The organism is Pseudoxanthomonas jiangsuensis, assembly GCF_010093185.1.
In the GTDB taxonomy this organism is placed as follows: domain Bacteria; phylum Pseudomonadota; class Gammaproteobacteria; order Xanthomonadales; family Xanthomonadaceae; genus Pseudoxanthomonas; species Pseudoxanthomonas jiangsuensis.
Map to the genome: position 1 here is coordinate 1 of NZ_PDWL01000002.1, position 112893 is coordinate 112893.

Consider the following 112893-nt stretch of genomic DNA (forward strand, 5'->3'; position numbering starts at 1 on the left):
CCCGCGAGGCCTCCGCCATGCCCGCCCCCGCCATCGACGAAAGCCAGGTCTCCACCTGGATCACCAAGGAAGCCGGCAACCGCCGGATCCCGTTCGACCGCGCGCGCCTGGAGCGCAGCATCGACGCCATCCACGCCGAGTTCCCGCAGCTGGACGTGGCCGACTACAAGCGCAGCGTGTTCGGCTTCGTCGAGCGCAAGGAGGCGGTCAACGCCGACGACCTGGTCGACCACCTGATCCGCGAGGCCGAGGCCCGGGTCGACCTGACCGCGCCGGAGTGGGAGTACTTCGCCGCGCGCCTGTACCTGCGCCGCCTGTACAAGCGCGCCAGCCGCAACCGCTTCTACGACGCCGAGCAGAAGTACGGCTCCTACGTCGGCCTGCAGGAGTCGCTGGCCGACCGCAACGTCTATTCCAACGACATCCTGCGCGCCTACTCCAAGGAGGAGCTGCAGGAGGCCGGGCGCATGATCGAGCCCGAGCGCGACAAGCTGTTCGCCTACAACGGCCTGTACCTGCTGGCCACCCGCTACCTGGCCACCGACACCTCGCGCGGGGTGTTCGAGCTGCCGCAGGAGCGCTGGCTGACCATTGCCCTGTACCTGATGCAGAACGAGGCCGGCCCGGGCAAGGGCAGCCGCGAGCGGCGCATGCAGCTGGTCGGCGAGGCCTACTGGGCGTTGTCCAACCTGTACATGACCGTGGCCACGCCCACCCTGCAGAACGCCGGCAAGATCGGCGGCCAGCTGTCGAGCTGCTTCATCGACACGGTCGACGACTCCCTGCAGGGCATCTACGACTCCAACACCGACATCGCCCGCGTCTCCAAGGGCGGCGGCGGCGTCGGCGCCTACCTGGGCTACGTGCGCTCGTCGGGCTCGGCGATCCGCGGCGTGCCCAACTCCTCCGGCGGCGTGGTGCCGTGGATCAAGCAGCTCAACAACACCGCCGTGTCGGTGGACCAGCTGGGCCAGCGCAAGGGCGCGGTCGCGGTCTACCTGGACATCTGGCACCGCGACATCGAGGCCTTCCTCGATCTGCGCCTGAACAACGGCGACCAGCGCCTGCGCGCGCACGACGTGTTCACTTCGGTCTGCATCCCCGACATCTTCATGGAGGCGGTGGAGCGCCGCGGCGACTGGTACCTGTTCGACCCGCACGAGGTGAAGCGGGTCAAGGGCTGGTATCTGCAGGACTTCTACGACGAGAAGAAGGGCGATCCCGACGGCACCTTCCGCAGGAAGTACGAGGAGGTCGTCAACGACGAGCGCATCGGCCGCAAGACGGTCAAGGCGATCGAGATCTTCAAGCGGATCATGGTCAGCCAGCTGGAGACCGGCAACCCGTTCATGTTCTACCGCGACGAGGTCAACCGGAAGAATCCGAACAAGCATGCCGGGATGGTGTACTCGTCCAACCTGTGCACCGAGATCCTGCAGAACATGAGCCCCACGAGGCTCATGCAGGAGATCATCTCCGGCAACCAGATCGTCACCACCAAGCAGGCCGGCGACTTTGTCGTGTGCAACCTGTCTTCGGTCAACCTCGGCCGCGCGGTGCTGCCGCAGGAAGGCCAGGGCGACCTGATCACCGACGTGCTCGAGCGCCTGATCCCGATCCAGGTGCGGATGCTCGACAACGTGATCGACCTCAACGACCTGCCGGTGCCGCAGGCCACGATCACCAACCAGAAGTACCGTGCCATCGGCCTGGGCACCTTCGGCTGGCACCACCTGCTGGCGCAGAAGGGCATCCACTGGAACAGCAAGGACGCCGAGGACTACAGCGACGCCCTGTACGAGCGGATCAACTACCTGACCGTGCAGGCGAGCATGGAGCTGGCCAAGGAGAAGGGCACCTACCCGTCCTTCCCGGGCAGCGACTGGCACACCGGCGCCTACTTCCGCGACCGCGACTACAACAGCCCGCAGTGGCTGGACCTGGCCGCCCAGGTCGCGGTCAACGGCGTGCGCAACGGCTGGCTGCTGGCGGTGGCGCCGAACATGTCCCCCGCGCAGATCGCCGGTTCGACCGCCTCGATCGACCCGATCTACTCGGCGTTCTACTACGAGGAGAAGAAGGACTTCCGCCGCCCGGTCGCCGCGCCGGGGCTGTCGCTGGAGACCTGGCCGTACTACGAGAAGGGCGCCTACAAGGTCGACCAGTTCGCCTCGGTGCGGCAGAACGCGCGCCGCCAGCGCCACGTCGACCAGGCCATCAGCTTCAACCTGTACGTGCCGTCGACCATCCGCGCGTCCACGTTGCTGGAACTGCACATGACCGCCTGGCGCGAGGGCATCAAGACCACCTACTACGTGCGCTCCAACGACATCGACATCGCCGAGTGCGAATGGTGTTCGAGCTGACAGCGCATTCGCGCTGACAGCTCCCCAAGGTTCGCTCTGCGAACCTTGGGCCCCGGCTCACGAGCACCCACACCCCCGCGCCTTCGGCGCACCCCCTGACTCAGGGGGCTTTCCTCCAGACAGGTGCGTCGCCGCGGGCTCCTTGCGCAGGGGCGCGACGGCCCGAAACACGAGAAAGTACATGTCCGCTACCGCCCCGCTCACCGCCACGCCGCTCGAACGCATCCGCATCCTCGAGCCGCGCAATCCCAACCGTTCCACCGGGATCATCAACGGCAAGACCTCCGGCATCCTCAACTGGAACGACATTCCGTACCCGTCGTTCTACCGCGCCTACAAGGAACTCTCGACCAACTTCTGGATCCCGGACGAGGTCGACATGAAGGGCGACGCCAAGCAGTACGGCGAGCTCTCGGCGCGCGAGAAGAACGCCTACGACTCGATCATCGGCCTGCTCGCCACCCTGGACTCGCCGCAGACCCGCTTCATCTACAACGTCGCCGAGTACATCACCGACCCGGCCGCGCACGCCAACGCGGCGATCATCGGCCAGCAGGAAGTGATCCACAACGAGAGCTACAGCTACGTGCTGGCCTCGATCACCGACCTGGCCAACCAGAACCGGGTGTTCGAGATCGCCCGCACCCACCCGACGATCCAGAAGCGCAATGCGCCGATCATGCAGTCCTACGACGACTTCATGCGCGAGAAGACCGCCGAGACCCTTTTGCGCTCGCTGATCCAGTCCTCGATCCTGGAGGGCATCAACTTCTATTCCGGCTTCGCCTACTTCTACAACCTGGTACGCCAGAACCGGATGACCGGCACCGGCAAGATCATCAGCTTCATCAACCGCGACGAACTGGCCCACACCAAGTTCATCAGCGAGGTGATCCGCGCCATCGTCGGCGAGAACCCGGAGCTGCAGACCGACGAGCTGACCGACTACGTGCACGGCGCCTTCGCCCACGCGATCGAGCTGGAGACCCAGTGGACCGGCGAGGTGCTGGACGGGATCGACGGCATCGACGTGGACGAGATGATCCGCTACGTGAAGTACCGCGCCAACAAGATGGCCGGCATGCTCGGGATCGAGAAGCTGTACGCCGAGACCACCGACAACGTGATGCCGTGGATCAAGGCCTACGCCGACAACTTCACCGAGACCAAGACCGACTTCTTCGAGATGCGCAACGCCAGCTACAAGAAGACCAACTCGGACAACGGCTTCGACGACCTCTAGCGTTCCCATGCGCATCCTGATCGCCTTCACCTCGCTCAGCGGCAACACCCGCGACGTCGCCCGCCAAGTGCGCGCGCGCTGCGAGGCCGCGGGGCACCAGGTGAGCTGGATCGAGGCCGGGGTGCAGACCCTGGCCGACGCCGGCGACCCGCGCCACGACCTCTACCTGCTCGGCGCCTGGACCGACAACGCCGGGCGCACGCCCGGCGAGATGAAGGCGCTGATCGCCGAGCTGGTCGAGGCGGTGGGCAAGCCGCCGCGGCTGGCGGTGTTCGGCACCGGCGAGACCCAGTGGGGCGAGGAGTACTACTGCGGCGCGGTGCGCCGGATCGCCGCGTTCTTCGGCAGCGGCTATCCGCGGCTGGAGATCGAGCAGATGCCGCACGGCGAGCGCGACGCGTTGAAGATCCAGCGCTGGACCGACCACATCCTGACCTGTACCCAGCGCATGCCCGGCCCGGGCATGCCCAGCGAGACCTCTCCCCATGCAGACCCTGCACGCTTCGTCGCCTGACGACTACGCCTCCGCCGTCGCCGCCCACCCGCGCCTGCTGGTGGACTTCTACAAGGACAACTGCCCGGGCTGCACCATGCTCGACATGTCGCTGAGGAAGTTCGCCGCCGAGCCGGACGCGCAGGGCCTGGTCCTGCTCAAGGTCAAGCTCGAACAGGTGGGCGAGGAGTTCTTCCGTGGCCTGGGCCTGCGCCAGACCCCGACCCTGGCGGTATTCCGCGAGGGCGCCGAGGTCGCGCGCCTGCCCGGCTTCCAGTCGCCGGTGCAGGTCGCCGCCGCGGTCGGCGCCCACTTGTAGGAGCCGGTGGGGGAGGCATCGCCCGCCGGCCTGCACGCCATCCTCCGCCGGATCGGCGATGATGCCTGCGGGAGGCCGCGACGACCTGGAGAACACCGCGATGTCCGAAGTCCTGCAAGGCGAAGCGCGCCCGATCGAGGCGCGCCTGCTGCACATGGTATTCCCCGACCACACCAACCACCTGGGCACGCTGTTCGGCGGCCAGGCCCTGGCGTGGATGGACATGGCCTCGTTCATCGCGGCCTCGCGCTACGCGCGCAGCACCGTGGTCACCGCGCGCTCGGAGCAGGTCGACTTCAACCAGCCGATCCACAAGGGCGACCTGGTCGAGGTGGTCGCGCGCCTGGTCAAGGTCGGGCGCAGCTCGATGAGCGTGGACGTGGAGGTCATCACCGAGGACCTGCTCAGCGGCGAGCGCAAGCTGTGCACCCGCGGCCACTTCGTGATGATTGCCCTGGACCCGCTGGGCCGGCCGACGCCGGTGCCGCCGTTGCCGGCGCCCGCGTCGCCATAGGAATGGTCTTCGGCTCTACGGGAGCGGCCCGTCCGGGTGCCGCCGCTTCCATTCGGCCAGCGCCTGCCGGTACCCGTCCAGCGCTTCGGCGTACAGGTCGTACACGCAGATCGGGCAGCCGCTCTCGCAGCACTCGTTCGGCAGGGGCTTCTCCGGCGGGACCGGAGGCGGGTCGTCGTCGGGCGCGGGCGGGGCGGGGGGTTCGGGGTGCATCGCCGGCAGAGCCTAGCAGCCCTCCCCTGTACGGGCCGGTCCTACAGCAGCGCGATCCCCGCCGCGTCCAGGGTCTGGCGGGTGGCGGCGTCGCCGGCGGGCGTCACCGGCCGGGTCAGCTGCCACAGGAAGCGCACCCGGAAGCCGGCCGCTGCCGCGTCCTGCGCGGTCCACAGCACGCAGTAGTCGCGCGCCAGGCCGCAGACGTGGACCTCGTCGATGCCGCGTTCGCGCAGCCAGCCGGCCAGGCCGGTGGGTGGCCGGCTACCGCCAGGGCCGTGGTTCCCGCGCAGGCCGCTGTAGGAATCGACCTGCGGGTCGGTGCCCTTGCGCAGGACCAGGTCGAGCGGCGTCCAGTCCACCCGCGGATCCAGCGCCGCGCCCGGCGTGCCCTGCACGCAATGGTCGGGCCACAGCACCTGCGGGTGGCCGTGCAGTTCGATGGTCTCGAACGGCCGGCGCCCCGGATGCGAGCTGGCGAACGAGGCGTGCCCGGGCGGATGCCAGTCCTGGGTCGCGACCACGGTGCGGTAGCGGCGCGATCGCAGCAGGGCATCGACGCCCGGCACGATCGCGTCGCCCTCGTGGCAGGCCAGCGCGCCGCCGGGCATGAAGTCCGGCTGCAGGTCGACCACGACCAGGGCGGTGGTATCGGGATACGGGCTCATGCGACGGCTGGCGGCGCGGCCGTCGCTCAGGCGATCGAGGCGCGGTAGATCGATTCGATCGATGCGTCCAGCGCCTGGTCGAACTGCGCGTCGTCCTGCTGCGCGCTCAGGCCCTCGGTCAGGGCGCGGCTGAAGCTGGCGATCACGCCGGGGTTCCGGGCCAGCTTCGCGTTGGCCTCCTCGCGGCTGTAGCCGCCCGACAGCGCCACCACCTTGAGCACCGCCGGGTGCTCGACCAGTTCCTTGAAGTAGCCGTCCACGCTGGGCAGGGTCAGCTTGAGGATCACCGGGGTCGCCGGATCGAGCGCGTCCAGCCGCGCCAGCAGGCCCTGCTTCAGCGCGACCTCGATCGCCTGCTTGTCGGCGGCCTTGATGTCCACCTCCGGCTCGACGATCGGCACCAGGCCGGCGGCCAGCACCTGGCGCGCCAGCTCGAACTGCTGGTCGAGCACGTCGGCAATGCCCTTGGCGTTGTTGGCCTTGATCACCGAGCGCTCCTTGGTGCCGAACACGCCCTTGGCCTTGGCCCGCGCCAGCAACGCGTCCAGGCCGGGGATCGGCTTGAGCCGCTGCACGCCGTCGGCCTCGTCCTCCAGGCCCTTGTCGATCTTCAGGAACGGCACGACCTGGCGGGTCTCCCACAGGTAGGTGGCCGCGTCCTGGCCGTCGAAGCGGTCGTCCAGGGTGCGCTCGAACAGGATCGCGCCGAGCACCCGCCCGCCCTTGCCGAAGGCCGGGCTGGTGACGATCCGCTCGCGCATGCGGTGGACCAGGGCGAACATCTCCGCCTCGCCGGAATAGTCCGATTCGCCGATGCCGTAGAGCTTGAGCGCCTTGGGCGTGCTGCCGCCGCTCTGGTCGAGGGCGGCGATGAAACCCTGGCCGGACGCGATCCGGTCCTTCTGCTGCTGGTTGATCGACACGGCGGCTCCTGTGCGATGGCGGCGATGGGGAAAGGCCATGTTAGGCCGGCGTTCGCGCGCCTGCACGACGACAACGCTGTCGTCGGCCAAGCGGCGCGCGTCCGTGCGCGCCTGTCGCATCCGCCCCTGTGGTCGCCGCGGCCCGGGTGGCGGCATGGCCTTGCCGGCTCAGGCCGCCTGGGCGCGCCCGCCGCGCAGGATCCGCGCGGCCTCGACCATCCGCTCCAGCGCGGCGCGGGTCTCGGCCCAGCCGCGGGTCTTCAGGCCGCAGTCCGGGTTGACCCAGATCTGCTCGGGCGCCAGCACCGCGCGCGCCTTCTCCAGCAGCCCGACCATCTCGGCGGTGGTCGGCACCCGCGGCGAATGGATGTCGTACACGCCCGGGCCGATCTCGTTGGGGTAGCGGAACCTGACGAACGCATCCAGCAGCTCCATCCGCGAGCGCGAGGTCTCGATCGAGATCACGTCGGCGTCCATCGCCGCCACCGCCTCGATGATGTCGTTGAACTCCGAGTAGCACATGTGGGTGTGGATCTGGGTCTCGTCGGCCACGCCCGAGGCGCTCAGGCGGAAGCTGTGCACCGCCCAGTCCAGGTACGCCGACCACTGCGCGCGGCGCAGCGGCAGGCCTTCGCGCAGGGCCGGCTCGTCGATCTGGATGACCTTGATCCCGGCCGCCTCCAGGTCGGTCACCTCGTCGCGCAGGGCCAGGGCGATCTGCCGGCAGGTGTCGGCGCGCGGCTGGTCGTCGCGCACGAACGACCACTGCAGCACCGTCACCGGGCCGGTGAGCATGCCCTTCATCGGCCGCGGCGTGAGCGACTGGGCGAACTTCGACCAGCGCACGGTCATCGGCGCCGGCCGGACCACGTCGCCGAAGATCACCGGCGGCTTCACGCAGCGGCTGCCGTAGCTCTGCACCCAGCCCAGCTTGGTGAAGGCGAAGCCGTCCAGCTGCTCGCCGAAGTACTCGACCATGTCGTTGCGCTCGAACTCGCCGTGGACCAGCACGTCAATCCCGATCTGCTCCTGGTAGCGCACGCACTTCTCGGTCTCGGCTTCGAGGAAGGCGTCGTAGCCGGCCTCGTCGAGCCTGCCGGACTTGAACCGGGCCCGCGCCTCGCGCACCTCGTGGGTCTGCGGGAACGAACCGATGGTGGTGGTGGGATAGAGCGGCAGGCCGAGCGCGGCGGCCTGGGCCTGGCGGCGCTGCGGGTAGGGCGAGCGGCGACGGGCGGCATCGGCGTCCAGCGCGGCCAGGCGCGCGGCCACGGCCGGGCGGTGGACGCGCGGGGAGGCCTTGCGCGACTCGATCCGGGCGCGCGCGTCCTCCAGCGCGGCCTCGGCGCCGTCGCGGCCGTCCAGGGCATCGGCCAGGACCTTGATCTCGCCCAGCTTCTGCCTGGCGAACGACAGCCAGGACTTGAGGTCGGCCTCCAGCGCCTTTTCCCCGTCCAGGTCCACCGGCACGTGCAGCAGCGAGCACGACGGCGCCAGCCACAGGTTCTCCGCGCCGACCCGGTTGCGGGCGTAGCGGGCCAGCAGCAGGGCGTTGTCCAGGCGGGTGCGCCAGATGTTGCGGCCGTCGACCAGGCCGGCGGAGAGCACGCGTCCGGCGGGGAGTTTGTCGAGCACCGCCTCCAGCTGCTCGGGTGCGCGCACCAGGTCCAGGTGCAGGCCGTCCACCGGCAGCGAGGCGGCCAGCTCCAGGTTGTCGCCCAGGGCGCCGAAGTAAGCGGCCAGCAAAAGCTTCGGCCGCGGGCCGGCGGCCAGCGCGGCGTAGGCGCGGCGGTAGGCGTCCTGCACCGCCGGCGACAGGTCCAGCACCAGCGCCGGCTCGTCGATCTGCACCCACTGCGCGCCGGCGGCCTGGAGCTTCTGCAGCAGCTGCGCGTACACCGGCAGCAGGCGCTCGAGCAGGGCGAAGCGGTCGCTGCCGTCCACGCTCTTGGCCAGCCACAGGAAGGTCACCGGGCCGATCAGCACCGGCCGGGTCTCGATGCCCAGGGCCTTGGCCTCCAGGTACTCGGCCAGCGGCTTGTCGCCGCGCAGGGCGAACGGCTGGCCGGCTTCGAGTTCGGGCACCAGGTAGTGGTAGTTGGTGTCGAACCACTTGGTCATCTCCAGCGCGCGCAGGTCGATGCCGTCGCGCTGGTGGCCGCGGGCCAGGGCGAAGTAGCCGGCCAGCGGGTCGGCGTCGGCCAGGGCGCGGTGGCTGGACGGAATGGCGTCGAACAGGAAGGCGGTGTCCAGCACCTGGTCGTACAGCGAGAAGTCGTTGGACGGCGGCAGGTCGATGCCGGCGTCGCGCTGCAGGGTCCAGTGGCGGGCGCGCAGCTGCCGGCCGACCGCGTGCAGCTGGTCGGCGGACAGTTCGCCGCGCCAGTGCGATTCCAGGGCGTGCTTGAGTTCGCGGCGGGCCCCGATGCGGGGGAAGCCGAGGTTGGTGGTGAGCGTCATCGTGCGATTCCTCATGCGTGGTCGATGAGGAACGAAGGGCGGGCGCCGCCCGTGGCCGTGGCCATGCGCGGAACCGTGGCGACCTTCGCCCCCGCGGGCGAACCGGAACCAACGCGGGGACGGGCACGGGGACGCGCGCACGGCGTGGCGCCATGCGCGGGGCTCCGGCCGCCTCCCCGCGGAGGCTCCAGGTCAGGCGGAAGGCGGGCATGCCTTCCGGCCGGGGCAGGTCTTCGGGCTCGTGGACGGGCGGCGCGCACGCGCGCCGTGGCCTACTGTCCGCCGCTTCCCGGCCCGCGAGGGCCAGTGCGATGGCGGAGGTCGTTTCCAGTTACCGCTGCGGGGCAGCGCCGGAATTGCGCCTGCGGGCAGGCGCGCACCGGACTTCCCTTTTAATTCATCTCTGCATCGTGATGAAGAGATGAAACCGTCGGCGGGCGCCACGTTAGCGGGGCCGGGCGGCGGCGTCAATGGTCTTGCGGCCGACCTTGCCCGCGAGCGGCGGCGGCCCCATGAGGAGGGGATGAGTTCCGATCCTGCCCCGGCATTCGCAAGCGGTCCCGTCGCCGCGCCTGCATCGCCCGATCCGCCTGGCCTGGATGCGCTGCGCGGATTCCTGGACCGCCATCGCCGCCTGTTCGTGCTCACCGGCGCCGGGATCAGCACCGGCTCGGGTATTCCCGACTACCGCGACGCCGACGGCGGCTGGAAGCGGGTGCCGCCGATCACCTTCCAGGCCTTCACCGGCCAGGACGCGACCCGCCGCCGCTACTGGGCGCGCAGCCTGGCCGGCTGGCCGCGCTTCGCGCAGGCCCGGCCCAATGCCGCCCATCGCGCCCTGGCCGCGCTGGAGGCGCAGGGCCGGATCGAGGTGCTGGTGACCCAGAACGTGGACGGCCTGCACCAGCGCGCCGGCCAGGCGGCGGTGATCGACCTGCACGGGCGCCTGGACCGGGTGGTGTGCCTGGGCTGCGGCGCGGACCTGTCGCGGGCGGAGTTCCAGCACGAGCTGCTGGCGCGCAACCTGGGGTGGGAGCGTCACGTGGCGGAGATCGCGCCCGACGGCGACGCCGACCTGGAGGGCGTGGACTTCGCCGCGTTCGCGGTGCCGGACTGCGCGCTTTGCGGCGGCCTGCTCAAGCCGGACGTGGTGTTCTACGGCGAGAGCGTGCCGCGGGCACGGGTCGAAGCGGCGGTCGCGCACCTGCGGCGCAGCGACGCGGTGCTGGTGGTGGGGTCCTCGCTGATGGTCTGGTCCGGCTTCCGCTTCGCCCGGATGGCGGCCGAGGCGGGCATCCCGGTGGCGATGCTCAACTGCGGCCGTACCCGCGCCGACGACCTGCTGGCGCTGAAGGTCGAGGCCGATTGCGCGCAGGTACTGCCGTGGCTGGCAGATGCAGTGGCACCGCCCGTGATGCTGTGATCCAGCTGCGGCCTTGATGCGGCCGCCGGCTGGCGCTGCAATGCACGGCCCTCCCTGCCCCTCCCCGCCATGAGCCTGCTGTTCTCGCCGTTGAAGCTCGGCCCGCTGGAACTGTCCAACCGCATCGCCATCGCCCCCATGTGCCAGTACTCGGCGCACGACGGCTGCGTCGGCGACTGGCACCACATCCACCTCGGCACCCTGGCCCTGTCCGGCGCCGGCCTGCTGGTCCTGGAGGCGACCGCGATCGAGCCGCGCGGGCGGATCAGCCATGCCGACCTGGGCCTGTGGAACGACGACCAGGAAGCCGCGCTGGCCGGGTTGCTCGCCTCGCTGCGGCGCTGGTCGCCGATGCCGCTGGGCATCCAGCTGGCCCACGCCGGGCGCAAGGCCTCCACCGCGCGGCCGTGGGAAGGCGGCGGTGCGATCGCCGCCGACGATCCGCAGGGCTGGACCACGGTCGCCCCGTCGGCGCTGGCCTACGACGACAGCCACGGCGTGCCGCAGGCGCTGGACGCGGCCGCGATCGACGCCCTGGTCGAGGACTTCGTCCGCGCCGCCCAGCGGGCCGCGCGGATCGGCCTGGAGCTGGTCGAGATCCACGCCGCCCACGGCTACCTGCTGCACCAGTTCCTCTCGCCGCTGAGCAACGCCCGCGACGACGCCTGGGGCGGCAGCCTGGAGAACCGCATGCGCCTGGTGCTGCGGGTGTTCGAGGCGGTGCGCGCGGCGGTGCCGGCGACGGTCGCGGTCGGGGTGCGGATCTCGGCCACCGACTGGGTCGAGGGCGGCTGGGACCTGGCCCAGAGCATCGAACTGGCGCGCGCGCTGGACGCGCGCGGCTGCCACTTCATCCACGTCTCCAGCGGCGGCCTGGACCCGCGCCAGGCGATCGAGGCGGTGCCGGGCTACCAGGTGCCGTTCGCCGAGGCGATCAAGGCCGAGGTGGCGATGCCGGTGATCGCGGTCGGCCTGATCACCGCGCCGCGCCAGGCCGAGGCGATCCTGGCCGAAGGCCGCGCCGATGCGGTGGCGCTGGCCCGCGGCATCCTCTACGACCCGCGCTGGCCCTGGCACGCGGCGGCCGAACTGGGCGCGAGCGTGGCGCCGGCGCCGCAGTACCTGCGCTGCGAGCCGCGCGAGGCGCGCGGGGTGTTCGGGCGGTAGCCACCCGGGCGGTAACAGCTGCAACCGGCCGCCCGTATCCGCCCGCGCTGCCCTACCATGGCGCCCCTATGCGCCACGACCACATCCTCGCCCTTTCCTGCCCGGACCGTACCGGGATCGTCTACCGCGTCTCCGGGCTGCTGTTCGGCCAGGGCTGCAACATCGTCGACGCCCAGCAGTACGGCGACGAGGAGAGCGGCCGCTTCTTCCTGCGCGTGCACTTCGAGCTGCCGGCGGCCGACGCGCTGCCGGCCCTGCTCGAGCGCTTCGGCCACCTCGCCGGCGAGTTCGAGATGGACTGGCAGATCCACGACGCCCGCCGCCGCGCGCGGCTGCTGGTGCTGGTCAGCAAGCAGGGCCACTGCCTCAACGACCTGCTGTTCCGCGCCCACAGCGGCCAGCTGAAGGTGGACATCGCCGCGGTCGCGTCCAACCATCCGGACTACGCCGCTTTGTCGGCCTCCTACGGCGTGCCCTTCCACCACCTGCCGGTGGATGCCTCCAACCGCGCCCAGCAGGAGCGGGCGATCGTCGACCTGGTCGAGCGCGAGAACGTGGACCTGGTGGTGCTGGCGCGCTACATGCAGATCCTCTCGCCGGACCTGTGCCGGGCCCTGGCCGGGCGCGCGATCAACATCCACCACAGCTTCCTGCCCAGCTTCAAGGGCGCCCAGCCCTACCACCAGGCGCACGCGCGCGGGGTCAAGATCATCGGCGCCACCGCCCACTACGTGACCGAGGACCTGGACGAGGGCCCGATCATCGAGCAGGACGTGGCCCGGGTGGACCACGCGATGACCCCGCGCGACTTGGTGCGGGTGGGCAGCGACATCGAGTCGCAGGTACTGGCGCGGGCGGTGCGCCGCCACGTCGAGCACCGGATCCTGCGCAACGGCCACAAGACCGTCGTGTTCCGCTGACGCGGATCAGATTCCCAGCCACACCCGCAGTGGATGCGTCGGGTCGGCCAGCAGCCGCACGGCCAGCAGGATCGACACCGTGACCAGCAACGGCTTGATCACCCGGGTGCCGTGCCGCATCGCGAAGCGCGAGCCCAGCTGCGCGCCGAGGAACTGGCCGGCGCCCATCGCCAGCCCCACCTTCCACAGCACCGCGCCGGTGCACACGAACACCGCGAACGCGCCCACGTTCGAGCCGAAGTTGAGGAACTTGGTGTGGGCGGTGGCCTTGAGGATGCCGAACCCGGCCAGGGTGACGAAGCCGAGCATCAGGAACGAGCCGGTGCCCGGGCCGAAGATCCCGTCGTAGAGGCCGATCGCCGGGACGAAGGTCAGCCCGAACACGAACGGCGATACCCGACGGTGACGCTCGACCGCGCCGATGTCCGGCTTGAGCGCGAAGTACAGGGCGATGCCGACCAGCAGGAACGGCAGCCCCAGCTTCAGCCAGTCAGCCGGGACCCGGCTGGCCAGCAGCGCGCCGAGCACCGCGCCGGCCGCGGCGGCCAGCGCCATCGGCAGCTGCGCGCGCAGGTCCACGTGTCCGTGCCGGGCGTACGACCAGCTGGCCGAGGCCGAACCGAACAGCGACTGCAGCTTGTTGGTGCCCAGCGCCTGCAGCGGCGGGATCCCGGCCAGCAGCATCGCCGGCAGGGTGATCATGCCGCCGCCGCCGGCGATCGCATCGATGAAGCCGGCCAGCAGGGCGGCCAGGAACAGCAGCAGCAACAGCTGCAGGGCGAGCTCGGGCATCGGGAAGCGAACGGGGCAAGGGGGCGGGGATGGTGGACCGTCGCCCGCGGCCCGTCCATCGTGCGGTGTCGCCGCCGTGACTCGGCATGCCCCGCCATTGCCGCTAGCATCGGCCCATTCCCGTACCGGAGCCGTCGCGATGCCCGCCCGCACCCGTCTTGCCCTGTCCCTGCTGGCCGTGTTGCCGCTGACGGCCCTCGCGCAGCCGTCCGCCGCGCCGGCGCAGCGGCCCGAAGTGGCCGCCGCCGCCCAGCGCCTGCAGCAGCAGGTGATCGACTGGCGGCGCGATTTCCACCAGCACCCGGAGCTGTCCAACCGCGAGGAGCGCACCGCGCGGGTGGTGGCCGAGGAACTGCGCAAGATCGGCCTGCAGCCGCGCACCGGGATTGCCCACCATGGCGTGGTCGCGATCCTCAAGGGCGGCAAGCCGGGGCCGAAGATCGCCCTGCGTGCGGACATGGATGCGCTGCCGGTGACCGAGCGCAGCGGCCTGCCGTTCGCCTCCAAGGCCACCGGCGAGTATCGCGGCGAGACCGTCGGGGTGATGCACGCCTGCGGCCACGACGCCCACACCGGGATCCTGCTCGGCGTGGCCAAGGCGCTGGTGGCGATGAAGGAGCAGTTGCCGGGCGAGGTGATGTTCATCTTCCAGCCCGCCGAGGAGGGCGCGCCGGTCGGCGAGGAGGGCGGCGCAGCGCTGATGCTGGCGCAGGGCCTGTTCAAGGACTACCGGCCGGAGGCCGTGTTCGGCCTGCACGTGTTCTCCTCGGTCCAGGCCGGGCGGATCGCGGTGCGCGGCGGGCCGCTGATGGCCGCCTCCGACCGCTTCAGCATCCGGGTGGTCGGCCGCCAGACCCATGGTTCGCGGCCGTGGGGCGGGGTCGACCCGATCGTCGCCGCGGCCAACCTGGTCGGCACCGCGCAGACGATCGTCAGTCGCCGCACCGACCTGGCCAGGCTGCCGGCGGTGGTGACCTTCGGCGCGGTCAAGGGCGGCATCCGCTACAACATCATCCCCGACGACGTGGAGCTGATCGGCACCATCCGCACCTTCGACGAGGGCATGCGCGAGAAGATCTTCGCCGACCTGCGCAACGTCTCCGAGCACGTGGCCGCCGCGCACGGCGCGCGGGTGGAGGCCAAGGTGCCCGACAGCGACGGCAACCCGGCCACGGTCAACGACCCGGCGCTGACCGCGAGGATGCTGCCGAGCCTGCAGGCGGTGGTCGGCGCGGACAACGTGTACGAGCCGCCGCTGCAGATGGGTTCGGAGGATTTCTCGCTGTTCGGGCAGGAGGTGCCGGCGATGTTCTTCTTCGTCGGCTCGACCGCCAGGGGGATCGACCCGGCGACCGCGCCGGGCAACCACTCGCCGGAGTTCCTGCTCGACGAGTCCTCGCTGGACGTGGGCCTGCGCGCCCTGCTGCAGGTGTCGCTGGATTACCTGCACGGCGGGGCGGGCTGAGGTTGGGGGGGATCGGCAACGGCAAAAGCTATTGGTTGCGCTGGCTTCGGTCGGGGCCGCCGTACCTTGGGTCTGCGGTGCACCGCTCGGGCGGGCGTCCTGCCCGCAACTCGCGGCCGTGGCACGTCCCTGTGCCACTTGCCCCGCAGACCCAAGGCACGACGGCCTCTGCGAACTTGAAGTTCATCGTTTCGGGTGCTTCCACTCTTCAGGTGTCGGCCTGACTCCGTCATCCCGGCGAACACCGGGACCCAGTGCCTTGCTTACCTTGTAGGAGCCGGTCTTGCCGGCGACCGTAGAGGCGAAAGAATCATTGGCACCCGGCTTCAAGCAGACGCATCCGCCATGGCGGTCGCCGGCAAGACCGGCTCCTACAGGAGAAGCAACCCCCGCTTCTCCAAACCGAAGGCACGTATCCCAACGCGCAAGCGTCCGCCGTCGCATGGGGGATGGACCAAGTGGCCATGGATGTGCCACGGCCCCGAGTAAAGACAGGAGGTCGTCCCGAGGGGTGGTCCATCCCCCATGTGACGGCGGACTCCCTCCGAAGCCAGCGCAACCCTATAGCCTTTGCGGTTGCTGGCTTCTACAGGTCGAAGCCCAGCACCAGCGGGTCGTGGTCCGAGCTGCGCCACGGACCGGGGACGTTGCGTCCGTCATAGCCGGCGTCGTCCGGCTCGTCGGCGTTGACGTGCCATTCCACCGCGCCACGCAGCAGGGGCACGGCCGAGGGGCTGAGCAGGGCGTGGTCGAGGCGGCCGCTGAGGCCGTCGTAGACGTAGCTGTAGGGCCGCGCCGCATCGTCGCCTGCGGCCACGGCGAAGGCATCGGCCCAGCCGGCCTCCTCGCGCAGCCAGCGCACCGGATCCTCCATCGCATACGCGTTGAAGTCGCCCAGCAGCACCACCGGGTCGCGGTTGCGGCCGGTCGGGCCCGGATCGAGCCAGGCGTGCAGGGCGGCGGCCGAGCGCAGGCGGGTCGCGTTCCAGCAGCCCTGGCCGTCCTTGCGGTCGGCGTCGTCGCCGGCCGCCTCGCTGCAGCCCTTGGACTTGAAGTGGTTGGCGACCACGACCAGGCGGCCCTTGCCGCCCTTGCGGGCGAAGGCCTGGGCCAGCGGCACCCGGCTCAGCTCGCCGAACGGCCCGGCCTCGAGCACGCGCGGCTTGCCGCGGGTCGCCACCCGGTCTTCGCGGTAGATCAGGCCGACCCGGATGGTGTCGTCGCCCGGGCCGCGGCCGGCGTCGACGAAACGCCACCTGGCGCCATCGGCGTTGAGCGCGGCCACCAGCTGGGCCAGGCTGGACTGCGGGCCGTAGCCGTCGTTCTCCAGCTCCATCAGCGCGGCGATGTCCGGGTCCAGCGCCCGGATCGTGGCCACCAGCTTGGCCAGCTGCGCCTGCAGCTGCTGCGGCGTGCGCGCCCCGCGCGGGGTCGGGAAGCCGCCGCCCTGGCCGTCGCCGTTGAACAGGTTCTCCAGGTTGAACGCGGCCACCTTCAGCGTGCCCGGCACGCCGGGCGGCGGCGGTTGCGGCGCCGGCTGCAGCGCCAGCGGCGCCTGCAGTTGCAGGCGCCAGGCGCCGTTGCGGTGGTCGACGATGCCTTCGGCGCCGGCGACCACGCTGCCCACGCGCGGGGCGATGCCGTCGGCCAGGTAGGCGACGGCGTCCGGATCGCGCTGCTGGCTGCCGTCGTCCAGGGCCAGGCGCCGGCGCGCGTTCTCCGCGTCCAGCTGCGCATGCTCGGCGCTGCCGGGCCGGGCCAGTTCGCTGGGCTGCCACTGGCGGCCGCCGAAGCTGGCGGTGAGCTCGCCGAAGCGGGCCAGGGCGTGGCTGCCGGTGATGGTCAGCGGCGCGTCGATGCGTACGCGCATGCCTTCCAGCGGTTCCCAGTCCGCGGGCAGGGCGGCGATGGCCTGGGCCGCGGGCAGGGTCGCGGTGCGGCAGGGGCCGAGGGTGGCGGCTTCGATCGTGGTCAGGCTGTCGCGGCCCGATGGCAGTTCGACCACCCGGCCGGTGACGCGGCAGCGGGTGCCCATGGCCAGGTTTCCCGGTACGGACAGGCCGGCGGCATCGATGCGCACGAACACCGCGTCGGAGGTGCGCGGATCGCCATCGCCGCCGTCCTGCAGGAACAGTCCGCCCAGGCCGGCGCGGAAGTCGGCGCTGACCACGCCCTCGACCGTCACCTCGCGGCCCTGCCAGGGACTGGTGGCCGCCTCGCCCTGGACCGCGCCGATCGCCAGCGGCGTGGGCGGACGGGCTTCGACGGCCGCCGGCAACAGCGCGCCGAGCAGAAGGGCGGCGGCTAGCGGGAAACGGCGCATGGCGTGCACTCCAGTGGGGTGGCCGCAGCGCGGATGCAGGGGCCGGTTCTGCGAAGGATCGCCGCAAATGCAGACGCCGCCCGGAGGCGGCGTCGTGCGGACAGCGGTGCGGCTTACTTCAGGTTCGAGACCATCCAGTCGACCGTGACCTGGACCTGCTCGTCGGTCAGCGCCGGGTTGCCGCCCTTGGGCGGCATGATCCCGCCGTCCGGGCCGGTGAAACCCTCGATCGCGTGCTTGTACAGGGTCTCCTTGCCCTGGGCGATGCGCGCATCCCAGTGCGCGTGGTCCAGGGTCGGGGCCTTGCCCACGCCATTGGTGTGGCAGGCGCCGCAGAGGTTGTTGTAGATCGTGGCGCCGTCGGTGGTGCCGCCGTAGGCGACCTGCGAGGCGGCGGCAGCCTTGGCGGCCTCGGCCGCGGCGGCCTGGGCGGCGGCGCCGGTATCGCCGGCATAGACCGCGCCGGCCGGGGCGATCCGGGCCTCGGTGCGGGCGGCGGCCGTGGGCGAGACTTCCGGCGGGATGCGGCCGTGCAGGTGGTGCGCCAGCAGGATCAGGCCCAGGGTGATCAGCGCCAGCAGGCCGATCACCATCGAGAACCGCTTCAGGAATTCAAGGTCGTAGTTGCGCACTTCGCGTCCTATTGGCGAGTGGCGCGGCGGCCACAGCTGCCGTCGATTATAGAGAGGGACGCGCCGGCTTCGGAAGCCGGGAAGGCGCGGCGGGCAAGGCGCCGCGCTCCGGAGGCGCGGTCCGCGGGGCCGGCGGAGAGGCTCCCCGCACCGGTCCGGGCAGGCGTCCGGCGGCGGCCGTCATCGCAATCGGCTGCTGCGTCGCAACAGGAAGCAGGGGGGGACGGGGCCGCCGCGGGCCGCCCCGGCGACCCATCAGCACCGCGGCATCGCCGGTTTTTGCCGGCCAGGCGTGGATTTGGCGGCAAAGGCCGCGTATCCGGTGGATTCCGGTATATCCCCCATTCCAATTGACAGCGCTGCCAATTGCCCTGAGCCTCTGCCCCCCATCGGGTCCGGACCTGCGTTCCGGGCCTGCCGGCCGGCCCAGGCCGCCGGATGGCAGATCAACGAAAGCGGAGGGGAACACCTTGAGCAGCATGCTTCGCGGCGCCCGCGCGCCCGGCGTCCGTATCGCCACCACCCTGGCCGGCGCCCTGGCCGTGGCCCTGTTGTCCGGCTGCGGCAAGAAGGAGGAGACGCCGGCCGCCGGCGACGCCACCGCCCAGGCCCCGGCCGCCGCCGACGGCAGCATCCATCCGGAACAGTGGCCGCAGCCGCAGTGGCCGTTCCCGGCCGATCCGGCGCTGGAGAAGAAGGTCGACGACCTGCTGGCGACCATGACCGTCGAGGAGAAGGTCGGCCAGCTGGTCCAGGGCGACATCGCCTCGATCACCCCCGAGGACGTGCGCAAGTACCGGCTCGGCTCGATCCTGGCCGGCGGCAGCTCCGACCCGGGCGGCAAGTACAACGCCACCCCGGCCGAGTGGCTCGCCCTGGCCGACGCCTTCTACGAGGCGTCGATGGACACCTCCGGCGGCGGCAAGGCGATCCCGATCATCTGGGGCATCGACGCGATGCACGGCCAGAGCAACATCGTCGGCGCCACCCTGTTCCCGCACAACGTCGGCCTGGGCGCGACCCGCAACCCGGAGCTGCTGCGTCGGATCGGCGAGATCACCGCCCAGGAGACCCGCACCACCGGCATGGAGTGGACCTTCGCCCCGACCGTGGCGGTGCCGCAGGACGACCGCTGGGGCCGCGCCTACGAGGGTTACTCGGAAGACCCGAAGGTGGTGGCCGAGTTCGCCACGGCGATGGTCGAGGGCCTGCAGGGCAAGCCGGGCACCCCGGAGTTCCTGGACGGCCGCCACGTGATGGTCTCGGTCAAGCACTTCCTCGGCGACGGCGGCACCACCAACGGCAAGGACCAGGGCGACACCCAGGTCAGCGAGGCGGTGCTGCGCGACACCCACGCCGCCGGCTACGCCACCGCCATTGCCGCGGGCGCGCAGTCGGTGATGGCCTCGTTCAACAGCTTCCACGGCGAGAAGCTGCACGGCCACAAGCCCCTGCTGACCGACGTGCTCAAGGCCCGGATGAACTTCGGCGGCTTCGTGGTCGGCGACTGGAACGGCCATGGCCAGATCAAGGGCTGCACCAACGAGAACTGCCCGGCCACGATCAACGCCGGCCTGGACATGGCGATGGCGCCGGACAGCTGGAAGGGCTTCTATGAGACCGCCCTGGCCGCCGCCAAGGACGGCACCCTCAGCGCCGAACGCCTGGACGACGCGGTGCGCCGGATCCTGCGGGTGAAGTTCCGCATGGGCCTGTTCGAGGCCGGCAAGCCCTCGCAGCGCGCGCTGGGCGGCAAGTTCGAGCTGCTCGGCTCGGCCGAGCACCGCGCCGTGGCCCGCCAGGCCGTGCGCGAGTCGCTGGTCCTGCTGAAGAACGACGGCGGCGTGCTGCCGCTGGCCGCCAACAAGCGCCTGCTGGTCGCCGGCAGCCATGCCGACGACGTGGCCCTGATCGCCGGTGGCTGGACCCTGAGCTGGCAGGGCACCGGCACCACCCGCGCCGACTTCCCCAACGCGCAGACCGTCTGGGAGGGCCTGCAGGAAGCGACCAAGGCCGCCGGCGGCCAGGCCGAGCTGGCGGTCGACGGCAAGTACAAGACCAGGCCCGACGCGGCGATCGTGGTGTTCGGCGAGAAGCCCTACGCCGAGTTCCAGGGCGACATCCCCAACCTGCTGTACAAGCCCGGCGACGACAGCGACCTGGAGTTGCTGAAGAAGCTCAAGGCCGACGGCATCCCGGTGGTGGCGGTGTTCGTCAGCGGCCGTCCTTTGTGGGTGAACCGCGAGATCAACGCCGCCGACGCCTTCGTCGCGGCTTGGCTGCCGGGCGGCGAGGGCGGCGGCATCGCCGACGTGCTGCTGCGCAAGGCGGACGGCAGCGTCAACCATGACTTCAAGGGCAAGCTGGCCTTTTCCTGGCCGCGCACCGCGGTCCAGTACGCCAACAACGTCGGCCAGGAAGGCTACGACCCGCAGTTCGCCTACGGCTACGGCCTGACCTATGCCGACAAGGGCGAGGTCGCGCCCTTGCCGGAGGAATCGGGGATCGAGGGCCTGCAGGCGCCGGCCGGGGTGTACTTCGCCGATGCCATGCTCGCCCCCGGCCTGAGCCTGCACCTGGAGGACGCCAAGGCGCACACCACGCTGGTGACCACGGTGCCGGTGGCGGTGGCCGACAGGAGCCTGGAGGTGACCGCGGTCGACCACCAGCGCCAGGAGGATGCGCGCCGCTTCACCTGGTCGGGCAAGCAGCCGGCCAGCGTGCGGCTGAGTGCCGAGCCAGCCCAGGAGCTGACCCGCGAGACCAACGGCGACCTGCTGCTGCTGGTGACCCTGCGTCCGGACGCGGTGCCGGCCAGCGGTGCGCTCACCGTCAGCGCCGGCGCCGGCGAGCCGATCGACCTGCGCGCCGCCCTGGCCGGCCTGCCGGCCGGGCAGTGGACCGCGCTGGGCATCCCGCTGAAGTGCTTCGCCGCCTCCGGCGCCGACGTGTCCAAGCTGGACCTGCTGCTGAAGCTGCAGAGCGACGCGCCGGCCACCGTGTCGATCGCCCGGGTGGCGGTGGGCGCGGTGAGCGAGGCCGGCAAGATCCTGGAGTGCCCGACCGGGCAGTAAGCCGCCCGGCACGCGACAAGAAAAAGGCGGCGGCGCCTGCACGCGTCGCCCGCCGGACCGGATCACCGGTGCGCGCGCAGGAGGCGCGGCACCACGGTTGTATCGACGTTTTCGAGGGGCAACGGCAGCAGCGACCGTGCCGGACCGGGGAGGAGGAGGCACCGGTCGCTGAAGGGGGAGGGAGTGACAGCGGGCGTTGAGGGGCGCCCGCCGCGCATGCAGCAGCACGCCGCCGCGCCTCCCGCGCGGAACGGCAGGCACGCATGCGCCGCTCCCTCCCCCGCGCCGTCATTCCCGGGCTCACCGAACCCTCCCACCGCATACCGCGGCCGCGCGGCCGCCGCGCCATCCGCACATCGTCCTAGGAGTCGACCCGAGTGAAACTTGCCACGTTGGACATCGTGATCGTGCTCGCCTACCTGGCGGGCATCTTCATCCTGGCGCAATGGGTGTCGCGCGAGAAGGCCGGCCACCAGAAGTCGGCCAGCGACTACTTCCTGGCCAGCAAGTCGCTGCCCTGGTGGGCGATCGGCGCCTCGCTGATCGCGGCCAACATCTCGGCCGAGCAGATCATCGGCATGTCCGGCTCGGGCTACGCCATCGGCCTGGCGATCGCCTCCTACGAGTGGATGGCGGCAGCCACCCTCTTGCTGGTCGGCAAGTTCTTCCTGCCGATCTTCCTGCGCAACCGCATCTACACCATGCCGCAGTTCCTGGAGGAACGTTACGGCAACCGCATCCGCACCCTGATGGCGGTGTTCTGGCTGGGCCTGTATGTGTTCGTGAACATCACCTCGATCATGTGGCTGGGCGCGATCGCGGTGAACCAGGTCACCGGCATGGACCAGATGACCGCGGTAGTGCTGATTGGCGTGTTCGCCCTGGTCTACCAGCTGTACGGCGGGCTCAAGGCGGTGGCGCTGACCGACATCGTCCAGGTCACCCTGCTGGTGCTGGGCGGCCTGTTCGTGGCCGGCCTGACCCTGAACCAGATCGGCGACGGCCAAGGCATCGTGGCCGGCTTCAACCGCCTGTGGGCCGAGCACCCGGGCCACTTCGAGATGATCCTCAGCAAGGACAACCCGTTCTACAAGGACCTGCCGGGCATCAGCGTGCTGATCGGCGGCATGTGGATCATGAATGTCAGCTACTGGGGCTTCAACCAGTACATCATCCAGCGCGCGCTGGCGGCCAAGGACCTGAAGGAAGCGCAGAAGGGCGTGCTGTTCGCCGCGTTCCTGAAGCTGCTGATGCCGCTGATCGTGGTGGTGCCGGGCATCGCCGCGGTGATGCTGGCCCCGGACCTGCACCGTCCGGACGAGGCCTACCCGACCATGATGCGGTTGTTGCCCAGCGGCATCCTCGGCCTGGTATTCGCCGCGCTGGTGGCGGCGATCGTGGCCTCGCTGGCGTCCAAGATCAATTCGGTGGCGACCATCTTCACCCTGGACTTCTACGCCAAGGCGCGGCCGCAGACCGAACAGGCCAAGCTGGTGCGGGTGGGCCGGATCGCCGCCGCGCTGTCGGTGCTGATCGGCATCCTCACCGCCAAGCCCCTGCTGGGCAGCTTCGACCAGGCGTTCCAGTACATCCAGGAATACACCGGCTTCTTCACCCCGGGCATCGTGGTGATCTTCGTCCTGGGCCTGTTCTGGAAGCGCGCCAACGAGGCCGGCGCGCTGGCCGCGGCGATCGGTTCGTTCGTGCTGTCGATCGTGCTGAAGATGGCCTGGCCGTCGCTGCCGTTCATCGACCGCGTCGGCCTGGTGTTCCTGCTGGCGCTGGCGCTGGCGGTGGTGGTGTCGCTGGCGACCCGGCCGCAGAAGGCCGGCAGCGACCTGATCCGCACCGACGACGTCAACTACGGCACCTCGGCCGGCTTCAACTTCGGCGCGCTGGGCGTGGTCGCGATCCTGGCGGCCCTGTACACGCTGTTCTGGTGATCCGGGCATAACGGAAGCGGTCCGGCCGGCGCCTGCCGTGCCGGACCGCGGGAGGGTCGGGCGCAATGCGGGTGAGGATCGAGGACGTCGCCGCCGCGGCCGGCGTATCGATGAAGACGGTATCGCGCGTGCTCAACCAAGAGCCCGGCGTGCGCGAATCCACGCGCGCCAAGGTCATGGAAACGGTGGCCGCGCTCAACTACCGGCCCGACCCGTCCGCGCGCAGCCTGGCCGGCAACCGCTCCTACCTGGTCGCTCTGCTGTACGACAACCCGTCGCCGAACTACCTGATGGAGGTGGTCAACGGCGTGGTCGAGGCCTGCGAGAACCACCACTACGGCATGGTCATGCAGCCGGTGGGCTTCCAGGCCGGCGACCTGGCCGAGACCGTGGAGACCCTGGTCGAGACTTCGCGCCTGGACGGCCTGATCCTGACCCCGCCGCTGACCGACAGCGGTGCCCTGCTCGACCGCCTCGACGAACTCGGGGTGCCGTTCACCTGCATCTCGCCGCGGCAGCCGCAGGGCCGGATCGGGGTGACCCTGGACGAGCACGAGGCGGTGTGCGAGCTGATGGCGCACCTGGTCGATCTCGGTCACCAGCGCATCGGCCACATCCGCGGCCATCCCGACCACGGTGCCAGCGAGTGGCGCCTGGCCGGCTACCGCAGCGCCCTGCGCCGCGCCGGCCTGCGCTACGACCCGGCGCTGGTGGTCGACGGCGAGTTCTCGTTCGATTCCGGGCTGGCGGCCGGGCGGCGGCTGCTGGACCTGGCCAGGCGGCCGACCGCGATCTTCGCCGCCAACGACGACATGGCCGCCGGGGTCGTGCGCGCGGCGGCCGAACGCGGCCTGCGGGTGCCGCAGGACGTGTCGGTGTGCGGTTTCGACAACACTCCGATCTCGCAGCAGATCTTCCCGCGCCTGACCACCGTGCAGCGCTCCACCCGGGACATGGGCCAGGTCGCCACCGTGCAGCTGCTGTGCGCGATCCGCGATCCCCGCGCCGGGCGGATGGTGAAGATGCCCTACGCGCTGCAGCTGCGGCAGTCGACCGGGCCGGCGCCGCAGGACGGCGCGTAGCCGTCCTCAGGCCGCGTCGGCGCGCAGCACCACCCGCAAGGGATCGTCCCACTGCCGCAGCAGTTCGGCCTCGCGCGCCCTGGCCGCGTGCAGGTGCGCGTCCTTGACGTGGCCGTAGCCGCGGATGTGTTCGGGGATGCTGGCGATCTCCGCGGCCAGGGCGACGTTGCCGCCGTCCAGCTTCGGCAGCAGCCGTTCGACCGTGGCGAAATAGTCGACGACCAGCTGCCGCTCCATCCGCCGCTCGGCGGTGTAGCCGAACGGATCGAAGGCGGTGCCGCGCAGGAACTTCAGCTTCGCCAGCCAGCGGAACGCGGTGAACACCCACGGTCCGTACTCGCGCTTGAGCTGCCGTCCCTGTTCGTCCTTCTTCGCCAGCAGCGGCGGCGCCAGGTGGAAGCGCAGGGTGTAGTCGCCCTCGAACTGTTGCTGCAGCCGGCGCCGGAACTCGCCGCCGGTGTACAGGCGCGCGACCTCGTACTCGTCCTTGTAGGCCATCAGCTTGAAGGCGTAGCGTGCCACCGCCTCGGTCAGCGCGGTGGAGCCGGGTGCGCGCAGGTTCTCGGCCGCGCGCACCCGCGCCACAAGCGCCGCGTAGCGGCGGGCGTAGGCGGCGTCCTGGTAGCCGGTCAGGAACGCCTCGCGGCGCGCGACCAGTTCGTCCAGGCTGCGCGACAGGCGCAGGTCGTCCAGCGGCAGGGCGGCGATGCCGCCGGTGGCCACGTCGAGCGGGGACGCCGAGGGCGTGCCGCCGCCGGCATCGCCATGCTCGGGCAGGCCGCGCCACTCGCGCTCGGCCCGCACCGGCTGCGGCGCGCTGGTGCTGCCCCATTCGATCCCTTCCCAGTCGCCGGGCGGCAGCTGGCGCAGGCCGTCGGGCACGCGCTCGTCGGCGGTGACCGGGTTGGACACCAGGCCGGCGGCGGCCGCGACCGCCTGCGGATCGACCGCGGCCAGGCGCCCCCAGGCGAAGGCCTGCCGGTTCATCTCCACCGCCGCGCCGTTGAGCTCGATCGCCCGCATCAGCGCGCCGAACGAGACCGGCACCAGGCCCAGCTGCCAGGCGTAGCCGAGCATGAACAGGTTGGCGGCGATGGCGTCGCCCAGCAGGGCGGTGGCCAGCTGGGTGGCATCGAGCAGGCGCGGCTCGCGCCCGCCCAGGGCCAGCTTCACCCCGGCGACGATGTCGGCCGCGGGGAAGTGCAGGTCCGGGCGCATGGTGAAGCTGCCGGGCATCGCCTCGTAGGTGTTGAGCACCACTTCCGAGCGCTCGCCGCGGACCTTGGACAGGGCCCAGTAGTCGTTGACCACGACCATGTCGCAGCCCAGCACCAGGTCGGCTTCGCCGGCGGCGATGCGTACCGCGTGGATGTCCTCGGGCGTGCGCGCCAGGCGCACGTGGGTGGTGACCGCGCCGCCCTTCTGCGCCAGGCCGGTCTGGTCGAGCACGGTGGCGCCCTTGCCCTCCAGGTGCCCGGCCATCCCCAGCAGGGCGCCGATAGTGACCACGCCGGTGCCGCCGACGCCGGTGATCAGGATGTTCCAGGGCGTGTCCAGCGCGGAGCGGAACGCCGGCTCGGGCAGGTTCTCCAGCACCGCGGCGGCCTCGGCCTTGCGGCCCTTGCGCGGCCTGCCGCCGTGCACGGTGACGAAGCTCGGGCAGAAGCCCTGCACGCAGGAATAGTCCTTGTTGCAGTTGGACTGGTCGATCTCGCGCTTGCGTCCGAACTCGGTCTCCTTCGGCAGCACCGAGACGCAGAAGCTCTTCTGGCCGCAGTCGCCGCAGCCTTCGCACACCAGGGTGTTGACCAGCACCCGTTTCTGCGGGTCCTCGAGCTTGCCGCGCTTGCGCCGGCGCCGTTTCTCGGTGGCGCAGGTCTGGTCGTAGATCAGGATCGAGACGCCCTTGACCTCGCGCAGGCGCTTCTGCACCGCGTCCAACTCGGCGCGGTCGTGGAACTCGACCCCGGCCGGGAACAGCTCGCGCCTGTTCCACCGGCCGATGTCGTCGCTGACCAGGACGATGGTGTCGATCCCCTCGGCGCGCATCTGCCAGGCGATATCCGGCACGGTCAGGGTGCCGTCCACCGGCTGGCCGCCGGTCATGGCGACCGCGTCGTTGTAGAGGATCTTGTAGGTGATGTTGACCTTGGCCGCGACCGCCTGGCGGATCGCCAGCGAGCCGCTGTGGAAGTAGGTGCCGTCGCCCAGGTTCTGGAACACGTGCGCGGTGTCGGTGAACGGCGCCTGCCCGGCCCAGGTCACGCCTTCGCCGCCCATGTGGGTGAAGGTGTCGGTGGCCCGGTCCATCCAGGTCACCATGTAGTGGCAGCCGATCCCGGCCAGCGCGCGCGAGCCTTCGGGCACCACGGTGGAGGTGTTGTGCGGGCAGCCGGAGCAGTAGTGCGGCACGCGCGGGAAGTTGGCGCGCGGCAGGGCCATCTCCGCTTCCTTCTCCTCCATCCAGCGCAGGCGCTGCTCGATCGAGTCGGTGAGCGTGCTGGAGGGAAGCGGGAACCGCTGGATCCGCCGGGCGATCACCGCGGCGATGGTCGCCGGGGTCAGCTCGCCGGTGGAGGGCAGGATCCATTCGCCGGCCTCGTCGTACTTGCCGACGATGCTCGGCCGCCGGCCCCAGCCGGCCGGCCAGTTGTAGAACTGCTCCTTCATCTGCCGCTCGATGAAGGCGCGCTTCTCCTCGACCACCACGATGTCTTCCAGGCCGCGGGCGAACGCCGCGATCCCCTGCGGCTCCAGCGGCCAAGTCATGCCGACCTTGTACACGCGGATGCCGAGGTCGCGGCAGGCGTAGTCGTCCAGGCCGAGGTATTCCAGCGCCTGCAGCACGTCCAGGTAGCTCTTACCGGTGGTGACGATGCCCAGCCGCGGCCGCGGCGAATCCATCACCACCTTGTCGATGCCGTTGGCGCGGGCGAAGGCCTGGGCCGCGCCGACTGCATAGCGGTGCAGGCGCATCTCCTGCTCCAGCGGCGGGTCCGGCCAGCGGATGTTGAGCCCGCCCGGCGGCAGCTCGAAATCCTCGGGCAGCACGATCCGGCGCGCGAACGGATCGACTTCTACCGAGGCCGAGGACTCCACCGTCTCGGCGATGGTCTTGAAGCCGATCCAGCGCCCGGTGTAGCGGCTCATCGCCCAGCCGACCAGGCCCAGGTCAAGGATGTCCTGGACCCCGGCCGGGTTGAGCACCGGCATCATCGCGCTGACGAACTCGTCCTCGCTGCCGTGCGGCAGGGTCGAGCTGCGGCAGGCGTGGTCGTCGGCGGCCAGCGCCAGCACGCCGCCGTGGCGCGCGGTGCCCGCTGCATTCCCGTGCTTGAACACGTCGCCGCAGCGGTCCACGCCCGGGCCCTTGCCGTACCACATGGCGTACACGCCATCGACCCGGGCGCCGGGGAACAGGTTGGTCTGCTGGGTGCCCCAGACCATGGTCGCGCCGAGGTCTTCGTTGAGGCCGGGCTGGAAGCGCACCTTCGCCGCCTCCAGGTGTCGGCGCGCGCGCCACAGCTCCAGGTCGAAGCCGCCCAGCGGGCTGCCGCGGTAGCCGCTGACGAAGCCTGCGGTATTCCGGCCTTCGGCCGCGTCGCGCAGCTGCTGCATCAGCGGCAGCCGCACCAGCGCCTGCACGCCGCTCAGGTAGATGCGGCCGTCGCGCCGGGTGTAGCGGTGTTCCAGGGTGTAGTCGCGGTCGAACGAATCCAGGCCGGGCGTGTTGGCGGAGGCGGGCGAGGTCAGTTCGGCGGTACTGGTCATGGCTGGCCTGAGCGCTGGCGGAGCCGGGCGCGAAGCCCGGCGCGGAATGATATCAGCGGCCAATATGTGATGGCCCGCACTCGCCGGGTGTGCGCTGTGGCGTTAGGATGGCCCGGGGAGGCTGGTGGCATCGCTTCGGGGACAGGCAGTGAAGAAGTCATGTATCGCGTTCGCGCTGTGGCTGGCGTGGACCTGCGCCAATGCGCAGTCGCTGGCGCCGCAGGAGTTCTATTTCGACGAGGACGCCAGCACCACCCGGCCGATCGCCGTCGTCACCGGGCTGGAGGGCGACGCGCTGGTGAACCAGCTGGCCGCCACGGTCCAGCGCCGGCCGGAAGACATCGAGTCGCGCGCCCAGCTCGCGCACGTGGCGATGCAGAACCAGCGCATCGAGCTGGGCAACGAGCTCTACGCCGCGGCCCTGCGCAACGCGCGCAGCAACAAGCGCCTTTCGCGCACGGTGGCCTGGAACTACGGCTGGGACCTGTACCGCGCCGGCCAGCCGCAGCAGGCGCTGGAGCAGTGGCAGCCCTTGCTGGGCGGATGGCCGAGCGCGCCGTCCTGGCAGCCGCCGACCCTGGCCCTGGTGCTGTGGAAGCTGGGCCGCCGCGCCGACGCGGTGGCCTGGTACGCGGCGGCCGCGCGCACCGAACCGGCGCGTTGGGGCGACCCGGCGAACTTCCCGGCGTTGCTGCCGGACTGGCGGGAGGACGAGCGCGCCACCCTGGCCGAGGTATTCGCCGCCTGGCAGGCCGCGCCGCCGTCCTGGCCGTGACCGCCGTCGCGGCGCGGCCGGTCGTGACGCCGGAAGACCGCAATGGCCCATGACGCCTTCGCCCTGATCCTGGCCATGCTCGGCCTGGGCATGGCCCTGGGCCGCACCACGCTGTTGCCGGCCAACGCTTCGGAGACGCTGAACCTGGTGGTGCTGTACGTGTGCCTGCCGGCGGCGGTGCTGCTGTACGTGCCGCGGCTGCACCTGCAGTGGTCCCTGCTGGGGGTGGCGTTGACGCCGTGGATCCTGATGGGCGCGACCTGGCTGCTGGTGGGCGTGGCGTCGCGCTTGTGGAAGTTCGGCCGCGACGAGTACGCGGTGCTGCTGCTGTGCGTGGGCCTGTGCAATTCCAGCTTCGTCGGCTACCCGATGGTGCGCGCCCTGCTGGGCGAGGACGCGGTCCGGTACGCCGTGGTCTACGACCAGTTCGGCACCTTCATCCTGCTCTCCACCGTGGGCCTGTACGTGGTCGCCCGCTACAGCGGCGACGCCGTGCCGGGGCCGCGCGCGATCGCCTTGCGGATCGCGCGCTTCCCGCCGGTGTGGGCGTTGCTGTTCGGCCTGACCCTGATGCCGGAACAGCCGCCGGAATGGATCGCCTCGGGCCTGCGCCGGCTGGCCGAGGCGATGCTGCCGCTGGTGATGCTGGCGGTGGGCCTGTCGATCCGGCTGAAGCTGCCGCGCGACGAGATCCGCCCGCTGGCCACCGGCCTGGCGCTGAAGCTGCTGGTGATGCCGGCGCTGGCCTGGCCGGTCTCGCGACTGTTCGGGATGCCGGACCTTATGCTGCGCGCCAACGTGCTCGAATCGGCGATGCCGACCATGATCTCGGCCGCCGCCCTGGCGATGGCCCACGGCCTCGCGCCGCGGCTGTCCGCCGCGCTGGTCGGCTATGGCATCGTCCTGTGCCTCGCTACTTTGCCGGCGTGGGCGTGGCTGCTGGGGCGTTGAAAGGCAACCGCAACCCGCACTGCAACTGCAACTGCAAACGCAAGGGCATTGGGTCGCGCCGGCTTCGGCTGGGACCGCCGTGCCTTGGGTCTGCGGTGCACCGCTCGGGCGGGCGTCCTGCCCGCAACGCGCGGCCGTGGCACATCCCTGTGCCACTTGCCCCGCAGACCCAAGGCACGGCGGCCTCTGCGGGCGTGAGGTTCACCGCTTCTGGTGCTTCTGCTCTTCCGGCTCCTACAGGGTGAAGCAAAGTCGCTGGGTCCACGCCTGCGCGGGGACGACGGAAGAAGAAGTCCTGATCTCAACGCGCACGCGTCCGCCGTCGCATGGGGGATGGACCAAGTGGCACAGGGATGTGCCACGGCCCTGAGTAAAGACAGGATGTCGTCCCGAGGGGTGGTCCATCCCCCATGTGGCGGCGGACTCCTTCCGAAGTCAGCGCAGCTTGTTGCCGTTGCTGTTGCCGTTCTGTCTGGCGCGATGCGTCCTCAGTCCGCCGGCACCGTCCGCTCCAGCGCCCATTCGCGCAGGGCGGCCACCTGCTCGGCCATCAGCACCGACAAGGGGCGGGTGCCGCGGATCTCGGCCATCAGCAGCTCGGTGTCCAGCGGGCGCTGTTCGGCGTGGGCGGCGTACAGGCCGGAGACGATGGCCTGTTCGATCTCGGCGCCGGAGAAGCCATTGGCCGCCGCCGCCAGCGCCGGCAGGGCGAAGCCTTCCGGGTCCAGGCCGCGGCCGGCCAGGTGCAGGCGCAGCAGTTCCACCCGGGTATCGGGCGCGGGCAGGTCGACGAAGAAGATCTCGTCGAAGCGGCCCTTGCGCAGCAGCTCGGCCGGCAGGTGCTGGACCTGGTTGGCGGTGGCCACCAGGAACACCGGCGCCTTGCGCTCGGCCATCCAGGTCAGCAGGTAGCCGAGCACGCGGCGGGAGACGCCGCCGTCGCCGTCGCCGCCGTCGGCGGCCACGCCCTTCTCGATCTCGTCGATCCACAGCACGCACGGCGCCAGCTGCTCGGCCGAGGCCAGCGCGGCGCGCAGGTTCTGCTCGGTCTCGCCGTGGTACTTGGCGTACAGGGTGCCGAAGTCCAGGCGCAGCAGGGGCACCCCGAAGCCGCCGGCGATCGCCTTGGCCAGCAGCGACTTGCCGCAGCCCTGCACGCCCAGCAGCAGGACCCCGCGCGGCGGGTCCAGGCCCGGCGGCGCCTGGCCGACGAAGGCGGCCAGGCGCTGGCCGATCCAGCGCTTCAGCCGCGCGGCCCCGGCCACGTCCCCGAAGCCGGCGGTGTCGTACTCGTAGTGCAGGTGGCCGCTGCGGTTGAGCAGCTCGAACTTCAGCCGGGCCAGCTGTGGGAGGTCCGAGGCGGTGAGCGCGCCATCGGCGTGGATCAGCTGGCGGGCGATGCGGCGGGCGTCGTGCAGGTCCAGGCCCTGCAGGTTGCGCACGATCTGGCGCACCGCCTCCTCGTCGGCCTCGACCCGGCGGCCGCCGTTCTCGCGGGCGTAGGCCACCGCCTCCTCGCGCACCAGCTTCAGCAGGGCGGCGGCGTCGGGCAGCCGGGGCGAGAAGCGCACCGCCAGCGCGTCCAGTTCGGCCGGCAGCTCGACCTTGGCCCCGACCAGCACGATCACGTGCGGTTGGCAGTGCCGGCGCTGGAGGATGTCGCGCGACAGGCGCTGGTGGCTGGCGTAGCCCAGGTAGGGGTGGAAATCGAGCAGCAGGTAGATCCCGCGCTGGTCGGCCTCCTGGATCGCGCGCAGCACCGAGGAGGCGTCCGGCGGGCCCTCGGCCGGATCCTCGCGGTCCAGGTCCAGCCGGCGCAGGCCCTCGGTGATCGTCCAGCGGTGCAGGGCGCGCCAGACCTGCATCAGCGACTGCCGGAACAGTTCCACCACCCGCTCCTCGTCGCGGGTCTCGATCACGATCAGGGGCGTGTTGGCCCGGATCAGGGCGGTGAGGTCCTGCAGCTGGCTCATGGCGCTTCCGTGGCGTGGGCGCGGGCACGATAGCAGCGCCGCGGCGGCCTTCCTATCGCCTCCACGGGGCCCGGTGTACCCTGCGGGCAGCCAATGGCGGAGACGAGGGGCGCATGAAGACGATCCTGGTGGCCGGTTCCAAGGGCGGGGTGGGCAAGACCACCATCGCCACCCATCTGGCGGCGCATTCGGCGCTGGCCGGACGGCGCACGGTGCTGGCCGATGCCGACCCGCAGGGCTCGGCCACCCGCTGGGCCCAGCGCCGGGCCGAGCTGGACAGCGCGGTCCTGCCGATCGACGCCAGCCGCCGCCGCGCCTGGCGCGCCTGGCTGCCGGACGACGCCGACCAGGTGGTGATCGACGCGCCCGCCGGCGCCCTGGCCGACGACCTGGACAGCTTCCTCGACCATACCGACGCGGTGGTGGTGCCGGTCCAGCCCTCGGCGTTGGACATCGAGGCCACCGTCGGCTTCCTCAACACCTTGGCCAAGGTGCCGCGGGTGCATTCGCGCAAGCTGCCGGTGGGGCTGGTGCTCAATCGCACCAAGCCGTGGACCAACGCCAGCCAGCAGGCGCTGGAGATGCTCAAGTCCTGGCCCTATCCGGTGGTGGCGCAGCTGCGCGACACCCAGGCCTACGTGGTCCTGGTCGGGCTGGGACGCAGCCTGTTCGACTACCACTCGGCCCAGGTGCGCGAGCACCAGGCCGACTGGGAACCCCTGCTGAAATGGCTGGCCAAGGCCTGAGCGGAGACCCTCGATGCGCCAAGTGATTCTGCTCCGCCACGCCCATGCCGAACCGGCCTCGCCCGGCCAGGCCGACATCGACCGCCCGCTCTCGCCGCAGGGCCTGGCCGAGGCCGAGGCCGCCGGCCGCTGGCTGGCCGAGCACCGGCTGCAACCCGACTGCGTGCTGTGCTCGCCGGCCCGGCGCGCGCGCGAGACCCTGGAGGCGGTGCTGGAGGTGACCGGCTACGCCGAGCAAAGACTGGAACAGGCGATCTACGAGGCCACCCCCGGGGCCCTGATCGGCCTCCTCCAGGACCACCAGGAGGTCGAGCGGCTGTTGCTGGTCGGCCACAACCCGGGCCTGGAACGGCTGGTGGCCCTGCTCAACAGCGGCCGTTCGGACGAGTACCGCGGGATGCCGACCGCCGCGGTGGCGGTGCTGGCCTTGCCGGCGCAGGCGGCGATCGAGCCGGGCATCGCCGGGCTGACGGCGTTCTGGTGGCCCTGAGTCCATGCATTGGCGGTGGTGGTGCGGTTGCCTCCTGCTCGGCCAGGCGCTGTCGGCCCTGGCGCAGGCGCCGCAGCCCCGTCCGGGCGCGCCCCTGCTGATCGACACCCAGCGCAGCCAGCTGGGATTCGAGGTCCGCACCCGCATCGGCCAGCGCCTGCAGGGCGTGTTCCCGGTCTATGAAGGCATCTGCGAGGTGCTGCCCGACGGCCGCCACCAGGTGCGGCTGCGGCTGTCCACCGCCGCAGCCGAGATTCCGGACAAGCCGCGCTACACCGCCTGGATGCGCGGCGACAGCTTCTTCGACGCGCTCCGCCACCCGTGGATGGAATTCGTGTCCGAGCCCTACCAGGCCGAGACCCTGGCCGACGGCGGCGAACTGGTCGGCCGCCTGACCCTGCGCGGCAACAGTCGCGCCGAGTCCCTGCGGATCGGCCCGGCCGAGTGCGCCCGGCCGGGCCTGGACTGCCCGATCGCGGTGAACGGCGACATCGCCCGCAGCCGCTACGGCATGGACGACTGGCAGATCGCGGTGGGCGACCGGGTACTGCTGCGTATGCAGGTCTGGTTGAAGGACAATCCCGCCCCGTGAACCCCTTGCTCCGCCTTCTCGTACTGGCGCTCGTGCTGCCGGCCGCCGCCTGCAGCACCCTGTCCGCACAGCAGCGCGACCGCGCCATCGCGATCGCGGCGGCCGCGCGCGCGCCGGCGGTCGACTGCGGCCAGCCGGACCGCTGCGCCGAACCCTCGCCCCTGCGCGCGCTGGCCGGCGAGGCCTTCGCCGCCTCCGCGGCCGCGCCGGACGGGGCCCCGCATCACTACGCCCTGCTGCTGGACGAAGGCGGCGACGCCCTGCTGGCGCGGGTCAACCTGATCCGCAGCGCGACCCGCCGGATCGACCTGCAGACCTACATCTTCGACACCGACGACAGCGCCCGGCTGGTGCTGGACGAACTGCTGGCCGCGGCCCGGCGCGGGGTCCGGGTGCGGCTGCTGATCGACCAGCTCTCGGCGATCGCCGACCTGCAGATCCTGGCGGCGCTGTCCGGCGCGCACCAGAACCTGGAACTGCGCATCTACAACCCGACCTTCAACCTGGCCAAGCCCAACTACCTGCACTACGCCGCCAGCGTGGTCTGCTGCTTCCGCCGCTTCAACCAGCGCATGCACAACAAGCTGCTGGTGGTGGACGAGGCCGTCGGCATCGCCGGCGGGCGCAACTACCAGGACGACTATTACGACTGGGACGCGCAGTTCAAGTTCCGCGACCGCGACGTGCTGGTCGCCGGGCCGGAGGTGCGGACGATGGAGCGCAACTTCGCCGCGTACTGGGACGACCGCCGCAGCGTGCCGGTGGAGCGCCTGAACGACGTCGCGCGGCGGCTGCTGGCCGACGGCGTGCCGGCGATGCCGCCGGCCAGGCCCGCGCATCCGCGCCGGGTGGAGGCCCTGTCGCAGGCGGCCTCGGACCCGGAGACGGTGCGCACCCAGCTGGTGGCGCGGGCGATGCCGGTGGCCGCGGTCGAATACCTGGCCGACCTGCCGGACAAGCACCACGGCGACAGCGCGCTCGAGGACGGCGTGGGCGCGGCCGGCCTGGCCGGGCTGCTCGCGGGGGCACAGGAGGAAGTGCTGCTGCAGACCCCGTACCTGGTGCTGTCCGACCACGCCCTGGAGATCTTCCGCGGCCTGCGCGGGCGCGAGGCGCCGCCGCAGGTGCGGGTCTCGACCAACAGCCTGGCGGCGACCGACAACCCGATCGTCTACGCGCTGACCTACAAGTACAAGCGCCGGCACGTGCGCGAACTGGGCTTCGACCTGTTCGAGTACAAGCCATTCCCGGCCGACCCGCCGGTGGACCCGGCGCTGGGCGGGTGGTGGCCGGGCCAGGCGCCGGCGGATGCGCCCGACCCGGAGGTCGCGCGCAGCGAACTGCCCGGCGGCAGTCTCGGGGGCAGCCGCGGCAGCGCTGGCGAGGCCCAGGTCGCCGCCAAGCTGCGCACCGAGACCCGGCCGTCGCTGCTGCGCACCAGCGCGCCGGCCAACCGGCCGTTGCCGGTGACCGGCGCCGGCCCGCGCATGGGCCTGCACGCCAAGTCGATGGTGATCGACCGCCGGATCGCGGTGGTGGGCACCCACAACTTCGACCCGCGCAGCGAGACCTACAACACCGAGGCGGCGGTGGTGATCGACGATCCGGCGTTCGCCCGCGCGCTGGCGGCGAGCATCGAGGGCGACATCGCCCCGGGCAATTCCTGGGTGGTGGCGCCGCGGGCCAAGCCGCCGGTGCTGTCGGGGCTGAACTACAGCGTCGGCAAGGTGCTGGAGAGATCGCCGATCCTGGACCTGTGGCCGTGGCGTTATGCGACCAACTACGAGTTCCAGCCCGGCCCGGAGTGCCCGCGGCCGCTGCCGCGCCGCGATCCGGAGTTCCACCGTTGCTACGCGCCGGTCGGCGACTTCCCGGAAGTCAGCCTCGGTCCGAAGTCGATCCTGACCCGGATGCTGACCGCCTTCGGCGCCGGCCTGGTGCCGATCCTGTAGCGCGCGGCTCCGGCCTTCGTCGACACGCGGCGTGCACGCCGCATCGGCGGCAATGGGCCTTTCACGCGCGAGGAGTCGATGCCATGTCCCACGCCTTCAAGGTCGGCGACCACGTCAGCTGGAATTCCGAGGCCGGTCGCGTCAGCGGCCGGATCGTCAAGGTCCACGTCCGCGACACCGAGTACAAGGGCCACGTGCGCCACTGCAGCCAGGACGATCCGCAGTACGAGATCCAGAGCGACCGCAGCGACCACGTCGCCATGCACAAGGGCGCGGCACTGCGCAGGATCGGCTGAGGTGGCCAGCGCCGATCCCGCGGCGGGCGTGGCCACGGTGTGGACGGTGGGCCATTCCACCCGCGGCTGGGAGGAGTTCCTGGACCTGCTCGGCGTCTACCGCATCGGTGCGGTCGCCGACGTGCGCCGGTTTCCCGGCTCGCGCCGCTATCCCTGGTTCGCCAGCGAGGCGCTGGCGCGCAGCCTGCCGGCCGCGGGCATCGAGTACCGCTGGCTGCCGCAGCTGGGCGGCCGCCGCAAACCGCTGCCCGGCTCGGCCAACGGCGGCTGGCGCAACGCCTCGTTCCAGGGCTACGCCGACCACCTCGGCAGCGCCGAATTCGCCGAGGGCCTGGAGCTGCTGCTGGAACTGGCCGCGCGCGAGCGCACCGCGCTGATGTGCGCCGAGGCGGTGTGGTGGCGCTGCCACCGCGCCCTGATCTCCGACGTGCTCAAGCTGCGCGGAATCGAGGTGGTGCACATCCTCGACGCCACCCACGCCCAGGCGCATCCCTGGACCGCGCCGGCGCGGATCGAGGACGGCCGCCTGGGCTATCCGCCGGTGCAGCCCGGGCTGTTTGCCGACTGATACGCGGGATAATCGAGGTCCATCCCGCATCCAACCCGACCCATGGCCTTCCGCGCCCCCGTTTCCCTCGACGACCTCAACCGCCTCAGCCGCGACACCCTGATCGAGCACCTGGGCATCGTCTTCACCGCCGCCGGCGAGGACTGGCTGCAGGCGACCATGCCGGTCGATGCACGGACCAAGCAGCCGTACGGCCTGCTCCACGGCGGGGCCTCGGTGGTGCTGGCCGAGACCCTGGGCAGCAGCGCCGGCAACCTGTGCCTGGACACCCGCGAGCAGGTCGCCGTGGGCCTGGAGATCAACGCCAACCACCTGCGCGCGGTGCGCGAGGGCACGGTCACCGGCACCGCCCGCGCTTTGCACGTCGGCCGCACCACCCAGGTCTGGGAGATCCGGATCGAGGACGGCCGCGGCCGGCCGGTGTGCATCTCGCGCCTGACCCTGGCGGTGGTGCCGAGGGGTTCCTAACTCCCCGCTCCCCGCCTTTCCCGGTATCGTGCGCGTCCATGGATCATGCCCCCACCCGTGCCGCCCGGCGCCCCGCCCGCCGGGGCGGCGGTTTCGCGCGCGCCTGCCGCTACCTCTACCGCATTCCCCTGCTTTCGCTGCACGTGCTGTTGCTGCTGCCGCCGACCCTGCTGTGCCTTTCGCCGCCGCTGGGGCGGCTGCGGTGGGGACCGGAAACCCTGGGCGAGCGCGCGGTGCGGGCGTGGTCGGCCGGGCTGATGTGGATCTTCGGCTTCCGCCTGCGCCGCTTCGGCACGCCGCTGCGCGGGCCGGTGCTGTTCGTGGCCAACCATGTCAGCTGGGTCGACATCGAGGCCCTGCACAGCCAGCGGATGATGGGCTTCGTCGCCAAGCGAGAGATCGCCGGCTGGCCGCTGGTGGGCTGGCTGGCGGCGCAGGGCCAGACCATCTTCCACCAGCGCGGCAGCGCCGATTCGCTCAACGGCGTGATCGAGGTGATGCGCGAACGGCTGCGCGGCGGGCGCTCGGTCGGGGTGTTCCCGGAAGGGCGCACCCGCGGCGGCGAGGCGGTGGGGCCGTTCCATGCTCGGATCTTCCAGGCCGCGGTCGAGACCCAGGTGCCGGTGCAGCCGGTGGCCCTGCGCTATGGCCGCCACGGCGAGGCGCAGACGGTGGTCGCGTTCGGCCCGCGCGAGAGCTTCGCCGCCAACTTCGTGCGCCTGCTCGGCGAACCGGCGCGGCTGGCCGAGATCCACTTCCTGGAAGCCATCCCGGCCGGCGACCTCGACGGGCGCCGGCGGATCGCCGAGCTGTCGCGCGAGCGGATCGTGGCGGCGATGGAACAGCGATAGGACGCTGCAGCGCACCGGCCGCACTTGCGCCGCGGATGCTGCGGTGCAAAATGCGGGAGAAGGTCTCCGCCGCCGCCATGCTGACCGCCGCCGACTACCAGCCGCCCCGCCTGCTGCGCAATCCGCACCTGCAATCGGTGCTCGGATCCAGCGGCCTGCGCCAGCGCCGCGGCCTGCGCGCCCTGCACGCGGCCGGGGCCCAGACCCGCGAATACATCCTCGACGGCGGCCAAGGCGCGCGCCTGCAGGGCTGGCACAGCCGGGTGCCCGGGTCGCCGCCGCGGGCGATGGCCCTGCTGCTGCACGGCTGGGAAGGCAGCGCCGAATCGGGCTACATGCGCCTGACCGCGGCGCGGCTGCTGGCGCGGGGCTTCGAGGTGTTCCGGCTCAACTTCCGCGACCACGGCGACACCCACCACCTCAACGAGGACCTGTTCCACTCCAACCGCCTGGACGAGCTGGTGCACGCGGCCGCGGACATGGTCGCGCGCCTGCGCGTGCGCGACCTGGTGGTGGCCGGCTATTCGCTGGGCGGCAACCACGCCCTGCGCCTGGGCCTGCGCGCGCAGCTGGCCGGGCTGCCCCTGCGGCGGATCGCCGCGGTCTGCCCGCTGGTGGACCCGTCCACCACCATGGTCCACATGGAGCGGCACGCGCCGCAGTTCTACGACTGGTACTTTCGGCGCAAGTGGCGCAGTTCGCTGCTGCGCAAGCGCGAGCTGTTCCCCGAGCGCCACACCTACGACGACGCCACCCTGGCCCTGGACATGCGCGGGCTGATCGGCTGGCTGGCCCGGCGCCACGCCGGCTTCGCCGACGTCGAGGACTATTTCGACAGCTACTCCATCGCCGGCGGGCGCCTGGCCGCCTTGCAGGTGCCGGCGCACATCCTGATGGCGCTGGACGATCCGGTGATCCCGTTCGACGACTTCCGCCAGTGGCGGCTGCCGGACAGCGCCCGGCTGGAAGTGGCGCGCTGGGGCGGGCACTGTGCCTTCGTCGAGAACCTGGCCGGCGACGGTTTCGCCGAGCGCTGGGTGGCCGAGCACCTGGCGGCGGCGCTGCCGGGCGGCTGACGCCCGCACCGCGGGCGTGGCCCGGTCGGCGCGCGGCGGCCGGCGCAGCTGCGCTACCCTGAGCGCAGGTAACGGAACAGGACCGCGACATGCGCATCCGCAGCGACAGTTTCCCGCCCCGCGGGCCGATCCCGGCGCAGTTCGCCATGGGCCAGGCCGACGGCTTCGCCGCCAACCGCAACCCGCACCTGGCCTGGGACGAGGTGCCCGAAGGCACCCGTTCCTTCGCCCTGCTGTGCGTCGATCCGGACGCGCCGACCGTGGCCGGGACCGTCGGCCGCGACGATCTGCAGATCCCGGTCGAGCAGCCGCGCGCCGAGTTCGTGCACTGGGCCATGGCCGACATCGGCGCGGACGTGCGGGAGATCGCCGCGGGCAGCTGCAGCGACGGGATCACCGCCCGCGGCAAGCATTCACCGCCCGGCCCGGCCGGCGCGCGCCAGGGCCTGAACGACTACACCGGCTGGTTCGCCGGCGACGCCGAGCTGGGCGGCGACTACCTCGGCTACGACGGCCCGTATCCGCCGTTCAACGACCTGCGCCTGCACCGCTACTTCTTCCGCCTGTTCGCGCTGGACGTGGCCACGCTGCCCTTGCCGGCGCGCTTCACCGCGGCCGATGTGCGCCGGGCGATGCAGGGCCACGTCCTGGCCGAGGCGGCGGTGTACGGGACCTACACGCTCAACCCTGCGGTGGGCTGAGCGCGGGCGCCGCCGGGCGTCGCGCGCTTAGGGCTCCACCTTCTCCGACTCGACCACCATGTCGAGCACGTAGGCGTACTTCGAAGCGTCTGCAGGCACGTCCTGGCGGGTGTAGCGGTCGATCCGCAGCACGTTGCGCACCCCGGGCTGGTGCGCATAGCCCTCGATTTCTTCGTAGAAGTTCTCCCACGCGCCGGGTTCGCCGGTCTTCAGGCCGGCCTCGTCGTAGCGGACCTCGCGCACCTGCAGGCACTGCTTGCCGGGGATCAGCGGGTGGCTGCAGGGTTTGGTCTGCGCGGCCACTTCCAGGAACACGCGCTCGGGCGCGCCGCCGTAGCGGGCCGCGGCGGTGGGTTCGCCGGCGAACACCAGGCGCTCGCCGCCGGCGGTGGCCAGGATCAGCCGCGGCGGAGTGCCGGCTTCGGTCGCCAGGGTCAGCGGGCCTTCCAGGCGCTTGCCGACCTCGGCGTCCAGCGCCGCCAGCTTCGGATCGGCGCAGGCCATCTGGGTCGAGGCCAGGCGGCCGACGGCCAGGGTCTGGCCTTCCAGGGTGTAGCCGCCCCCCATGTGGTTGCAGGTGTTGGACACGCCCAGGCGGCCGTCGGCGAAGTCCAGCTGCACCGGCGCGTCGGCGCGGGCGAACAGGGCCTCGATCCGGGCACCGGAGGCGTCGCTGGCCTCGACCAGGCGCCAGTGGTGGCCGGCGAGCAAGGCGGCCGCATCGCCGACCTCGGCCGTCGGAGCGGCAGGGACGGGGTCCGGGATCTGGGCGGCGGGCAGCTCGCCCGGCGGCGGCTCCTGGTCGGCCGGCTTGTCGCAGGCGGCCAGCAGGGCCGGCAGGCACAGGGCGAGCAGGGTCAGGCGATGGTTCATGGCGATTGATCCTTGGAAGCGGGCCGGGCGTGCATGCCGCCCGATGCGACGACAGAACGGCTGGATGCGCCCGCCGGGGTTGCGCCGGCGTGAAGGCTGCGCCGAGGGGTTCAGGTCCCGCCCGGCATCAGCGCCAGCAGCAGCACGCCCAGCGCGATCCGGTAGACGGCGAAGCCGGTGTAGCGGTGGGCCTTGATGTAGCCCAGCAGCCAGCGCACCACCACGAAGCCGGTGGCGCTGGCCGCGGCGAAGGCCACCGCCACGCCGGCCCAGTCCTGGTCGCCGACCGCGCCATCCTTCACCAGCTCCAGGAAGGCGTAGCCGCTGGCGGCGAACATGGTCGGGATCCCGACCAGGAACACGAACTCGGTGGCCGCCGAGCGCCGGCTGGTGCCGGCCAGCATGGCCATGAAGATCGCCGCGGCCGAGCGCGAGGTGCCCGGGAACACGCCCGCCACCACCTGGGCCAGGCCGACCAGCACCGCGACCTTCCAGCTGATCGTGGCCACGTCGCCGCGGCGCTCGGCCAGGCGTTCGGCCAGCAGCATCCAGATCCCGCCCAGGACCAGGGCCCAGGCCACCGGGGTCACCGTCTCCGGCAGCTCCCAGCCGGCCAGCCGCACCGGCAGGCCGACCAGCGCGGTGACCAGGAAGGCCACGGCCAGCTTGGCCAGGTAGTCGCGGTTGCCCGGATCGCCCAGGTTCGTGGCCAGTTCCCACAGCCGGCGGCGGAACACCAGGGTGATGGCCAGGATCGCGCCGGCCTGGATGACGATGTTGAAGAAGTCGCTGCGCTGGCCCAGCCAGTGCTGGGCGATCAGCAGGTGGCCGGTGCTGGAAACCGGCAGGAACTCGGTCAGGCCTTCGAGGATGCCCAGCAGGAGGGCGGAAAGCAGGTCGGACACGGCGGGATCGGGAGTCGCGGTGGGGCGGCCAGCATACGTGAGCCCGGTTTTTGGGCTGGCCGTCGCCAGATAGACCTATTTTGGTGCATTGCTCGCACCAGAATGATGCACCTGATTGGTGCCAATGGTTTCATCCGAGTGCGACATTCATGCAAATCAACAGCTTGTGATCGCGGTGGAGTTGGCACGCGCCCTGCTATGGACTGCCTACCCATCAACCCCGAGGTTGCAAGCGATGTCCCTGGAAAACGTTGAGAAGCTGGTCAAGGAGCACAAGGTCGAGTTCGTCGACCTGCGGTTCGTCGACATGCGCGGCATCGAACAGCACGTGACCTTCCCGGTCTCGATCATCGAGCCGGCGCTGTTCGAGGAAGGCAAGATGTTCGACGGCTCCTCGATCGCCGGCTGGAAGGGCATCAACGAGTCGGACATGGTCCTGCTGCCGGACGCCGACACCGCCTACCTCGATCCGTTCTACGCCGACCCGACCCTGGTGCTGACCTGCGACGTGCTCGACCCGGCCACCATGCAGGGCTACGGCCGCTGCCCGCGCGGCATCGCCAAGCGCGCCGAGGCCTTCCTCAAGTCCTCCGGCGTGGCCGACCTGGCGTTCTTCGGTCCGGAGCCGGAGTTCTTCATCTTCGATTCGGTCCAGTTCGGCAACGACATGGGCCACACCTTCTTCAAGATCAACTCCGAGGAAGGCGCCTGGAACACCGGCAAGAGCTACGACGGCAACAACAGCGGCTACCGCCCGACCGTCAAGGGCGGCTACTTCCCGGTGCCGCCGACCGACTCGCTGCACGACATCCGCGCCGAGATGTGCAAGACCCTGACCGAGGTCGGGATCGAGGTCGAGGTCCACCACCACGAGGTCGCCAACGCCGGCCAGTGCGAGATCGGCGCCAAGTTCAACACCCTGGTGAAGAAGGCCGACGAGCTGCTGCGGATGAAGCACGTCATCAAGAACGTCGCCCACCGCAACGGCAAGACCGCCACCTTCATGCCCAAGCCGATCGTCGGCGACAACGGCAGCGGCATGCACGTGCACCAGTCGCTGGCGAAGGAGGGCAAGAACCTGTTCTCCGGCGACGGCTACGGCGGCCTGTCGCAGCTGGCGCTGTGGTACATCGGCGGCATCTTCAAGCACGCCAAGGCGATCAACGCCTTCGCCAACGCCGGCACCAACAGCTACAAGCGCCTGGTCCCGGGCTTCGAGGCGCCGGTGATGCTGGCCTACTCGGCCCGCAACCGTTCGGCCTCGTGCCGCATCCCGTGGGTGTCCAACCCGAAGGCGCGCCGCATCGAGATGCGCTTCCCCGACCCGATCCAGTCCGGCTACCTGACCTTCACCGCGCTGATGATGGCCGGCCTGGACGGCATCAAGAACCAGATCGACCCGGGCGCGCCGAGCGACAAGGACCTGTACGACCTGCCGCCGGAAGAGGAGAAGCTGATCCCGCAGGTCTGCTCCTCGCTGGACCAGGCCCTGGAAGCGCTGGACAAGGACCGCGAGTTCCTCAAGGCCGGCGGGGTCATGAGCGACGACTTCATCGACGGCTACATCGCGCTGAAGATGCAGGAAGTGACCAAGTTCCGCGCCGCCACCCACCCGCTGGAATACCAGCTGTACTACACCGCCTGACCGGTACCCGGCGCGTGCGGTTGGGGAACCGCACGCGCCACCGCCACGGCGCCAGGAAGGCCGCCGCGGCACTGCGACACCGCAACACGCTACAGGGGAAGTAGGGATTCACGGGCCTGCACGACCTCCCCCAAGAAGTCGGGTGCAGCCTGGGAATCGGTGCGCCGCCGCCGGCACGGGGCGGCCATGTCGAAGGAGGCGCCGGGTCCAGCGGACCCGGTCGTCCTCTGCAAGTTCCGAACGCCGGCCTCGCGGCCGGACCCTCCACCATCGGGATGCGAACATGAAACTGATCACCGCCATCATCCGGCCGTTCAAGCTTGACGAGGTGCGCGAAGCCCTCGCCCAGGCGGGCGTGTCCGGCATCACCGTGACCGAAGTGAAAGGCTTCGGCCGCCAGAAGGGCCACACCGAGCTGTACCGCGGCGCCGAGTACGTCGTCGATTTCCTGCCCAAGATCAAGATCGAGACCGTGGTCACCGACGAGCGCCTGGACGCGGTGCTGGAAGCGATCCAGCAGTCGGCCGGCACCGGCAAGATCGGCGACGGCAAGATCTTCGTCACCGCGGTCGAACAGGTCATCCGCATCCGCACCGGCGAAATCGGCGCGGACGCGCTCTAACCCACACTCGGAGCACAGCCCATGAACATCCGTCTGCTGTCCGGGTGGAAGACCCGGTTCCATTCCCTTTGCCTGCTGATGCTGGTGGCTGCGCTGGCGGCCACCGCGTTCGTCGGCACCGCCGTCGCCCAGGAGGCCATCGCGCCGGCGACCACCGAAGCGGCGCCGGCCGATGCGCCCGCCGATGCCGCGGCCGTCGCGGCTGCTGCCGAACCCGCGGCCGCCGCCGAGGACGCCGCGGCCGAGCCCGTGGTGGAGAAGGGCGACGTCGCCTGGATGCTGACCTCCACCCTGCTGGTGCTGATGATGGTCGTGCCCGGCCTGGCGCTGTTCTACGGCGGCATGGTCCGCGCCAAGAACGTGCTGTCGGTGCTGGTCCAGGTCGCGGTGGTGTTCTCCCTGTTGAGCGTGCTGTGGATCGTCTACGGCTACAGCCTGGCGTTCTCGGGCGAGAGCGCCTGGGTCGGCAACCTGGACAAGCTGTTCCTCAAGGGCGTCACCATCGACACCCTGGCCGCCACCTTCACCGACGGCGTGAGCCTGCCGGAGTACGTGTTCGTCGGCTTCCAGGCCACCTTCGCCGGCATCACCGGCGCGCTGATCGTCGGCGCCTTCGCCGAGCGCATGAAGTTCGCCGCGGTGCTGCTGTTCACGGTGATCTGGTTCACCCTGGGCTACCTGCCGATCGCGCACATGGTCTGGGCGGCCGGTGGCTTCCTGTTCGAGAAGGGCGCGCTGGACTTCGCCGGCGGCACCGTGGTCCACATCAATGCCGGTATCGCCGGCCTGATCGGCTCCTGGTTCGTGGGCAAGCGCTTGGGCTACGGCCAGACCGCGATCAAGCCGCACAACGTCACCCTGACCTTCGTCGGCGCCTCGCTGCTGTGGGTGGGCTGGTTCGGCTTCAACGCCGGTTCCAACCTGGAAGCCACCGCCGGCGCGGCCCTGGCCTTCCTCAACACCCTGGTCGCCACCGCCGCCGCGGTGCTGGGCTGGGCGCTGACCGAGAAGCTGGTCAAGGGCAAGGCTTCGGCCCTGGGCGTGGCCTCGGGCATGGTCGCCGGCCTGGTCGGCATCACCCCGGCCGCCGGCCTGGTGGGTCCGTTCGGCGCGGTCGCCATTGGTTTTGCCGCCGGCGTGATCTGCGTGTGGGGCGTGACCGGGCTGAAGAAGCTGCTGGGCGCGGACGACAGCCTGGACGTGTTCGGCGTGCACGGCGTCGGCGGCATCGTCGGCGCGATCCTGACCGGCGTGTTCACCGCGCCGTCGCTGGGCGGCACCGGCGGCGAGGATTTCAACATCGCCTCGCAGGTCGGCATCCAGGCGCTGGGCGTGGGCCTGACCATCGTCTGGATCGGCGTCGTCTCGGTGATCGGCTACTCCGTGGCCAAGCTGGTGTTCGGCCTGCGGGTGAGCGAGGAAGCCGAGCGCGAGGGCCTGGACATCACCTCGCACGGCGAGTCGGCCTACGAGGCCTGATCGACGCGGCATGTGGCAACCGTTCCGCGGCGACGCCGCGGAACGGGATCTTCCCGATGCGGCCGGTCCACGCGGCCGGCCGCATCCCCGGCGGCCTGCGGGCCGCCAGCGGGGCCCCGCGCCCCGTCGCTGCCAGCGCTGCCCGGGGGGCGCAGCGCATCCGACACCGCCGAGGTGATCCCGTGATCCCCCCCGTTCCGCCCGCCCACTCGTTGCGTTTGCGCCGCGCGCACCGGCATTGCTTGCCATCGGCCACGCATCACGCTGCAATGGGCCATGGCCTTTTTCCGCAGGACCGCCGCGCTGTCGTTGCTGCTGCTGTGCGCCTGCACCCATGCGCCGCCGCGCAACGCGATGGCGCAGTGGCAGCCCTCGCCCAACCACGACCCGCGCCGGCCGACGATCATCGTCCTGCACGCGACCGAGCAGGATTCGGCGGCGCACAGCCTGCACACCCTGCGCACGCGCAACCAGGGCGGCCCGGTGAGCGCGCACTACCTGGTCGCGGACGACGGCACGCTGTACCAGCTGGTGGCCGACGCGCAGCGCGCCTGGCACGCCGGCGGTGGCAGCTGGGGCACGATCGACGACCTCAACTCCGCATCCATCGGCATCGAGCTGGACAACGATGGCGATGAACCCTTCCCGCCCGCGCAGCTCGACGCCCTGCTGCGCCTGCTCGACGACCTGTGCGCCCGGCTGCGCATCCCGCGCCACGCGGTCATCGCCCACGCCGACCTGGCGCCGGCGCGCAAGACCGACCCGGGGCCCCGCTTCCCGTGGCGGCAGCTGGCGCAGGCCGGCTATGGCCTGTGGCCCGACCCGGCCGACGGCGAGCCGCCGCCCGGGTTCGACCCGTGGCTGGCGATGCAGGCCATCGGCTGGCCGCTGCACGACCGCGCCGCGGCCGTGCGCGCGTACCGCCTGCATTACCGCGGCGACGCCGCCACCGAGCTGGACGCGCAGGACCTGCGCATCCTGCATTCGCTGGCCGAGCAGGCGCGCCGGCAGCGCTGAGCGGTCCGGATCGCGCGCGATCCGTCGTCCCGGCGGCGCCCGCCGGGACCCAGCGACTTTTGCATCGTTGCCGGGGGACATGGCCGCGGCGTCGCGGCACGATGCCTGCCGCCGCTCATGTCCCCCGGCTCCGGCCGGTGGCCGAAGCCTCCTCCTTTACTTCCCGGCGGCAGGCATCGCACCGCGACGCTTCGGGTGCGCTGGCCTCCGCAAGGCGCCCGGTCCCGCGGGGCGCCGGGGCGACAGCGTTGCGCGCCTCTCGCAGCCGGCCGGTGCATGCACTAAATTGGTGCAATGGACATGAGCAGCGCCGCCCCCGGTTCCGACCAGCTCGCCACCCCGCTGGCCTGGGCCGATGCCCAGGCCCGGATCGTGGGGATCAACCCGGCGTTCCCGCGCTGGCTGGGGGTCGGGCCCCGGCGCCTGATCGGCCAGCCGCTGGCGGCGCTGGAACAGGACGGCGAGGCCCTGGCCCGGTTCCTCGAACAGGACGAGCGCGAGGTCCTGCGCCTGCACCGGATCGCCCTGGGCGTGCCCGGCGAGGCGCCGCGCTACGCCGACGGCTGGGTCACCCGCACCGCCGACGGCTGGCTGCTGGAGGCGCACCCGGCCGACGCCTTCCCCGCGCCGGACGCGGCCCAGGCCCTGCCTGGGGCCTTGTCGGCCGCGCTCAAGGGCCTGGCCCACGAACTGCGCAATCCGCTGGCCGGGCTCAAGGGCGCCGCCCAGCTGCTGGCCCGGCGCGCGGCCGCGCGCCCGGACGATGCCGGCGAGCGCGAACTGCTGGAGCTGATCGGCGCCGAGATCGACCGCCTCAGCCAGCTGGTCGACAACCTGATGTCGTCGGCGCCGCAGCGCCCGCACGCGCCGCTGAACATCCACGCCGTGCTCGAGCGGGTGCTGCGCCTGACCGAGGCCGAGGGCGGCTGGTCGGTGCGGGTCCAGCGCGACTACGACCCCTCCATCCCCGAGCTGTCCGGCGACGCCGACCGCCTGGCCCAGGCGGTCTGGAACCTGGTCCGCAACGCGCTGCAGGCCGGGGCCTCGACGATCATCCTGCGCACCCGGGTCGAAAGCGGCCTGCACATCCGCGAACACCTGCACCCGCGCGCGCTGCGGGTGGAGATCGTCGACGACGGCCGCGGCGTGCCGGACGAACTGGCCGAACACCTGTTCCTGCCGCTGGTCAGCGGCCGCGCCGAGGGCACCGGTCTGGGCCTGGCCCTGGCCCACCAGGTCGCGCGCGAGCACCGCGGCTCGCTGACCTTCCGCTCCCGCCCGGGGCATACCGTCTTCACCCTGCTCTTGCCGCAGACCGAATCCGAAGGAGGCGCATCGACATGAGCGCACGCATCCCCGCCGACAACCGCCGGGTCTGGGTGGTCGACGACGACCGCTCGGTCCGCTTCGTCCTGGCCACCGCCCTGCGCGATGCCGGCTACGAGGTCGACGGCTTCGAGAACGCCGCCAGCGCCCTGGCCGCCCTGCGCGTGCGCGGCGCCCCGGACCTGCTGTTCACCGACGTGCGCATGCCCGGCGAGGACGGGCTGAAGCTGCTGGACCGGCTCAAGTCGGTGCACCCGCAGCTGCCGGTGATCGTGATGTCGGCCTATACCGACGTGGCCAGCACCGCCAGCGCCTTCCGCGGCGGCGCCCACGAATTCCTGTCCAAGCCCTTCGACCTGGACGACGCGGTGGCGCTGGCCGCGCGCGCGTTGCCGGCCGGCAGCGCCGCCAAGCCGCCGCGGCCGGCCCCGCCGGAACCGGAGCCGGGTCCGTCCGCCGAGCTCATCGGCGACACCCCGGCCATGCGCGCGCTGTTCCGCGCGATCGGGCGTCTGGCGCAGGCGCCCTTGTCGGTGCTGATCACCGGCGAAACCGGTACCGGCAAGGAACTGGTGGCCAGCGCCCTGCACCGCGAATCGCCGCGCTCGGCCGGACCGTTCGTGGCGCTCAACACCGCTGCGATCCCGGCCGAGCTGCTGGAGAGCGAACTGTTTGGGCACGAGGCCGGCGCCTTCACCGGCGCGCAGAAGCGCCACGTCGGCCGTTTCGAGCAGGCCGACGGCGGCACCCTGTTCCTGGACGAGATCGGCGACATGCCGGCCTCCCTGCAGACCCGGCTTCTGCGGGTGCTGGCCGAGGGCGAGTTCTTCCGGGTCGGCGGCCGCGAGCTGATCCGGGTGGACGTGCGGGTGGTCGCCGCCACCCACCAGGATCTGGAAACCCTGGTCCAGCAGGGCCGCTTCCGTGCCGACCTGCTGCACCGGCTCAACGTGGTCCGGCTGCAGATCCCGGCTTTGCGCGAGCGCCGACCGGACATCCCCTTGCTGGCCGACACCTTCCTGCACCGCGCCGCGCGCAAGCTTGGCGCCGGGTCCAAGCGCTTCGAGCCGGCGGCGCTGGCCGCGCTGCAGGGCATGGACTGGCCGGGCAACGTGCGCGAGCTGCAGAACGTGTGCTGGCGCCTGGCCGCGCTGGCCCCCGGCGAGACGATCACCGCCGACGACCTGGAGCTGGTGCAGGCGGCCGCTTCCGGCGCTGCGCCCGGCGCCGCCGCATCCGCGGCCGCCGGCCCGGCCGAATGGGACCGCCAGCTCGGGCAGTGGGCCCTGGCCTGCCTGCAGGCCGGCGCCCGCGACCTGCACGCCGAAGCGCGCGAGCGCTTCGACCAGGCCCTGCTCACCGCCGCCCTGCAGCACACCGGCGGCCGCCGGGTGGAGGCGGCCAGCCTGCTCGGCGTGGGCCGCAACACCGTGACCCGCAAGCTCGGCCCGGGCCGCAAGCGGCGCTGAGGCGGGATCGCCAGCGGCACCCGCACCGTTCGCGCGCGATCGCGCTGGCACCGCGCGGGTTCATCCGCCGTGAACCGGCCGGGTGCGTATCCTGTGGGCCCTTTCCCCGACCGGAGATCCGGACCATGCGCATCGCCCTGGCCTCGATCGGCCTGCTCGCCCTGGCCGCCTGCAGCAGCACCCCGCCCGAACCGCCGCCGCCGCCCGCCCCGGTGAGCACCGCCCAGCAGGCCGCCGTGGTCCTGTCCTCGGCGTCCGGCAGCCGGGTCAGCGGCAAGCTGGCGATCGCACCGATGGGCGATGGCGTGCACATCAGCGGCGAGGTCGGCGGCCTGGCGGCGAACGGCCAGTTCGGCTTCCACGTGCATGAGAAGGGCGACTGCAGCGCGGTCGACGCCACCAGCGCCGGCAGCCACTTCAATCCTGCCGCCAGCGCCCATGGCCGCGCCGGCGCCGGCGCCCACCATGCCGGCGACATGGACAACATCGCCTCCAACGCCGAGGGCGTGGCCACGGTCAACGTCCACCTGCGCGGCGTGACCCTGGGCGGCGGCGCGCTCAACGACATCGCCAACCGCGCGGTGATCGTCCACGCCGCCCCGGACGACTACCACACCCAGCCCACCGGCAACGCCGGCGCGCGCCTGGCCTGCGGCGTGATCAAGGTGACCCGGTAAGAGAGGGTTTCGCGGCCTGCGCCCGTGCGGCGCAGGCCGTCGCCGCGTTTCCAGCGAAAGGAAGGCGCGGCCTCAGGACGCCTGCGCGAGCAGGATGCGCGGATCGCCGCTGCCGTCCGCGTGCACGTACAGCACCGGGATGCCGTGCGCCTCCAGCACCGCGGCCAGCTGCCTCTGCCGCGCCAGGAAATGCTCGTACACCCTTTGCAGGCGCTCGCACTCGCCTTCGGCCGCCTGGCCGCCCTGGTAGTGCGCGCACCAGCCGGACGGATCGAACAGGGCCATGCGCACCTCGCCGTTCTCCAGCCGCAGCAGGGGCTCGGGGCCGGCATCCAGCCACTCCACGTCCCGCGGCGCCAGCAGCGCGGCCTCGACCAGGCTCCACAAAGGGGCCAGGCCCTGGTTCTCGTACTGCATGGCCATCATCGCCGCCAGATCGTGGGCGCTGAGATAGCGGGCGTGCTCGATCCGGGCGTGGAAGCCGTCCTGCGCCGCCAGCGCGGTGTCGGGGCGGGCCATGCCGAACTGCAGCAGCTTGTCCTCCAGCGCCTCGGCCACCGAGGCCACCGCCCCGGCCGGACCGGCCAGCAGGAACGGCAACACCCGCAGGCCGCCGCCCGCCAGCGCCGCCTCGGCCTGGAACGGCAAGGGCACCTCGCCCTGGGCATCGGCGCCGAACGCCAGCACCCGCGGACCCTCGCCGCGGCCGGGCGCGCGCGCATGCAGCTCGGCCAGGCGCTGGTGCAGGGGCCAGCCCGGGCGCAGGGCCTCGGCCGGATCGAAATGGGCCGCGGCCAGGACCAGGTCCAGCCCGGCCACGCCCTCGACCAGCGCGGCGAGGTCGCGGCCGATGCGCGCGGCCAGCTCGCCGGCTTCCTCCGGAGACAGCGCCGGACGGCCGGGCGCGGCGCCGCCGGCCAGCTCCAGGGCGAACACGCCGCGGAACACGGGCTCAGCCATGCGAGCGTCCTCCCTGCGAGGAAGGGGCGGGGGCGTTCATGCCGAAGTCGGTCTTGCTCATTGGCCGCCTGACGGGTCGGGGCTACACTGCGGGCATTATGCATTCGGTCGCGTATGCAGACCGTAATCCACGAATGGAATCCGCCCGAGGTCTCCCCATGCCAGCCCCCCGTCCCGTCGCCATCCTCGGCGGCGTCCGCATCCCGTTCTGCCGCCAGAACACCGCCTACTCGGACGTCGGCAACCTCGGCATGTCGGTGCGGACCCTGGGCGCCCTGGTCGAGCGCTTCGGCCTGCACGGCCAGCAGCTGGGCGAAGTGGCCATGGGCGCGGTGATCAAGCACGCCTCGGACTGGAACCTCGGCCGCGAGGCCGCCCTGTCCTCCGGTCTGTCGCCGCTGACCCCGGGCATCACCATGCAGCGCGCCTGCGGCACCAGCCTGGACACCATCATCACCGTGGCCAACAAGATCGCGGTGGGCCAGATCGAGGCCGGCATCGGCGGCGGTTCGGACACCACCTCCGATGTGCCGATCGTGTACGGGAAGAAGCTGCGCGCGCGCCTGCTCGCCGCCAACCGGGCCAAGAGCACCCGCGACAAGATCGCCGCGTTCAAGGGCTTCAAGCTGTCCGAGCTCAAGCCCGATTTCCCCGGCGTGGCCGAGCCGCGCACCGGCAAGAGCATGGGCGAGCACTGCGAGGACATGGCCAAGCAGTGGAGCATCTCGCGCGACTCGCAGGACGAATGGGCGGTGTCCTCCCACCGCAAGCTGGCCGCGGCCTACGAGCGCGGCTTCTTCGCCGACCTGGTCGCGCCATTCCGCGGGGTGGAGCGCGACAACATCCTGCGCCCGGACACGTCGCTGGAGAAGCTGGCCACGCTGAAGCCGGCGTTCGACCGGACCTCCGGCCGCGGCACCCTGACCGCGGCCAACTCGACCCCGCTGACCGATGGCGCCGCCGCGGTGCTGCTGGCGTCGGAGGACTGGGCGCGCGCCCACGGCCACGAGCCGCTGGCGTACCTGCGTGACGCCCAGGTGGCGGCGGTGGACTTCGTCCACGGCGAGGGCCTGCTGATGGCCCCGACCGTGGCCGTGCCGGAGATGCTCAGGCGGCACGGGCTGAGCCTGCAGGACTTCGACCTCTACGAGATCCACGAGGCCTTCGCCGCCCAGGTGCTGTGCACCCTGCGCGCCTGGGAGAGCGAGGACTACTGCCGCAACCGCCTGGGCCTGGATGCGCCCCTGGGCCGGATCGATCCGGAGAAGATCAACCCGGTCGGTTCCTCGCTGGCCACCGGCCATCCGTTCGCAGCCACCGGCGCGCGGGTGGTCGCCACCGCCGCCAAGCAGCTGGCCGAACGCGGCGGCGGCCGCGCGCTGGTGTCGATCTGCACCGCCGGCGGCATGGGCGTGGTGGCGATCGTCGAGCGCTGAGGAACGACGCCTAGGGCTTGAGCCGCGGCAAACCGTAGTCGTCGCGCTCTTCCACCACCGCCAGGTCGTGGATCTTCTCGCGCAGGTCGCGGCCGGGCAGTTCCTCGGCCGGTTCGCCGCGGGCCACGCGCAGGGCATTGGCGTAGGCGCGACGCGCCTGCGCCTCGTCGCCGGCGGCGGCGAAGCCATGGCCCAGTTCCTCCCAGGCATCGCCGCTGGCGCCCTGGGCGATCGCCCGATGCAGGAATTCCTGCGCCTGCGGCCATTGCCCCTGCTGCTGCGCCAGCCGGGCGAGCGCAAGCAATAGAGCCGGGCTGGCCGGATGCTGCTGCAGCCAGCGCTGGGCGCTGGCGCGGCGCGAGTCGACGTGGCCGATCGGCAGGCGACCGTAGAGGTCGACCAGCGATTCGTCCCACTGCGCGTCCAGGGCGTGGTCGAGGTGGCGCAGGGCGGCATCGTTCCAGCGCAGCGCGGCGGCGCGGGTGGCGTAGGCGGCGACCACAGCGGGCTCGGCCCGCAGCGGCTTGGGCATGGCTTCCCAGCGTTCGGCCAGCAGGTTGGCGTCGGCGGCCTCGTGCAGCTGCTGCGCGGCGAGTTCGCCTTCCAGGCGCGCCAGTTCCGGTTCCGGCAGGGCCGCCTGCTGGCGCAGGGCGCCGAGCAGGCCGTAGGCCTCGCCGGCGCGGCCGATCATCGCCAGGGCGCGGGCGCGCAGGACCAGGCCGCGCGGCGGGAGCGGCTGCGCGGCGGCGACGTCCAGAGCATTGATCGCATCCACCGGCAGGCCGCGTTCGAGCAGGCGCTCGCCCTGCAGAACCGCGTGGGCGCCCGGGTCGCGCGCTTCCAGCGCCTGCAGCCATTGCTGCGCGGCCGTCTCGTCGCCGCGGCCGTCGGCGGCGCGGACCGCGGCGGCCAGGGCCACCGCGCCGGCCTCGCGGTCGGTGCCGGCGGCGGCGAGCAGGCGCTCGCCGCGGCGCCAGTCGCCGCCCTGCAGGGCGCGCAGGCCTTCCAGCAGGCGGGCGCGGCCCTGGCGCTTGCGGTAGCGGCTCCAGGCGCGGAACGGCAATCGCAGCAGCCAGACCAGCACGCCCAGCAACAGCCAGGCCAGCACCACCAGCAGGATCGCCGCCGGCAGGGAGGCGCTGTAGTCGTAGCCGGCGGCGCGCACGATCACCCGGCCCATCGCGGCCGGATCCTGCTGCGCCAGCCACTGTGCGCCGAGCACGCCGATCACGGCCACGCACAGCGCGATCACCAGGGAACGATACGGCTTCACGACGGGCTCCTTCCGTCGCGCAGCGCGCGCAGCTGCAGCAGGGTGGCATCCAGGGCCGGTGCCTGCGGTTGCAGCGGCGCGGCGCGCAACGCATCCAGTTCGCCCAGAACTTCGCGCAGGCCCGGTGAATCGGGCCACAACCGCGCCATCCACGCACGGCAGCGGTTCAGCGCCGTGTGGAAGGCGTCGACGTCGCCACGCTCAAGCGCGGCGCGGGCCAGGGTCAGTTCCAGCTGCAGGGCGTCGTCGGCGAGCTGGCGGTCGGCATCGCCGAGTACGTCCTGGCTGCCCGCCGGGCGGATCTGCACCAGCGGCGCCAGCAGGCGCTGCCACCAGGCCGCGCGCGGTCCTCCGCCTTCCACCAGCGCCAGGTCCTGCACCGGCAGCTGCGGCAGGCGCGCGACCAACGCATCCAGGCGGCCGGCCAGCGCCGCGCGCGGTCCGGCGCCGAGCGCATCGAGCGCGCCGCGTTCGCTGGCCAGGGTCTGGCGCAGGTTGAGCAATCCCGGATCGTCCAGACCCTCGAGCAGGTTGGAGGCCAGGGCGTAGGCGCGGCGCGCGCCTTCGGCATCGCCGGCGATGCGCAGGCGCTGGGTGCCGAGCACCAGCAGCAGTTCCACTTCGTCCAGGCGCACGGCCTGGCTGCCCTGGTGGCTGGAGGCGGCCAGCCGGGCCACGGTTTCCTCGAGCAGGGCGTTGCGCTGGCCCAGGGCGAGGACCTCGTCGCGCAGCAGGCGGTTGGCCGCAGCGGCGTCCTTGATCAGGCGGCCCTGGGCGCCCAGGTCGCCGCGCAGGGTGTCCATGCGCTGCAGCAGCGTGTCCAGCTGGCGGGCGTTCTCGACCGCGTGCGCCTGCGTCCGCGCCTGGCGCGTCTGCCAGGCATGCCACCCGTACCAGCCGGCCAGGCCGGCCGCCAGCAGCAACAACAGGGCAATAGCCGCGGGCAGACGCTTGCGGGAAGGGTGGGGTGATTCGTCGTTCACGGTTGCATCCTTGTCGAACCGCGGCGCCGGCCTGCGGACCTTCTCTCCGCAGCGGCGCGGCGACCGCGCGGGAAAGGATCGCTTGGCGTCCGTGCGGCCGCAAGGCGCCGGGATTCAGGGAAGCGGAATCGGATTCAGGAATGGGCCACGAGCGCGGCCGCGGCCGTGGCCAGGGCCGCGGGCCGCGGGCCGTCGGCCAGTGCGACCGGCGCCATGCCGTGGCCGCGGGCGAGTGCCGCCAGGCGTTCGCTGGCGGCGACCACGGCGCAGCGGCGCAGGGCGTCGCCCGCTTCCGCGGGCCAGTGGCCGAGCACCCGCTCCAGCGCCTCGGCGCTGCTCAGTGCCAGGCAGGCCGGGCCGGAGAGTGTGCGCAGGCGCGCCAGCGCGACGGCGGTCGGCGGCAGCGGCAGGCGCGCATAGACATCGGCGCGGCGTACCTCGGTCCCGCGCGCGGCCAGGGTCGCGGCGATCAGGCCGCGGCCGCCCGGTGCGGTGACCAGCCCGACGCGGGCGGCACCGGCCAGCGCGGGCAGGGCGAGCAGGCCTTCGCTGTCCATCCTTCGCGGGACCTGGACGTCCTCGATCCCGGCACGGCGCAGCGCCGCCGCGCTGCCGGCGCCGACCGCCAGCCACTGCTGGCCGCGGCGTGGCCGCAACGGCCGCAAGGCCGCCGCCGCATGCACCGCGGCCGGGCTGGTGAACACCAGCGCCTCGGCTTCCAGCGCCGCTTCCAGCTGTTGCCGTGCGCCGTCGTCGTGACGCGGCTGCAGTACCCAGGGCGAGAGCGCCAGCAGGCGACCACCGTGGCGGGCGGCCGCGTGGCGCAGGCTGTCGTGGCCGGCGCGCGGGCGCAGCGAGACCAAAGTCCAGGAGAAAGCGTCGGGCGCGGGCATTGCGGCATTATGCGGACCCCGCGCGAGCCTCGCGCGACAGCACCGGTACCGCGATGGTCGCAGACGATTTCCCGGACGATTCCCTGGAGTGGCTGCAGGCGCACCTGGACGGCATTCCCCAGGTTCGTGCGATGCAGGTGAGGGTGATCGCGGGCGATGACGGCGCGCGCCTGCGCCTGCACGCGCCGCTGGGGCCGAACGTCAACGACAAGGGCTCGGCCTTCGGCGGCAGCCTGGTGTCGCTGATGACCCTGGCCGGCTGGGGCCTGGCGACCCGGCAGCTGGCGCGCGCCGGCCTGCAGGCCGACGTGTATGTGGCCGACAGCACGGTGCGCTACCTGGCGCCGCTGTACGCCGCGCTGGAGGCCGAGGCCTGGCTGGAGGAGGGCGCCTGGGAGGATTTCGTGGCGACCTTCCGCCAGCGCGGCCGTGCGCGCTGCCGGATCGCCGCGCGGGTGGCCCTGGCGGATGGCGGCGACGCCACCGTCTTCAGCGGACGCTTCGTCGCCCTGGCGCGGCCCTGAGCCGTGGCGACGGCCTGCTAGGATGCTCCGGTCCGTCCTTGCTGGCCGCATGCCGATGCTGCGCCTTGCCGCGATCCTTTCGCTGTTCCTGTCCCTGCTGTTGCCCGCCGCCGACGCCGATGCGGCCGGCGCGCGCCAGCGTGCCCGGCTCGACCAGGCCCAGGCCGCGTTCGCCTCGGCCCTGCGCTGGAGCGAATACGAGGCGGCGTGGCAGCTGGTCGACCCGGCCCGGCGCGCCGCCGATCCGCTGACCGACCTGGAACTGGAGCGCTACCGCCAGCTCCAGGTCACCCGTTACCGCGAGGGCGGCAACGGCGAACTGGAGGACGGCAGCATCATGCGTACCGTCGAGATCGGGGTGATCAACCGCCACACCCAGGCCGAGCGCACCATGCGCTGGAGCGAGCAGTGGCGCTGGGACGACCAGGCCAAGCGCTGGTGGGCCGCCGGCCTGCCCGACTTCTGGGAAGGCCAGTAACCGGCCCGACGCCTGCGGCCGCGGCGGGGGCTTGTGCGACAATCGCCGCCCCGCATCGCGTCCATGACCCCGCCCCGCCGTGAATTTCGAGACCCTGATGGCCTTCGCCGGCCGCCACCCGATGCTGTCGCTGGCGCTGGTCGGCCTGACCGTGGCCATCATTTACACCGAGATCGCCCGCCTGTTCCGCGGCTACAAGCCGCTCAAGCCGGCCGAACTGCCGCTGCTGGCCAACCAGCCCGGCACCGTGGTGGTGGACCTGTCGGCGATCGCGGACTTCGAGAAGGGCCACATCGCCGGCAGCCGCAACGTCATCCCCAGCCAGTTCGACCCGGCCGGCAAGCTGCTGGCGGGGGCGAAGCAGTCGCCGGTGGTGCTGGTCTGCCGCAACGGCATGGCCTCGGCCGATGCCGCGAAGAAGCTGAAGAAGGCCGGCTTCGAGCAGGTGTTCTGGCTGGACGGCGGGATCGCCGCCTGGCAGGCCGCCGGGCTGCCGCTGGTCAAGGGCCGCGGCTGAGCCGCCGTCGGGCCCGCGGGCCCGTGCCATAATCCCCGATTCGGTCCCCGATCGAGCCTGATCGATCCCTTTTACTGTTCTGGAGTTGCGAAATGTCCGACGAAACCACCAACGGCGCTGCCGCCCCCGCCCCGCAGGAAGCCGCTGGCCCGGCCTTCAGCGTCGAGAAGATCTACGTCAAGGACGTTTCCTTCGAGTCGCCCAACGCCCCGGCGATCTTCGGCGAGGCCGGCCAGCCGGACCTGCAGCTCAACCTCAACCAGCGCGTGCAGCGCCTGAACGAGAACGCCTTCGAGGTCTCCCTGCGCGTCACCCTGACCTGCAAGGTCGGCGAGAAGACCGCCTACGTGGCCGAGGTCGAGCAGGCCGGCGTGTTCGGCATCGCCGGCCTGCCGCCGCAGGGCATCGACGTGCTGCTGGGCACCCAGTGCCCGAACATCCTGTTCCCGTACGTGCGCCAGACCGTGGGCGACCTGGTCCAGGCCGGCGGCTACCCGCCGTTCCTGTTGCAGCCGATCAACTTCGACGCGCTGTACGCCGAGACCCTGCGCCAGCGCCAGGCCCAGGCCGCCGCCGGCGGCGACATCGCCTCGGCCGAGCCGGCCGGCAACGCCTAAGCCGCACCACCCCGGCCCATGACCGCGGCGAGCGCCGAGTCCAAACCGTCGCTGGCCGTCCTCGGTGCCGGCTCCTGGGGAACGGCCCTGGCCGCGCTCGCCGCGCGCCACGGCCACCCGACCACGCTGTGGGGCCGCGATGAGGCCATGGTCGCGGCGATCGACCGCGACCACCTCAATCCGCGCTACCTGCCCGGCATCGAACTGCCGGGCAGCCTGCGCGCGACCACCGACCTGGCCGCGGCCGTCGCCGGCAGCGCCTGGGTGCTGGTGGTGGTGCCCTCGCACGCCTTCACCGAGACCCTGCATACGCTCAAGCCCTGGCTGCCGGCTGGCGCCGGCGTGGCCTGGGCGACCAAGGGTTTCGAGCCCGGCTCCGGTCGCTTCCTGCACGAGGTGGCCGAGGACGTGCTCGGGCCGCAGGTGCCGCTGGCGGTGGTTACCGGCCCGTCCTTCGCCAAGGAGGTCGCGCTCGGGCTGCCGACCGCGGTGACCGTGCACGGCGCCGACGCCGGCTTCGCCCAGGCCGTGGCCGACGCCCTGCACGGCCCGGCGTTCCGCGCCTACACCGGCAACGACATGGTCGGCGCCGAGCTGGGCGGGGCGATGAAGAACGTGCTGGCGGTGGCCACCGGCGTGTCCGACGGCATGGAGCTGGGCCTGAACGCCCGCGCCGGCCTGATCACCCGCGGCCTCAACGAGATGCTGCGCCTGGCCGCGGCGATCGGTGCGCGTCCGGAAACCCTGATGGGCCTGGCCGGTCTAGGCGATCTGGTGCTGACCTGCACCGGCGATCTTTCGCGCAACCGCCGCCTGGGCCTGGCCCTGGGCCGCGGCCAGGCGATGGCCGAGGCGATCGCCCAGATCGGGCAGGTGGTCGAGTCGGTGCAGACCGCCGACGAGGTCATGCGCCTGGCCGGCCGCCACGGCATCGACCTGCCGATCTCCGCCGGGGTGCAGGCGGTGCTGCACGGGGACATCACCCCGGTCGACGGCCTGCGCCAGCTGCTGGCGCGCGAACAGAAGCCCGAGTATCCGGACACCCTGTTCCGCTGAGGCGCGGACAAAGAAAGAGCCCGGCTTGCGCCGGGCTCCGGGTTGGCGTGGAGGGAGGGAACACGCCAGGGGTCGCGCGGTGGACCGGGGCAGGGAGAGAGAGGAACTGCCCCGGCACCCGCGCGTGGAACGCTGTTACCAGCTGAAGCGAGGACCCACGAACCACTGGGTGTCGCTGTCGACGAACTTCACGTCGCCGCTCAAGCCCCAGTTCGGGTTGAACTTCACCTGCGCGCCGAGGCGGCCGTAGAACTCGCCGTCGTACTCGTCGCCGTCTTCGTAGCCGGCCATCGCATAGCCTTCGAAGTTCGGGGCCAGCGCGCCGCGCACGCCGACCTCCGCGCTCCAGCCGTCGTAGTCGAAGCCCTGGCCGGCGTCGAACTTCTCGTAGGCCACGCGGGTGACCAGGTCGGCCGAGCGGGCGATCTCGCGGTTGTAGCCCACGCCCACGCGCCACTGGTCGAAGTCGATCGAGGTGTCGTCGATCTCCTGGTTGCCGTAGCCGCCGAACAGGTGGAAGTTCGGCGCGATCGCGACCGAACCATCGACCCCGAAGCCATCGGCGTCGGCGCCATCGGTGTTGGTGGCGGTGTAGCCGCCCTGGACATAGTTGTAGGACACGCCTTCGGCGGCGGAAGCAGCGAACGGCAGGGCGGCCAGCAGGGCCAGGGCAAGCACGGAGGTGTTCTTCATTCGGGACTCGCTTGTCTCATTGTTGTTATGCGGTACCGGTTGCGATGTCCGCGCGGGAACCACTTTCATCCGGCCCGCGAATTATTCGCGCCAGCGCGCAACCGCGGCTGAATTCAGAACTGACCGGTACATGAATTTGCGGCGCGGAGCGGGAACTCTGGCGACTCCGGCAAATCGGCCCTGCGACCCGAGGTTGTCGCGCGCCTGTCGCCACCGCACCCCGCCGATGTCCGCACGTGTCGTGCCGGGAAGCGGACCGGTGCTGCCGCAGGACAACTTGCATGCAATCGCCGCTGCGCTTGGCCGCGATGTCGTATCGCATGTCTAGAATGCCGCGCGCTCAAACGGAGGACACATGAAGAAACTCGCACTGTGCTGCCTGCTGCTCTGCGGCCCGGCTTTTACCGCCGCCGCGTCACCCGCCGCCGCCGCGCCCGGCGACAGCCGGACACTGCCGCGCCACGCCCTGGTCGGCTACCTGCACAACTTCGACAACGGCCTGGGCCTGCTGCCGGTCGGCGAGGTGGACGAGGCCTGGGACGTGATCGTCCTGGCCTTCGCCGATGACGTCGGCGAGGGCAGGATCGCGTTCAACCCGGATCCTTCGCTGGACCGCGACCGCTTGCGCGGGGACATCGCGCGCAAGCGCGCCGCCGGCAAGATCGTCGTCCTGAGCTTCGGCGGCGAGCTGGGCACGGTGACCCTGCAGACGCAGCGCGACGAAGACAACTTCGTGCGTACCACCGCCGAGGCCATCGACGCCTGGGGACTGGACGGCATCGACATCGACCTGGAGAAGATCGCCGGCGTGGTCCATGGCGCGCCCGTGCTCGGCCACCTGGTCTCGGCGGTGAAGCGGCTGCACGCGATGTATCCGGACCTCTACGTGTCGATGGCGCCGGAACATCCCTATGTGCAGGGCGGCTGGGTGTCGATGGAAGGCATCTGGGGCGCGTACCTGCCGCTGATCGACGGCCTGCGCGAAGAGCTGGACCTGCTGCACGTGCAGCTCTACAACAACGGTGGACTGCCCACGCCCTACCGCGCGGAGAAGTTCCCCGGCGGCAGCGTCGACATGATGGTGGCCTCGGCGACGATGCTGATCGAAGGCTTTCCGCTGGAAGGCGGCAGGCGCGGCCGCTTCGAGGGCCTGCGCCCCGACCAGGTCGCGCTGGCGCTGCCGTCCGGTCCGCGCGCGGCCAACAACGGCCAGGCCAGCGCCGCCGACATCAATCGCGCGTTCGACTGCCTCACCACGCTGCAGGGCTGCGACAGCGTGAAGCCGCAGCGGGCCTATCCCGACTTCCGTGGCGTGATGACCTGGTCGATCAACTGGGACGTGGCCGATGGCGGCGCGTTCTCGCGTCCGGTCGGGGGGCACCTGCGGCAGGCCGCGACGCGCTGACGCCGGCCCGCTGCAGGCGCCGCGGTATGGGCGACGCGGCGTGGTCGACGGAGCGCGCCGCGCGCGCCGCTTTCAGCGCGCGGCCGCGGCCACCGCTTCGGGCACCTGCGCCGGCGCGTAATGGCGCAGGTGGTCCATATGCGCGGGGAACTGGCGCACGGTGTCGAGCACGTTGCCGCGGATGTCGCCGAGGAAGCGCGCCAGGTCTTCGCGGCTCATCACGTCGGCGGTCGGGTGGTAGCGCCGGGGCTGGATGCCCTGGCCGAGCATCACCTGCACCCAGGAGTTCACGCCGAACAGTTCGCCGGGCACGTGGAACACGTTGCCGGTCTCGCGGAACAGCTCGATCCGGTGGCGCAGCGTGTCCGGGATCTTCATCTCCGCGATTTCGCGCCAGTACGGCGTGTCGCGGCGGTCGCTGATGTGGTAATGCATGACCACGAAGTCGCGGACGTGCTGCAGTTCCTCGTCCAGCCGCGCGTTGTACTCGTCGATCGCCGGCTGGGTGATCACCTGCGGGAAATTCTGCAGCAGGTGCACGATGCCGCGCTGGATCAGGTGGATCGTGGTCGATTCCAGCGGTTCGATGAAACTGCCCGCCAGGCCCAGGGCCACGCAGTTCCTGGCCCAGCACTGCTGGCGCTGGCCAGGCTGGAACCTTACCGGCCAGGGCTGCTTGATGATCTCGCCCTCCACGCTGCCCAGGAACTCCTCGCGCGCCTGGTCGTCGCTCATGTGCCGGCTGGAATAGACGATGCCGTTGCCGACCCGGTGCTGCAGCGGGATCCGCCACTGCCAGCCGGAGTCGCCGGCGATCGCGCGCGTGTACGGCACCGCGTCGCGCACGGCGGTGGTCTGGGTGGCCAGCGCGCTGTCGTTGAACAGCCAGTGCGACCAGTCGGTGAAGCCCACGCCCAGGGTCTTGCCGATCAGCAGCCCGCGGAAGCCGGTGCAGTCGATGAACAGGTCGCCCTCGATCACCTCGCCGCGCTCGAGCCTGAGCGAGGCGATGTTGCCTTCCGCATCGGTGGCCACGTCCACGATCTTGCCTTCGATCCGCCGGCAGCCATGGCGTTCGCTGAAGCCGCGCAGGTAGCGCGCGTACAGCGCGGCGTCCATGTGGTAGGCGTAGTTGACGTGGTAGCGCGGCAGGTGCGAGAAGCGGTCCTGCAGCGCGGCCTGCAGCTCGATGCAGTAGTCGCTGTACTCGCTGGCCAGGCCTTCTGCGCGCCCGCGCAGCCAGAAGTTCTGGAAGCCGGCCGACCAGTGGTCCTTGCCGCTGATGCCGAACGAATGGATGTAGCGGTGGCCCACGTCCTTCCAGTTCTCGAAGGAGATCCCCAGCTTCACCGTGCCCTGCACCGCCGCCATGTACTCCTGCTCCTTGATGTCGAGCAGGCGGTGGAAGGTGACCAGGGTCGGGATCGTGGCTTCGCCGACGCCGACCGTGCCGATCTCCTCCGATTCCACCAGGACGATGTCGAGCACCTTGCCCAGGGTCTTGGACAGGGCGGCGGCGGCCATCCAGCCGGCGGTGCCGCCGCCGGCGATGACCACGCGCTTGACGGGACGGGGGGCGAGGGTGGAGTCGGGACTGTGCATGGGTCGGGTACTCAGCGGTTCAGGCGCTGCAGCAGCAGCGCGCGCAGGTGGCGGACGCGTGCCTCGTCCAACGGGGCAAGCACGCGTCGCGCGGGTTCGGGGATATGGCCGGCCACGGTGGCCTGGTCGTAGTCGAAAACGTAGTGGTCGAACACGTCCTTCCAGATCGCGCGCTCCACCGGCGGCAGGTCGCGCACGCACATGATCGCCAGCATCAGGGCGTTCATCGGCGTGTCCATCCATGCCGGCGATTGCCGCCACCAGTAGTTGACCAGCACGTTGAACGGGTCTAGCCCCTCCATGTGGTGCCACCACATGCTCGGGATGAACACCGCGTCGCCCGCTTCCAGCTCCGCCACCCGGGCGTGCCGCAGCGCTTCGGCGAACCTGGGGAAGCGCTCGTGGTCGGGCGCATGGAAATCGACCAGGCTCACCGCCTGGCCGGCCGGGGTGTGGTCGAGCGGGCCGATGTAGAGGTTGGCCAGCTGGTCGGGCGGGAACAGCGTCACCCTGCGCCGACCGGCGACCACGCAGGCCAGGTTGTCCGGCACGTCCTGGTGGGCGGGGATCCGGCTGCGGTTGCCGATCCAGATGCTGGCCAGCGGCTGGCGGTCGCCCAGGTCCAGCGTGTTCTCGGTGCGGAAACCGGGCAGGAAGGTGTCCACGGTGGTGGACGCGACATAGATCGACGGCGGCGCCGGGTCGTGCAGGTACTTGAGCAGGGTGTCCAGTGCCACGGCCAGCGGAACCTGCTCGCGGCGGAAATTGAACTCGGTGATGTCGTCCCGGTAGAACACGCGCCCGGCCTCTTCCGGTGGCGCCACCGTCGCCACCACCGGCATGCCGCCGTGGTCGAAGCGCTTGAGGTACTGGATCGCGGCCTGTGCCGATTCGCGCCCGGCGCGGACCATCGGCCACTGCGCGACCACGCCGCGCAACACCACCGGCTCGGCGGCGCGCAGGACCTCGTCGGGCAGCGACCGCGGGTCGAGGCCGGAGCGCTCGGCGATGGGCTCAGCGACCGGCGGCACGGCGGCGGTTCATCCGCGCGATCAGGTCGGGCAGCCGCGACAGCGAGGCCAGCACCATGTAGATCGGCAGCAGGTGGCCATCGCGCGACAGGCGCTCCAGCGCCGCGCCGTCCAGGGCCTGCAGGCGCGCCTCGTCGACGGTGTGGAAGCCGGCCAGGCGGTTGTCGGAGCCATCATCGAGCCGGACGTCCAGGACGAAGGACTCCAGCAGCTCGTGCCGCAACAGCGCCTGGATGAAGGCCGGCGTGGCGGCGATGCCGTCGTGCAGGGCGAGCAGGATCGACTTGATCCGCTCCAGGAATTCGGTGGCGCCGCCGTAGTCGTGGAACAGTGCCTCGCCGGTGCCGCCGCGCACGCGCGGGTGATCCAGGTCCACGTGGATCAGCCGCTGCTCACCGGAGATGCCGATCAGGAAGGGTTGCCGCTGCACCGAGAGCGGGATGTAGGCCGCGTCCCAGCGTTCGCCCTCGAGGAACAGGTTGGCGCCCTCCTGCAGCCCGAACAGGACCAGCGGATGGAAGCCGCCGGCGGCATCGCGTCCGAACACGATCGGGTAGTGCGCCTGGGCATTGCGGAACTCGCCGGGAAAGGTCGGCGCGGCCATCACATCGTCGCCGAGCGCGGCGCCATGGCCTGCGTCCACGCGCAGGGCACGGTGGTCGACGCTGTTCAGCAGGACGTTGTTGCTCATGGGTTCTTCGGGATTGCGGGGCGGGCCGCTTCGTGCGGCATCGTGCCTTATCGCGTGCCGCCAAGAAAGAAGGAGCCGCCATAGGATCGGCGGCTCCTTCCGCCACGCCGGCCCGGGCAGGGCGCGGCGTGGCCGTGGCGCCTGGGAGGGGCGTCAGAAGCGGTAGCGCACGCCGAACATGTAGCGCGGCCCGGTCTGGGTGGCGAACCGCACCATGTTCTCGTGACGGGCGTGGATCCGCTGCGTCTCGTCGGTGATGTTGATCGCTTCCAGGCTCAGGGTCAGGTTGTCCAGCAGTTCGTAGCTGACGATCGCATCGAGCTGGCCATAGGCCTCGGTCCAGTTCGGGTTGGGCGGAGTGCCACCGCCGCCGATGCCGTTGAGGAACTCGTCGCGCCAGTTGTAGGCCGCACGCACCTGCCAGCGGTTCTTGTCGTAGAACGCCACCAGGTTGGCCGAGTCGCTCAGGCCGACCATCGGGTACTGGGTGCCCAGATCGGCATTGTCGAAGGTCAGGCCCGATTCCACCTTGGTGTAGTTGGCGGCCAGGCCGAAGCCGGAGTCGCCGAACACGTGCTGGAAGTTGATCTCGAAGCCGTCCAGGTGGTCCGAACGCTGGTTGGACGGGGTGGTGATGTCGAACCCGGCCACCGGATCGCCCGGCTGGCCGACGATGCTGCCGGTAGCCTGGCCGGCCGAGTTCTGACCGGTGTAGTTCACGCCCGGCGAACCGGCGTAGTTGGCGAAGATGTAGTCGCGGATGCACGGCAGGTCCGCGGCCGTGCAGCCGCCGTTGCTGATCGCCGCGTTCCAGTACGCGCCGCCCACCGGCGTGTGCAGGGTGAACGGCTCTTCGCGCACGATCGTGTCGCTGATGAAGTTCTCGATGTTCTTGCGGAAGTAGCCGGCCGACACGTAGCTGGCGTCGCCGTAGTACCACTCCAGGGACAGGTCGAAGTTCTTGGACAGCAGCGGTTCCAGCGCGGGGTTGCCGCGGCTGCCGTCGCCGCCGTCCACGCGCACGATGCCGGCCAGGCGCTGGCCGCCCTGGATCTGCTGCCAGCCGGGCCGGCCGATCGTCTCGCTGTAGCTGCCGCGCAGGGTGATCTGGTCGGTTACGTGCAGGGCCAGGTCCAGGTTGGGCAGCACGTAGTCGTACTTGCCTTCCAGTTCGGTGAAGTCCTGGCCCGGCTGGTAGGTCACGTTCAGCTCGTTGGCCGCGTCCCAGGAGATGCCGTTGGCGATGCGCACCAGCGCCGAGGAATCGACCTCGGTCTCCTCGTAGCGCACGCCGACCGCCACGTCCAGCGGCATCGACCAGTCGAAGCTGGTGGTCCACTGCAGGTAGGCGCTCTTGGACTTCTCGGTGGTGCGCAGGTCGTCGGTGAACTCGGTCGGCATCTCGTAGCAGGTCGGGCAGCCGGAAACGTCGATCGCGGCCTGGCGCAGGCGTTCGAAATCGAACACCAGGAACTGGTCGGTCCAGTCCGGATTGCCGCTGTTGCCGAAGCTCTTGAAGTAGCGCGACATGTTGTCGGCCGACCAGATGCTGTCGTCGTAGTCGGCCGGGCTGCCCACGCCGCCCCAGGTGTCGCGCTGCATCACCGCCGAGGCGGTGCGGTTGTTGACCTCGGTGGCCGACACGCCGAAGTCCAGGCCGGAGTAGTCGCCGAACTTGAAGGTGCCGTCGGCCTGGAACTGCTCGACCTCGGACTTGTTGTAGCTGTTCTGGAAGACCGAGCCGGTGACCAGCGCATCGGCGGCCTGCAGCGAGGTCATGCCGGGCGGCAGCTGCACGTTGATGATCGGGATCTCGCCGCTGTAGTCGGTCGTGGTGTTGCCGCGCACGTAGGACGCCACGCCCAGCACGCCGGCCGAGCCGAGCGGGCTGTCGGGGCGCGATTCGGCGCTGGAGTTGTGGTAGTCGAATGCGAGGCTGAGTGCGTCGTTGACCTCCCACTCCACGTTGAAGCCCAGCGAGTCGCCGCTGTTCTTGGTCGCCAGCTGCATGCCGCCCATCGACAGGTCGGCGTTGTTGTATTCCTCTTGGTAGATGATCGGCGCCGAAACCGGGCCGTCGGTCCACGAGCTGTCACCGGCGGTCTGGCTGAACCACACCGACAGTTCGCTGCGCTGCTGCTGGACCTTGTTCTCCATGTAGGCGTAGTCGAGCGTGGCGGTGAGGTTTTCGCTCGGGGCCCACTGCAAGGTCAGCTGGCCGTTGGTGCGCTGGCGCTGCACGCCATTGACGCTGTAGCCGGTGTTCTGCGGGCGCGCGTACACGTCGTCCGGGCCCGGACGGTTGGTGATCCGGTCCGAATAGCCGGTGCCCGGTGCGGGCAGGGCGTTCCAGCTGTTGGAATCGCCGGGGAAAGTGATCCAGCCGTCGGCCACGCTGGCCTGGCTGTAGCCGGACTCGCGCTCCTGGTAGGAGCCGCTGAGCATGATGCCGAACGTGCCGTCGGCGAAGGTCTTGCTGAAGATGCCGGAGACTTCGGGGGTGACCAGCGCGCCGGGGTAGCTGTCCGGCAGGTTGCGCGCCGAGGTGTCGTGCACGGCCTTGAAGCCGATGCTGGCCAGCGGCTCGCGGATTTCCAGCGGGCGGGCGGTCTTGACGTTGATCGTGGCGCCGATGCCGCCGGTGGGCAGCTCGGCTCGGCCGGTCTTGTGCACCTCGATCGCGGCGATCGCCTCGGCGGCGATGTTGGCGAAGTCGAAGGAGCGCGAGTTGGAGGTGCCCGCGCCACCCGGGCCGAGGTTGGACGCCGGCATCTGGCGCCCGTTGAGCAGCACCAGGTTGAAATCGGGGCCGACGCCGCGCACGGTGACCTTGGAGCCTTCGCCGCTGGAGGTGCGGTCGATCGACACGCCGCTGATGCGCTGCAGCGCTTCGGCCAGGTTGGTATCCGGGAACTTGCCGATGTCCTCGGCGACGATGCCGTCGACCACGCCCTGCGAGTCCCGCTTGAGGTTCATGGACGACTGGAGGCTGGCGCGGATGCCGGTGACCACCACGGTGTCGAGTTCGTTGATCTGGTCCTGCTGTTCCTGGGCGACGGTTGGCTGGGCCAGTGCCAGCAGCAGTGCGGACGACAGGAGCCGCTTCCGCGGCACGGCTTGCAGCTGCTTCATGAAAATTCCCTCCCCGGGGTCATGAACGAAAGTTCGAGTTGTCTGTACGGAGACCGCCAGTCCCCGACGGGCCGCATTTGGGCCATGTCTGACAGCGTTGTCAAACGTCAGTGGGGAATAGCAGATAGAACCCGTCGATGTAGCGCTAACATCCCCGAATGTGCTGCTGTGCAGCATGGAATGTGCGCGGACCGCCGGAAGATCCGTCTCAAGCAATTGTTTTTAAAGGAAGTCGCACTGAAGCGCAGCGATTGAAACGATCGTCCGGAGGGTCGCTCCATTGACCTGCGTACGTTGCTCGAAGCGCCTGATCCGCCTTCGTTCGATGACAGCGCTGGAAACCAAGAATGACAACGATGTATACCGCTAACATGCAAAAAAGCAGTTGCACGGCGGGCACTTGGCCGCAGTCTGGCGTACGAAGGAGTACGGAGGGCGCTACAGGCCGCCGGCGAAGCCCGACTGGCGCCAGGCCTCGAACACCACCACGGCCACGGCGTTGGAGAGGTTGAGGCTGCGGTTGCCCGGCCGCATCGGCAGGCGCAGGCGCTGGGCCTCGGGCACGGCATCGAGCACCCCGGCCGGCAGGCCGCGGGTCTCGGGGCCGAACAGGAAGGCGTCGCCGTCGGCATAGGCCGGCTGGTCGTGGCGGACCTGGCCGCGGGTGCTGAGGGCGAACAGGCGGACCGGGCGGATCGCCGCCAGTGCGGTCTCCAGGTCGGGGTGCACCTGCACCCGGGCGAACTCGTGGTAGTCCAGTCCGGCCCGGCGCAGCTGCTTGTCCTCCATCGCGAACCCGAGCGGTTCGATCAGGTGCAGGCGGGCGCCGGTGTTGGCGCACAGCCGGATCACGTTGCCGGTGTTGGGCGGGATCTCGGGCTGGTAGAGCAGTACGTCGAATTCGGGCGCGGGCATCGCGCCATTCTAGTCGTGGCGATGGAGCGCCCCGGTGCGGCGCGGGGCGCCTCCATGCCGGAGCGGGCGGCCGGCACGCTTACGGCTGCACGCTGCGGACCTGGGCGGCCAGGCTCGAGGCCAGCTGGCTGCCCACCTGGGCGACCAGCGCTTCGGCCTGTTCGCGGGCGACGATCGCGGTGCGCTCGGCAAGCTGCTCGGCGGTCGGCCGCACGTACACGGTGGCCAGGTCGACCACCCGCTCGCGCACCGCGGCCAGCGCGTCCAGCTGCGCCAGCGTGGCCCGGTCCGGGCGGACCTGCACCGTCTCCAGGGTGACGATGTGGTCCACGCGCGGGGCGTTGGCCAGCAGTTCGGCCTGCAGGGCGGCGTCGGGACGGACCTGGATGGCCGGCAGGTCGACGATGTGGTCGGCGCGGGCGGGGGAAGCGGCGAGGGCGCTGGGGGCCAGGGTGGCCAGCGACAGGGCGAGGCTCATCGCGGCGGTCAGGGTCTTGGCGTTCATGGGGTGCTCCGGTGTTGTTGATGTGTGGTGTGGTAGTAAAGTAATACACCTAATCAGCAAGTGCAACCATCAGCTGTGCTGCCTGCGGTGTGGTTCAACGGGTGTTCAGTTCCGGCCTTGGCCCCGTTTCGGGGTCGGCTGGATCAACGCAGGACGCGTGCCAACTGCAATGAATTGATTGGAAAGGGTTTTCCAGAAGAATGCAGAGTGTCCGCCGGGCGCGCGGACGTCCGCTCGCCCGGCGGACGGACGCCGGGCCTGGTCGAAATGCGGGCGCGGAGGACTGCCGGAGCGGCGGGGCCCGGAGTGGGCGGTGGCGTTGCGGGTCGGCCCGCGGCGCCGGTCCTACCAGGGCACCGGACGGCCTACGCGGTCCAGGAACAGGCCGCTGTCCTGCGGCCCAAGGCGGTCGAGCGTGGCCAGCAGCCCGGCGACCGCGTCCGCCGCCGCCAGCGGTGCCCGCTCGCCGCCCATGTCGGTGCGGACCCAGCCCGGATGCAGGGCGATCACCCGGATCCCGCGCGGGGCCAGCGCCCGCGCCAGCAGCACGCTGGCCATGTTCTGCGCGGCCTTGCCGATCGCGTAGCTGGGGGTGCGGAACTCGCCGTGGCCGGACAGCGAGCCGATCTCGGAGGACAGGTTGGCCACCACCGCGCCCGGCCGGGCGCCGTCGCCGTCGCCGTCGGCCAGCCACGGCGCCAGCGCCTGGGTCAGCAGGAATGGGCCGGTCGCATTGGTGCGCAGGCTGGCGTCCAGGTCCGATTCGGCGACCTGGCCGAAGCGCTCGCCGCCGTGCAGCAGGCCGGCATTGTTGAGCAGCAGGCCCAGGCGCGCGCCGTCGAGCACCAGCGGAAGTTCGCGCACCAGCTCGTCGCGGCTGCGCGCACTGGCCACGTCCAGCGGTAGCACGTGCAGGCGGCCGGGGTGCTCGCCGGCCAGGGCGTTGAGGGCGGCCGCCTTCCCGGGCTGGCGGCAGGTGGCGACCACCCGCTCGCCCCGCGCCAGCAGCTGGCGTACGAATTCCAGGCCGAGGCCGCGGTTGGCCCCGGTGACCAGGCAATGGCGCGTGGCTGGGTTCGCTTCCGGCATGGCACCGCTCCGGACCGGCATGGCTTGTGGCCTAGTGTAAAGCGCGGGGGGGCTCGCTAGGATCGGCCGACTTACCCTCCAAGGAGCGTCACCATGACCGTATCCCGCAGGCCACGCACGGCCGCCCTGGTCCTGGCCATCACCGCATCGCTCGGCGCCGCCGCCTGGCTGCCGCAGGCCGTGGCCGCCCCGCGGGCGCCGGCCGCCGCCCAGGCGCTGATCCCCTACGAGGAATTCACCCTGCCCAACGGCCTGCGGGTGGTGGTGCACACCGACCGCAAGGCGCCGATCGTGGCGGTCAACATCTGGTACCACGTCGGCAGCAAGGACGAGCCCGGCGGCCGCAGCGGCTTCGCCCACCTGTTCGAGCACCTGATGTTCAACGGCTCGGAGAACCACCAGGGCGAGTATTTCGAGCCGTTCGAACTGGTGGGCGCCACCGACATGAACGGCACCACCTGGCTCGACCGCACCAACTACTTCCAGAATGTACCGACCACCGCGCTGGACATGGCCCTGTGGATGGAATCGGACCGCATGGGCCACCTGCTCGGCGCGATCGACCAGAAGACCCTGGACGAGCAGCGCGGCGTGGTCCAGAACGAGAAGCGCCAGGGCGAGAACCAGCCCTACGGCCAGGCCGACGACGAGATCTACCGCGCGCTGTACCCGAAGGGCCACCCGTACCACCACAGCACGATCGGCTCGATGAACGACCTCGACGCCGCCTCGCTGGAGGACGTCAAGCAGTGGTTCCGCGCCTGGTACGGCCCGAACAACGCGGTGCTGGTGCTGGCCGGCGACATCGACCTGGCCACCGCCAAGGAAAAGGTGGCGCGCTACTTCGGCGACATTCCCGCCGGCCCGACCCTGGAGCGGGTCCAGGCCGGCCCGGTCAAGCGCCAGGCTTCCCGCGCGACCATGACCGACAAGGTCCCGCAGGCGCGCATCTACCGCGCCTGGAGCGTGGCCGACTACGGCAACGCCGACCTCGACCGCCTGACCCTGCTCAGCCAGGTGCTGGGCGGCAGCAAGAGTTCGCGCCTGGACCGCCGGCTGGTGTTCGACGAGAAGCTGGTCGACAAGGTCAGCACTTACGTGCAGCCGTTCGAGCTGGCCTCCACCTTCTACGTCACCGCCGACGTCAAGCAGGGCGTGGACCCGGCCAAGGTCGAGGCGATCCTGGACGAGGAGATCGCCCGGCTGTTGGCCGAAGGCCCGACCGCGGCTGAACTCCAGCAGGCGCAGACCGTGATCAAGGCGCAGGTGGTGCGCGGGGTGGAGCGGATCGGCGGCTTCGGCGGCAAGGCCGACGCCTTGGCCGAGTGCGCGGTCTACACCGGCAACCCGGGCTGCTACCGCGACAGCCTGGCCACGCTCGAGCGCGCGACCGCGTCCGAAGTGCAGCAGGCCGGCCGCAGCTGGCTGGGCAACGGTTCCCACACCCTGGTGGTGCTGCCGGGCGAGCGCACCGTGCTGGAGGAGGAGCCGTCGCCGACCCCGGCACCGTTCGTCCTGCCCAAGCCGGATCCGAAGTTCAAGGCGGCCAAGGCCACGGTCGACCGCAGCACCGGCGTGCCGATGCCCGACAGCTTCCCCGAGCTGAAATTCCCGGCGCTGGAGCGGGCCACCCTGGGCAACGGCACCCGGGTGATCCTGGCCCGCCGCGACGCGGTGCCGGTGGTGCAGTTCAGCTACGAGTTCAAGGGCGGTTTCGCCGCCGACCTGGGCCGCAAGCTGGGCACCTCCAGCTTCACCATGTCGATGCTGGACGAGGGCGCCGGTGCGCTGGACGCGCTGGAGTTCGCCAATCGCGCCGAATCGCTGGGCGCGGCCCTGGGCGCCGGCGCCTCGCTGGACGGTGGCAACGCCTACCTGTCGGCGCTGAAGGAGAACCTGGACCCGTCGCTGGACCTGTTCGCCGACATGCTGCGCCAGCCGCGCTTCGAGCAGAAGGAGATCGACCGCGTCCGCGCGACCTGGATCGCCGGCATCGCCCAGGAGAAGGCGCGCCCGAACGGCGCCGCCCAGCGCGTGCTGCCGCCCCTGCTGTACGGCGCCGGCCATCCCTACGCGATCCCGTTCAGCGGCACCGGTACCGAGGCCTCGATCGCCTCGCTGACCCGCGACGACCTGGCCGCCTTCCACCGCCAGTGGGTGCGCCCGGACGACGCCACTCTGATCGTGGTCGGCGACACCACCCTGGCCGAGGTCGTGCCGCTGCTGGAGAAGCACTTCGGCGACTGGAAGGCCGAGGGCGAAGCCGCCGCCGCGGCGGCGATCCCGGCGGTGCAGCGGCCGGCCAAGCCGACCGTGTACCTGATCGACCAGCCCGGCGCGGTCCAGGCCACGATCCTGGCCGGCCAGGTGGTGCCTTCGACCAAGGACGCGCAGACGATCAAGTTCGACTTCGCCAACTCGGTGCTGGGCGGCGAGTTCTCCTCGCGCCTGAACATGAACCTGCGCGAGGACAAGCACTGGGCCTACGGCGCCTACAGCTTCGCCTCCGGCGCCCTCGGCCAGCGGCCGTGGATGGCCTTCGCCCCGGTCCAGATCGACAAGACCGCCGAGTCGCTGGCCGAGCTGGACCGCGAGGTGCGTGAGTACGCCAGCGGCAAGACCCCGCCGACCGCGGCCGAGGTGGCCAAGATCCAGGCCACCGAGATCCGCAGCCTGCCCGGCGCCTACGAGACCGGGCGGGCGGTGATGGGCACCATCGGCGGCCTGGTCCGCTACGACCGTCCGGACGATTACGTGTTCCGGCGCAAGGCCGAGATCGAGTCGCTGACCGTGGACCAGGTGAAGCAGGCCGCGGCGACCCTGGACCCCGACAAGCTGGTCTGGGTGGTGGTGGGCGACCTCAAGCAGGTCGAGCAGCCGGTGCGCGCGCTGGGCCTGGGGGAGGTCAAGGTGGTGGACGCCGACGGCAAGCCGGTGGCCGTGAAGAAGTGAGCCATGCGCGTGCGCCGGCCCCCGAGCCGGCGCATGCGTACCCGCTGCCCGCGTGCTTTACGCTTCTCCTGTAGGAGCCGGTCTTGCCGGCGACCGTGGAGGCGGACGCATCAATGGCGCCCGGTTTCACGCAGACGCCTCCGCCATGGCGGTCGCCGGCAAGACCGGCTCCTACAATGGCGCTTCGCTACGATGACGTTCATCCCACGGCCGGCAGCCTTGGCTCCGCCGACCGCCCACTCCGGACCCCGACCATGACCCTGCGCCTCCCCGTCCTGCTCGTCCTCGCCCTGCCTCTGGCCGCCTGCACCTGGGTCCCGCTGAAGCCGGAGGCCAAGGCGGTGCGCGTGATCCCGGCCGGCGCGGCCCCGGCCGGCTGCACCCGGCTGGGCGAGATCGAAGTCTCGGTCAAGGACAGCGTGGCCTTCTACGAGCGCAACGCGGTCAAGGTCCGCGACGAGCTGGAAACCCTGGCCCGCAACGAGGGGCCGGGCCTGGGCGCCAACGTCCTGCAGCCGCTGGGCGAGCCGGCCGGCGGCAGCCAGCGCTTCGCCGGCTGGCGCTGTTCTCCCTGACCGCGTCCGCGCCGATCCGTACGTAAAGGTGCGGTGAAGGCGGCCAACCGGTAGAATCCTCGGTCCTTTCGCCCCACCGGCGCGGTCAAGCCATGCTTTTCAAGAACGTCTCCATCGCGGGGCTGGCGCACGTGGATGCGCCGCACACCCTGACCTCGCAGGAAATCAACGAGCGGCTGAAGCCGACCCTGGACCGCCTCGGCATCCGGGTCGACGTGCTGGGCGACATCGCCGGGATCCACGCCCGCCGCCTGTGGGACCACGACGTCCAGGCCTCGGACGTGGCCACCCTGGCCGCGCGCAAGGCCCTGGACGACGCCGGCGTCGGCGTGGACAAGGTCGGCCTGCTGGTCAACACCTCCGTCAGCCGCGACTACCTGGAGCCGTCCACCGCCTCGATCGTGTCCGGCAACCTGGGCGTGGGCGACGAGTGCATGACCTTCGATGTCGCCAACGCCTGCCTGGCCTTCATCAACGGCATGGACATCGCCGCGCGCATGCTCGAGCGCGGCGAGATCGACTACGCCCTGGTGGTGGACGGCGAGACCGCAAACCTGGTCTACGAGAAGACCCTGGAGCGGATGACCTCGCCGGACGTGACCGAGCAGCAGTTCCGCGACGAGATGGCCGCCCTGACCCTGGGCTGCGGCGCCGCCGCGATGGTCCTGGCCCGCCGCGAGCTGGTCCCGGACGCGCCGCGCTACAAGGGCGGGGTGACCCGCTCGGCCACCGAGTTCAACCAGCTGTGCCGCGGCAACTTGGACCGCATGGTCACCGACACCCGGATGCTGCTGATCGAGGGCATCAAGCTGGCGACCAAGACCTTCGCCGCGGCCAAGGTCGCGCTGGGCTGGGCGGTGGAGGAGCTGGACCAGTTCGTGATCCACCAGGTCAGCCGCCCGCACACCCAGGCCTTCATCAAGTCGCTGGGCGTGGACCCGAAGAAGGTCATGACCATCTTCGGCGAGCACGGCAACATCGGCCCGGCCTCGGTGCCGATCGTGCTGAGCAAGCTCAAGGAGCTGGGCCGCCTGAAGAAGGGCGACCGGATCGCCCTGCTGGGCATCGGCTCGGGGCTGAACTGCTCGATGGCCGAGGTGGAGTGGTAGCAGGGCGTCCCTGCCTCACTCCACCCCGCAGCACTTCTTGTACTTCTTCCCGCTGCCGCAGGAGCACGGATCGTTGCGGCCGGGGACGTCCTCGCGGCGGATCGGTTCGCGCGGGGTCAGCGCATGCACGCGGTGGTGGTTGAGGTCAGCCAGCATCGAGGGCAGCTCGACGACGATCGCCAGGCGCTCGCGATAGCCGACGGGCGTGGCCGGCGCGTCCGGGTCCTCGGGGTCGATCGCCTCGCCGCTGGCCAGGCGGTCGAGCTGGTCGAAGATCTCCTCGATCCAGTCGTGCTCGTCCAGCCACTGGTCCCATTCCTGCTCGCGCAGCATCACCGCGGTGAAGAAGCCCAGCGCCCAGTCGCGGCCGACGTCGAGTTCGTCCTCGTGCAACGCCTGCTCGCCGGTCAACTCCGGATCCTCGGGTAGCCACAGCAGCGGGGCCAGGTGGTCGGGCAGGGTGTCGCCGTCGTGGCGCGCACGCGCGGCGCACATGTTCCAGTGGCCCGTCAGCAACTGCTGGACCTGGGCGGCCTCCTCCTCGCTGTCCCAGCGCGGCGGCTGGCCGCCCCAGACCCGCGGCTGCCATTCGCCGAGCGGTATTTCCGAGGGCGCCACCACCAGGGCCGAGAGGAAGCCGTCCAGCGCTTCCAGGTTGAGGCCCTTGAACGGCACGGCGCGCTGTTCGAGCAGTCCGGACAGGCGCTCGATCTGGGTGTCGTCTAGATAGGGCAGGGGCGTGGTCATGGCAGCGAGGCGGTGGGGCGGGCGTGCATGGTAGTCGCTGGCGTGGCCGACGGGGGCGCCGCAGCGCCTGCCGCCGTGGGCCGGCCGCCGTCTGCGCTGGCCTACAATGCGCGGTTTCCGCGCGAAGCTCCCCGACCGTGTCCCAGTTTCCCGGCTACCCCACCCAGCCCCGGCGCTTCGAAGTCCGCCCCGGCATCGCCATGTCCTATCTGGACGAGGGCCCGCGCGACGGCGAGGTGGTGGTCGCCTTGCACGGAAATCCGTCGTGGAGCTACTACTGGCGCACGCTGGTGGCGGGGCTTTCGGACAGGTACCGGGTGATCGTGCCCGACCACGTCGGCATGGGCCTGTCGGACAAGCCCGACGACCGCCCGACCGCCGCGCCGCGCTACGACTACACCCTGCAGTCGCGGGTCGACGACCTGGAAGCGCTGCTGCGCCACGCCGGCGTCGACGACGCCACCCCGGTGACCCTGGCGGTGCACGACTGGGGCGGGATGATCGGCTTCGGCTGGGCGCTGGCGCACGCGGCGCAGCTGAAGCGGCTGGTGATCCTCAACACCGCCGCGTTCCCGATGCCGGCGGCCAAGGCGATGCCCTGGCAGATCGCGCTGGGCCGGGACTATTTCGTCGGCGAGGTGGTGATCCGCGCGTTCAACGCGTTCTCGGCCGGGGCCTCGTGGCTGGGCGTGGAGCGCAGGATGCCGGCGGACGTGCGCCGCGCCTACGTGGCCCCGTACGACTCGTGGAAGAACCGGATCTCCACCATCCGCTTCATGCAGGACATCCCTTTGTCGCCGAAGGACGCGGCCTGGCCGTTGCTGGAGGCGGCGGGCAAGGCCTTGCCGTCGTTCGCCGACCGGCCGGCGTTCATCGGCTGGGGGCTGAAGGACTTCGTGTTCGACCGCCATTTCCTCGAGCGCTTCCGCGCCGACCTGCCGCAGGCGCAGGTGCATGCGTTCGAGGACGCTGGCCACTACGTGCTCGAGGACAAACACGAGGTGCTGGTGCCGGCGATCCGCGCGTTCCTGGACGCGCATCCGCTGCAGGACTGATCCCGCCTCACGCCGCGATCGGCGTCACCGGCGGCGAGGACGGGCTGTTGCCGTTGTCGTCGGGATGGCCGTCGTCGTTGCCGGCGTCGTCGCGCCAGCGCCAGTCGGCCGGGCCCAGCGCCGGCAGGCCGTGGGCCTCGCGCGCGCGGTCGCACTGCGAGCTGGCCACGCCGTACTCCCAGGACGCGTCCACCTCGCGGCAGACCGAGGGCCGGCTGGGATGGATGCTGCAGCGCGAGTACACCCCGATCTCCGCATCCAGGGCCACGCAGCGGATCGGCGGGGCGTAGGTGCCGCGCATGCACAGCCGGTGCGCGTCCAGGCGCTCGGTCAGCGCCGCCGGCACGCCGCCTTCGGTGGATTCGTCCGACTCCATCCAGTGGAAGGCGACGCGGTACTGCGTGCAGCAGGCGCCGCAGGTCAGGCAGGGATGCATGGCGGGGCCGGCCCGTGGTGGCGGCGGGGAGCGGTGCGGGCCGCCATTTTTTTCCGGCCGCGGGCGCCACGCAAGGGGCAGGCAGGGGCTCGCCTCCGCCATGCCGCGGAGCCCGGACGGCCCGCGGCATCCGGCCGCGGGCGATAATCCCCGGATGACCGAACCCTGCAACATCGCCGCCGCGCTGCCGCGGCTGGCGGCCGAACGCCCGCGCCAGGCGGCGATCCGCTGCCCCGGCCGGCGCGCGCCCGGCGGCGGCCTGGCCCGCTACGACGTGGTCCTGGACTACCGCAGCCTGGATGCGCGCAGCGACGCGATCGCCGCCGGCCTGGCCGCCTACGGCATCGGCCGCGGCACCCGCACCGTGGTGATGGTGCGGCCGTCGCCGGAGTTCTTCCTGCTGATGTTCGCCCTGTTCAAGGCCGGCGCGGTGCCGGTGCTGGTCGATCCGGGAATCGACCGGCGCGCGCTGAAGCAGTGCCTGGACGAGGCCCGGGCCGAGGCCTTCATCGGCATCCCGCTGGCGCACGTGGCGCGCCGGCTGCTGGGCTGGGCGCGTTCTGCCACGAGGCTGGTCACGGTCGGCCGCCGTCTCGGCTGGGGCGGGACCACCCTGTCCACGGTCGAGCGCGCCGGGGCCGGCACCGGGCCGCAGCTGGCCACCACCGCGCCGGACGAGGTGGCCGCGATCCTGTTCACCAGCGGCTCGACCGGGGTGCCCAAGGGCGTGGTCTACCGCCACCGCCATTTCCTCGCCCAGATCGAGATGATGCGGCGGGCCTTCGGGATCGAGCCGGGCGGAGTGGACCTGCCGACCTTCCCGCCGTTCGCGCTGTTCGATCCGGCCCTGGGCCTGACCTCGGTGATCCCGGACATGGACCCGACCCGGCCGGCGCAGGCCGATCCGCGCCGCCTGCACGACGCGGTCTGGCGCTTCGGCGCGACCCAGCTGTTCGGCTCGCCGGCGCTGATGCGTGTGCTCGCCGACCATGGCCGGCCTTTGCCCACCCTGCGCCGGGTGACCTCGGCTGGGGCGCCGGTGCCGCCGGAGGTGGTCGAGCGGATCGTCGCCCTGCTGCCGGAGGACGCCCAGTTCTGGACGCCCTACGGCGCCACCGAATGCCTGCCGGTGGCGGTGATCGAAGGCCGCGAGCTGCAGGCCACCCGCGCCGCGACCGAGGCCGGCGCCGGCACCTGCGTCGGCCGCCCGGTGGCGCCGAACCAGGTGCGGATCATCGCCATCGACGATGGCGCCATCGCCGACTGGAGCGGCGTGCGCGAGCTGGCGCCCGGCGAGGTGGGCGAGATCACCGTGGCCGGGCCCACCGCCACCGACAGCTACTTCAATCGCGAGGCCGCCACCGCCGCGGCCAAGATCCGCGAGCGCCTGGGCGATGGCGAAGAACGCGTCGTCCACCGCATGGGCGACGTCGGCTACTTCGATCCGGAAGGCCGGCTGTGGTTCTGCGGGCGCAAGACCCAGCGGGTGGAGACGGCCGACGGCCCCTTGCATACCGAGCAGGTCGAGCCGGTGTTCAACGTCCATCCTCAGGTGCGGCGCACCGCCCTGGTCGGGGTCGGCGCGGCGGGCACGCAGCGGCCGGTGCTGTGCGTGGAACTGGCCGCCGGGGCGCCCGCCGGCGAGTTCGCGCGGATCGAGGCCGAGCTGCGTGAACTCGGCGCGCGCCATCCGCACACCGCGCGGATCGAGCGTTTCCTGCGCCATCCGGGCTTCCCGGTGGACATTCGCCACAACGCCAAGATCGGCCGCGAGAAGCTCGCGCAATGGGCCGCGGCGCGCATCGCAGGAGGCAAGCCATGAGGATCCTGGTCACCGGCGGCGGCGGCTTCCTCGGCCTGGCCCTGTGCCGCGGCCTGCGCGAACGCGGCCACGAGGTGGTGAGCTTCCAGCGCAGCCATTCGCCGCCGCTGGCCGCCCTGGGCGTGGGCCAGGTGCGCGGCGACCTGGCCGATGCGAACGCGGTCCTGCACGCGGCCAACGGCGTGGACGCGGTGTTCCACAACGCCGCCAAGGCCGGCGCCTGGGGCAGCTACGACAGCTACCACCAGGCCAACGTGGTCGGTACCCGCAACGTGCTCGCCGCCTGCCGCGCGCATGGCATCGGCCGCCTGGTTTATACCTCCACGCCCAGCGTCACCCACCGCGCCACCCATCCGGTCGAGGGCCTGGGCGCGGACGAGGTGCCTTACGGCGAGGATTTCCAGGCGCCCTACGCCGCGACCAAGGCGATCGCCGAGCAGGAAGCGCTGGCGGCCAACGACGCCACCCTGGCGGTGGTGGCCCTGCGTCCGCGGCTGATCTGGGGCCCCGGCGACAGCAACATCCTGCCGCGCCTGGTCGAGCGCTCGCGCGCCGGGCGGCTGCGCATCGTCGGTTCCGGCGACAACCGGGTCGACACCACCTACATCGACAACGCCGCCCAGGCGCACTTCGATGCGTTCGAACACCTGCGGCCCGGCGCGGCCTGCGCCGGCAAGGCCTATTTCATCTCCAATGGCGAGCCCCTGCCGATCCGCGAGGTACTCAATCGCCTGCTGGCGGCGGCGGGCGCACCGCCGGTGACCCAATCCATTTCCTTCAAGGCCGCCTACCGCATCGGCGCGGTGTGCGAACGGCTGTGGCCCCTGCTGCGCCTGCGCGGCGAGCCGCCGATGACCCGCTTCCTGGCCGAGCAGCTGAGCACCGCCCACTGGTACAGCATGGAACCTGCGCGGCGCGACTTCGGCTACGTGCCGGCGGTGTCGTTCGAGGAAGGGTTGCGACGGCTGGCAGCCTCGCTGTAACGCGAGGAGCGAACACAAGGGCGCGGCGCCGGCCCGGTCCGCCGCGGCCCTGCCGCTGGCAGCCGATCGTTCATGCCGCCACCACGCCGCCGTCACCCGGCCACCACCGCGGCTGTCCCAACATGCGCCCAACGCCGGACCAGCGGCGCACCACAGGGATGAAACCACCATGCTCCATTACGCCGTCGTCTTCTTCGTCATCGCCGTCATCGCCGCCTTGCTGGGTTTCAGCGGCATCGCCGGCGCGGCCACCAACATCGCCTGGATCCTGTTCGTCGTGTTCCTGATCCTGGGCGCGATCTCGCTGCTGCGCGGCCGGCGCGTCTAGCGCACTGAACCCCCCGCTCCACCCGGGCATGCCGCCCGGGGAATGGCGGATTCGAATCTCCAGGTTCGAAGCTGACTGGAATGCACCACCGCTCCGCCGTGGATGCACCGGCGGGGCGGTGGCAGGGAGGCAACGGAAACGGGCGGGACCCAGGTCCCGCCCGTTTCCTTTTCCGCCGCGCGTATTTCCCGGCCGGTAGAATGCCGCCATGCCCACGCCCTTCGATGCCCTCAAGCCGCTGGCCGGACGCGCCCTGGAAGCGGCGTTGAACCGCGCCGTGGCGCTGGACCCCGATACCCGCGACGCCCTGACCCCGCTGGATGGCCGCCGGGTGTCGCTGACCCTGGAATCGCCGCCGCTGGCGCTGGAGATCGGCGTGCACCGCGGTTGGTTGCAGGTCGGGCCGCCGGTGCGCGAGGCCGACCTGGCCGTGCGCGGCAGCATCGGCGGCCTGCTCGGGCAGTTGCCGTTCTTCGCCCAGGCCGCCGCCCGCGGCCGTCCGTCCGGGCGCCTGCACGTGTCCGGCGACGCCGCCCTGGCGCAACGGCTGCAGAGGCTGGCCGCCGGCTTCGATCCGGACTGGCAGCAGCCGTTCGTATCGGCGTTCGGCGAGGTGATCGGGGTGCAGCTGGCCAACGCCGCGGCCGCCGCCCTGCGCGGCGCGCGCCAGGCCGCCGGCGACCTGGTCCGTTCCGGCGCCGAATACCTCACCGAGGAATCGCGCGACGTGGTCGCCCGGGCCGAACTGGCCGCGTTCAACGACGACGTCGACGCTTTGCGCGACGACGTCGAGCGGATCGCCGCGCGCGTGGCCCGGTTGCGGCTGCCGGCCGCGCCGGTGCGGGAGCCGGGCGCATGAAGGCCGCCCTGCGCGCCTGGCGGATCGGCCGGGTGGTCCTGCGCTACCGCCTGGACGACCTGCTCGACGACACCCCGGCCGAGCGCTGGCTGCGGCTGGGCAAGCCGTTCGTGCCGCGCGCCACCGCCGAGGTGGCTGCGCAGCCGCGCGGCGCGCGCCTGCGCCTGGCCCTGCAGGAACTGGGGCCGATCTTCGTCAAGTTCGGGCAGATCCTGTCCACCCGCCGCGACCTGGTCCCGGCCGACATCGCCGAGGAGCTGGCCCTGCTGCAGGACCAGGTCGCCCCATTCGACGGCGACGCGGCGCGGCTGATCGTGGAGCAGGCGCTGGGCCTGCCGGTGACCGAAGCCTTCGCCGCGTTCGACACGGTGCCGCTGGCCTCCGCGTCGATCGCCCAGGTCCACGCCGCGCGCCTGCACGATGGCCGCCAGGTCGTGGTCAAGGTGCTGCGCCCGCGCATAGAGAAGCAGATCGCGTCAGACATCGCCCTGCTGCGTTCGCTGGCCGCGCTGGTCGACCGCACCCATCCCAACGCCGACAAGATCCGTCCGCAGGCGGTGGTCGCCGAGATCGAGACCACCCTCGCCGCCGAGCTGGACCTGCAGCGCGAGGGCGCCAACGCCAGCGTGATGCGCCGCTTCTGGAAGGACTCGCCGGACCTGTACGTGCCGGAGGTGATCTGGTCGCACACCGCCCAGCGTGCGCTGACCATGGAGCGGGTCAGCGGCATCCCGTCCGACGACATCGCCGCGCTGGACGCGGCCGGCATCGACCGCAAGGTACTGGCGGCCAAGGGCGTGCGGGTGTTCTACACCCAGGTGTTCCGCGACAACTTCTTCCACGCCGACGCCCACGCCGGCAACATCTGGGTGGACGACGATCCGGCGCGGCGACACGACCCGCGCTTCATCGCCCTGGACTTCGGCATCGTCGGCCAGCTGTCCTCGCAGGACCAGTACTACCTGGCCGAGAACTTCATGGCGATCTTCCACCAGGACTACCGGCGCATCGCCGAGCTGCACGTGGAGGCGGGCTGGATGCCGGCCACCGTGCGCATCGACGAGCTGGAGGCCGCCGCGCGCGCGGTGTGCGAGCCGTACTTCACCCGGCCGCTGAGCGAGGTCTCGCTGGCGCAGGTGCTGGCCAAGCTGTTCCGCACCGCCCAGCGCTACGAGCTGACCCTGCAGCCGCAGCTGATCCTGCTGCAGAAGACCCTGCTCAACATCGAGGGCGTCGGCCGCCAGCTCGACCCGCGCCTGGACATCTGGGCGGTGGCGCGGCCGGTGCTGGAGCGGATCCTGCGCGAGCGCTACAGCCCGCGCAGGCTCTGGCGCGAGTTCGGCAAGCGCGTGCCGGAGCTGATGACCCGCGCCCCGGACATGCCGCGGCTGATGCACGCCTGGCTGGAGCAGCAGGTCGCCGGCCGGCACGCGGTGGACGTGCGTTCGGGCGACATCGCCGAGCTGGCGCGGACCCTGCAGATCATGCAGAGGCGCTCGGTCGCGGCGATCCTCGGCGTGGGCCTGTTGCTGGTGGCGGCGGTGCTCTATGGCCTGGAGGCCGGCGGCCCGCGGCTGTTCGGCGTGCCTTTGTCGGCCTGGGTCGCCGGCATCGGCGGCCTGTGGGCGATCCTGGCGGCCTTGCCGCGGCGCTAGGCCGGCGGCGCGGCGACACCCGCCGCCCCGCCGATGCGCGCCATCACTGCGCCGGCTTCTCCCCCGCGGCGAAATCGCCGGCGGCGATCACCGTCAGCTGCTCGGGCTTCAGGTGCCTGCGGATCGCGGCGTTGACCTGGTCCAGGGTCAGGGCGCGGTACTTGTCGTCCAGTCCGGCGGTGAAGGCCATGGTCCGCCCGAAGAACAGTTGGTCCTGGAGCATCCCCGAGACCGTGCCGTCGTTGCCGCGTCCCTGCTCGCGCTCGGTCAGCAGCCCGGAGACGGCGTCGCGCAGTTCCTCGGCGGTGATGCCCTCGGCCACCAGCCGCGCCAGTTCCTCGCGCACCGCCGCCTCGACCTTGTCGACGTTCTGCGGCGCGGCGATGGCCTGGATCGAGAAGCTGCCCGAATCGTCCTTGCCGGTGCGGCTGTCGTCGGCGCTGATGCCGCTGGAGACACCGTAGCTGAGGCCTTCCTTCTGGCGGATGCGGTCGCCCAGCCGCGACTTCAGCGCGCCGCCGCCGAACACCCGGTTGGCCACCACCAGCGCCGGGTAGTCCGCGTCGGTCACGCGCAGGGCGAGGTTGTGGCGGGCCAGGAGCACCGCATTGGGCTTGTCCGGCGCGGCCAGGCGCTGGTCCAGCGGCGCCACCGCGGTGTAGGCGGTAGCGATGGACGCGTACGGATGGCTGCTGCGCCAGCCGGCGAACAGTTCGTGCAGCTGTCGCTTGACTGCGGCCGGATCGAAGTCGCCGACGATGGCGATCTCGCCGTCGGCGGTGCCGTAGAAGTCGCGGTGGAACGCGACCAGGTCCTCGCGCCGCAGCGCGCGCACGGCGGCCAGGGACTCGTCCAGGTCCAGTGCGTGCAGCGGATGGCCCGCCGGCCACGGGTCGAAGTGCCGCGACAGCGCCCGGCCGGCGATGCTGCCCGGTTCCTGGCGCGAGGCTTCCAGGCTGGTGACGATCTGCAGCCGCAGCTGCTCGAATTCGCTTTCGGGGAACGCCGGCTCGCGCAGCAGCGAGGCCATCAGCGCCAGCGCTTCGGGCAGCTGTTGGCGGCGGCTCTGCAGCGACAGGGTCGCCGCCTGCAGGTTGCCGCCGACGCTGCCCTGGGTCTGCAGTTCCTCCAGCCTGCGGTCGATCCCGACGCGGTCGAGGCCGCGCGAGCCGCGCATCAGCATCGCCCCGGTGAGGCTGGAGGCGACGTCGCGGCCGCGCAGCGAGCTCTCGTCGCCGAAGTGGAACACGCCGTTGACCACCACCGTGCCGCCGCGGGTGCGCTTGGGCAGCAGGGCGACCTTCAGGCCATCGCCCAGGACCAGGCGCTCGGTGCGCGATTCGATGTTCGCCGGGCTGGGATCGAACTGCTCGCCGGCCTCCACCGCCGCGCGCCCGGTGTAGCCGGCGACCACGCCGGCCGCCGCCGGCGCGGCCGGGATCTCCACCCGGTCCGGCGCCTCGGTCGGGACGAAGCGGCCGAGGGTGCGGTTGCTCGGGCGCAGGTAGGTGGCGGCCACCCGGTTCACGTCCTCGGCGCTCACCTTGGCGATGGCGTCGCGGCTGGTGAACAGCAGCCGCCAGTCGCCGGCGGCAAGGAACTCGGACAGGCCCATGCCGACCGCGTTGACGTCGGTGAAGTAGAGCTCGTAGGCGTTGGCGATGCGCTGCTGGGCCTGGGCGACCTCCTCGGCGGTGACCGGGTGCTTGGCCAGGTCCTCGAGCTGGGCCAGCAGCACGTCCTGCGCCTTCTGCGGATCGCCGTCCCTGGGTTGCACCGCCACCGCGGTCAGCAGGCCGGCGTCGGCCAGGCCCTCGGCGCCGGCGCCGGTGCCGGCGGCGATCCGGGTTTCCACCAGGGCCTTGTGCAGGCGCCCGCCGGGGGTGTGCCCGAGCACGTTGGCCAGCACCGCCAGCGCGGCGTTGTCGGCATGGGTGCGGGCGGGGATGTGGTAGGCGGCGGCGACCAGGCGCAGGTCGCCGACCCGGCGCACGGTGACCTCGCGCTCGCCGTCCTGCGCCGGCTCCAGGGTGTACAGGCGCGGCAGCGCGGCGGCCGGCTTCTTCAGCGCGCCGAATGCCGCCTGCACCTTGCGCAGCACCACGGCCGGGTCGATCCGTCCGGCCACCACCAGGGTGGCGTTGTCCGGCCGGTACCAGGTCCGGTAGAACGCCTGCAGCTGGCCGATGTCCACGCCCTCCACGTCCGAGCGCGCGCCGACCGTGGAATTGCCGTAGTTGTGCCAGAGGAAGGCGGTCGAGCGCAGGCGCTGGAACAGCACCCCGGCCGGGTTGTTCTCGCCGGCCTCCAGCTCGTTGCGGACCACGGTCATCTCGCTGTCCAGGTCGGCCTTGGCCACCCGCGAGTTGAGCATGCGGTCGGCCTCCATCTTCAGCACCCAGTCCAGGGTCTCGTCGCTGGCCGGGAAGGAGGCGAAGTAGTTGGTGCGGTCCAGCGAGGTGGTGGCGTTGAAGGCGATGCCGCGTCGCTTCATCTCGCCGCTGATGTCGTCGTGGCGCGGCGTGCCCTTGAACAGCAGGTGCTCGAGCAGGTGGGCCATGCCGGTCTGGCCGTAGTTCTCGTGCACCGAGCCGACCTGGTAGGTCAGGTTCACGGTTACCGTGGGCTTGCTCGCATCGGGGAACAGCAGTACCCGCAGGCCGTTGCCCAAGGTGTATTCGCTGATGCCTTCGATGCTGGGGCCGGTGACCACGCCCTTGGGCAGGGCGGGCGCCTGCGCGGAGGCGGGCAGGGAAGCGCCGGGCAGGACGAGTGCGAACGCCAGAGCGAGTGCGAGAATCTGCTTACTGGGGATCATCCGTGGTCTCCAATGGGATCGACCGGCGGTCGCGCCGGCCGGGCGAGTTTCGCAGATGCCGCCGCGTCGCGCAGGCGGGCACTCCGTGCGGTGGAGGATGGATGCAGGTGCAATTGCCGGTGCTGTATGCGGACGAATGGCTGGCGGTGGTCGACAAGCCGGCGGGATTGATGGTGCACGACAGCGCGCTGGCCGCCGACGAGACCGACTTCGCCGCCGACCGCCTGCGCGCGCAGTTCGGCCGCCCGATCCACCTGGTCCATCGCCTGGATCGCGCTACCAGCGGCTGCCTGCTGCTGGCCTTCGACCGCGACAGCGCCTCGGCGCTGGGCAAGGCGGTGATGGCCCAGCAGCTGGACAAGCGCTACCTGGCGGTGTGCCGCGGTTGGCCGGAGGAGGACTTCGTAATCGACCACCCGCTCGATGGCGGCCCCGGCAAGCCGCAGAAAAAGCCGGCGCAGACCCGCTTCCGGCGCCTGGCCACGGGCGAACTGGACGAACCTTCGGCCGGCTTCGACACCTCGCGCTACGCGCTGCTCGAATGCGCGCCGCTGACCGGCCGCTTCCGCCAGATCCGCCGCCACCTCAAGCACGCCTCGCATCACCTGATCGGCGACACCAGCCATGGCGACGGCCGCCACAACCGCGCCTTCCGCATGCGCGGAGTGCACCGGATGCTGCTGCACGCGTGGATGCTGGGCTTCCCGCATCCGCGGGACGGGCGCGAGGTGCGGGTGGCGGCACCGCCTTCGGGCGAGCTCGTCAAGGCGATGGAGCTGTTCGGCTGGCGCCTGCCGGACTAGCGCCCGCCAGGCCAGCAACGACCGGGCAGGCGTGGCCGGCTCACTCGGTCGCCTTGGCCTTGGCCTTCTCGATCGTGGCGATGCGCTCGCCCATGGCGATCATCTCCGGGCCGACCAGTTCGCCGACGGCGGCCATCACGTTCTCCATCAGCCGTGGCTGCCGGTCGAGCACGCGCTGCCCGGCGGGGCTTTCGTAGAAGGCGATCATCGCCTCCACGTCCTCGCCGTCGTAGGTCTTGCGGTAGATGTCCATGTACAGCGGCTGCAGCCGTTCCCAGCCGAGCATCCGCTGCAGGGAGGCGCGCGACTCGGCGAGCGCGGCACGCACCGCCTTCTGCTTCTCGACGTTGCTGTCGCCTGCCAGGGCACGGGTGACCATCTGTTCCTGCGCCGCCTCGATCTGCGGCAGCATGCGTTCGGTGTCGCGCTGCACCCGCATCACCTCCAGCAGATGCTCCAGGCGGTCGTCGCTGGGCGGCGCCGCCAGCACGGGGAGGGGCAACGTGGCGAGCAGCAGGGCAAGGGCGGTGCGGAACGCGGGCATGGCAGCCTCCATGGCTTCGGGACCGGGCGATCCTACCGCAGCCGTGACCCCCGCCTCCCGTACAATCCGGCCATGTCCGCCGATGCCATTCCTGTCGGTCCCGATCTGGCGATCCCGGAAACGGAGATCGTAGAGCGCTTCGTGCGCGCCAGCGGCGCCGGCGGGCAGAACGTCAACAAGGTCTCCACCGCGGTCGAACTGCGCTTCGACATCGCCGGGTCGCCTTCCCTGCCCGAGCCCCTGCGCGCACGCCTGCTGGCCCGCCGCGACCGCCGGATCACCGACGAGGGCGTGCTGGTGATCGAGGCCCAGCGCTTCCGCACCCAGGACCGCAACCGCCAGGACGCGCGCGAGCGGCTGGCGGCGTTCGTCGCCGCCGGGCTGTCGGTACCCAAGCCGCGGGTGCAGACCAAGCCCACCCGCGGCTCGCAGCAAAGGCGCCTGCAGGGCAAGCGCGAGCGCGGCGAGATCAAGCGCGGCCGCGGCACCCGCGACTGGGACTGACATGGCCGACGAACGCCTATTGCTGCCGGCGATCCCGCCGAACATGCCGCAGCTGCCGGCGCGGCGCCGGTTCTCGCGCTGGCTCGGCCGCAGCGTGCTGCGCCTGGGCGGCTGGCGGGTGGTCGGCGAGCTGCCGGACATCCCCCGGCTGGTGCTGATCGCCGCGCCGCATTCGTCCAACTGGGACGGGATCTGGGGCATGGCGGCGAAGATGGCGCTGGGCTTCGACGTGCGCGTGCTCGGCAAGGCCTCGCTGTTCTGGTGGCCCTTGTCGCTGGTCTTGCACCGGCTGGGGGTGATCCCGGTCGACCGCAATCGCGCCCAGGGCGTGGTCGCGCAGGCGGTGGAACTGGTCCGGCAATCGCCGCGGATGTGGTTCGCGCTGGCGCCGGAGGGCACGCGCAAGCCGGTCGAGCACTGGAAGCCCGGGTTCTGGAAGATCGCCGACGGCGCCGGGGTGCCGATCCTGATGGCCTATTTCCACTATCCGGACAAGACCATCGGCATCGGCCCGCTGTTCCATACCAGCGGCGACCTGCAGGCGGACATGGCCGCGATCCGCGCCTGGTACCGCCCGTGGCAGGGCAAGAACCGCGGCACGGTCTGAGGCGCACATGGGCGCGGCTCTGGTCTGGTTCCGCGACGACCTGAGGCTGGACGACCAGCCGGCCCTGCGCGCGGCGCTGGACCGCGGCCTGCTGCCGATCCCGGTCTACATCCACGCCCCGGAGGAAGAGGGCGCGTGGGCGCCGGGTGCGGCCTCGATGGCCTGGCGCCGGCGCTCGCTCGAAGCGCTGGCGGCCGAGCTGGAGCGGCGGGGATCGCGCCTGCTTTTGCTGCACGGCCCCAGCCTGGGCACGTTGCGGGCGGTAGCCGCGCTCACCGGCGCCGAGGCGGTGCTGTGGACCCGCCGCTACGAGCCGGCGGTGGAGCAGCGCGACGCCCGGATCAAGCGCGAGCTGCGCCGCGAGGGCCTGCATGCGGAAAGCTTCAACGGCGCCTTGCTGTTCGAGCCGTGGGAGCTGGCGACCAAGCAGGGCGACCCGTACCGGGTGTTCACCCCGTTCTGGAAGTCGGCGCTGGCGTCCTGGCGCGCGCTTTCCACCTGGGAGGCGCCGGCACGGCTGCCTTCGCCCGATGCGGTCGACGCGCCGCACGGGGTGCCGCTGGACCACGTGCTGCCGGCGCCGCGGCCGGAATGGGACGCCGGCTTCTGGCGAAGGTTCGCGCCAGGCGAGGCGGGGGCGCGGCAGGCGCTGGCGCGCTTCCTCGACGGGGCGGTGCAGGGCTACGCGTATAACCGCGATTTCGCCGCCGAGGCGGGGACCTCGCGGCTGTCGCCGCACCTGCACTTCGGCGAGGTCTCGGTGCGGCGGGTGGCCGCGACGGTGCTCGATGCCGGCGGCGTGATCGCCGCCGCCGACCGCGAACGTTTCCTGGCCGAGCTGGGCTGGCGCGAGTTCGCCCACCACGTGCTGCACCACTACCCGCAGGTGCCCGAGCGCGACCTCGATCCGCGCTTCGCGGATTTCCGCTGGGCGCGGCCCCTGCGGGCGAAGCTGCAGGCCTGGCAGCAGGGCCGCACGGGGGTGCCGATCGTGGATGCCGGCATGCGCGAGCTGTGGCATACCGGCTGGATGCACAACCGGGTGCGGATGATCGCGGCCAGCTGGCTGACCAAGCACCTGCGCATCCACTGGTCGCACGGCGCGCGCTGGTTCTGGGACACCCTGGTCGATGCCGACCTGGCCAACAACACCCAGGGCTGGCAGTGGACCGCCGGCACCGGCGCCGACGCAGCGCCGTACTTCCGGGTGTTCAACCCGGTGAGCCAGGCGCGGAAGTTCGACCCGGACGGCAGTTACATCGCGCGCTGGGTGCCGGAGCTGGCGTCGCTGCCGCCGGCGGCGCGGTTCGCGCCGTGGGAGCAGCCGGAGCTGCTGCGCCGGCACGCGCCGGACTATCCCCCGCAGCCGCAGGTGGACCTGGCCGAGGGCCGCGCCGCCGCCCTGGCCGCGTTCGCCCAGCTGCGCCGCGCGCCCGTGTAGGCGCAACCCCCGCCCTCACCGCGCAGACACGCACCCGGGTAGGATCGGGCCACCCCTCGCACCGGAGCCGCCGCCATGCGCCTTCCCGTCCGCCTGCCGCTCGCCCTCGTCCTCGCCGCCGCCTGCGCCGCCACCCAGGCCCAGCCGGCGCCGGCCGCCGCGCCCAAACCCTTCGTCGAGCGCGAGATCGCCCGCTTCGACGAGCCCTGGGCGATGGCCTTCCTGCCCGACGGCCGCCTGCTGGTCAGCGAGAAGGCCGGGCGCCTGCAGCTGTACGACATCGCCGGCGACAAGCGCATCCGCATCGCCGGCGTGCCGGAGGTGGCCTACGGCGGCCAGGGTGGCTTCGGCGACGTGGTCCTGCACCCGCGCTTCGCCGAGAACGGCTGGGTCTACCTCAGCTACGCCGAACCGGGCGAGGGCGACACCGCCGGTGCCGCGGTCGCACGGGCCCGGCTGGACCTCGACAACGCCCGCCTGGCCGACCTGCAGGTGGTCTGGCGGCAGTCGCCCAAGGTGAGCGGCCAGGGCCACTACGGCCACCGCATCGCCTTCGACCGCGACGGCCTGCTGTGGATCACTTCCAGCGAGCGGCAGAAGTTCGATCCGGCCCAGGACATGGCCGGCAACCTGGGCAAGATCGTGCGCCTGCGCGACGACGGCCAGGTGCCGGACGGCAATCCCTTCGCCGCGCAGGGCGGCGTGGCCGCGCAGGTATGGTCGCTGGGCCACCGCAACATGCTCGGCATTGCCTTCGCCGACGACGGCCGGTTGTGGGTGCACGAGATGGGACCCAAGGGCGGCGACGAGCTGAACCTGATCGCCAGGGGCGCCAACTACGGCTACCCGATCGTCTCCAACGGCGACCACTACGACGGCAAGCCGATCCCCGACCATGACACCCGCCCGGAATTCCGCGCCCCGGCCGTCACCAGGAACCCGGTAATCTCGCCGGCGGGCTTCATCATCTACCGCGGCGACCGCTATCCGGGCTGGAACGGCCAGGGCCTGATCGGCGGCCTGTCCTCGCAGAGCCTGGTGCGGGTGGCGTTCGACGGCGACGCAGCGCGCGAGGCCGCGCGCTACGACATGGGCACCCGCATCCGCGAGGTCGAGCAGGGCCCGGACGGGACGGTGTGGCTGCTGGAGGACGGCGGCCGCGGCGCCAAGGGCCGGCTGTACCGGCTCGAGCCGGCGTCCTGAGCCGCGGCCCGGATGCGCCGCCGGGCTGAACGGGCGGGTGGGCGGTGCCTGTGCCATGATCGGGCCGGCCGCCGATCGATCCGGCGGCGCCATCGGCGGCCATCGCCGGTGCGCATCCCATCCTGGAGATGATCATGCACGGACGCATTCGCAGTGATCGCGCGGTTTCGCACGCCTGGCTCTTCATCGTCGCCGGCGCGTTGTTCTCGCCGTTGTTCTTCCTGGTCGCCATCGTCATCGGCGGCTGGGCCGCGCGTCGCGGCCAGCCGTCCGGCGGCCTGCTGATGGCGACCGGCCTGGTGTTCTTCCTGCTCGTGCAGGGCTACGGCATGGGCAAGACCCTGGCGTTGCGCGACAACGCACGCCCGGCCGAAATGACCACGGTGGCGCGCTGAGCGGCCGCAACCGCAAGGCGATGGCCACCTCCGCGGCGGAAGGTCGACGTGCCAGGGAAGGAGGCGCGGATGCCGATCGATGAACTCGGCGGCCATTTCCTCGGCAGCGCGCTGCGCATCGTTGGCCGGGTGCTGCTGGAACTGCTGTTCGAGCTGCCGGTGCGTGGCCTGGGCTACGCGATCCTGAGCCGGCGACGGCGACGCGTGCGCGAGGACGACCTGGCCTGTGTCGTGGTGGGATTGCTGTTCTGGGCGGCGGTCGCGGTGCTGGCGTGGCTGGGATGGCGCGTGTTCGTGGCTGGTTGAACGCGGGACCTGCGCGGTTGCCGACGGACGATGGCCGTAGCAAGCTGAAGCGAACGGAGCCAAGCCGCAGCCAGGAGGCGATGCGCATGTCCGCACCCATTCCCACGTACCGGAACGGTCAGGCCGGGCCATGGTCCTCCTGGATCTGGTTGCCTGCGGGGATACTGGCTGCGCTGGGCCTGGTGGCGGGCGTGGAGACGGTACTGCCGCAGTTCGCACAATCCCTGGCGGCGTTCGGAACCGACCTGCCGTGGCCGACCCGCCTGGTCCTGGAATGGCATCGGCTGGCCTGGCTGGCGGCGCTGGTGCCGGTGGCCGCCTGGTGGTCGTGGCCGCAGCGCCGCCATCGCGGAATCGCGGCCGCCGTCGCTGGCCTGGCGGCGGGCATCCTGGTGATCGTGCTGGCGACCGCGGCCCTGTCCCTGCCGGTCATGCAACTGGCGCGGACGATCTAGCCGCCGCATCCCGCCGGATGCGAAGACGGAAGGCCGATGACCTGCGGGCTCCAGGCTTCGTTTCTGCCCGGAGGGAGGAGCGGGTGTTCCGGCGAAGCCTCGCCGGCCTCGACCGCCTCACCGCTCCGAATGCCCACTTTCGTCGTACTCGCGCGGAGCCATCAGGTCGGGCTTGATCAGGGCGATGAAGGCGCGCGCCTGCGGTGACAGCACCCGGCCCTTGCGCACCACCACGCCGTAGCTGCGCGAGGGGAAGAACGCCGACAGCGAGCGCGAGCCCAGGCGTCCGGCGTCGGCCTCGCCCAGGCAGATCGAGGGCACGATCGACACGCCCATGCCCATGGCCACGTACTGCTTGATCACGTCCCAGCCGCTGACCTCCAGCGCCACGGAATAGGGCACCCGGTTCTGCTGCAGCACCAGGTCGACCAGGCGCCAGGTGATCTGCCGCTTGGGCGGCAGGATCAGCGGGTATTCGGCCAGGTCGGCCAGTTCCAGCCGCGCCTTCTTCAGCAAGGGGTGGCCGGGCTGGGCGACCAGGCGCTGCTCGAAGCGGTGCGCCGCCTCGTAGCTGAGGTCGGCCGGCACGTCGAGCAGGGTGCCGACCACCAGGTCCACCGCGTCCTCGCGCAGCAGGTCGGTGCCCTCGCTGGTGACCACGTTGTCCAGGGTCAGGTGCACGTCCGGGTGCTGGGCGCGGAAGGCGGCCACGATCTTCGGCAGCAGGTAGAGGATGGTCGAGCTGTTGGCGGCGATCCGCAGCTCGCCGGCCTCCAGCCCGCGCACCCGCTCGCGGAAGGCGGCCTCCAGCCCGTCGATCTGCTCGACCAGCGGCAGGGCCATCTCGAACAGGACCTCGCCCTCCCGGGTCGGCGCCAGGCGGCGGCCGTTGCGCTCCAGCAGGGGCATGCCCAGGTCCCGCTCCAGCGCCTGCAACTGCAGGGTGATGGCCGGCTGGCTGACGAAAAGCGCGTCCGCGGCCCGCGAGACCGAGCCCAGGCGGACCGTCTGGCAGAACGCCCGCAGCGGCTTGAGCCGGTCGGATTTGTAGGAAAAACGGGGACTTGCAGAGGTGGGCACGGGATGGTTGTGCCTGCATATTAGTTGAACTTATGAAGTACATTGACAAATCTGCTTTGTCAAATAATTTGCCGCAGCGCAGCGTGGACCTCCAAGCCGAGCAGCCAGGAGCCTGCCATGTCCGCCACCGCCGCCACCGCGACCCCCTCCGTCCCTGCGACTCCGTCGACCCGCCCGGCCAGCCGTCCGGTTGCCGTGGCCGCCCCGCGCGGCGCGGTCGGGCTTTCGCTGACCGAGCGGGTGGCCGGCCAGGAACAGCTGCTGCCGGCGCCGCTGCTGGGCCTGCTGGTCTCCCTGCACCGGGCGATCGAGCCGGAGCGCCGCGCCCGCCTGGCCGCCCGCCGCGAGCGCCAGGCCTTCTTCGACGCCGGCGGCCTGCCGGACTTCCGCGCCGACACCGCCGCCATCCGCGACGGCGACTGGAGCGTGGCCCCGATCCCGCGGGCCCTGCGCGACCGCCGGGTGGAGATCACCGGCCCGACCGACCCGAAGATGGTGATCAACGCGCTGAACTCCGGCGCCAACTGCTACATGGCCGACTTCGAGGACTCCACCGCGCCGACCTGGCGCAACCTGCTGGCCGGCCAGCGCGCGCTGGCCGCCGCGGTCGACGGCACCCTGGGCTTCGAGGCGGAGAACGGCAAGCAGTACCGCCTGCGCCGCTACGACGAGCGCGCGGTGCTGATCGTGCGCCCGCGCGGCTGGCACCTGGACGAGAAGCACGTGCGGGTGGACGGCGAGCCGATCGCCGGCGGCCTGTTCGACATGGCCGTGTTCGCCTGGCACAACGCCCGCACCCTGATGGCCAACGACCGCGGCCCGTACTTCTACCTACCCAAGCTGCAGTCGATGGAGGAGGCCGCCTTGTGGGAGGCCGCGCTGTCGCACGTCGAGGCGATGCTGGGCCTGCCGCACGGGCAGATGAAGGCCACGGTGCTGATCGAGACCCTGCCGGCGGTGTTCGAGATGGACGAGATCCTGCACGCGCTGAAGGACCGCGTCGTCGGCCTGAACTGCGGCCGCTGGGACTACATCTTCTCCTACCTGAAGACCTTCCGCGCCCACGCCGACCGGGTCCTGCCCGAGCGCGGCCAGGTGACCATGACCCAGCCGTTCCTGAAGGCCTACTCGGAGCTGCTGATCCGCACCTGCCACCGCCGCGGCGCGCACGCCATGGGCGGGATGGCCGCGCAGATCCCGATCGCCGGCGACGAGGCGGCCAACGAGCAGGCCCTGGCCCGGGTACGCGCCGACAAGCTGCGCGAGGTCGGCGCCGGTCACGACGGCACCTGGGTGGCGCACCCGGCGCTGATCCCGGTGGCGCGCGAGGTGTTCGACGCGCACATGCCCACGCCCAACCAGCACCACGTGCTGCGCGAGGACGTGCGGGTCGGCCGCGACGACCTGATCCGGCCCAGCGAAGGCACGATCACCCGCGAGGGCTTCGAGAACAACGTCGAGGTCTGCGTGCGCTACCTGGCCGCCTGGCTGGACGGCCAGGGCTGCGTGCCGATCCACTGGCTGATGGAGGACGCGGCCACCGCCGAGATCGCCCGCGCCCAGCTGTGGCAGTGGCTGCACCACTCCGACCCGCGCGGCCGCCACGCCGACGGCAGCCCGGTGCACCTGGCCGACGGCACGGTGATCGACTTCGCCCTGTTCGAGCGGACCCTGGCCGCCTTGCCGGGCCGCCTGGGCGACACCGCCACCCTGCCGGGCGGCGCCCGCATCCCCGAGGCCATCGCCCTGCTCGACGAACTGACCCGCGCCTGCCAGCTGGTCGAGTTCCTGACCCTGCCGGCCTACGCCCGGATCGACTGACCCCCCACGGAGAACCGCCATGACCACGCTGAAGACCGCCGAGCAGATCCAGCACGAATGGAACACCGACCCGCGCTGGGCCGGCATCACCCGCCACTACACCGCCGCCGACGTCGTGCGCCTGCGCGGCACCATCCCGGTCGAGCACTCCATCGCCCGGCTCGGCGCCGAGAAGCTGTGGAAGTCGCTGCACACCGAGGACTTCGTCAACGCCCTGGGCGCGCTGACCGGCAACCAGGCCATGCAGCAGGTCAAGGCCGGGCTGAAGGCGATCTACCTGTCCGGCTGGCAGGTGGCCGCCGACGCCAACCTGGCCGGGCAGATGTACCCGGACCAGTCGCTGTACCCGGCCGATTCGGTGCCCGCGGTCGTCCGCCGGATCAACAACGCCCTGCTGCGCGCCGACCAGCTGCAGCATGCCGAGGGTGACGACTCGATCGACTTCCTGCAGCCGATCGTGGCCGACGCCGAGGCCGGCTTCGGCGGCGTGCTCAACGCCTTCGAGCTGATGAAGGCGATGATCGAGGCGGGCGCCTCCGGCGTGCACTTCGAGGACCAGCTGGCCTCGGTGAAGAAGTGCGGGCACATGGGCGGCAAGGTCCTGGTGCCGACCCGCGAAGCGGTGGAGAAGCTCAACGCCGCGCGCCTGGCCGCCGACGTGATGGGCGTGCCGACCATCCTGGTCGCGCGCACCGACGCCGAGGCCGCCGACCTGCTGACCTCCGACATCGACGACAACGACAAGCCGTTCACCACCGGCGAGCGCACCGTGGAGGGCTTCTACAAGGTCCGCAACGGCCTGGAGCAGTCGATCAGCCGCGGCCTGGCCTACGCCCCCTACGCCGACCTGGTGTGGTGCGAGACCGGCAAGCCGGACCTGGAGTTCGCCCGCAGGTTCGCCGAGGCGATCCATGCCAGGTACCCCGGCAAGCTGCTGGCCTACAACTGCTCGCCGAGCTTCAACTGGAAGAAGAACCTGGACGACGCCACCATCGCCAAGTTCCAGCGGGAGATCGCCAGCTACGGCTACAAGTTCCAGTTCATCACCCTGGCCGGCTTCCACGCCCTGAACTACTCGATGTTCAACCTGGCCCATGGCTATGCCCGCCGCCAGATGAGCGCCTTCGTCGAGCTGCAGGAGGCCGAGTTCGCCGCCGCCGAGAAGGGCTTCACCGCGGTCAAGCACCAGCGCGAGGTCGGCACCGGCTACTTCGACGCTGTCACCCAGACCATCCAGCAGGGCCAGTCCTCGACCACCGCCCTGACCGGCTCGACCGAGGAAGAGCAGTTCCACGACCGCGCCGCGGCCTGAGGGCCGGCCGGCGCCCGCCGGCCGCCTTCTCCATACCCGAGTCGATGGTATCCTCGGCGTTCGACCTGGCAGGGGGGCCAGGCGCAGGGAGCCGCGGGATGCCGAGCGACGGCGTGGCGCACATCGTCCGCGAACGGACGGACCAGGAGACGACGAACGGCAACAGCGCGGCCGCGGTGCTGGCTGCGCGCGAGTTCGAGCTGTTCTCCGGGGTCGGCCGCGAGCGCCGGGTGCAGGCCGGCGAGCGGATCTTCCGCCGCGGCGACCCGGGCGAGGTCATGTACCTGATCGCCCAGGGCGAGGTCGAGCTGGACTTCGGCAGCGACCTGGCGCTCAAGCGCCTGGGGACGCAGGAATTCTTCGGCGAACTGGGCCTGCTGGTGGGCGAACACACCCGCAGCGCCGACGCCATCGCCGTGGGCGAGGGCCGCCTGGTGGAACTGGGCCAGGACGGCTTCCAGCGCCTGGTCGAACGCGACCCGGCGCTGGTGGCGCAGTTCCTGCGGCGGGCCATCACCCGCGTGGTGCTCAACGAGCAGAGCCTGATCCGCCAGCTGCGCCGCCGCAACCACGACCTGGAAACGGCGCTGGACGACCTCTACGCCACCACCCACCAGCTCAACCAGACCGAAGAGCTGATCCGCACCGACGAGCTTACCGGCCTGTACAACCGCCGCGGCCTGACCCTGCATCTGCAGGAATGCCGCCGGGTCGGCTTCAAGGGCGGCACCGGCCTCCTGCTGGTGGACTGCGACCGCTTCAAGCAGATCAACGACGACCACGGCCACCTGGTCGGCGACCGCGTGCTGCAGAACATCGCCGGCATCCTGCGCTCGGTGGCCGGCGCCGAGGACGTGCCCTGCCGCCTGGGCGGCGACGAGTTCTGCCTGCTGGTGTCGGCCGACAGCCGCGAGGACGTGCTGCGCTACGCCGAGTTCGTGATCGCCACGACCCGCAGCCTGCTGCGGCTGCAGCAGGCGGTGCCGACCATCTGCGCGGTCAGCGTCGGCGCCTGCCTGGTCGAGCACGACCGCGACTGGAACGACTGGTACGCCCGCGCCGACGCGGCGCTGTACGAGTCCAAGCGCCAGGGCGGCAACCGCGTGTCCTGGGTCGACGACCCACCCCGCTCGGAATACTGACGAGGCGAAGATGAGCGACGGAACGCCCCCTGCCGTCGACGCGCCGCAGCTGCGCACCTTGCTGCTGACCGACCTGTGCGACTCCACCGGCCTGGTCGAGAAGCTGGGCGATACCGGCGCGGCCGCGTTCTTCCGCGAGCACGACCACTTCGTGCTGGAGCTGCAGCAGCGCTGGCGCGGCCGCCTGATCGACCGCTCCGACGGCTTGCTGCTGATGTTCGAGCGCCCGCTGGACGGGCTCGGCTTCGCCCTGGACTACCGCCGCGGCCTGGAAGACCTCGGCTGGGCCCACGGCGCGGTGCCCCTGCGCGCCCGCGCCGGAATACACGTGGGCGAAGTGCTGATCTGGCGCAACAGCGACGAAGCGGTGCAGGCCGGCGCCAAGTCGATGGAGATCGAAGGCCTGGCCAAGCCGCTGGCCGCGCGCCTGATGCAGCTGGCCCGCCCCGGCCAGATCCTGCTGTCGGCCGTGGCCGAGCCGCTGGTGCGCCGCGCCGCGCGCGAACTGGGCGAGCGCGGCGACGCCCTGCAGTGGCGCTCGCACGGCCGCTGGCGCTTCAAGGGCGTGCCCGAGGTGCAGGAAGTCCTCGAGGTCGGCGAACCCGGGCTGGCGCCGCTGCGCGCGCCGTCCGGCGACGCCAAGGCGCGCCGCGACCTGCCCCTGTGGCGGCGCCCGGCGGCGCTGGTGGCCGAGGTGCTGCTGGTGGCCGGCATCGGCCTGGGCGCCTGGTTCATCACCCGGCCCGAGCCGGCCATCGCCTTCTCCGAACGCGACTGGGTGGTGGTGGGCGACCTGCGCAACCTCACCGGGCAGACCGTGCTGGACGAGTCGCTGGAGCAGGCGTTCCGGATCAGCCTGGAGCAGTCGCGGTACGTCAATGTGCTCAGCGACCTCAAGGTGCAGCAGACATTGGAGCAGATGCGGCTGGATCCGCAGAGTGCAATGCTCGATCGTGCCGTCGCTTCGCAGGTGGCAGCGCGAACTGGGGCGCGTGCAGTGGTTCTTCCGGCTGTAAACGAGGTCGACAACGAACTGCAGTTTTCGGTTGAGATCGTTGATCCTGTCACGCAGACGACCATCTACTCGGAGCGGGCTAGTGGCAAAGGCCTCGCGTCGGTGCTGGGATCAATCGATAAGGTTTCTCGCCAGCTACGCGGTAATCTCGGCGAAGCAGTAGCCTCGGTGCAGCAGAGCTCGATTCCGCTGCCTCAGGCGACCACCGGCAATCTCGAAGCACTGCGTGCTTATGCCTTGGCTGAAGAGGCCATGGCCAAGCGGAGCTGGGAAGAGGCGCGCGGGCTGTTTGAGAGCGCGGTAAGGCTTGATCCCGAATTCGCGCGGGCGCACTTGGGCCTTGCGAGCATTGCCTGGGCATCAGGCGATACGGCTGACGCTAGCCGTCACGTCGCCAACGCCGTACGCGTGCGTGAAAAGCTTACTGCACGAGACCAATTGCAGGTCGATGCATGGCAGGCGGAGATCTCCCCTGATGGCGGCTCGCTCTCGCAGTGGCTGACAATGGCCAAGCTCTATCCTGACCATTATCCAGCGCAATCGAATTCATCGTGGTACTTGCTGGCCGAGAACCGCTTCGAAGAAGCGCTCGCACATGCCCAGCAGGGCTCGGCACCGCAGGCGCCCAAGCGTACCTATACGCTGGTGCATGTTGCCCGGGCTCTCACCGCACTGGGCCGAGCGAAGGAGGCGTTGGAAGCGCTGGAACAGGCGGAGCTTGCCGGCCGTGCGCCGATGGCGGGCGCACGTGCGGAAGCACTCATCCTGCAAGGGCGGCCTGAGCAGGCCGCCGCGCTGTTGGAGGCGGTCAAGCCAGAAGATGGTCTGCCAATGTGGTTGAACGCGCAGCGAGGGTTGGTGGCGGTCGCACTTGATGGCGATGATGGCGCGCGTGCCAAGCGCTTGGCTCTACGCATGCGGGAGATGGCTTCCAGTCTTCCCGCACCCTATCCGCGCCATTTCACGCTCAATGATTTGATCGTGCGTTCCGCTACTGGTGAAGCCATCCCGATGGAATCCCTGGCCGCGATCGAGCGGGAAGCGCGCAAGGCACTGATGGATGCTGGGAGTCCAGCACGATACGAAGAAGTTTTCCGCTACGCCGTGCTGGCTTATTTGGCACAGCGCAGCGGGCAAGTTGCACTTGCCTCGCGTTGTCTGGATTGGCTGGAGCCGGAGGCGCTGCGTATGCGCAACCGCCAAGTCGACAAGATTGTGACTCTGGTCCGCGCAAATCAGTTGCGTCTGGATGGACGAGTGGCGGATGGCGTCGAACTGCTGAAGCCACAGCTGGATGGAACTGAACTCGTGCAGGCACGAGTAGTGATGCGTGAGCTCGCGCGGGATGGCGGTGACCTGTCCGGCATCGCCGAACAGGAGCGCTGGCTGCATGAGCACCACGGACAGGCACTTGCGGAAGTGGTTGCCGAGCAGGTGCTCCAGCCACTAAACCTGGTGGATGTCCGAACAGAGATATCGCCGGAGGCGACTGGCGTCCGCTGACGGGACCTGTCCTTTGGCGGACATGGTCCCGCCGCGTGTTTGATGCTAGTTCTTGCCGAGAGACTGCTCGACTTTACCGGCCTCGAAATTGAAAATGACGGTCATGGTGACGGCACTGGTCAGGTGCTCGCGTAATGCTTCACGCGCCGCGGCAAGCTCTTCCTTCGACGCCAATACCGTGGTCTGCGCGCACAGCAGCGGATCGTCCGCCGGCACCACATGGCCGATCTGGGCCAGAGCTGCACGCGGGTCGGTGGCGAAAAGGTCGCGGAAGCCGTCGTCGCTGGAGAGGCGGTCGAGCAGTTCGTCCACGACGGCCGCGTCCATGGGCTGGCTCGCTTGATTGCTGGTCATGTTTTTCCCCCTGGTGATATGTAGCCCGCGCGGAATGCGCGGTCAGGCATCGTCATACTGGCGGGGCTGATATTGCAAGGGCATGGCCAAAGGGGGGCACATGCGGGTGCGTCGTTGCGCGGTCCTGTATCTGGAGCCGCGGGAGCGGGTGGAGTTCGACCTGGCCGGGCTGTTGTCCGGCGGCAGCGGTGCGCGACGCAGTCGGGAGTGGGTGGCGCATGCGCCGCACCTGGAGCAGCCGGTCGCGCTGGGCACGGCGGAGCGGGACTTGCTTGCCGAGCTTTCGCCGGAGACCTGGACACCTGAGGAAACATTGGCTGGCTGGTCGGAAGGTACGCTGGATGCGCTTCTGGACGCAGGCCTTGTCATTGCCGAGACCGCTGCCGAAGGCCAGCGTAGGATCCACGCCCAGCGCGATGTGCGGTTACGCGCCGGCCACTGGTGGGCGCCGGCGGCGATGCTGCACCGTGCCGCCCGCTGGAGCGGCCAGGACGCGGCGGCCGCGACCGAGGCCGCAGGCCTGTCCACCGCGGTCGGCCTGCGCGAGAACCTGGGTCCGCCGCCGCCGGCGGTGCCCGCGCGCGGCGGCCATGGTCCGCGGCTGGCGCTGGCGCGCACCATTGAGCCGGAAGGCTTTGATGCTCTGCTCCGGCGTCGTACCACCTGCCGCAACTTCGATCCACGGCGCGCGCTGCCGCAGGAATCGCTGGCGCGGATGCTGGAGCGGGTGTTCGCGGCCCACGGCAGCTGGCAGGCCGACGAGGACACGGTGTTCCTGAAGAAGGGCAGCCCGTCCGGCGGGGGCCTGCATCCAACCGGGGCCTACCTGCTGGTGCAGCGGGTGGAGGGGGTGGCGCCCGGCCTCTACCACTACCACCCGCTCGACCACGCGCTGGAGCCGTTGGCGGTGCCGGCGGAGCCGCTGGACGGACTGGCGGCGCGGATGGTCGCCGGCCAGCACTGGTTCGCCAACGCGCCGCTGCTGGTGGTGATGGCCACCCGCTTTGCGCGCTGCTTCTGGAAGTACCGCCAGCATCCCAAGGCCTACCGCGCGGTGGTCATGGACGCCGGGCACCTGTCGCAGACGCTGTACCTGGCCGCCACCGATCTGGGCCTGGGAGCCTTCGTCACCTGCGCGATCAACGAGGCCGACATCGAGCAGGCCTTTGGCTTGGACCCCTTGGAGGAGGGGGCGATGGCCGTATGCGGATTCGGCTGGCGCGCGGAGGAAATGCGCAATGCCGAGTTCGATCCGGGTGGGCGGGTGTGGCCGCGGCAGGCGGTTTGAACTGTGGGAGCCGGGAGACCGGATTCGTCCGTGGAGAAGCGCCGGCGAATGCCAAGGCGGGCACGTCTGCGCGCGTCCTGGCCGCCGTGGCTATCCAGTCAACCACCACCAGGCGGTGCCAGCGGCATCCGGTAACCCAGGGCCTCGGCCAGGTGCGCGCCGCCGATGCCGTCTTCGCCGTCCAGGTCGGCGATGGTGCGGGCCACCCGCAGCACCCGGTGCAGGCTGCGCGCGGTCAGCTGCAGGCGTTCGCCGACGCTTTCCAGCAGGTACTGCTCGGACTCGGCCAGGCGGCAATGGGAGGCCAGGCCGGCGGCGTCCAGATGGGCGTTGAGGACGCCGCTGCGCTGCAGCTGGCGCGCGCGCGCCGCTTCCACCCGCAGCCGGATCGTCCAGCTGGACTCGCCCGGCGGCGCATCGGTGCGCAGCTGTGCCGGGGGCAGCCGGGCCATGGCCAGGTGCAGGTCGATCCGATCCAGCAGGGGGCCGGACAGCCGGCCCCAGTAGCGCAGGATCCGGTCCGGGGTGCAGCGGCAGCGCGCGGAAGGGTCGCCGGCCCAGCCGCAGGGACAGGGGTTCATCGCCGCCACCAGCTGGAACCGGGCCGGGAACTCGGCGCTGCGGCCGGCGCGGGAGACGGTGATCCGGCCCGATTCCAGCGGTTCGCGCAGCATCTCCAGGGTGGCCCGGCTCCATTCCGGCAGCTCGTCCAGGAACAGGACGCCGTTGTGCGCCAGCGAGATCTCGCCCGGGCGCGGCGGGCTGCCGCCGCCGGCCAGGGCGACAGCGCTGGCGCCGTGGTGCGGACTACGCCAGGGCCGCTGGCGCCAGCGTGCCGCGTCCAGGCCGCGGCCGCTGGTCGAGGCGACCGCGGCGGTTTCCAGCGCTTCGGCCTCGCTCGCTTCCGGCAGCAGTCCGGGCAGGCGCGAGGCCAGCAGGGTCTTGCCGCAGCCGGGCGGCCCGCTCATCAAGACGTGGTGGCCACCGGCGGCGGCCACTTCCAGCGCACGCCGGGCCTGTGCCTGGCCGCGCACGTCGGCCATGTCGGGCGGAGCCTCGGGCACGGCGACTGCCCCGGCCTCGGCGCGCGGCAGGTTGCGGCCGCCCAGGCCGGCGCAGGCTTCCAGCAGGGTGCGGGCGACGTAGGCCTGCGCCCCGCCGGCCAGGGCGGCTTCGGCACCGCTGCCGGCGGGCACCACCAGGCGCCGGCCCTCGCGCGCGGCCGCCAGCACCGCCGGCAGCACGCCATCGACCGGGCGCAGTTCGCCGGTCAGGCCCAGCTCGCCGAGGAACTCGCAGCCGGCCAGCGCCTCGCGGTCGATCTGGCCGCTGGCGGCGAGGATGCCCAGGGCGATGGGCAGGTCGAAGCGGCCGCCGTCCTTGGGCAGGTCGGCCGGCGCCAGGTTGATGGTGATGCGCCTTTGCGGGTACTCGAACTGGGCGCAGAGGATCGCCGCGCGTACCCGGTCGCGCGATTCGCGCACCGCGGCGGCCGGCAGGCCGACGATCTGGGTCGAGGGCAAACCACCAGACAGGTGCACTTCCACCTGCACCGGCGGAGCATGGACCCCGGCGCGGGCGCGACTGTGCACCAGCGCCAGGCCCATGGCGGGCCTCAGTGCGGGCTGCGGCCCGGCGCGCCGCCGTCGGCGGCGGCCAGGCGGGTTTCCAGCTCGGCCACCGCGCGCTCCAGCGCCTCCAGCTTCTCGCGGGTGCGCAGCAGCACCGCACGCTGGACCTCGAACTCCTCGCGGCTGACCAGGTCCAGCCGCGACAGGCCGGCCTGCAGGGCACCGCGGAAGCTGGCCTGCAGCTCCTCGCCGGACTGGCGCAGTCCCGGCGGGACCAGTTCGCTCAGGCGGCGGGCGAGGTCGTCGATGTGGTTGAGGTCGATCATGGGCGGGGCCTGTGGACGTGGGGGACAGTCTGCGCCGCGGCGGGGCGGGGTGGCGTCGGTGCACCCCCGTCCGGGGGGTCGGAAAACCGCCCGGCGCGGACTGGGAAACATTGGACCGGAGGCGGTGCGGGCGTGGCAAGCGTGGGGGCGCGCGGTATCCTGTGCGCTCCCCGAGATGCCGCTGGAGACCGTCGGATGAAGATGATCATGGCCGTGATCAAGCCGTTCAAGCTGGACGACGTGCGCGAGGCGCTCGCCAGCCACGGGATCGCCGGGATCACGGTCACCGAGGTCAAGGGCTTCGGCCGGCAGAAGGGCCACACCGAGCTGTACCGCGGGGCCGAGTACGTGGTCGATTTCCTGCCCAAGGTGAAGATCGAGGTCGCGGTCACCGAGGACCAGGTCGAACCGGTGGTCGAGGCGATCGTGAAGTCGGCCGGCACCGGCAAGATCGGCGACGGCAAGGTCTTCGTCTACGACCTGGGCCGGGTGGTGCGGATCCGCACCGGCGAACTGGACGCGGACGCTTTGTAAGCCGCCGGCCGCGCTCAGCCGCCGAAGGCGCTCTTGAAGCGGCCGTAGATCCGCTTCCAGCCATCGCGCACGGCCGTGACCCAGCGCGGGTCGGCCAGCACCGAGGACACGTAGCCGCCGGGTTCGCGCCCGGTCAGGCGCTGCTCGATCTTGAACGCGTTGGCCAGGTCGCCGCGGCGCAGCTCGCGCACCACCGGCGCATTGCGCATCCAGCGCGGCAGGTGCAAGGCGGAAGCGAAGTCCAGCAGGACCACGCGCTCGCCGTCGACCATCACGTTGGCCGGGTGCAGGTCGTTGTGGGTGATGCCGTTGGCGTGCAGGTGCGCGACCGCGCCGCGCAGGCGCCGGAAGGTCTCGCCGTCGATCGGGTTCTCGGCGCCGAGCGGCTGTCCGGGCACGAACTCCATCGCCAGGGTCAGCCCGCCGATGATCCCCAGCAGCATCGGCGCGTGCGCCCAGCCGCGCAGCCGGCGCAGGTTGCGCGCCTCGCGCCGCACCAGCAGCCGCGCCAGCGGCGCCAGCAGGGTGTGGCGGTAGCGGCTGTAGTCCTTGACCACGGCCGGCCGGCCGTCGAGGTGGGTGCGGTACACGTCCGGCTCGAGCAGGCGGGTGCCTTCCTTGAGCAGGAGCGGGGCGTCCAGGGACGTGCCGGGCGTGGAGGTGGCGATGCTGTTCATGACGTCGTCGTTCTGCAGGACCCGGCGCCACGGGGACGTGACGGCCTCCGGGCCGGGTGCCGACTGCGGGTGGCCGGCGAGGCGTGAATTCTAGAACTGCACAGTCCGCTAATTCTGAATGTTAAGAAAAGGGAACGTTCCAGAAGTGGAACAAATGGGCGGATGGGGGCGCGGGTACCAATGCGATCGGGGCCGCAAGGCGGCCCCGATCGGCGACGTCCGGGCGGCGCGTACGCGACCGCGCCGGAAAGCGGTGAGCCTTACTCGCCCAGGGCCGCGGCCACGAACGGCGGGGCTACCAGCACGCCCTGGTGCAGGTGCGCGCTGTAGTACTTGGTCGCGAACGGCTTGGCCGCCGCCTCGGCCTCGCGGAAGCCGAAACCCTGGCCCTTGCGCGCCAGGGTCACGCTCCACCAGCCGGTCGGATAGCAGGGCTGCGGGAACGGCAGGGTCTTGAAGGTGCTGAAGCCGGCCTTGCCCATTTCGCTGCGCATGGCCTGGATCAGTTCCAGCTGGGCCAGCGGCGACTCGGACTGCTGCACGAGGATGCCGTCGTCCTTCAGCGCGCGGAAGCAACTGGCGTAGAAGTCCTTGTTGAACAGGCCCTCGGCCGGGCCGACCGGATCGGTGGAGTCCACGATCACCACGTCCACGCTGCCGGCCGGGCAGTTGGCCATGTAGGCCACGCCGTCGTCGAACAGCAGCTGCGCGCGCGGGTCGGCGTTGGAATCGCACAGCTCCGGGAAGTGCTTCTCGGCCATGCGCGTGACCTGCTCGTCGATGTCGCACTGGGTCGCGCTCTCCACGCCCGGGTGCTTGAGCACCTCGCGCAGGGTGCCGCAGTCGCCGCCGCCGATGATCACCACCCGCTTCGGCGCGGCATGGGTGAACAGCACCGGGTGGGCGATCATCTCGTGGTACAGGAAGTTGTCGCGGCTGGTGAGCATCACCGCGCCGTCGATCAGCATCAGGTTGCCCCAGTCGGTCGTCCGGTAGATCTCGATCTTCTGGAACGGCGACTGCACCTCGTCCAGCTTGGCCTCGATGCGGTAGCCGATGGCCGAGCCGGTCGGCTCGAAATGCTCGATGTACCAGTTGTCCCGGGTGCTCATGGCGGTGTCCTTCTGCTTTATCCCTTCTCCCTTCGGGAGAAGGTGCCCCGGAAGGGGCGGATGAGGGTGGGGGCCTGCGGCGGGCGCGCATTGTAACGGAGCCCCATGAACGGCAGGGGTAGAATGCGCGTCCTTTCCCGCATCCCGAGCCTTACGCCGATGAGCGACTGGTCCGCCGACCACGCCCGCAAGACCTGGTCCATCCCGCACTGGTCCGGCGGCTACTTCGACGTGGCCGACGGCGCGGTGCAGGTGCTGCCGCGCGGCGCGGACGGTCCGGCCCTGGCGCTGCCGGCGCTGGTGGACGCCGCCCGTGAGCGCGGCATGCAGCTGCCCCTGCTGCTGCGCTTCCCGGACATCCTCGGCGACCGCCTGGCGCGGCTGCAGGCGGCCTTTTCCGGTGCCATGGCCGAATGGGACTACGCCGGCGGCTACACCGCCGTCTACCCGATCAAGGTCAACCAGCACCGCGGCGTGGCCGGCACCCTGGCCGCGCACGCCGGCGAGGGCTTCGGCCTGGAGGCCGGCAGCAAGCCGGAGCTGATGGCGGTGCTGGCCCTGTCGCGCCCGGGCGGGCTGATCGTGTGCAACGGCTACAAGGACCGCGAGTACATCCGCCTGGCCCTGATCGGGCGCAAGCTCGGGCTGGAGACCTTCGTCGTCGTCGAGAAGCCCTCCGAGCTGGCCCTGGTGCTGGAGGAGGCGCGCCACCTCGGCGTGCGCCCCGGCCTGGGCGTGCGCATGCGCCTGGCCTCGCTGGGGGCGGGCAAGTGGCAGAACAGCGGCGGCGACAAGGCCAAGTTCGGGCTGTCCCCGCGCCAGGTGCTGGACCTGTGGAAGTCGCTGCGCGACCAGGGCATGGGCGACTGCCTGCAGCTTTTGCACTTCCACATGGGCTCGCAGATCTCCAACGTGCGCGACATCGCCAACGGCATGCGCGAGGCGGTGCGCTACTTCAGCGAGCTGTCGCGGCTGGGCGCGCAGGTGCGGTACATGGATGTCGGTGGCGGCCTGGGCATCGACTACGAGGGCACCCGCTCGCGCAGTGAGTGCTCGATCAACTACGGCCTGAACCAGTACGCGGCCAACATCGTCCAGCCGCTGGCCGAGGCCTGCGCCCAGCTGGGCCTGCCGCAGCCGCGGATCGTCACCGAATGCGGGCGGGCGATGACCGCCCACCACGCCGTGCTGGTGGCCAACACCACCGAGGTGGAAACCGCGCCGGAAGGCCGCGTGCCCGACGCCCACGCCGACGAGCCGGCGGCGATCCGCCACCTGCGCGAGCTGCACGAGGACCTGGACCGGCGCCCGCCGCTGGAGCTGTACCACGAGGCCCAGCACTTCCACGCCGAGGGCCTGTCTGCCTACGCCCTGGGCCAGATCGACCTGCCCCAGCGCGCGCGGGTGGACGACCTGTTCTACGCCATCGCCCACGCCGTGCGCGCGCGCCTGGACGGCGGCGAGCGCAGCCACCGCCCGGTGCTGGACGAGCTCAACGACCGCCTGGTGGACAAGTACTTCGTCAACTTCAGCGTGTTCGAGTCGATCCCCGACGCCTGGGCGATCGACCAGGTGTTCCCGATCGTGCCGATCGAGCGCCTGGACGAGGCCCCGACCCGGCGCGGGGTGATCGCCGACATGACCTGCGACTCCGACGGCACGGTCAAGACCTACGTCGAGAACGGCGGCCTGGACACCTCGCTGCCGCTGCACCCGGTGCGGCACGGCGAGGGCTACCGGATCGCGTTCTTCCTGGTCGGCGCCTACCAGGAGATCCTCGGCGACATCCACAACCTGTTCGGCGACACCGACGCGGTGGAGGTGCGGCTGGCCGCCGACGGCGGCTACGAGCTGACCCAGCAGCGCCGCGGCGACACCACCGACGTGATGCTCGACTACGTCGGCTACCGCCTGGACGACCTGCGTGCGGCCTACGCCCAGCGCGTGCACGACGCCGGCCTGCCGCAGGACGAGTCGCTGGCGATGGCCGCCGCGCTGGAAGCCGGCCTGACCGGCTACACCTACCTGTCGGACGCGCCGCTGGCCTGACCCTGTCCCGGCGCCCCCCTTGCAGGAGCCGGTCTTGCCGGCGACCGCCATGGCGGGCGAACCGCTGGCAGGCGGCTTGCCCAGGGTGGTCGCCAGCCAGGCGGCCGCTGCGGGCGGCTGCCTGGCCGCGGTCTCCGAACCGGCGGCGCCGGTGGACGAAGCGCTTCAGCTGCGGAACACCTGGAACCCGGCGAAGCTCTGGGTCACTGGCATGATCTCCAGCCGGTTGATGTTGAGGTGCGCCGGCAGGGTGGCCACGTACCAGATCTGCTCGGCGATGTCCTCGGCGGTCATCGGCTGCGCGCCCTTGTACAGCGCGTCGGAGGCGGCCTGGTTGCCGTGGGTGCGGACCAGGGTGAACTCGGTCTCGGCCATGCCCGGCTCGATCGTGGTCACGCGCACGCCGCTGCCGTGCAGGTCGGTGCGCAGGTTGAGCGAGAACTGGCTGACGAAGGCCTTGGTGCCGCCATAGACGTTCCCGCCGGGATACGGATACACCCCGGCCACCGAGCTGACGTTGATGATCGCGCCCTTGCGCGCCACCAGCGCCGGCAGCAGGCGGTGTGTGAGGGTGACCAGGGCGGTGATGTTGGTGTCGATCATCGTCCGCCAGTCATCCAGGCTGGCCTGCTGCGCCGGTGCTGTGCCCAGGGCCAGGCCGGCGTTGTTGACCAGCACGTCGATGTCGCCGAAGCCGGGCGGCAGCGCGTCGAGCGCGGCCGCCATCGCCGCTGCGTCGCGCACGTCGAAGCAGGCCGGATGCACGTTGTCCGCGCCGAGTTCGTCGACCAGCGCCTGCAGGCGCCCGGCGCGGCGGCCGGTGGCCACGATCTTCCAGCCGGCGCCGACGAAGCGGCGCGCGGCGGCCAGGCCGAAGCCGGAGGTGGCGCCGGTGATGAAGGCGGTCTTGGACATCGCGGATTCCTTGTGGGAGAAGCCCGCCGATTCTCGCACCATCGAGGAGCGGGGGCCCGACAGGGGCGGGCCGGCCATCCGCCGGAATGCTGCAGGTGAAACAGCCCCCCTTGAGTCAAGGGGGGCGCGCCGACAGGCGGGGGGGTTATGGATGCAACGGGCACGGGGCCCAAGGTTTGCTACGCAAACCTTGGGGTGATTCCGCCTGGCGGAATCACTGCGCCTTGATCGCCATCGCCGGCAGGCCGCCGCTGGCGAGCTTCTGCTTGGCCTCGGCCAGCTCGCTGGCGCTGCCGTAGGGCCCCATGCGCACGCGGTACACCGTGCGGCCGCCGGCCTGGCCGGATTCGACCCGCGCGCCGAGGCCGAGCATCGCGATCCTGGCCTTCATCTGCTCGGCATCGCCGGAGGCGCCGAAGGCACCGGCCTGGAGGATGTAGCGGGCATCGCCGGTGGTGGTGGCCACTGCGGGAGCGGCCTGCGACGCAGCAGCGGCAGGCGGCGTGGCCGCCGCCTGTGCCGCCGCCGCGGGCGCCGCGGCCTCGATGTTCACCGGTGCGGCGGTCGCGGCCGGAGCAGGGGTGCGGCCTTCCAGCGCGTCGCGGGCGCGGCGGGCCTCCTCCTGTTCCCGGCGGGCCTGCTCGGCACGCGCGCTGGCCGCCAGCTCGGCATCGGACATGCGCACTTCGTTGCCCGGCAGCACGGTGTAGAAGTCGTACTGGGTCGCCGGCGCGTTCGGCGCGGCCTGCGCCGGTGCCTCGCCGGCCGGACCGTCGGCGATCGCCTCGCCATCGGCGATCGGCGCCGGCTGCGCGTCCGGATCGGCGCGTGGGCCGAAACGGACGAAGCCGTCGCCCTCGCCCTTGAACAGCCCCGGCACCGCCAGGAACACCACCGCGCCGATCGCCAGCCCGGCCACCACCCAGACCCACGCCGGGCGGCCATTGCTACGACCGCCGCCGCTCGTCCGCCGCGCCTGGCTCTTGCCACGTCTTGCCGCCATTACCGTATCTCTCTCCGTCGTGCCCGGGGCGTCACATCCGCTCCGGCGCGCTCACGCCGAGCAGGCCCAGGCCGTTGGCCAGGCACTGGCGCACCGCAAGGGCCAGGGCCAGCCGCGCGTCGCGCAGGGCCGCTTCCTCGACCAGCACCGGCGTGTTCGCGTACCAGGTGTGGAAAGCATAGGCCAGTTCGCGCAGGTACTGCGCCACCAGGTGCGGCTCCAGCGACTGTCCGGCCGCCTCCACCGTCTCCGGCCAGCGCGACAGCTCCACGATCAGCGCCAGCGAGCCTTCGTCGTCCAGCCGGGCCAGGTTGGCCAGGGCGTTGGCCTGGTCGTAGACGTAGCCCTTCTCGGCGGCCTGGCGCAGCAGGCTGGCGACCCGGGCGTGCGCGTACTGCACGTAGAACACCGGGTTGTCGTTGCTCTGCTGCCTGGCCAGGTCGATGTCGAACACCAGCTGCGAATCGGGCTTGCGCGCGATCAGGAACCAGCGCGTGGCGTCGCGCCCGGCCTCCTCGATCAGGTCGCGCAGGGTCAGGTAGGAGCCGGCGCGCTTGGACAGCTTCACTTCCTCGCCGCCGCGCATCACCGTGACCATCTGGTGCAGCACGTATTCCGGCCAGCCCCTGGGGATGCCCACGTCCAGCGCCTGCAGGCCGGCGCGCACGCGGGCCAGGCTGCCGTGGTGGTCGGCGCCCAGCTCGGTGATCGCGCGCTGGTAGCCGCGCTGCCACTTGCTCAGGTGGTAGGCCACGTCCGGCACGAAGTAGGTGTAGCTGCCGTCGGACTTGCGCATCACCCGGTCCTTGTCGTCGCCGAAGTCGGTGGACTTCAGCCACAGGGCGCCGCCTTCCTCGTAGGTGTGGCCCTTGGCGGTCAGCTCGCGCACCGTCTCCTCGACCTTGCCGTCGGTGTACAGCGAGCTTTCGAGGAAATAGATGTCGAAGTCCACGCCGAACGCGGCCAGGTCCTGGTTCTGCTCGTTGCGCAGGTACGCCACGGCGAAGCGGCGGATCGCGTCGGTGTCCTCCGCGTCGCCGGTGCCGGTGACGGCGTGGCCCTCGATCTCCACGGTGTCGCCGCGCAGGTAGGCGTCGGCCACGTCCTGGATGTAGTCGCCGTTGTAGGCCTCCGCCGGCCAGTCGGCGTCGCCGGGCTTGAGCCCGCGGGCGCGGGCCTGGGTCGAGCGGGCCAGGTTGTCGATCTGCACGCCGGCGTCGTTGTAGTAGAACTCGCGCTTGACGTTCCAGCCGTTGGCGTCGAGCACCCGGGCAATGCAGTCGCCGATCGCCGCGGCGCGGCCATGGCCGACGTGCAGCGGGCCCGTCGGGTTGGCCGAGACGTACTCCACACCGGCGGTGCGGCCCTGGCCGGAGGTATTGCGGCCGTAATCGGCGCCGTGCTTCAGGGCGGCGGCGACCTCGCGCTGCCAGGCGCCCGGGGTCAGGTGGAAGTTGATGAAGCCCGGGCCGGCGATCTCCACCCGGGCGATGTCGTCGCTGGCCGGCAGGGCGGCGACCAGCGCCTGCGCCAGCGCGCGCGGGTTGCTGCGCGCGGCCTTGGCCAGCAGCATCGCCGCGTTGGTGGCGAAGTCGCCGTGCTCGCGGGTCTTGGGCCGCTCGATCACGAAATCCGGGGTGGCGGCATCGGCCGGCACGGTGCCGGCGGCGCGCAGGGCGTCGATGCCCTGGGCGACCAGGGCGCTGAGGAGGGTGTTCACTCGGGGGACCGGGTTGCGGTTTGGCCGGGCATTTTACCCGGTCCGCCGCCGGCGCCGCCTGCGGGCGCTCAGACCAGGCCGCGGGCGGCCAGCGACACCGGCTCGCCGTCGCCGACCACGAAATGGTCCAGCAGCCGCACCTCGACCAGGGCCAGGGCCTGCTTGAGCCGGGCGGTGACCGCGCGGTCGGCGGCGGACGGGTCGGCGCAGCCGGAAGGGTGGTTGTGGCCGACGATCACCGCCGCGGCGTTATGCGCCAGGGCCCGGCGCACGACCTCGCGCGGGTGGACCTCGGCGCCGTCGATGGTGCCATGGAACAGTTCCTCGAAGGCCAGGGCGCGGTGCCGGGTGTCTAGGAACAGGGCGGCGAACACCTCGTGCGGATACGACCGCAGCCGCCGGGCGAAGTAGCGGCCGGCGGTGACCGGGTCGGTCAGCGCGTCGCCGCGTTCCAGGGCCGCGGCCAGGTGGCGATTGCCCAGCTCCAGCGCGGCCGCCAGCTGGCAAGCGCGGGCCGGGCCGAGGCCGGGCAGGCGGGCCAGGTCGCCGGGCTCGCGGTCGAGCAGGGTGCGCAAAGGGCCGTGGGCGGCGAGCAGCTCGCGCGAGGTCTGGACCGCATCGCGTCCCTGCAGGCCCGAGCCGAGGAAGATCGCCAGCAGCTCGGCGTCCGACAGCACGCCGGCGCCGCGGGCCAGCAGCTTCTCGCGGGGACGTTCGCAGGAGGGCCAGTCGCGGATGTGCATGGCCTGGAGCCGATGGCGGGACGGGCCTCCAGCCTGCGCCCGCGTCCATCCGCCCCGCATCGGTCCCTTACGGACCTTGGAGTAAGCTTGTGGGCCCATCCACGGTAGGAAAAGTCCCACGTGAGCCCTTCGGCCACCGCCGCCCTGGCGGGACAGCGGATCCTGTTGTGCGTGGGCGGCGGAATCGCCGCCTACAAGTCGCTGGAACTGGTCCGGCGCCTGCGCGAGGCCGGCGCCGAGGTGCAGGTGGCGATGACCGCCGGCGCCCAGCAGTTCGTCACCCCGCTCAGCTTCCAGGCCCTGTCCGGGCAGCCGGTGCGCACCACGCTCTGGGACAGCGCCGCCGAGCAGGCCATGGGCCACCTGGAACTGGCCCGCTGGGCCGACCGGGTGCTGGTTGCCCCGGCCACCGCCGACCTGCTGGCGCGGCTGGCGCACGGCCTGGCCGACGATCTTGTCACCACCCTGTGCCTGGCCACCGAGGCGCCGCTGTCGGTGGCCCCGGCGATGAACCACCGCATGTGGCGGCACCCGGCCACCGCCGCCAACGTCGCCCTGTTGACCGGGCGCGGGGTGCAGGTGATCGGCCCGGACGACGGCCCGCTGGCCGAGGGCGAATCCGGCCCGGGCCGCCTGCGCGAGCCGGAGGCGATCGTGGCGGTCTTGGCCGCCGGGGGCGCGCCGGCCGCTCCGCCGGCCGAAGGCCTGCTGCAGGGCATGAGGGTCGTGGTCAGCGCCGGCCCCACCTACGAGGACCTGGACCCGGTGCGCTACCTGGGCAACCGCAGCAGCGGCAAGATGGGCTTCGCCGTGGCCGCCGCCGCCGCCCGCCAGGGCGCGCAGGTGGTGCTGGTCGCCGGCCCGGTGCATCTGGAGACCCCGCCGGGGGTGCGCCGGGTGGATGTGCGTTCGGCCGAACAGATGCGCGAGGCGGTGGCGGCCGCGTTGCCGGCCGACGTCTACGTCGGCGCCGCCGCGGTCGCCGACTACACCCCGCGCGCGTTCTCGCCCAGCAAGATCAAGAAGACCGGTACCGGCCAGACCCTGGCCCTGGACCTGGTCCGCACCCCCGACATCCTGGCCGAGGTCGCCCAGCGCGAGGACGCCGGGCTGAAGCTGGTGGTCGGGTTCGCGGCCGAGACCGACAACGTGGCCGACTATGCGCGTCAGAAACTGACCGCCAAGCACCTGGACCTGATCGTGGCCAACCGGGTCGGGGTGCCGGGCAGCGGCTTCGAGAGCGACGACAACGCCATGACCGCCTACTGGCCCGCCGGCGAGCGCGACTTCCCGCCCGCGCCCAAGGTCCGCCTGGCCGAGGGCCTGGTCGAGCTGATCGCGCAGAGGCTGCAGGCATGAGCGCGGCCGCGCGCAGCCACACCCTGGAGGTGAAGCTGCTGGACCCGCGCTTCGGCGACAGCTGGCCCCTGCCCGAATACGCCACCGCCGCCAGCGCCGGCCTGGATCTGCGCGCGGCGCTGGACGCCGAGCTGGTGCTGCAGCCGGGCGATGCGGCGCTGGTACCCAGCGGCCTGGCCATCCACATCGCCGACCCGGGCCTGTGCGCCCTGGTCCTGCCGCGCTCGGGGCTGGGCCACCGCCACGGCATCGTCCTGGGCAACGGCACCGGCCTGATCGACGCCGACTACCAGGGCCCCCTGCTGATCAGCGTCTGGAATCGAGGCCGCGAGGCCTTCACCATCCAGCCCGGCGACCGCATCGCCCAGCTGGTGTTGGCACCAATCGTGCGTGCAGAACTGAAGGTCGTGGACACCTTCGCCGGCAGCCAGCGCGGCGAGGGCGGATTCGGCCACACCGGCGTACGCTGACAAGGGATACAAGGACGCATGACCAAGATGGATGCACGCAAGCCCATTCCCGGCCAGGCCGCCCGCGTCGGACCGCTGCTGGCGCTGCTGCTGTTGCTGCTGGCGGCGTGGTTCGGCTGGAACGGCTGGAACCAGTGGCGGGCCGATGCCCGCGAGGCCGACCTGACCGCCGCGCGCGACCAGGCGGTCGCGGCGACCGCGTCGGCACTGTCGGCGCAGGAGCGCGCCCTCGGCGAGCGGCTCAAGGGCGAAGAGTTCC

102 protein-coding genes and 1 riboswitch (1 of these 103 only partly in view) are annotated in these 112893 nt (G+C 71.4%); of the genes, 65 read left to right on the forward strand and 37 right to left on the reverse strand.

Annotated features, from left to right (window positions below; all coding sequences use genetic code 11):
- The 5 genes from CSC62_RS01430 to CSC62_RS01450 all read left to right on the forward strand — a co-directional run.
- A partial coding sequence (locus CSC62_RS01430) for a ribonucleoside-diphosphate reductase subunit alpha (RefSeq protein ID WP_162404391.1) occupies positions 1 to 2366 on the forward strand: 2366 nt, incomplete at its 5' end.
- Between the two features lie 181 nt (positions 2367 to 2547).
- On the forward strand, positions 2548 to 3609 hold the full coding sequence (locus CSC62_RS01435; protein WP_162404392.1) for a ribonucleotide-diphosphate reductase subunit beta: 1062 nt from the start codon (positions 2548 to 2550) through the stop codon (positions 3607 to 3609).
- 7 nt (positions 3610 to 3616) lie between these two features.
- On the forward strand, positions 3617 to 4123 hold the full coding sequence (locus CSC62_RS01440) for a flavodoxin (protein WP_162404393.1): 507 nt from the start codon (positions 3617 to 3619) through the stop codon (positions 4121 to 4123).
- The gene (locus tag CSC62_RS01445) at positions 4095 to 4421 is read left to right on the forward strand and encodes a thioredoxin family protein (protein WP_162404394.1); all 327 of its coding nucleotides are present in this window, start codon (positions 4095 to 4097) and stop codon (positions 4419 to 4421) included. The genes CSC62_RS01440 and CSC62_RS01445 overlap by 29 nt, the downstream gene beginning before the upstream one ends.
- Positions 4422 to 4521: 100 nt before the next feature.
- Positions 4522 to 4935 (forward strand): acyl-CoA thioesterase, encoded by a 414-nt coding sequence (locus tag CSC62_RS01450; RefSeq protein ID WP_162404577.1) that lies wholly within the window; start codon positions 4522 to 4524, stop codon positions 4933 to 4935.
- Positions 4936 to 4950: 15 nt separating this feature from the next.
- Here CSC62_RS01450 and CSC62_RS01455 read toward each other — a convergent pair whose 3' ends face one another.
- The 4 genes from CSC62_RS01455 to metE form a co-directional block, all read right to left on the reverse strand.
- Positions 4951 to 5148 (reverse strand): oxidoreductase-like domain-containing protein, encoded by a 198-nt coding sequence (locus tag CSC62_RS01455; RefSeq protein ID WP_162404395.1) that lies wholly within the window; start codon positions 5146 to 5148, stop codon positions 4951 to 4953.
- A gap of 41 nt (positions 5149 to 5189) precedes the next feature.
- Entirely contained in the window at positions 5190 to 5816 is a 627-nt protein-coding gene (locus CSC62_RS01460) for a nicotinamidase (protein ID WP_162404396.1), read from the reverse strand.
- Positions 5817 to 5842: 26 nt separating this feature from the next.
- Positions 5843 to 6739 (reverse strand): fructose bisphosphate aldolase, encoded by an 897-nt coding sequence (locus CSC62_RS01465; RefSeq protein ID WP_211368906.1) that lies wholly within the window; start codon positions 6737 to 6739, stop codon positions 5843 to 5845.
- Positions 6740 to 6907: 168 nt separating this feature from the next.
- Complete coding sequence (gene metE / locus CSC62_RS01470; protein WP_162404397.1) at positions 6908 to 9199, reverse strand: 5-methyltetrahydropteroyltriglutamate--homocysteine S-methyltransferase; 2292 nt, start codon at positions 9197 to 9199, stop codon at positions 6908 to 6910.
- A gap of 207 nt (positions 9200 to 9406) precedes the next feature.
- A riboswitch (cobalamin riboswitch) is annotated at positions 9407 to 9647 on the reverse strand.
- A gap of 75 nt (positions 9648 to 9722) precedes the next feature.
- On the opposite strand from metE, the gene CSC62_RS01475 reads away from it, so the two are divergent.
- From CSC62_RS01475 to purU, 3 genes are all read left to right on the forward strand, one after another.
- The gene (locus CSC62_RS01475; protein ID WP_162404398.1) at positions 9723 to 10622 is read left to right on the forward strand and encodes an NAD-dependent protein deacetylase; all 900 of its coding nucleotides are present in this window, start codon (positions 9723 to 9725) and stop codon (positions 10620 to 10622) included.
- Between the two features lie 69 nt (positions 10623 to 10691).
- Positions 10692 to 11789: an NADH:flavin oxidoreductase/NADH oxidase gene (locus CSC62_RS01480; protein WP_162404399.1), complete on the forward strand. Its 1098-nt coding sequence runs from the start codon at positions 10692 to 10694 to the stop codon at positions 11787 to 11789.
- Positions 11790 to 11857: 68 nt separating this feature from the next.
- Positions 11858 to 12709, forward strand: a complete 852-nt coding sequence (purU, locus tag CSC62_RS01485) for a formyltetrahydrofolate deformylase (protein ID WP_162404400.1) — start codon at positions 11858 to 11860, stop codon at positions 12707 to 12709.
- 6 nt (positions 12710 to 12715) lie between these two features.
- Here the strand turns inward: purU and CSC62_RS01490 are convergent, their stop codons facing one another.
- Positions 12716 to 13501 carry a TSUP family transporter gene (locus tag CSC62_RS01490; RefSeq protein WP_162404401.1) on the reverse strand — a complete coding sequence of 262 codons (786 nt, stop codon included), beginning with the start codon at positions 13499 to 13501 and terminating at the stop codon, positions 12716 to 12718.
- 139 nt (positions 13502 to 13640) lie between these two features.
- Between CSC62_RS01490 and CSC62_RS01495 the strand changes: the two genes are divergently transcribed.
- Positions 13641 to 14966: a M20 family metallopeptidase gene (locus tag CSC62_RS01495; protein ID WP_162404402.1), complete on the forward strand. Its 1326-nt coding sequence runs from the start codon at positions 13641 to 13643 to the stop codon at positions 14964 to 14966.
- Positions 14967 to 15552: 586 nt separating this feature from the next.
- Here CSC62_RS01495 and CSC62_RS01500 read toward each other — a convergent pair.
- Together CSC62_RS01500 and CSC62_RS01505 are read right to left on the reverse strand one after the other, a co-directional pair.
- Positions 15553 to 17289, reverse strand: coding sequence for an ExeM/NucH family extracellular endonuclease (locus CSC62_RS01500; RefSeq protein WP_162404403.1), 1737 nt, complete (start codon positions 17287 to 17289; stop codon positions 15553 to 15555).
- 113 nt (positions 17290 to 17402) lie between these two features.
- On the reverse strand, positions 17403 to 17921 hold the full coding sequence (locus tag CSC62_RS01505) for a c-type cytochrome (protein ID WP_162404404.1): 519 nt from the start codon (positions 17919 to 17921) through the stop codon (positions 17403 to 17405).
- A gap of 470 nt (positions 17922 to 18391) precedes the next feature.
- On the opposite strand from CSC62_RS01505, the gene CSC62_RS01510 reads away from it, so the two are divergent.
- From CSC62_RS01510 to CSC62_RS01520, 3 genes are all read left to right on the forward strand, one after another.
- A complete protein-coding gene (locus CSC62_RS01510) occupies positions 18392 to 20995 on the forward strand; it encodes a glycoside hydrolase family 3 protein (protein WP_162404405.1) in 2604 nt (867 codons plus the stop codon).
- A gap of 377 nt (positions 20996 to 21372) precedes the next feature.
- A complete protein-coding gene (locus CSC62_RS01515; RefSeq protein ID WP_162404406.1) occupies positions 21373 to 22938 on the forward strand; it encodes a sodium/sugar symporter in 1566 nt (521 codons plus the stop codon).
- Between the two features lie 65 nt (positions 22939 to 23003).
- A complete protein-coding gene (locus tag CSC62_RS01520) occupies positions 23004 to 24020 on the forward strand; it encodes a LacI family DNA-binding transcriptional regulator (protein ID WP_162404407.1) in 1017 nt (338 codons plus the stop codon).
- A gap of 6 nt (positions 24021 to 24026) precedes the next feature.
- Here the strand turns inward: CSC62_RS01520 and CSC62_RS01525 are convergent, their stop codons facing one another.
- A complete protein-coding gene (locus tag CSC62_RS01525; RefSeq protein WP_162404408.1) occupies positions 24027 to 27791 on the reverse strand; it encodes an indolepyruvate ferredoxin oxidoreductase family protein in 3765 nt (1254 codons plus the stop codon).
- Positions 27792 to 27939: 148 nt separating this feature from the next.
- On the opposite strand from CSC62_RS01525, the gene CSC62_RS01530 reads away from it, so the two are divergent.
- Both CSC62_RS01530 and CSC62_RS01535 read left to right on the forward strand, forming a co-directional pair.
- Entirely contained in the window at positions 27940 to 28566 is a 627-nt protein-coding gene (locus CSC62_RS01530; RefSeq protein ID WP_211368908.1) for a tetratricopeptide repeat protein, read from the forward strand.
- 42 nt (positions 28567 to 28608) lie between these two features.
- Complete coding sequence (locus tag CSC62_RS01535) at positions 28609 to 29517, forward strand: AEC family transporter (protein WP_162404409.1); 909 nt, start codon at positions 28609 to 28611, stop codon at positions 29515 to 29517.
- A 488-nt stretch (positions 29518 to 30005) separates the two neighbouring features.
- On the opposite strand, the gene CSC62_RS01540 is transcribed toward CSC62_RS01535, so the two are convergent.
- Positions 30006 to 31490 carry an AAA family ATPase gene (locus CSC62_RS01540; protein WP_162404410.1) on the reverse strand — a complete coding sequence of 495 codons (1485 nt, stop codon included), beginning with the start codon at positions 31488 to 31490 and terminating at the stop codon, positions 30006 to 30008.
- A gap of 113 nt (positions 31491 to 31603) precedes the next feature.
- Here CSC62_RS01540 and CSC62_RS01545 point away from each other — a divergent pair, with 113 nt between their 5' ends.
- The 10 genes from CSC62_RS01545 to CSC62_RS01590 all read left to right on the forward strand — a co-directional run bounded on the left by CSC62_RS01545 (position 31604) and on the right by CSC62_RS01590 (position 39230).
- Entirely contained in the window at positions 31604 to 32236 is a 633-nt protein-coding gene (locus CSC62_RS01545) for a ParA family protein (RefSeq protein ID WP_162404411.1), read from the forward strand.
- Positions 32237 to 32249: 13 nt separating this feature from the next.
- Positions 32250 to 32726, forward strand: coding sequence for a SixA phosphatase family protein (locus CSC62_RS01550; protein WP_162404412.1), 477 nt, complete (start codon positions 32250 to 32252; stop codon positions 32724 to 32726).
- Positions 32727 to 32730: 4 nt separating this feature from the next.
- A complete protein-coding gene (locus CSC62_RS01555) occupies positions 32731 to 33318 on the forward strand; it encodes a YceI family protein (protein ID WP_162404413.1) in 588 nt (195 codons plus the stop codon).
- Complete coding sequence (locus CSC62_RS01560; RefSeq protein ID WP_162404414.1) at positions 33315 to 35270, forward strand: phospholipase D family protein; 1956 nt, start codon at positions 33315 to 33317, stop codon at positions 35268 to 35270. Before CSC62_RS01555 ends, CSC62_RS01560 begins: the two co-directional genes overlap by 4 nt.
- An 83-nt stretch (positions 35271 to 35353) precedes the next feature.
- The gene (locus CSC62_RS01565; protein WP_162404415.1) at positions 35354 to 35566 is read left to right on the forward strand and encodes a hypervirulence associated TUDOR domain-containing protein; all 213 of its coding nucleotides are present in this window, start codon (positions 35354 to 35356) and stop codon (positions 35564 to 35566) included.
- Position 35567: 1 nt separating this feature from the next.
- Complete coding sequence (locus CSC62_RS01570) at positions 35568 to 36134, forward strand: DUF488 domain-containing protein (protein ID WP_162404416.1); 567 nt, start codon at positions 35568 to 35570, stop codon at positions 36132 to 36134.
- 42 nt (positions 36135 to 36176) lie between these two features.
- Positions 36177 to 36602 carry a hotdog fold thioesterase gene (locus CSC62_RS01575; protein WP_162404417.1) on the forward strand — a complete coding sequence of 142 codons (426 nt, stop codon included), beginning with the start codon at positions 36177 to 36179 and terminating at the stop codon, positions 36600 to 36602.
- A 38-nt stretch (positions 36603 to 36640) separates the two neighbouring features.
- Complete coding sequence (locus CSC62_RS01580; RefSeq protein ID WP_162404418.1) at positions 36641 to 37453, forward strand: lysophospholipid acyltransferase family protein; 813 nt, start codon at positions 36641 to 36643, stop codon at positions 37451 to 37453.
- An 80-nt stretch (positions 37454 to 37533) separates the two neighbouring features.
- Complete coding sequence (locus CSC62_RS01585; protein WP_162404580.1) at positions 37534 to 38529, forward strand: YheT family hydrolase; 996 nt, start codon at positions 37534 to 37536, stop codon at positions 38527 to 38529.
- 89 nt (positions 38530 to 38618) lie between these two features.
- Positions 38619 to 39230 carry a YbhB/YbcL family Raf kinase inhibitor-like protein gene (locus tag CSC62_RS01590; RefSeq protein ID WP_162404419.1) on the forward strand — a complete coding sequence of 204 codons (612 nt, stop codon included), beginning with the start codon at positions 38619 to 38621 and terminating at the stop codon, positions 39228 to 39230.
- A gap of 27 nt (positions 39231 to 39257) precedes the next feature.
- Here CSC62_RS01590 and CSC62_RS01595 read toward each other — a convergent pair whose 3' ends face one another.
- Complete coding sequence (locus tag CSC62_RS01595; RefSeq protein ID WP_162404420.1) at positions 39258 to 40103, reverse strand: META and DUF4377 domain-containing protein; 846 nt, start codon at positions 40101 to 40103, stop codon at positions 39258 to 39260.
- A gap of 110 nt (positions 40104 to 40213) precedes the next feature.
- Complete coding sequence (locus CSC62_RS01600; RefSeq protein WP_162404421.1) at positions 40214 to 41008, reverse strand: undecaprenyl-diphosphate phosphatase; 795 nt, start codon at positions 41006 to 41008, stop codon at positions 40214 to 40216.
- 235 nt (positions 41009 to 41243) lie between these two features.
- On the opposite strand from CSC62_RS01600, the gene glnA reads away from it, so the two are divergent.
- From glnA to CSC62_RS01635, 7 genes are all read left to right on the forward strand, one after another.
- The gene (gene glnA / locus CSC62_RS01605; RefSeq protein ID WP_162404422.1) at positions 41244 to 42653 is read left to right on the forward strand and encodes a type I glutamate--ammonia ligase; all 1410 of its coding nucleotides are present in this window, start codon (positions 41244 to 41246) and stop codon (positions 42651 to 42653) included.
- A gap of 283 nt (positions 42654 to 42936) precedes the next feature.
- A complete protein-coding gene (locus CSC62_RS01610) occupies positions 42937 to 43275 on the forward strand; it encodes a P-II family nitrogen regulator (protein WP_162375855.1) in 339 nt (112 codons plus the stop codon).
- A 21-nt stretch (positions 43276 to 43296) separates the two neighbouring features.
- Positions 43297 to 44754, forward strand: a complete 1458-nt coding sequence (locus tag CSC62_RS01615) for an ammonium transporter (protein WP_162404423.1) — start codon at positions 43297 to 43299, stop codon at positions 44752 to 44754.
- A gap of 276 nt (positions 44755 to 45030) precedes the next feature.
- On the forward strand, positions 45031 to 45771 hold the full coding sequence (locus CSC62_RS01620; protein ID WP_162404424.1) for an N-acetylmuramoyl-L-alanine amidase: 741 nt from the start codon (positions 45031 to 45033) through the stop codon (positions 45769 to 45771).
- 300 nt (positions 45772 to 46071) lie between these two features.
- On the forward strand, positions 46072 to 47115 hold the full coding sequence (locus CSC62_RS01625; RefSeq protein WP_162404425.1) for a two-component system sensor histidine kinase NtrB: 1044 nt from the start codon (positions 46072 to 46074) through the stop codon (positions 47113 to 47115).
- Positions 47112 to 48566: a nitrogen regulation protein NR(I) gene (gene ntrC, locus CSC62_RS01630; RefSeq protein WP_162404426.1), complete on the forward strand. Its 1455-nt coding sequence runs from the start codon at positions 47112 to 47114 to the stop codon at positions 48564 to 48566. The genes CSC62_RS01625 and ntrC overlap by 4 nt, the downstream gene beginning before the upstream one ends.
- Positions 48567 to 48682: 116 nt before the next feature.
- Positions 48683 to 49243: a superoxide dismutase family protein gene (locus tag CSC62_RS01635; RefSeq protein ID WP_425501981.1), complete on the forward strand. Its 561-nt coding sequence runs from the start codon at positions 48683 to 48685 to the stop codon at positions 49241 to 49243.
- A gap of 72 nt (positions 49244 to 49315) precedes the next feature.
- Here CSC62_RS01635 and CSC62_RS01640 read toward each other — a convergent pair whose 3' ends face one another.
- The gene (locus CSC62_RS01640; RefSeq protein WP_162404428.1) at positions 49316 to 50203 is read right to left on the reverse strand and encodes a hypothetical protein; all 888 of its coding nucleotides are present in this window, start codon (positions 50201 to 50203) and stop codon (positions 49316 to 49318) included.
- Between the two features lie 158 nt (positions 50204 to 50361).
- Here CSC62_RS01640 and CSC62_RS01645 point away from each other — a divergent pair, with 158 nt between their 5' ends.
- A complete protein-coding gene (locus tag CSC62_RS01645; protein ID WP_162404429.1) occupies positions 50362 to 51639 on the forward strand; it encodes an acetyl-CoA C-acetyltransferase in 1278 nt (425 codons plus the stop codon).
- Between the two features lie 10 nt (positions 51640 to 51649).
- Here the strand turns inward: CSC62_RS01645 and CSC62_RS01650 are convergent, their stop codons facing one another.
- The 3 genes from CSC62_RS01650 to CSC62_RS01660 all read right to left on the reverse strand — a co-directional run bounded on the left by CSC62_RS01650 (position 51650) and on the right by CSC62_RS01660 (position 54788).
- The gene (locus tag CSC62_RS01650) at positions 51650 to 52912 is read right to left on the reverse strand and encodes a heme biosynthesis protein HemY (RefSeq protein WP_162404430.1); all 1263 of its coding nucleotides are present in this window, start codon (positions 52910 to 52912) and stop codon (positions 51650 to 51652) included.
- Positions 52909 to 53895 (reverse strand): uroporphyrinogen-III C-methyltransferase, encoded by a 987-nt coding sequence (locus tag CSC62_RS01655; RefSeq protein WP_162404431.1) that lies wholly within the window; start codon positions 53893 to 53895, stop codon positions 52909 to 52911. The genes CSC62_RS01650 and CSC62_RS01655 overlap by 4 nt, the downstream gene beginning before the upstream one ends.
- Before the next feature lie 134 nt (positions 53896 to 54029).
- Entirely contained in the window at positions 54030 to 54788 is a 759-nt protein-coding gene (locus CSC62_RS01660) for a uroporphyrinogen-III synthase (RefSeq protein ID WP_162404432.1), read from the reverse strand.
- A 53-nt stretch (positions 54789 to 54841) separates the two neighbouring features.
- Between CSC62_RS01660 and CSC62_RS01665 the strand changes: the two genes are divergently transcribed.
- From CSC62_RS01665 to CSC62_RS01685, 5 genes are all read left to right on the forward strand, one after another.
- Complete coding sequence (locus tag CSC62_RS01665) at positions 54842 to 55312, forward strand: YiiD C-terminal domain-containing protein (RefSeq protein ID WP_162404433.1); 471 nt, start codon at positions 54842 to 54844, stop codon at positions 55310 to 55312.
- 55 nt (positions 55313 to 55367) lie between these two features.
- Positions 55368 to 55790, forward strand: a complete 423-nt coding sequence (locus CSC62_RS01670) for a hypothetical protein (RefSeq protein WP_246194111.1) — start codon at positions 55368 to 55370, stop codon at positions 55788 to 55790.
- 79 nt (positions 55791 to 55869) lie between these two features.
- Positions 55870 to 56307 (forward strand): rhodanese-like domain-containing protein, encoded by a 438-nt coding sequence (locus CSC62_RS01675; protein ID WP_170298344.1) that lies wholly within the window; start codon positions 55870 to 55872, stop codon positions 56305 to 56307.
- Positions 56308 to 56399: 92 nt separating this feature from the next.
- The gene (secB, locus tag CSC62_RS01680) at positions 56400 to 56924 is read left to right on the forward strand and encodes a protein-export chaperone SecB (protein WP_162404434.1); all 525 of its coding nucleotides are present in this window, start codon (positions 56400 to 56402) and stop codon (positions 56922 to 56924) included.
- A gap of 18 nt (positions 56925 to 56942) precedes the next feature.
- A complete protein-coding gene (locus CSC62_RS01685; RefSeq protein WP_162404435.1) occupies positions 56943 to 57980 on the forward strand; it encodes an NAD(P)H-dependent glycerol-3-phosphate dehydrogenase in 1038 nt (345 codons plus the stop codon).
- A 135-nt stretch (positions 57981 to 58115) separates the two neighbouring features.
- Here CSC62_RS01685 and CSC62_RS01690 read toward each other — a convergent pair whose 3' ends face one another.
- Positions 58116 to 58673: an OmpO family porin gene (locus tag CSC62_RS01690; protein ID WP_162404436.1), complete on the reverse strand. Its 558-nt coding sequence runs from the start codon at positions 58671 to 58673 to the stop codon at positions 58116 to 58118.
- Positions 58674 to 59028: 355 nt separating this feature from the next.
- Here CSC62_RS01690 and CSC62_RS01695 point away from each other — a divergent pair, with 355 nt between their 5' ends.
- The gene (locus CSC62_RS01695; RefSeq protein WP_162404437.1) at positions 59029 to 60078 is read left to right on the forward strand and encodes a chitinase; all 1050 of its coding nucleotides are present in this window, start codon (positions 59029 to 59031) and stop codon (positions 60076 to 60078) included.
- 72 nt (positions 60079 to 60150) lie between these two features.
- Here the strand turns inward: CSC62_RS01695 and CSC62_RS01700 are convergent, their stop codons facing one another.
- From CSC62_RS01700 to CSC62_RS01730, 7 genes are all read right to left on the reverse strand, one after another.
- On the reverse strand, positions 60151 to 61680 hold the full coding sequence (locus tag CSC62_RS01700) for a tryptophan halogenase family protein (protein WP_162404438.1): 1530 nt from the start codon (positions 61678 to 61680) through the stop codon (positions 60151 to 60153).
- Positions 61681 to 61691: 11 nt separating this feature from the next.
- The gene (locus tag CSC62_RS01705; protein WP_162404439.1) at positions 61692 to 62711 is read right to left on the reverse strand and encodes a cupin-like domain-containing protein; all 1020 of its coding nucleotides are present in this window, start codon (positions 62709 to 62711) and stop codon (positions 61692 to 61694) included.
- Positions 62695 to 63402 (reverse strand): SapC family protein, encoded by a 708-nt coding sequence (locus tag CSC62_RS01710; RefSeq protein ID WP_162404440.1) that lies wholly within the window; start codon positions 63400 to 63402, stop codon positions 62695 to 62697. The genes CSC62_RS01705 and CSC62_RS01710 overlap by 17 nt, the downstream gene beginning before the upstream one ends.
- Before the next feature lie 153 nt (positions 63403 to 63555).
- Entirely contained in the window at positions 63556 to 66534 is a 2979-nt protein-coding gene (locus CSC62_RS01715; protein WP_162404441.1) for a TonB-dependent receptor, read from the reverse strand.
- A gap of 438 nt (positions 66535 to 66972) precedes the next feature.
- The gene (trmL, locus tag CSC62_RS01720) at positions 66973 to 67449 is read right to left on the reverse strand and encodes a tRNA (uridine(34)/cytosine(34)/5-carboxymethylaminomethyluridine(34)-2'-O)-methyltransferase TrmL (RefSeq protein WP_162404442.1); all 477 of its coding nucleotides are present in this window, start codon (positions 67447 to 67449) and stop codon (positions 66973 to 66975) included.
- Between the two features lie 79 nt (positions 67450 to 67528).
- Positions 67529 to 67954, reverse strand: coding sequence for a hypothetical protein (locus tag CSC62_RS01725; protein WP_162404443.1), 426 nt, complete (start codon positions 67952 to 67954; stop codon positions 67529 to 67531).
- Between the two features lie 345 nt (positions 67955 to 68299).
- Positions 68300 to 69043 carry an SDR family NAD(P)-dependent oxidoreductase gene (locus CSC62_RS01730; RefSeq protein ID WP_162404444.1) on the reverse strand — a complete coding sequence of 248 codons (744 nt, stop codon included), beginning with the start codon at positions 69041 to 69043 and terminating at the stop codon, positions 68300 to 68302.
- 93 nt (positions 69044 to 69136) lie between these two features.
- Between CSC62_RS01730 and CSC62_RS01735 the strand changes: the two genes are divergently transcribed.
- From CSC62_RS01735 to CSC62_RS01745, 3 genes are all read left to right on the forward strand, one after another.
- Positions 69137 to 71995 (forward strand): M16 family metallopeptidase, encoded by a 2859-nt coding sequence (locus CSC62_RS01735; protein ID WP_162404445.1) that lies wholly within the window; start codon positions 69137 to 69139, stop codon positions 71993 to 71995.
- Positions 71996 to 72249: 254 nt separating this feature from the next.
- Positions 72250 to 72570, forward strand: a complete 321-nt coding sequence (locus CSC62_RS01740; RefSeq protein ID WP_425501977.1) for a DUF4156 domain-containing protein — start codon at positions 72250 to 72252, stop codon at positions 72568 to 72570.
- A gap of 92 nt (positions 72571 to 72662) precedes the next feature.
- A complete protein-coding gene (locus CSC62_RS01745; RefSeq protein ID WP_162404446.1) occupies positions 72663 to 73679 on the forward strand; it encodes a 3-oxoacyl-ACP synthase III in 1017 nt (338 codons plus the stop codon).
- Positions 73680 to 73694: 15 nt separating this feature from the next.
- Here CSC62_RS01745 and CSC62_RS01750 read toward each other — a convergent pair whose 3' ends face one another.
- Complete coding sequence (locus tag CSC62_RS01750; RefSeq protein WP_162404447.1) at positions 73695 to 74426, reverse strand: UPF0149 family protein; 732 nt, start codon at positions 74424 to 74426, stop codon at positions 73695 to 73697.
- A 137-nt stretch (positions 74427 to 74563) separates the two neighbouring features.
- Between CSC62_RS01750 and CSC62_RS01755 the strand changes: the two genes are divergently transcribed.
- On the forward strand, positions 74564 to 75481 hold the full coding sequence (locus CSC62_RS01755) for an alpha/beta fold hydrolase (protein ID WP_162404448.1): 918 nt from the start codon (positions 74564 to 74566) through the stop codon (positions 75479 to 75481).
- 7 nt (positions 75482 to 75488) lie between these two features.
- Here the strand turns inward: CSC62_RS01755 and CSC62_RS01760 are convergent, their stop codons facing one another.
- Positions 75489 to 75917, reverse strand: coding sequence for a YkgJ family cysteine cluster protein (locus tag CSC62_RS01760; RefSeq protein ID WP_162404449.1), 429 nt, complete (start codon positions 75915 to 75917; stop codon positions 75489 to 75491).
- A gap of 154 nt (positions 75918 to 76071) precedes the next feature.
- Here CSC62_RS01760 and oleC point away from each other — a divergent pair, with 154 nt between their 5' ends.
- The 5 genes from oleC (at position 76072) to ubiB (ending at position 81564) form a co-directional block, all read left to right on the forward strand.
- Positions 76072 to 77739: an olefin beta-lactone synthetase gene (oleC, locus tag CSC62_RS01765; protein WP_162404450.1), complete on the forward strand. Its 1668-nt coding sequence runs from the start codon at positions 76072 to 76074 to the stop codon at positions 77737 to 77739.
- Positions 77736 to 78722 carry a 2-alkyl-3-oxoalkanoate reductase gene (oleD, locus tag CSC62_RS01770; RefSeq protein WP_162404451.1) on the forward strand — a complete coding sequence of 329 codons (987 nt, stop codon included), beginning with the start codon at positions 77736 to 77738 and terminating at the stop codon, positions 78720 to 78722. The genes oleC and oleD overlap by 4 nt, the downstream gene beginning before the upstream one ends.
- A gap of 169 nt (positions 78723 to 78891) precedes the next feature.
- Positions 78892 to 79050, forward strand: coding sequence for a DUF1328 domain-containing protein (locus tag CSC62_RS01775; protein WP_019399423.1), 159 nt, complete (start codon positions 78892 to 78894; stop codon positions 79048 to 79050).
- A gap of 208 nt (positions 79051 to 79258) precedes the next feature.
- A complete protein-coding gene (locus CSC62_RS01780; protein ID WP_162404452.1) occupies positions 79259 to 79909 on the forward strand; it encodes a ubiquinone biosynthesis accessory factor UbiJ in 651 nt (216 codons plus the stop codon).
- Complete coding sequence (ubiB, locus tag CSC62_RS01785) at positions 79906 to 81564, forward strand: ubiquinone biosynthesis regulatory protein kinase UbiB (RefSeq protein ID WP_162404453.1); 1659 nt, start codon at positions 79906 to 79908, stop codon at positions 81562 to 81564. Before CSC62_RS01780 ends, ubiB begins: the two co-directional genes overlap by 4 nt.
- Positions 81565 to 81607: 43 nt before the next feature.
- Here ubiB and CSC62_RS01790 read toward each other — a convergent pair whose 3' ends face one another.
- Positions 81608 to 84382, reverse strand: a complete 2775-nt coding sequence (locus CSC62_RS01790; RefSeq protein ID WP_162404454.1) for a M16 family metallopeptidase — start codon at positions 84380 to 84382, stop codon at positions 81608 to 81610.
- A gap of 101 nt (positions 84383 to 84483) precedes the next feature.
- Between CSC62_RS01790 and CSC62_RS01795 the strand changes: the two genes are divergently transcribed.
- Entirely contained in the window at positions 84484 to 85185 is a 702-nt protein-coding gene (locus CSC62_RS01795) for a pseudouridine synthase (protein WP_162404455.1), read from the forward strand.
- Between the two features lie 40 nt (positions 85186 to 85225).
- Here CSC62_RS01795 and CSC62_RS01800 read toward each other — a convergent pair whose 3' ends face one another.
- A complete protein-coding gene (locus CSC62_RS01800; RefSeq protein ID WP_162404456.1) occupies positions 85226 to 85729 on the reverse strand; it encodes a DUF2059 domain-containing protein in 504 nt (167 codons plus the stop codon).
- A 72-nt stretch (positions 85730 to 85801) separates the two neighbouring features.
- Between CSC62_RS01800 and arfB the strand changes: the two genes are divergently transcribed.
- The 7 genes from arfB to CSC62_RS01835 all read left to right on the forward strand — a co-directional run bounded on the left by arfB (position 85802) and on the right by CSC62_RS01835 (position 90640).
- Positions 85802 to 86233 carry an alternative ribosome rescue aminoacyl-tRNA hydrolase ArfB gene (arfB, locus tag CSC62_RS01805; RefSeq protein ID WP_162404457.1) on the forward strand — a complete coding sequence of 144 codons (432 nt, stop codon included), beginning with the start codon at positions 85802 to 85804 and terminating at the stop codon, positions 86231 to 86233.
- 1 nt (position 86234) lies between these two features.
- On the forward strand, positions 86235 to 86840 hold the full coding sequence (locus CSC62_RS01810) for a lysophospholipid acyltransferase family protein (protein ID WP_162404458.1): 606 nt from the start codon (positions 86235 to 86237) through the stop codon (positions 86838 to 86840).
- A 7-nt stretch (positions 86841 to 86847) separates the two neighbouring features.
- Complete coding sequence (locus CSC62_RS01815; protein ID WP_162404459.1) at positions 86848 to 88281, forward strand: cryptochrome/photolyase family protein; 1434 nt, start codon at positions 86848 to 86850, stop codon at positions 88279 to 88281.
- Positions 88282 to 88356: 75 nt separating this feature from the next.
- Positions 88357 to 89484, forward strand: coding sequence for a PQQ-dependent sugar dehydrogenase (locus CSC62_RS01820; protein ID WP_162404460.1), 1128 nt, complete (start codon positions 88357 to 88359; stop codon positions 89482 to 89484).
- Positions 89485 to 89618: 134 nt separating this feature from the next.
- The gene (locus CSC62_RS01825; protein ID WP_162404461.1) at positions 89619 to 89879 is read left to right on the forward strand and encodes a hypothetical protein; all 261 of its coding nucleotides are present in this window, start codon (positions 89619 to 89621) and stop codon (positions 89877 to 89879) included.
- Positions 89880 to 89948: 69 nt separating this feature from the next.
- Complete coding sequence (locus CSC62_RS01830) at positions 89949 to 90185, forward strand: hypothetical protein (RefSeq protein ID WP_162404462.1); 237 nt, start codon at positions 89949 to 89951, stop codon at positions 90183 to 90185.
- Positions 90186 to 90271: 86 nt separating this feature from the next.
- The gene (locus tag CSC62_RS01835; protein WP_162404463.1) at positions 90272 to 90640 is read left to right on the forward strand and encodes a hypothetical protein; all 369 of its coding nucleotides are present in this window, start codon (positions 90272 to 90274) and stop codon (positions 90638 to 90640) included.
- A gap of 117 nt (positions 90641 to 90757) precedes the next feature.
- Here CSC62_RS01835 and CSC62_RS01840 read toward each other — a convergent pair whose 3' ends face one another.
- Positions 90758 to 91720: a LysR family transcriptional regulator gene (locus CSC62_RS01840; protein WP_162404464.1), complete on the reverse strand. Its 963-nt coding sequence runs from the start codon at positions 91718 to 91720 to the stop codon at positions 90758 to 90760.
- Between the two features lie 117 nt (positions 91721 to 91837).
- On the opposite strand from CSC62_RS01840, the gene aceB reads away from it, so the two are divergent.
- From aceB to CSC62_RS01860, 4 genes are all read left to right on the forward strand, one after another.
- Positions 91838 to 93541 (forward strand): malate synthase A, encoded by a 1704-nt coding sequence (gene aceB, locus CSC62_RS01845; RefSeq protein WP_162404465.1) that lies wholly within the window; start codon positions 91838 to 91840, stop codon positions 93539 to 93541.
- Between the two features lie 19 nt (positions 93542 to 93560).
- Positions 93561 to 94853: an isocitrate lyase gene (gene aceA, locus CSC62_RS01850; RefSeq protein WP_162404466.1), complete on the forward strand. Its 1293-nt coding sequence runs from the start codon at positions 93561 to 93563 to the stop codon at positions 94851 to 94853.
- A 98-nt stretch (positions 94854 to 94951) separates the two neighbouring features.
- Positions 94952 to 95995 (forward strand): GGDEF domain-containing protein, encoded by a 1044-nt coding sequence (locus tag CSC62_RS01855; protein ID WP_162404467.1) that lies wholly within the window; start codon positions 94952 to 94954, stop codon positions 95993 to 95995.
- Between the two features lie 10 nt (positions 95996 to 96005).
- On the forward strand, positions 96006 to 98513 hold the full coding sequence (locus CSC62_RS01860) for a putative peptide modification system cyclase (RefSeq protein WP_162404468.1): 2508 nt from the start codon (positions 96006 to 96008) through the stop codon (positions 98511 to 98513).
- Positions 98514 to 98558: 45 nt separating this feature from the next.
- Here the strand turns inward: CSC62_RS01860 and CSC62_RS01865 are convergent, their stop codons facing one another.
- Positions 98559 to 98867: an NHLP-related RiPP peptide gene (locus CSC62_RS01865; protein WP_162404469.1), complete on the reverse strand. Its 309-nt coding sequence runs from the start codon at positions 98865 to 98867 to the stop codon at positions 98559 to 98561.
- A 100-nt stretch (positions 98868 to 98967) separates the two neighbouring features.
- On the opposite strand from CSC62_RS01865, the gene CSC62_RS01870 reads away from it, so the two are divergent.
- Positions 98968 to 100155, forward strand: coding sequence for a putative peptide maturation dehydrogenase (locus CSC62_RS01870; protein WP_162404470.1), 1188 nt, complete (start codon positions 98968 to 98970; stop codon positions 100153 to 100155).
- 98 nt (positions 100156 to 100253) lie between these two features.
- On the opposite strand, the gene CSC62_RS01875 is transcribed toward CSC62_RS01870, so the two are convergent.
- Together CSC62_RS01875 and ubiK are read right to left on the reverse strand one after the other, a co-directional pair.
- Complete coding sequence (locus CSC62_RS01875) at positions 100254 to 101762, reverse strand: YifB family Mg chelatase-like AAA ATPase (RefSeq protein WP_162404471.1); 1509 nt, start codon at positions 101760 to 101762, stop codon at positions 100254 to 100256.
- Positions 101763 to 101770: 8 nt separating this feature from the next.
- The gene (ubiK, locus tag CSC62_RS01880; protein ID WP_162404472.1) at positions 101771 to 102052 is read right to left on the reverse strand and encodes a ubiquinone biosynthesis accessory factor UbiK; all 282 of its coding nucleotides are present in this window, start codon (positions 102050 to 102052) and stop codon (positions 101771 to 101773) included.
- A gap of 195 nt (positions 102053 to 102247) precedes the next feature.
- On the opposite strand from ubiK, the gene CSC62_RS01885 reads away from it, so the two are divergent.
- Positions 102248 to 102586 carry a P-II family nitrogen regulator gene (locus tag CSC62_RS01885; RefSeq protein WP_162404473.1) on the forward strand — a complete coding sequence of 113 codons (339 nt, stop codon included), beginning with the start codon at positions 102248 to 102250 and terminating at the stop codon, positions 102584 to 102586.
- Between the two features lie 14 nt (positions 102587 to 102600).
- Here CSC62_RS01885 and CSC62_RS01890 read toward each other — a convergent pair whose 3' ends face one another.
- A complete protein-coding gene (locus CSC62_RS01890; RefSeq protein WP_162404474.1) occupies positions 102601 to 103263 on the reverse strand; it encodes a phosphotransferase in 663 nt (220 codons plus the stop codon).
- A 260-nt stretch (positions 103264 to 103523) separates the two neighbouring features.
- Positions 103524 to 104375, reverse strand: a complete 852-nt coding sequence (speE, locus tag CSC62_RS01895) for a polyamine aminopropyltransferase (protein WP_162404475.1) — start codon at positions 104373 to 104375, stop codon at positions 103524 to 103526.
- Positions 104376 to 104534: 159 nt separating this feature from the next.
- Between speE and speA the strand changes: the two genes are divergently transcribed.
- Entirely contained in the window at positions 104535 to 106424 is a 1890-nt protein-coding gene (speA, locus tag CSC62_RS01900; protein WP_162404476.1) for an arginine decarboxylase, read from the forward strand.
- 165 nt (positions 106425 to 106589) lie between these two features.
- Here speA and CSC62_RS01905 read toward each other — a convergent pair whose 3' ends face one another.
- The 4 genes from CSC62_RS01905 to radC all read right to left on the reverse strand — a co-directional run bounded on the left by CSC62_RS01905 (position 106590) and on the right by radC (position 110805).
- On the reverse strand, positions 106590 to 107339 hold the full coding sequence (locus CSC62_RS01905) for an SDR family NAD(P)-dependent oxidoreductase (protein WP_162404477.1): 750 nt from the start codon (positions 107337 to 107339) through the stop codon (positions 106590 to 106592).
- Between the two features lie 214 nt (positions 107340 to 107553).
- Complete coding sequence (locus tag CSC62_RS01910; RefSeq protein ID WP_162404478.1) at positions 107554 to 108342, reverse strand: SPOR domain-containing protein; 789 nt, start codon at positions 108340 to 108342, stop codon at positions 107554 to 107556.
- A 31-nt stretch (positions 108343 to 108373) separates the two neighbouring features.
- Entirely contained in the window at positions 108374 to 110062 is a 1689-nt protein-coding gene (gene argS, locus CSC62_RS01915; RefSeq protein WP_162404479.1) for an arginine--tRNA ligase, read from the reverse strand.
- A 68-nt stretch (positions 110063 to 110130) separates the two neighbouring features.
- Positions 110131 to 110805: a RadC family protein gene (gene radC, locus CSC62_RS01920; RefSeq protein ID WP_162404480.1), complete on the reverse strand. Its 675-nt coding sequence runs from the start codon at positions 110803 to 110805 to the stop codon at positions 110131 to 110133.
- 120 nt (positions 110806 to 110925) lie between these two features.
- On the opposite strand from radC, the gene coaBC reads away from it, so the two are divergent.
- The 3 genes in view from coaBC to CSC62_RS01935 are tightly spaced (at most 18 nt apart) and all read left to right on the forward strand, a layout consistent with a single transcriptional unit that may run on beyond the window.
- Positions 110926 to 112164, forward strand: a complete 1239-nt coding sequence (gene coaBC / locus CSC62_RS01925; protein WP_162404481.1) for a bifunctional phosphopantothenoylcysteine decarboxylase/phosphopantothenate--cysteine ligase CoaBC — start codon at positions 110926 to 110928, stop codon at positions 112162 to 112164.
- Entirely contained in the window at positions 112161 to 112634 is a 474-nt protein-coding gene (dut, locus tag CSC62_RS01930) for a dUTP diphosphatase (protein ID WP_162404482.1), read from the forward strand. Before coaBC ends, dut begins: the two co-directional genes overlap by 4 nt.
- A gap of 18 nt (positions 112635 to 112652) precedes the next feature.
- A protein-coding gene (locus tag CSC62_RS01935; RefSeq protein ID WP_162404483.1) for a phosphomannomutase/phosphoglucomutase crosses the window boundary here: on the forward strand, positions 112653 to 112893 show its start. The gene runs 2096 nt beyond the window's last position; the window shows 241 of its 2337 coding nt (coding positions 1-241); it begins with the start codon at positions 112653 to 112655; its stop codon lies beyond the right edge, outside the window.

Coding starts and splice junctions, on each gene's coding strand:
- CSC62_RS01435 (WP_162404392.1), top strand. CDS start 2,548: ATGTCCGCTACCGCCCCGCTCACCGCCACGCCGCTCGAACGCATCCGC.
- CSC62_RS01440 (WP_162404393.1), top strand. CDS start 3,617: ATGCGCATCCTGATCGCCTTCACCTCGCTCAGCGGCAACACCCGCGAC.
- CSC62_RS01445 (WP_162404394.1), top strand. CDS start 4,095: ATGCAGACCCTGCACGCTTCGTCGCCTGACGACTACGCCTCCGCCGTC.
- CSC62_RS01450 (WP_162404577.1), top strand. CDS start 4,522: ATGTCCGAAGTCCTGCAAGGCGAAGCGCGCCCGATCGAGGCGCGCCTG.
- CSC62_RS01455 (WP_162404395.1), bottom strand. CDS start 5,148: ATGCACCCCGAACCCCCCGCCCCGCCCGCGCCCGACGACGACCCGCCT.
- CSC62_RS01460 (WP_162404396.1), bottom strand. CDS start 5,816: ATGAGCCCGTATCCCGATACCACCGCCCTGGTCGTGGTCGACCTGCAG.
- metE (WP_162404397.1), bottom strand. CDS start 9,199: ATGACGCTCACCACCAACCTCGGCTTCCCCCGCATCGGGGCCCGCCGC.
- CSC62_RS01475 (WP_162404398.1), top strand. CDS start 9,723: ATGAGTTCCGATCCTGCCCCGGCATTCGCAAGCGGTCCCGTCGCCGCG.
- CSC62_RS01480 (WP_162404399.1), top strand. CDS start 10,692: ATGAGCCTGCTGTTCTCGCCGTTGAAGCTCGGCCCGCTGGAACTGTCC.
- purU (WP_162404400.1), top strand. CDS start 11,858: ATGCGCCACGACCACATCCTCGCCCTTTCCTGCCCGGACCGTACCGGG.
- CSC62_RS01490 (WP_162404401.1), bottom strand. CDS start 13,501: ATGCCCGAGCTCGCCCTGCAGCTGTTGCTGCTGCTGTTCCTGGCCGCC.
- CSC62_RS01495 (WP_162404402.1), top strand. CDS start 13,641: ATGCCCGCCCGCACCCGTCTTGCCCTGTCCCTGCTGGCCGTGTTGCCG.
- CSC62_RS01500 (WP_162404403.1), bottom strand. CDS start 17,289: ATGCGCCGTTTCCCGCTAGCCGCCGCCCTTCTGCTCGGCGCGCTGTTG.
- CSC62_RS01520 (WP_162404407.1), top strand. CDS start 23,004: ATGCGGGTGAGGATCGAGGACGTCGCCGCCGCGGCCGGCGTATCGATG.
- CSC62_RS01525 (WP_162404408.1), bottom strand. CDS start 27,791: ATGACCAGTACCGCCGAACTGACCTCGCCCGCCTCCGCCAACACGCCC.
- CSC62_RS01535 (WP_162404409.1), top strand. CDS start 28,609: ATGGCCCATGACGCCTTCGCCCTGATCCTGGCCATGCTCGGCCTGGGC.
- CSC62_RS01540 (WP_162404410.1), bottom strand. CDS start 31,490: ATGAGCCAGCTGCAGGACCTCACCGCCCTGATCCGGGCCAACACGCCC.
- CSC62_RS01545 (WP_162404411.1), top strand. CDS start 31,604: ATGAAGACGATCCTGGTGGCCGGTTCCAAGGGCGGGGTGGGCAAGACC.
- CSC62_RS01550 (WP_162404412.1), top strand. CDS start 32,250: ATGCGCCAAGTGATTCTGCTCCGCCACGCCCATGCCGAACCGGCCTCG.
- CSC62_RS01555 (WP_162404413.1), top strand. CDS start 32,731: ATGCATTGGCGGTGGTGGTGCGGTTGCCTCCTGCTCGGCCAGGCGCTG.
- CSC62_RS01565 (WP_162404415.1), top strand. CDS start 35,354: ATGTCCCACGCCTTCAAGGTCGGCGACCACGTCAGCTGGAATTCCGAG.
- CSC62_RS01575 (WP_162404417.1), top strand. CDS start 36,177: ATGGCCTTCCGCGCCCCCGTTTCCCTCGACGACCTCAACCGCCTCAGC.
- CSC62_RS01580 (WP_162404418.1), top strand. CDS start 36,641: ATGGATCATGCCCCCACCCGTGCCGCCCGGCGCCCCGCCCGCCGGGGC.
- CSC62_RS01590 (WP_162404419.1), top strand. CDS start 38,619: ATGCGCATCCGCAGCGACAGTTTCCCGCCCCGCGGGCCGATCCCGGCG.
- CSC62_RS01595 (WP_162404420.1), bottom strand. CDS start 40,103: ATGAACCATCGCCTGACCCTGCTCGCCCTGTGCCTGCCGGCCCTGCTG.
- glnA (WP_162404422.1), top strand. CDS start 41,244: ATGTCCCTGGAAAACGTTGAGAAGCTGGTCAAGGAGCACAAGGTCGAG.
- CSC62_RS01610 (WP_162375855.1), top strand. CDS start 42,937: ATGAAACTGATCACCGCCATCATCCGGCCGTTCAAGCTTGACGAGGTG.
- CSC62_RS01615 (WP_162404423.1), top strand. CDS start 43,297: ATGAACATCCGTCTGCTGTCCGGGTGGAAGACCCGGTTCCATTCCCTT.
- CSC62_RS01620 (WP_162404424.1), top strand. CDS start 45,031: ATGGCCTTTTTCCGCAGGACCGCCGCGCTGTCGTTGCTGCTGCTGTGC.
- CSC62_RS01625 (WP_162404425.1), top strand. CDS start 46,072: ATGAGCAGCGCCGCCCCCGGTTCCGACCAGCTCGCCACCCCGCTGGCC.
- ntrC (WP_162404426.1), top strand. CDS start 47,112: ATGAGCGCACGCATCCCCGCCGACAACCGCCGGGTCTGGGTGGTCGAC.
- CSC62_RS01640 (WP_162404428.1), bottom strand. CDS start 50,203: ATGGCTGAGCCCGTGTTCCGCGGCGTGTTCGCCCTGGAGCTGGCCGGC.
- CSC62_RS01645 (WP_162404429.1), top strand. CDS start 50,362: ATGCCAGCCCCCCGTCCCGTCGCCATCCTCGGCGGCGTCCGCATCCCG.
- CSC62_RS01660 (WP_162404432.1), bottom strand. CDS start 54,788: ATGCCCGCGCCCGACGCTTTCTCCTGGACTTTGGTCTCGCTGCGCCCG.
- CSC62_RS01665 (WP_162404433.1), top strand. CDS start 54,842: ATGGTCGCAGACGATTTCCCGGACGATTCCCTGGAGTGGCTGCAGGCG.
- CSC62_RS01670 (WP_246194111.1), top strand. CDS start 55,368: ATGCTGCGCCTTGCCGCGATCCTTTCGCTGTTCCTGTCCCTGCTGTTG.
- secB (WP_162404434.1), top strand. CDS start 56,400: ATGTCCGACGAAACCACCAACGGCGCTGCCGCCCCCGCCCCGCAGGAA.
- CSC62_RS01685 (WP_162404435.1), top strand. CDS start 56,943: ATGACCGCGGCGAGCGCCGAGTCCAAACCGTCGCTGGCCGTCCTCGGT.
- CSC62_RS01690 (WP_162404436.1), bottom strand. CDS start 58,673: ATGAAGAACACCTCCGTGCTTGCCCTGGCCCTGCTGGCCGCCCTGCCG.
- CSC62_RS01695 (WP_162404437.1), top strand. CDS start 59,029: ATGAAGAAACTCGCACTGTGCTGCCTGCTGCTCTGCGGCCCGGCTTTT.
- CSC62_RS01700 (WP_162404438.1), bottom strand. CDS start 61,680: ATGCACAGTCCCGACTCCACCCTCGCCCCCCGTCCCGTCAAGCGCGTG.
- CSC62_RS01710 (WP_162404440.1), bottom strand. CDS start 63,402: ATGAGCAACAACGTCCTGCTGAACAGCGTCGACCACCGTGCCCTGCGC.
- CSC62_RS01715 (WP_162404441.1), bottom strand. CDS start 66,534: ATGAAGCAGCTGCAAGCCGTGCCGCGGAAGCGGCTCCTGTCGTCCGCA.
- trmL (WP_162404442.1), bottom strand. CDS start 67,449: ATGCCCGCGCCCGAATTCGACGTACTGCTCTACCAGCCCGAGATCCCG.
- CSC62_RS01725 (WP_162404443.1), bottom strand. CDS start 67,954: ATGAACGCCAAGACCCTGACCGCCGCGATGAGCCTCGCCCTGTCGCTG.
- CSC62_RS01730 (WP_162404444.1), bottom strand. CDS start 69,043: ATGCCGGAAGCGAACCCAGCCACGCGCCATTGCCTGGTCACCGGGGCC.
- CSC62_RS01735 (WP_162404445.1), top strand. CDS start 69,137: ATGACCGTATCCCGCAGGCCACGCACGGCCGCCCTGGTCCTGGCCATC.
- CSC62_RS01740 (WP_425501977.1), top strand. CDS start 72,250: ATGACCCTGCGCCTCCCCGTCCTGCTCGTCCTCGCCCTGCCTCTGGCC.
- CSC62_RS01745 (WP_162404446.1), top strand. CDS start 72,663: ATGCTTTTCAAGAACGTCTCCATCGCGGGGCTGGCGCACGTGGATGCG.
- CSC62_RS01750 (WP_162404447.1), bottom strand. CDS start 74,426: ATGACCACGCCCCTGCCCTATCTAGACGACACCCAGATCGAGCGCCTG.
- CSC62_RS01760 (WP_162404449.1), bottom strand. CDS start 75,917: ATGCATCCCTGCCTGACCTGCGGCGCCTGCTGCACGCAGTACCGCGTC.
- oleC (WP_162404450.1), top strand. CDS start 76,072: ATGACCGAACCCTGCAACATCGCCGCCGCGCTGCCGCGGCTGGCGGCC.
- oleD (WP_162404451.1), top strand. CDS start 77,736: ATGAGGATCCTGGTCACCGGCGGCGGCGGCTTCCTCGGCCTGGCCCTG.
- CSC62_RS01775 (WP_019399423.1), top strand. CDS start 78,892: ATGCTCCATTACGCCGTCGTCTTCTTCGTCATCGCCGTCATCGCCGCC.
- CSC62_RS01780 (WP_162404452.1), top strand. CDS start 79,259: ATGCCCACGCCCTTCGATGCCCTCAAGCCGCTGGCCGGACGCGCCCTG.
- ubiB (WP_162404453.1), top strand. CDS start 79,906: ATGAAGGCCGCCCTGCGCGCCTGGCGGATCGGCCGGGTGGTCCTGCGC.
- CSC62_RS01790 (WP_162404454.1), bottom strand. CDS start 84,382: ATGATCCCCAGTAAGCAGATTCTCGCACTCGCTCTGGCGTTCGCACTC.
- CSC62_RS01795 (WP_162404455.1), top strand. CDS start 84,484: ATGCAGGTGCAATTGCCGGTGCTGTATGCGGACGAATGGCTGGCGGTG.
- CSC62_RS01800 (WP_162404456.1), bottom strand. CDS start 85,729: ATGCCCGCGTTCCGCACCGCCCTTGCCCTGCTGCTCGCCACGTTGCCC.
- arfB (WP_162404457.1), top strand. CDS start 85,802: ATGTCCGCCGATGCCATTCCTGTCGGTCCCGATCTGGCGATCCCGGAA.
- CSC62_RS01810 (WP_162404458.1), top strand. CDS start 86,235: ATGGCCGACGAACGCCTATTGCTGCCGGCGATCCCGCCGAACATGCCG.
- CSC62_RS01815 (WP_162404459.1), top strand. CDS start 86,848: ATGGGCGCGGCTCTGGTCTGGTTCCGCGACGACCTGAGGCTGGACGAC.
- CSC62_RS01820 (WP_162404460.1), top strand. CDS start 88,357: ATGCGCCTTCCCGTCCGCCTGCCGCTCGCCCTCGTCCTCGCCGCCGCC.
- CSC62_RS01825 (WP_162404461.1), top strand. CDS start 89,619: ATGCACGGACGCATTCGCAGTGATCGCGCGGTTTCGCACGCCTGGCTC.
- CSC62_RS01830 (WP_162404462.1), top strand. CDS start 89,949: ATGCCGATCGATGAACTCGGCGGCCATTTCCTCGGCAGCGCGCTGCGC.
- CSC62_RS01835 (WP_162404463.1), top strand. CDS start 90,272: ATGTCCGCACCCATTCCCACGTACCGGAACGGTCAGGCCGGGCCATGG.
- aceB (WP_162404465.1), top strand. CDS start 91,838: ATGTCCGCCACCGCCGCCACCGCGACCCCCTCCGTCCCTGCGACTCCG.
- aceA (WP_162404466.1), top strand. CDS start 93,561: ATGACCACGCTGAAGACCGCCGAGCAGATCCAGCACGAATGGAACACC.
- CSC62_RS01855 (WP_162404467.1), top strand. CDS start 94,952: ATGCCGAGCGACGGCGTGGCGCACATCGTCCGCGAACGGACGGACCAG.
- CSC62_RS01860 (WP_162404468.1), top strand. CDS start 96,006: ATGAGCGACGGAACGCCCCCTGCCGTCGACGCGCCGCAGCTGCGCACC.
- CSC62_RS01865 (WP_162404469.1), bottom strand. CDS start 98,867: ATGACCAGCAATCAAGCGAGCCAGCCCATGGACGCGGCCGTCGTGGAC.
- CSC62_RS01870 (WP_162404470.1), top strand. CDS start 98,968: ATGCGGGTGCGTCGTTGCGCGGTCCTGTATCTGGAGCCGCGGGAGCGG.
- CSC62_RS01875 (WP_162404471.1), bottom strand. CDS start 101,762: ATGGGCCTGGCGCTGGTGCACAGTCGCGCCCGCGCCGGGGTCCATGCT.
- ubiK (WP_162404472.1), bottom strand. CDS start 102,052: ATGATCGACCTCAACCACATCGACGACCTCGCCCGCCGCCTGAGCGAA.
- CSC62_RS01885 (WP_162404473.1), top strand. CDS start 102,248: ATGAAGATGATCATGGCCGTGATCAAGCCGTTCAAGCTGGACGACGTG.
- CSC62_RS01890 (WP_162404474.1), bottom strand. CDS start 103,263: ATGAACAGCATCGCCACCTCCACGCCCGGCACGTCCCTGGACGCCCCG.
- speE (WP_162404475.1), bottom strand. CDS start 104,375: ATGAGCACCCGGGACAACTGGTACATCGAGCATTTCGAGCCGACCGGC.
- speA (WP_162404476.1), top strand. CDS start 104,535: ATGAGCGACTGGTCCGCCGACCACGCCCGCAAGACCTGGTCCATCCCG.
- CSC62_RS01905 (WP_162404477.1), bottom strand. CDS start 107,339: ATGTCCAAGACCGCCTTCATCACCGGCGCCACCTCCGGCTTCGGCCTG.
- CSC62_RS01910 (WP_162404478.1), bottom strand. CDS start 108,342: ATGGCGGCAAGACGTGGCAAGAGCCAGGCGCGGCGGACGAGCGGCGGC.
- radC (WP_162404480.1), bottom strand. CDS start 110,805: ATGCACATCCGCGACTGGCCCTCCTGCGAACGTCCCCGCGAGAAGCTG.
- dut (WP_162404482.1), top strand. CDS start 112,161: ATGAGCGCGGCCGCGCGCAGCCACACCCTGGAGGTGAAGCTGCTGGAC.